The 115,343-nt window shown below is 48.2% G+C and carries 99 protein-coding genes; 76 read left to right on the top strand and 23 right to left on the bottom strand.

The genetic code is table 11. From position 1 onward, the window contains the following. A partial coding sequence (locus FYJ51_RS02720) for a transketolase family protein (protein WP_154502913.1) occupies nt 1–800 on the top strand: 800 nt, incomplete at its 5' end. 225 nt (nt 801–1,025) lie between these two features. On the opposite strand, the gene FYJ51_RS02725 is transcribed toward FYJ51_RS02720, so the two are convergent. Beyond that, nucleotides 1,026–3,854 carry a GGDEF domain-containing phosphodiesterase gene (locus tag FYJ51_RS02725; RefSeq protein ID WP_154502915.1) on the bottom strand — a complete coding sequence of 943 codons (2,829 nt, stop codon included), beginning with the start codon at nt 3,852–3,854 and terminating at the stop codon, nt 1,026–1,028. A gap of 557 nt (nt 3,855–4,411) precedes the next feature. Here FYJ51_RS02725 and FYJ51_RS02730 point away from each other — a divergent pair. Genes FYJ51_RS02730 through FYJ51_RS02740 form a run of 3 tightly spaced genes read left to right on the top strand, consistent with a single transcriptional unit; the run spans nt 4,412 to nt 8,642 of the window. Continuing rightward, nucleotides 4,412–6,328 carry a beta-glucoside-specific PTS transporter subunit IIABC gene (locus tag FYJ51_RS02730; protein ID WP_154502918.1) on the top strand — a complete coding sequence of 639 codons (1,917 nt, stop codon included), beginning with the start codon at nt 4,412–4,414 and terminating at the stop codon, nt 6,326–6,328. An 18-nt stretch (nt 6,329–6,346) separates the two neighbouring features. Further along, nucleotides 6,347–7,771 (top strand): glycoside hydrolase family 1 protein, encoded by a 1,425-nt coding sequence (locus FYJ51_RS02735; protein WP_154502921.1) that lies wholly within the window; start codon nt 6,347–6,349, stop codon nt 7,769–7,771. A gap of 4 nt (nt 7,772–7,775) precedes the next feature. Beyond that, complete coding sequence (locus tag FYJ51_RS02740; protein WP_154502924.1) at nt 7,776–8,642, top strand: PRD domain-containing protein; 867 nt, start codon at nt 7,776–7,778, stop codon at nt 8,640–8,642. Between the two features lie 254 nt (nt 8,643–8,896). Here the strand turns inward: FYJ51_RS02740 and FYJ51_RS02745 are convergent, their stop codons facing one another. From FYJ51_RS02745 to FYJ51_RS02755, 3 genes are all read right to left on the bottom strand, one after another. Further along, nucleotides 8,897–10,126 carry an ATP-binding protein gene (locus FYJ51_RS02745; protein ID WP_154502927.1) on the bottom strand — a complete coding sequence of 410 codons (1,230 nt, stop codon included), beginning with the start codon at nt 10,124–10,126 and terminating at the stop codon, nt 8,897–8,899. Nucleotides 10,127–10,992: 866 nt separating this feature from the next. Beyond that, nucleotides 10,993–11,349 (bottom strand): class Ib ribonucleoside-diphosphate reductase assembly flavoprotein NrdI, encoded by a 357-nt coding sequence (locus FYJ51_RS02750; RefSeq protein WP_154502930.1) that lies wholly within the window; start codon nt 11,347–11,349, stop codon nt 10,993–10,995. A 153-nt stretch (nt 11,350–11,502) separates the two neighbouring features. Next, nucleotides 11,503–12,096: a thymidine kinase gene (locus FYJ51_RS02755; RefSeq protein ID WP_154502933.1), complete on the bottom strand. Its 594-nt coding sequence runs from the start codon at nt 12,094–12,096 to the stop codon at nt 11,503–11,505. Nucleotides 12,097–12,605: 509 nt separating this feature from the next. Here FYJ51_RS02755 and FYJ51_RS02760 point away from each other — a divergent pair. Beyond that, nucleotides 12,606–13,952, top strand: a complete 1,347-nt coding sequence (locus FYJ51_RS02760) for an MATE family efflux transporter (protein WP_205946137.1) — start codon at nt 12,606–12,608, stop codon at nt 13,950–13,952. Nucleotides 13,953–14,142: 190 nt separating this feature from the next. Here FYJ51_RS02760 and dapA read toward each other — a convergent pair whose 3' ends face one another. The 3 genes from dapA to FYJ51_RS02775 form a co-directional block, all read right to left on the bottom strand. Beyond that, on the bottom strand, nt 14,143–15,042 hold the full coding sequence (gene dapA, locus FYJ51_RS02765) for a 4-hydroxy-tetrahydrodipicolinate synthase (RefSeq protein ID WP_456243030.1): 900 nt from the start codon (nt 15,040–15,042) through the stop codon (nt 14,143–14,145). A 1-nt stretch (nt 15,043) separates the two neighbouring features. Further along, nucleotides 15,044–15,673 (bottom strand): KpsF/GutQ family sugar-phosphate isomerase, encoded by a 630-nt coding sequence (locus tag FYJ51_RS02770; RefSeq protein ID WP_154502936.1) that lies wholly within the window; start codon nt 15,671–15,673, stop codon nt 15,044–15,046. A 114-nt stretch (nt 15,674–15,787) separates the two neighbouring features. Continuing rightward, nucleotides 15,788–16,429: a beta/alpha barrel domain-containing protein gene (locus tag FYJ51_RS02775; RefSeq protein ID WP_154502939.1), complete on the bottom strand. Its 642-nt coding sequence runs from the start codon at nt 16,427–16,429 to the stop codon at nt 15,788–15,790. A 365-nt stretch (nt 16,430–16,794) separates the two neighbouring features. Here FYJ51_RS02775 and FYJ51_RS02780 point away from each other — a divergent pair, with 365 nt between their 5' ends. The 9 genes from FYJ51_RS02780 to FYJ51_RS02820 all read left to right on the top strand — a co-directional run bounded on the left by FYJ51_RS02780 (nt 16,795) and on the right by FYJ51_RS02820 (nt 23,327). Then, nucleotides 16,795–17,214, top strand: a complete 420-nt coding sequence (locus tag FYJ51_RS02780) for a PTS sugar transporter subunit IIA (RefSeq protein WP_154502942.1) — start codon at nt 16,795–16,797, stop codon at nt 17,212–17,214. 106 nt (nt 17,215–17,320) lie between these two features. Beyond that, nucleotides 17,321–17,839 (top strand): hypothetical protein, encoded by a 519-nt coding sequence (locus tag FYJ51_RS02785; protein WP_154502945.1) that lies wholly within the window; start codon nt 17,321–17,323, stop codon nt 17,837–17,839. Between the two features lie 170 nt (nt 17,840–18,009). Continuing rightward, nucleotides 18,010–18,765 carry a PTS mannose/fructose/sorbose/N-acetylgalactosamine transporter subunit IIC gene (locus FYJ51_RS02790; RefSeq protein WP_154502948.1) on the top strand — a complete coding sequence of 252 codons (756 nt, stop codon included), beginning with the start codon at nt 18,010–18,012 and terminating at the stop codon, nt 18,763–18,765. Further along, the gene (locus FYJ51_RS02795; protein WP_154502951.1) at nt 18,765–19,616 is read left to right on the top strand and encodes a PTS system mannose/fructose/sorbose family transporter subunit IID; all 852 of its coding nucleotides are present in this window, start codon (nt 18,765–18,767) and stop codon (nt 19,614–19,616) included. Before FYJ51_RS02790 ends, FYJ51_RS02795 begins: the two co-directional genes overlap by 1 nt. Before the next feature lie 32 nt (nt 19,617–19,648). Then, nucleotides 19,649–20,134 carry a PTS sugar transporter subunit IIB gene (locus tag FYJ51_RS02800; RefSeq protein WP_154502954.1) on the top strand — a complete coding sequence of 162 codons (486 nt, stop codon included), beginning with the start codon at nt 19,649–19,651 and terminating at the stop codon, nt 20,132–20,134. A 10-nt stretch (nt 20,135–20,144) separates the two neighbouring features. Next, nucleotides 20,145–21,095, top strand: coding sequence for a phosphoglycerate dehydrogenase (locus tag FYJ51_RS02805; protein WP_154502957.1), 951 nt, complete (start codon nt 20,145–20,147; stop codon nt 21,093–21,095). Between the two features lie 66 nt (nt 21,096–21,161). Beyond that, a complete protein-coding gene (locus FYJ51_RS02810; RefSeq protein WP_154502960.1) occupies nt 21,162–22,229 on the top strand; it encodes a PucR family transcriptional regulator in 1,068 nt (355 codons plus the stop codon). Between the two features lie 2 nt (nt 22,230–22,231). Then, nucleotides 22,232–22,702: a PTS sugar transporter subunit IIB gene (locus tag FYJ51_RS02815; protein ID WP_154502963.1), complete on the top strand. Its 471-nt coding sequence runs from the start codon at nt 22,232–22,234 to the stop codon at nt 22,700–22,702. A gap of 40 nt (nt 22,703–22,742) precedes the next feature. Next, nucleotides 22,743–23,327 carry a hypothetical protein gene (locus FYJ51_RS02820; RefSeq protein WP_154502965.1) on the top strand — a complete coding sequence of 195 codons (585 nt, stop codon included), beginning with the start codon at nt 22,743–22,745 and terminating at the stop codon, nt 23,325–23,327. A 655-nt stretch (nt 23,328–23,982) separates the two neighbouring features. Here FYJ51_RS02820 and FYJ51_RS02825 read toward each other — a convergent pair. Together FYJ51_RS02825 and FYJ51_RS02830 are read right to left on the bottom strand one after the other, a co-directional pair. Then, nucleotides 23,983–24,831 carry a YjjW family glycine radical enzyme activase gene (locus FYJ51_RS02825; RefSeq protein WP_154502967.1) on the bottom strand — a complete coding sequence of 283 codons (849 nt, stop codon included), beginning with the start codon at nt 24,829–24,831 and terminating at the stop codon, nt 23,983–23,985. Then, entirely contained in the window at nt 24,809–26,338 is a 1,530-nt protein-coding gene (locus FYJ51_RS02830) for a YjjI family glycine radical enzyme (RefSeq protein ID WP_154502969.1), read from the bottom strand. The genes FYJ51_RS02825 and FYJ51_RS02830 overlap by 23 nt, the downstream gene beginning before the upstream one ends. A gap of 122 nt (nt 26,339–26,460) precedes the next feature. Here FYJ51_RS02830 and FYJ51_RS02835 point away from each other — a divergent pair, with 122 nt between their 5' ends. The 7 genes from FYJ51_RS02835 to FYJ51_RS02865 all read left to right on the top strand — a co-directional run bounded on the left by FYJ51_RS02835 (nt 26,461) and on the right by FYJ51_RS02865 (nt 35,167). Then, nucleotides 26,461–28,455 carry an ADP-ribosylglycohydrolase family protein gene (locus tag FYJ51_RS02835; protein ID WP_154502971.1) on the top strand — a complete coding sequence of 665 codons (1,995 nt, stop codon included), beginning with the start codon at nt 26,461–26,463 and terminating at the stop codon, nt 28,453–28,455. Then, entirely contained in the window at nt 28,436–29,356 is a 921-nt protein-coding gene (locus FYJ51_RS02840; RefSeq protein ID WP_205946138.1) for a nucleoside hydrolase, read from the top strand. The genes FYJ51_RS02835 and FYJ51_RS02840 overlap by 20 nt, the downstream gene beginning before the upstream one ends. Continuing rightward, nucleotides 29,323–30,213 carry an alpha/beta hydrolase gene (locus FYJ51_RS02845; RefSeq protein WP_154502975.1) on the top strand — a complete coding sequence of 297 codons (891 nt, stop codon included), beginning with the start codon at nt 29,323–29,325 and terminating at the stop codon, nt 30,211–30,213. Before FYJ51_RS02840 ends, FYJ51_RS02845 begins: the two co-directional genes overlap by 34 nt. Nucleotides 30,214–30,350: 137 nt before the next feature. Then, entirely contained in the window at nt 30,351–31,490 is a 1,140-nt protein-coding gene (locus FYJ51_RS02850) for a BMP family lipoprotein (protein ID WP_154502977.1), read from the top strand. A gap of 80 nt (nt 31,491–31,570) precedes the next feature. After that, entirely contained in the window at nt 31,571–33,136 is a 1,566-nt protein-coding gene (locus FYJ51_RS02855) for an ABC transporter ATP-binding protein (RefSeq protein WP_154502979.1), read from the top strand. Continuing rightward, nucleotides 33,133–34,239 carry an ABC transporter permease gene (locus FYJ51_RS02860; RefSeq protein ID WP_154502981.1) on the top strand — a complete coding sequence of 369 codons (1,107 nt, stop codon included), beginning with the start codon at nt 33,133–33,135 and terminating at the stop codon, nt 34,237–34,239. Before FYJ51_RS02855 ends, FYJ51_RS02860 begins: the two co-directional genes overlap by 4 nt. Further along, nucleotides 34,229–35,167, top strand: coding sequence for an ABC transporter permease (locus FYJ51_RS02865; RefSeq protein WP_105304659.1), 939 nt, complete (start codon nt 34,229–34,231; stop codon nt 35,165–35,167). The genes FYJ51_RS02860 and FYJ51_RS02865 overlap by 11 nt, the downstream gene beginning before the upstream one ends. A 217-nt stretch (nt 35,168–35,384) precedes the next feature. Here the strand turns inward: FYJ51_RS02865 and FYJ51_RS02870 are convergent, their stop codons facing one another. From FYJ51_RS02870 to FYJ51_RS02880, 3 genes are all read right to left on the bottom strand, one after another. Continuing rightward, a complete protein-coding gene (locus FYJ51_RS02870; RefSeq protein ID WP_154502983.1) occupies nt 35,385–36,092 on the bottom strand; it encodes a DUF434 domain-containing protein in 708 nt (235 codons plus the stop codon). A 175-nt stretch (nt 36,093–36,267) separates the two neighbouring features. After that, nucleotides 36,268–37,293 carry a M42 family metallopeptidase gene (locus tag FYJ51_RS02875; protein WP_154502985.1) on the bottom strand — a complete coding sequence of 342 codons (1,026 nt, stop codon included), beginning with the start codon at nt 37,291–37,293 and terminating at the stop codon, nt 36,268–36,270. Nucleotides 37,294–37,357: 64 nt separating this feature from the next. After that, nucleotides 37,358–39,871, bottom strand: coding sequence for a GH36-type glycosyl hydrolase domain-containing protein (locus tag FYJ51_RS02880; protein WP_154502988.1), 2,514 nt, complete (start codon nt 39,869–39,871; stop codon nt 37,358–37,360). A gap of 356 nt (nt 39,872–40,227) precedes the next feature. Here FYJ51_RS02880 and FYJ51_RS02885 point away from each other — a divergent pair, with 356 nt between their 5' ends. The 12 genes from FYJ51_RS02885 (at nt 40,228) to FYJ51_RS02940 (ending at nt 52,588) form a co-directional block, all read left to right on the top strand. Continuing rightward, nucleotides 40,228–41,646: a type 2 periplasmic-binding domain-containing protein gene (locus FYJ51_RS02885; protein ID WP_154502991.1), complete on the top strand. Its 1,419-nt coding sequence runs from the start codon at nt 40,228–40,230 to the stop codon at nt 41,644–41,646. A gap of 117 nt (nt 41,647–41,763) precedes the next feature. Further along, nucleotides 41,764–42,687, top strand: a complete 924-nt coding sequence (locus FYJ51_RS02890; RefSeq protein WP_154502994.1) for a carbohydrate ABC transporter permease — start codon at nt 41,764–41,766, stop codon at nt 42,685–42,687. 12 nt (nt 42,688–42,699) lie between these two features. After that, complete coding sequence (locus FYJ51_RS02895; protein WP_205946139.1) at nt 42,700–43,557, top strand: carbohydrate ABC transporter permease; 858 nt, start codon at nt 42,700–42,702, stop codon at nt 43,555–43,557. 317 nt (nt 43,558–43,874) lie between these two features. Next, nucleotides 43,875–45,974, top strand: a complete 2,100-nt coding sequence (lysS, locus tag FYJ51_RS02900; protein ID WP_268892633.1) for a lysine--tRNA ligase — start codon at nt 43,875–43,877, stop codon at nt 45,972–45,974. Nucleotides 45,975–46,306: 332 nt separating this feature from the next. Next, nucleotides 46,307–46,600: a DUF6462 family protein gene (locus tag FYJ51_RS02905; protein ID WP_154503000.1), complete on the top strand. Its 294-nt coding sequence runs from the start codon at nt 46,307–46,309 to the stop codon at nt 46,598–46,600. A 195-nt stretch (nt 46,601–46,795) separates the two neighbouring features. Continuing rightward, a complete protein-coding gene (locus FYJ51_RS02910; protein WP_205946140.1) occupies nt 46,796–48,151 on the top strand; it encodes an ATP-binding protein in 1,356 nt (451 codons plus the stop codon). Between the two features lie 330 nt (nt 48,152–48,481). Further along, complete coding sequence (locus FYJ51_RS02915; protein ID WP_154503003.1) at nt 48,482–49,777, top strand: ATP-binding protein; 1,296 nt, start codon at nt 48,482–48,484, stop codon at nt 49,775–49,777. A 165-nt stretch (nt 49,778–49,942) separates the two neighbouring features. Beyond that, nucleotides 49,943–50,113, top strand: coding sequence for a hypothetical protein (locus FYJ51_RS02920; RefSeq protein WP_154503006.1), 171 nt, complete (start codon nt 49,943–49,945; stop codon nt 50,111–50,113). A gap of 92 nt (nt 50,114–50,205) precedes the next feature. Further along, nucleotides 50,206–50,475, top strand: a complete 270-nt coding sequence (locus tag FYJ51_RS13855; protein WP_328597262.1) for a hypothetical protein — start codon at nt 50,206–50,208, stop codon at nt 50,473–50,475. 450 nt (nt 50,476–50,925) lie between these two features. Next, nucleotides 50,926–51,513, top strand: a complete 588-nt coding sequence (locus FYJ51_RS02930; RefSeq protein ID WP_154503009.1) for a TetR/AcrR family transcriptional regulator — start codon at nt 50,926–50,928, stop codon at nt 51,511–51,513. A 2-nt stretch (nt 51,514–51,515) separates the two neighbouring features. Beyond that, nucleotides 51,516–52,175 (top strand): hypothetical protein, encoded by a 660-nt coding sequence (locus FYJ51_RS02935; protein WP_154503012.1) that lies wholly within the window; start codon nt 51,516–51,518, stop codon nt 52,173–52,175. After that, the gene (locus tag FYJ51_RS02940; RefSeq protein WP_154503015.1) at nt 52,172–52,588 is read left to right on the top strand and encodes a DUF2871 domain-containing protein; all 417 of its coding nucleotides are present in this window, start codon (nt 52,172–52,174) and stop codon (nt 52,586–52,588) included. The genes FYJ51_RS02935 and FYJ51_RS02940 overlap by 4 nt, the downstream gene beginning before the upstream one ends. 41 nt (nt 52,589–52,629) lie before the next feature. On the opposite strand, the gene FYJ51_RS02945 is transcribed toward FYJ51_RS02940, so the two are convergent. The 3 genes from FYJ51_RS02945 to FYJ51_RS13470 form a co-directional block, all read right to left on the bottom strand. Then, nucleotides 52,630–53,142 carry a hypothetical protein gene (locus FYJ51_RS02945; RefSeq protein ID WP_154503018.1) on the bottom strand — a complete coding sequence of 171 codons (513 nt, stop codon included), beginning with the start codon at nt 53,140–53,142 and terminating at the stop codon, nt 52,630–52,632. Between the two features lie 85 nt (nt 53,143–53,227). Further along, nucleotides 53,228–53,578: a sigma-70 family RNA polymerase sigma factor gene (locus FYJ51_RS02950; protein ID WP_205946141.1), complete on the bottom strand. Its 351-nt coding sequence runs from the start codon at nt 53,576–53,578 to the stop codon at nt 53,228–53,230. Then, nucleotides 53,460–53,720, bottom strand: a complete 261-nt coding sequence (locus tag FYJ51_RS13470; RefSeq protein ID WP_205946142.1) for an RNA polymerase sigma factor — start codon at nt 53,718–53,720, stop codon at nt 53,460–53,462. The genes FYJ51_RS02950 and FYJ51_RS13470 overlap by 119 nt, the downstream gene beginning before the upstream one ends. 477 nt (nt 53,721–54,197) lie before the next feature. Here FYJ51_RS13470 and FYJ51_RS02955 point away from each other — a divergent pair, with 477 nt between their 5' ends. Next, nucleotides 54,198–55,997: a diguanylate cyclase domain-containing protein gene (locus FYJ51_RS02955; protein WP_154503021.1), complete on the top strand. Its 1,800-nt coding sequence runs from the start codon at nt 54,198–54,200 to the stop codon at nt 55,995–55,997. 7 nt (nt 55,998–56,004) lie between these two features. Here the strand turns inward: FYJ51_RS02955 and FYJ51_RS02960 are convergent, their stop codons facing one another. After that, the gene (locus tag FYJ51_RS02960; RefSeq protein ID WP_235897206.1) at nt 56,005–56,715 is read right to left on the bottom strand and encodes a YggS family pyridoxal phosphate-dependent enzyme; all 711 of its coding nucleotides are present in this window, start codon (nt 56,713–56,715) and stop codon (nt 56,005–56,007) included. A 118-nt stretch (nt 56,716–56,833) separates the two neighbouring features. Between FYJ51_RS02960 and FYJ51_RS02965 the strand changes: the two genes are divergently transcribed. From FYJ51_RS02965 to FYJ51_RS02975, 3 genes are all read left to right on the top strand, one after another. Then, entirely contained in the window at nt 56,834–57,616 is a 783-nt protein-coding gene (locus tag FYJ51_RS02965; RefSeq protein WP_154503023.1) for an HAD family hydrolase, read from the top strand. A gap of 119 nt (nt 57,617–57,735) precedes the next feature. After that, the gene (locus FYJ51_RS02970; RefSeq protein WP_154503025.1) at nt 57,736–58,677 is read left to right on the top strand and encodes an MATE family efflux transporter; all 942 of its coding nucleotides are present in this window, start codon (nt 57,736–57,738) and stop codon (nt 58,675–58,677) included. A gap of 211 nt (nt 58,678–58,888) precedes the next feature. Next, on the top strand, nt 58,889–59,725 hold the full coding sequence (locus FYJ51_RS02975) for an HAD family hydrolase (RefSeq protein WP_154503027.1): 837 nt from the start codon (nt 58,889–58,891) through the stop codon (nt 59,723–59,725). Here the strand turns inward: FYJ51_RS02975 and FYJ51_RS02980 are convergent. After that, nucleotides 59,713–61,074, bottom strand: a complete 1,362-nt coding sequence (locus FYJ51_RS02980; protein ID WP_154503029.1) for an MATE family efflux transporter — start codon at nt 61,072–61,074, stop codon at nt 59,713–59,715. The two genes, FYJ51_RS02975 and FYJ51_RS02980, sit on opposite strands and share 13 nt — an antisense overlap. Nucleotides 61,075–61,314: 240 nt before the next feature. Here FYJ51_RS02980 and FYJ51_RS02985 point away from each other — a divergent pair, with 240 nt between their 5' ends. From FYJ51_RS02985 to FYJ51_RS13860, 7 genes are all read left to right on the top strand, one after another. Then, on the top strand, nt 61,315–63,336 hold the full coding sequence (locus FYJ51_RS02985; RefSeq protein WP_205946143.1) for an alpha/beta hydrolase family protein: 2,022 nt from the start codon (nt 61,315–61,317) through the stop codon (nt 63,334–63,336). 459 nt (nt 63,337–63,795) lie between these two features. Then, nucleotides 63,796–64,410, top strand: a complete 615-nt coding sequence (locus FYJ51_RS02990) for a bifunctional 4-hydroxy-2-oxoglutarate aldolase/2-dehydro-3-deoxy-phosphogluconate aldolase (RefSeq protein WP_154503033.1) — start codon at nt 63,796–63,798, stop codon at nt 64,408–64,410. A 14-nt stretch (nt 64,411–64,424) separates the two neighbouring features. Further along, the gene (locus FYJ51_RS02995; RefSeq protein WP_154503035.1) at nt 64,425–66,350 is read left to right on the top strand and encodes a BglG family transcription antiterminator; all 1,926 of its coding nucleotides are present in this window, start codon (nt 64,425–64,427) and stop codon (nt 66,348–66,350) included. Further along, a complete protein-coding gene (locus FYJ51_RS03000) occupies nt 66,343–66,804 on the top strand; it encodes a PTS sugar transporter subunit IIA (RefSeq protein ID WP_167836596.1) in 462 nt (153 codons plus the stop codon). Before FYJ51_RS02995 ends, FYJ51_RS03000 begins: the two co-directional genes overlap by 8 nt. Next, a complete protein-coding gene (locus tag FYJ51_RS03005) occupies nt 66,804–67,118 on the top strand; it encodes a PTS fructose transporter subunit IIB (RefSeq protein ID WP_105304581.1) in 315 nt (104 codons plus the stop codon). Before FYJ51_RS03000 ends, FYJ51_RS03005 begins: the two co-directional genes overlap by 1 nt. 15 nt (nt 67,119–67,133) lie before the next feature. Next, nucleotides 67,134–68,201 carry a PTS fructose transporter subunit IIC gene (locus FYJ51_RS03010; RefSeq protein WP_105304580.1) on the top strand — a complete coding sequence of 356 codons (1,068 nt, stop codon included), beginning with the start codon at nt 67,134–67,136 and terminating at the stop codon, nt 68,199–68,201. Between the two features lie 141 nt (nt 68,202–68,342). Further along, a complete protein-coding gene (locus FYJ51_RS13860; RefSeq protein ID WP_328597263.1) occupies nt 68,343–68,816 on the top strand; it encodes a hypothetical protein in 474 nt (157 codons plus the stop codon). Nucleotides 68,817–68,891: 75 nt separating this feature from the next. Here FYJ51_RS13860 and FYJ51_RS03020 read toward each other — a convergent pair whose 3' ends face one another. After that, on the bottom strand, nt 68,892–71,744 hold the full coding sequence (locus tag FYJ51_RS03020) for an EAL domain-containing protein (protein WP_205946144.1): 2,853 nt from the start codon (nt 71,742–71,744) through the stop codon (nt 68,892–68,894). A gap of 386 nt (nt 71,745–72,130) precedes the next feature. On the opposite strand from FYJ51_RS03020, the gene FYJ51_RS03025 reads away from it, so the two are divergent. The 3 genes from FYJ51_RS03025 to FYJ51_RS03035 are packed head-to-tail and all read left to right on the top strand — an operon-like array spanning nt 72,131 to nt 74,342. Continuing rightward, complete coding sequence (locus tag FYJ51_RS03025; RefSeq protein WP_154503040.1) at nt 72,131–73,123, top strand: N-acetylglucosamine kinase; 993 nt, start codon at nt 72,131–72,133, stop codon at nt 73,121–73,123. A gap of 3 nt (nt 73,124–73,126) precedes the next feature. Beyond that, nucleotides 73,127–73,894, top strand: a complete 768-nt coding sequence (locus tag FYJ51_RS03030; RefSeq protein WP_154503043.1) for a threonine/serine exporter family protein — start codon at nt 73,127–73,129, stop codon at nt 73,892–73,894. 4 nt (nt 73,895–73,898) lie between these two features. Next, nucleotides 73,899–74,342 (top strand): threonine/serine exporter family protein, encoded by a 444-nt coding sequence (locus FYJ51_RS03035; RefSeq protein ID WP_154503045.1) that lies wholly within the window; start codon nt 73,899–73,901, stop codon nt 74,340–74,342. On the opposite strand, the gene FYJ51_RS03040 is transcribed toward FYJ51_RS03035, so the two are convergent. Together FYJ51_RS03040 and proB are read right to left on the bottom strand one after the other, a co-directional pair. Next, a complete protein-coding gene (locus tag FYJ51_RS03040) occupies nt 74,339–75,595 on the bottom strand; it encodes a glutamate-5-semialdehyde dehydrogenase (protein ID WP_154503048.1) in 1,257 nt (418 codons plus the stop codon). The genes FYJ51_RS03035 and FYJ51_RS03040 overlap by 4 nt on opposite strands. Beyond that, nucleotides 75,592–76,371, bottom strand: a complete 780-nt coding sequence (proB, locus tag FYJ51_RS03045; RefSeq protein ID WP_154503051.1) for a glutamate 5-kinase — start codon at nt 76,369–76,371, stop codon at nt 75,592–75,594. The genes FYJ51_RS03040 and proB overlap by 4 nt, the downstream gene beginning before the upstream one ends. A 207-nt stretch (nt 76,372–76,578) precedes the next feature. Between proB and FYJ51_RS03050 the strand changes: the two genes are divergently transcribed. Together FYJ51_RS03050 and FYJ51_RS03055 are read left to right on the top strand one after the other, a co-directional pair. Further along, nucleotides 76,579–78,009, top strand: a complete 1,431-nt coding sequence (locus FYJ51_RS03050) for an MATE family efflux transporter (protein WP_105304569.1) — start codon at nt 76,579–76,581, stop codon at nt 78,007–78,009. A 291-nt stretch (nt 78,010–78,300) separates the two neighbouring features. Further along, on the top strand, nt 78,301–79,281 hold the full coding sequence (locus tag FYJ51_RS03055; protein ID WP_154503054.1) for an aldo/keto reductase: 981 nt from the start codon (nt 78,301–78,303) through the stop codon (nt 79,279–79,281). Between the two features lie 91 nt (nt 79,282–79,372). Here the strand turns inward: FYJ51_RS03055 and FYJ51_RS03060 are convergent, their stop codons facing one another. Beyond that, nucleotides 79,373–80,062 carry a DNA-methyltransferase gene (locus FYJ51_RS03060; protein ID WP_154503057.1) on the bottom strand — a complete coding sequence of 230 codons (690 nt, stop codon included), beginning with the start codon at nt 80,060–80,062 and terminating at the stop codon, nt 79,373–79,375. Between the two features lie 278 nt (nt 80,063–80,340). Between FYJ51_RS03060 and FYJ51_RS03065 the strand changes: the two genes are divergently transcribed. Both FYJ51_RS03065 and FYJ51_RS03070 read left to right on the top strand, forming a co-directional pair. After that, nucleotides 80,341–80,607: a type II toxin-antitoxin system Phd/YefM family antitoxin gene (locus tag FYJ51_RS03065; RefSeq protein WP_105304564.1), complete on the top strand. Its 267-nt coding sequence runs from the start codon at nt 80,341–80,343 to the stop codon at nt 80,605–80,607. After that, nucleotides 80,594–80,908: a type II toxin-antitoxin system RelE/ParE family toxin gene (locus FYJ51_RS03070; protein ID WP_105304563.1), complete on the top strand. Its 315-nt coding sequence runs from the start codon at nt 80,594–80,596 to the stop codon at nt 80,906–80,908. The genes FYJ51_RS03065 and FYJ51_RS03070 overlap by 14 nt, the downstream gene beginning before the upstream one ends. 4 nt (nt 80,909–80,912) lie before the next feature. Here FYJ51_RS03070 and FYJ51_RS03075 read toward each other — a convergent pair whose 3' ends face one another. Beyond that, on the bottom strand, nt 80,913–81,272 hold the full coding sequence (locus FYJ51_RS03075) for an HNH endonuclease signature motif containing protein (RefSeq protein WP_105304562.1): 360 nt from the start codon (nt 81,270–81,272) through the stop codon (nt 80,913–80,915). A 131-nt stretch (nt 81,273–81,403) separates the two neighbouring features. Between FYJ51_RS03075 and FYJ51_RS03080 the strand changes: the two genes are divergently transcribed. The 6 genes from FYJ51_RS03080 (at nt 81,404) to FYJ51_RS03105 (ending at nt 87,729) form a co-directional block, all read left to right on the top strand. Further along, entirely contained in the window at nt 81,404–82,132 is a 729-nt protein-coding gene (locus FYJ51_RS03080) for a C39 family peptidase (RefSeq protein WP_154503060.1), read from the top strand. A gap of 56 nt (nt 82,133–82,188) precedes the next feature. Then, the gene (locus FYJ51_RS03085; protein WP_154503063.1) at nt 82,189–83,661 is read left to right on the top strand and encodes a GGDEF domain-containing protein; all 1,473 of its coding nucleotides are present in this window, start codon (nt 82,189–82,191) and stop codon (nt 83,659–83,661) included. Next, nucleotides 83,645–84,937, top strand: coding sequence for an ABC transporter substrate-binding protein (locus FYJ51_RS03090; RefSeq protein ID WP_205946145.1), 1,293 nt, complete (start codon nt 83,645–83,647; stop codon nt 84,935–84,937). The genes FYJ51_RS03085 and FYJ51_RS03090 overlap by 17 nt, the downstream gene beginning before the upstream one ends. A 301-nt stretch (nt 84,938–85,238) precedes the next feature. Beyond that, nucleotides 85,239–85,805 carry a chromate transporter gene (locus FYJ51_RS03095; RefSeq protein WP_154503069.1) on the top strand — a complete coding sequence of 189 codons (567 nt, stop codon included), beginning with the start codon at nt 85,239–85,241 and terminating at the stop codon, nt 85,803–85,805. Continuing rightward, on the top strand, nt 85,802–86,365 hold the full coding sequence (locus tag FYJ51_RS03100) for a chromate transporter (RefSeq protein ID WP_105304556.1): 564 nt from the start codon (nt 85,802–85,804) through the stop codon (nt 86,363–86,365). The genes FYJ51_RS03095 and FYJ51_RS03100 overlap by 4 nt, the downstream gene beginning before the upstream one ends. Further along, the gene (locus FYJ51_RS03105; protein ID WP_154503072.1) at nt 86,362–87,729 is read left to right on the top strand and encodes an MATE family efflux transporter; all 1,368 of its coding nucleotides are present in this window, start codon (nt 86,362–86,364) and stop codon (nt 87,727–87,729) included. Before FYJ51_RS03100 ends, FYJ51_RS03105 begins: the two co-directional genes overlap by 4 nt. Here the strand turns inward: FYJ51_RS03105 and FYJ51_RS03110 are convergent. Continuing rightward, the gene (locus FYJ51_RS03110; RefSeq protein WP_205946146.1) at nt 87,720–88,601 is read right to left on the bottom strand and encodes a DMT family transporter; all 882 of its coding nucleotides are present in this window, start codon (nt 88,599–88,601) and stop codon (nt 87,720–87,722) included. The genes FYJ51_RS03105 and FYJ51_RS03110 overlap by 10 nt on opposite strands. Before the next feature lie 429 nt (nt 88,602–89,030). Between FYJ51_RS03110 and FYJ51_RS03115 the strand changes: the two genes are divergently transcribed. The 19 genes from FYJ51_RS03115 to FYJ51_RS03205 all read left to right on the top strand — a co-directional run bounded on the left by FYJ51_RS03115 (nt 89,031) and on the right by FYJ51_RS03205 (nt 115,330). Then, nucleotides 89,031–89,342 carry a metal-sensing transcriptional repressor gene (locus FYJ51_RS03115; protein ID WP_105304553.1) on the top strand — a complete coding sequence of 104 codons (312 nt, stop codon included), beginning with the start codon at nt 89,031–89,033 and terminating at the stop codon, nt 89,340–89,342. A gap of 33 nt (nt 89,343–89,375) precedes the next feature. After that, nucleotides 89,376–92,165, top strand: a complete 2,790-nt coding sequence (locus FYJ51_RS13685; RefSeq protein WP_154503078.1) for a heavy metal translocating P-type ATPase — start codon at nt 89,376–89,378, stop codon at nt 92,163–92,165. A gap of 314 nt (nt 92,166–92,479) precedes the next feature. Then, on the top strand, nt 92,480–92,803 hold the full coding sequence (locus FYJ51_RS03125) for a type 2 periplasmic-binding domain-containing protein (RefSeq protein WP_105304551.1): 324 nt from the start codon (nt 92,480–92,482) through the stop codon (nt 92,801–92,803). Next, nucleotides 92,800–93,831, top strand: a complete 1,032-nt coding sequence (locus tag FYJ51_RS03130) for a V-type ATPase subunit (RefSeq protein ID WP_154503080.1) — start codon at nt 92,800–92,802, stop codon at nt 93,829–93,831. The genes FYJ51_RS03125 and FYJ51_RS03130 overlap by 4 nt, the downstream gene beginning before the upstream one ends. Nucleotides 93,832–94,667: 836 nt before the next feature. Beyond that, nucleotides 94,668–95,663: a V-type ATP synthase subunit I gene (locus FYJ51_RS13990; RefSeq protein ID WP_456243031.1), complete on the top strand. Its 996-nt coding sequence runs from the start codon at nt 94,668–94,670 to the stop codon at nt 95,661–95,663. A 51-nt stretch (nt 95,664–95,714) separates the two neighbouring features. Further along, nucleotides 95,715–96,143 (top strand): ATP synthase subunit C, encoded by a 429-nt coding sequence (locus tag FYJ51_RS03140; RefSeq protein WP_154503084.1) that lies wholly within the window; start codon nt 95,715–95,717, stop codon nt 96,141–96,143. Nucleotides 96,144–96,146: 3 nt separating this feature from the next. Next, nucleotides 96,147–96,455 (top strand): V-type ATP synthase subunit F, encoded by a 309-nt coding sequence (locus FYJ51_RS03145; protein ID WP_105304547.1) that lies wholly within the window; start codon nt 96,147–96,149, stop codon nt 96,453–96,455. Nucleotides 96,456–96,468: 13 nt separating this feature from the next. Beyond that, complete coding sequence (locus FYJ51_RS03150; protein WP_154503086.1) at nt 96,469–97,074, top strand: V-type ATP synthase subunit E family protein; 606 nt, start codon at nt 96,469–96,471, stop codon at nt 97,072–97,074. Further along, entirely contained in the window at nt 97,071–98,822 is a 1,752-nt protein-coding gene (locus FYJ51_RS03155; protein ID WP_105304545.1) for a V-type ATP synthase subunit A, read from the top strand. The genes FYJ51_RS03150 and FYJ51_RS03155 overlap by 4 nt, the downstream gene beginning before the upstream one ends. Nucleotides 98,823–98,838: 16 nt before the next feature. Beyond that, nucleotides 98,839–100,260, top strand: a complete 1,422-nt coding sequence (locus FYJ51_RS03160) for a V-type ATP synthase subunit B (protein WP_105304544.1) — start codon at nt 98,839–98,841, stop codon at nt 100,258–100,260. Further along, nucleotides 100,257–100,880 carry a V-type ATP synthase subunit D gene (locus FYJ51_RS03165; protein WP_154503088.1) on the top strand — a complete coding sequence of 208 codons (624 nt, stop codon included), beginning with the start codon at nt 100,257–100,259 and terminating at the stop codon, nt 100,878–100,880. The genes FYJ51_RS03160 and FYJ51_RS03165 overlap by 4 nt, the downstream gene beginning before the upstream one ends. Nucleotides 100,881–101,069: 189 nt before the next feature. Beyond that, nucleotides 101,070–101,753, top strand: a complete 684-nt coding sequence (gene hypB / locus FYJ51_RS03170; protein WP_154503090.1) for a hydrogenase nickel incorporation protein HypB — start codon at nt 101,070–101,072, stop codon at nt 101,751–101,753. Beyond that, nucleotides 101,740–102,414, top strand: coding sequence for a hydrogenase nickel incorporation protein HypB (hypB, locus tag FYJ51_RS03175; RefSeq protein ID WP_154503092.1), 675 nt, complete (start codon nt 101,740–101,742; stop codon nt 102,412–102,414). Before hypB (FYJ51_RS03170) ends, hypB (FYJ51_RS03175) begins: the two co-directional genes overlap by 14 nt. Continuing rightward, nucleotides 102,411–105,194: an FAD-dependent oxidoreductase gene (locus FYJ51_RS03180; RefSeq protein WP_154503094.1), complete on the top strand. Its 2,784-nt coding sequence runs from the start codon at nt 102,411–102,413 to the stop codon at nt 105,192–105,194. Before hypB (FYJ51_RS03175) ends, FYJ51_RS03180 begins: the two co-directional genes overlap by 4 nt. A gap of 1 nt (nt 105,195) precedes the next feature. Then, nucleotides 105,196–105,576: a hydrogenase maturation nickel metallochaperone HypA gene (locus FYJ51_RS03185; protein WP_235897207.1), complete on the top strand. Its 381-nt coding sequence runs from the start codon at nt 105,196–105,198 to the stop codon at nt 105,574–105,576. 43 nt (nt 105,577–105,619) lie between these two features. Then, entirely contained in the window at nt 105,620–108,211 is a 2,592-nt protein-coding gene (locus tag FYJ51_RS03190) for a DEAD/DEAH box helicase (RefSeq protein ID WP_205946147.1), read from the top strand. Between the two features lies 1 nt (nt 108,212). Then, nucleotides 108,213–108,935, top strand: a complete 723-nt coding sequence (locus FYJ51_RS03195; protein WP_154503101.1) for an SWIM zinc finger family protein — start codon at nt 108,213–108,215, stop codon at nt 108,933–108,935. 402 nt (nt 108,936–109,337) lie between these two features. Then, entirely contained in the window at nt 109,338–109,925 is a 588-nt protein-coding gene (lepB, locus tag FYJ51_RS03200; RefSeq protein ID WP_154503104.1) for a signal peptidase I, read from the top strand. Between the two features lie 38 nt (nt 109,926–109,963). Beyond that, entirely contained in the window at nt 109,964–115,330 is a 5,367-nt protein-coding gene (locus tag FYJ51_RS03205) for a SpaA isopeptide-forming pilin-related protein (protein ID WP_154503107.1), read from the top strand. The last annotated feature ends 13 nt before the right edge of the window (nt 115,331–115,343 follow it).

Here is a 115,343-nt window from a genome sequence, read left to right on the forward strand (position 1 = left end):
CATGCCCGGAGCGGTTCTTCGATATGGGCATTGCCGAAGCAGATATGATCGGACATGCGGCAGGACTGGCGGCGAGCGGATATATTCCGTTTGCGTCGACGTTTGCGATGTTCGCAGCAGGCAGAGCGTGGGAACAGATCCGCAACAGCGTTGCGTATCCGCATCTGAATGTCAAGGTGTGTGCAACGCATGCAGGGATCACGGTCGGAGAAGATGGCGTATCGCATCAGGCAACGGAAGACATTGCGTTGATGAGAGTGATTCCGGGCATGGAAGTATATGTGCCATGCGATGAAGCAGAGACGAAGGCAGTGATCGATCATGTTGCATCGACGAATAAGCCGTGCTATGTAAGACTTGGCAGAGCAGCAGTGGAGAATGTGTATCCGGCGGATCAGAAGTTTGATTTCAGCAAGGTGAATGTGGTCCGCAAGGGAGAGAAAGTCGCAGTCTTTGCATGCGGAGTGATGGTGCAGTCGGCATTAGGCGCAGCAGAGATGCTGAAAGCAGATGGAGTTGACCTCACTGTCGTAGATGTGTGTGCCATCAAGCCGGCAGATGAGGCAGGAATTGTGGAGATCCTGAAGAACCATGAAAAGATCTTCACGGCAGAGGAACATAACATCATCGGCGGACTTGGAGGAATGATTGCCGAGATTGCCGGAGAGAAGTGCCCGAAGCCGATCCATCGGATCGGAGTGAAAGACCGGTATGCCGAGAGCGGACCGGCAGCAGGACTGATGAAGAAGTACGGCCTGGATGCCGAGGGTGTATACAAGGAAATCAGGGAAAACCTGTAATCGGAAAAGATAACGGAGATTCTCTCAAAGCTTAGTGCTTAAGAGGAATCTCCGTTTTTCTGACTGAGATTGTTCTGTTAGGAATGCTTCAGCTGATTAGTTCTGCTGTTCGGGTATCTGTATGGGGCGAGACATGAGGAGGGCTTCAGAAAGCTCATCCGTTTTCCGTGAAGAGGGAGAATGAGCTGCACAGTCAGAGCGTTCCGGAGTGCTGAAAGAAAGAGATCAGTATACATGCAGGACTGCATTGGTCAGATTCAGAATGCAGGCCTTCCTGCCGCTTTCCGGATTCTCGGCAAGGAGTGCGAGCTGGCCATGCAGCGTGTCTGTTCCGAGCTTGACCTGGAAATCGCATTTTCTGTGGCTGACAGATATCTTCTTCGATGCTTCAGAGAGGGCGTCACTTAATTCGCAGTGCTGTTTCAGCATCCTGTCATTACCATCTGTTTCCACCAGATCATGCAGCAGTGCTTCCATGCGGTCATCTGCCCGGAAGACCCGGATTTCCGGACCGAGTTCCAGAACAGCCTGGGAGAAGATGACATTGCTTTCGCCAATCAGATCATCATCCGGCTTGTAAAGAGCTCCTAGAGGAACTTCTGCAGCTGCCTGATAATACCGGTCGGTGCATTCATCGGTCATGTTTCTGACAAATGGGCTGGCAAGCAGCTCACTGAGCGGCATGGGCTTGCTGAAGAAGAATCCCTGGATGAAGTTCAGGCCCCATTGTCTGGCACAGATCAGCTGATCCAAGGTTTCGATTCCTTCTGCAATCATCATGCATGATGTTTCATGACTCATGTCGATGATGCTGCGGATGATGATCTGAGTCCTTTGATTCCGGTAATCTGCAAAAAATGACTGATCCAGTTTTACGCCTTTTACCTGGTAGGTTCTGAAAGCAGAAAGAGAAGATTCCCCGACTCCGAAGTCATCCATCCAGATTCTGAATCCGAGATTCTGCAGCTTGCGGATCGCATTTCCGAGCAGCTTTGCTTCAGCAAATGCAGACTCTGTGATCTCCAGCTGAATCTGTGCTCTCGACACATGATATTCAGAAACAATGCGATCAATCTCTTCGGGGAGATTGGCATATTGGAAGTCTTTCTGAGACAGATTGATATTCACGAAGATTCCTTCCGGGAACTGTGCTTTATGATTCTGAAGATCTCTGCATACCTGCTCCAGAAGAAACAGATCCAGGCGATAAATCTCTCCTGAATTTTCCAGGTAAGGAATGAAATCGGCTGGAGGAATCATTCCTTTTTCGGGATTGATCCAACGGCTCAGCGCTTCGTATCCGCAGGTTGTTCCGCTCAGAGATCCGACGATCGGCTGATAGTACGGAACAATTGATGCATTGCTTAATGCTTCTGAAAAGGCATTATGAACGAAGATCTCCTTCGCTCTCTCCTGTTCCATTTTCTGATCATAGAAACAAAGATACGGGCTGCTTATGGCAGTTTCACAAGCGTATTTTGCCCGATACATCCCCGTTGCGAAATCCATTGGCGCATCCTTTGCTTCATGATGGAGGATACCCGCACGGATGATAATCATCTGCCGTTCCTCCAGGTTTGCGGCTTCTGCCTGGACAGCCTGGATTCCCTGAACGAATGCTTCTTCCTGCATTGACGAAAACAACACAAAATGGTCGACTTCGCGATTTACCAGGACAGCATCCGGAATGTGATGGAAGATCAGTGAACCGATCTTCTCGATCAGAATTCTTCCCTCCCGATAGCCGAATTCTTCATTGATTTCTGCAAATCTGCTGATATTCAGATATGCGAGACTCCATGGCTTATCTTCCATCAGTTCCTGATGGAACTGTTCTGCGGCGTCGTTGACCGTGTTCAGACGGCCGGAAACAGAAGTTCTCTTCTTCTGAAAATATTCCTTCAGATCTACCGGTGTGAGGTTTCCCTCCACTCTGCCTGTTCCGCTGTCCTTTGCCTGATACAGATAGGAATCTGCGATCTGAATCAGAGAGCGGATTCCGCGTTCCGCATCTGCTTTGCCGATGCAGTAGCCGATCCCGCAGGAGATTGCGGGTCCGTCTCCCTGTTTCCGGCTGGATTCATTGAACTGGATCAGCTTCTGATAGAATCTGCCGGCATCCTCCGAGTCAGAAATGATCAGAAATTCATCGCCGCCATAGCGATAGCAGCGATCCTCAGGATCATGGAAAACCTCACGCATCTTTCTGCCGATTGTCTGCAGGATCCGGTCTCCGTATGCGTGTCCATAGGTATCGTTCATTGTTTTGAAGGAATCCATATCAATCAGTGCAATGCCAAGAGTGTGCCCTGCATAGTCTGACAGGTCCTCCCGCAATGCGGTCCGATTCAGAATTCCGGTCAGCTCATCCGTCCTGCTGTCATGATACAATTCATCCTTTTCTTTCTCTGCGGCAAACTTACGCACTTCAGTTCCGAGAAAGCTCTGCCAGTGTAACCAGTTGACAAGATCGCAGATGATGAAAAGAATCACGAAATCCAGAATATCCTGCAAGGCAATCGGGCGCTGAACTGATATTAGAACTGCAGAAGCGGAAGCAGCATTGATGACTGCGTTCCGGATAAAAGCTGAATGTTTCAGATGGGGAAGAAGGCTGATTGTAATTGTGACGAGGATGTACTCAAAGAAGAAACCGCTATGTTCCTGGGCGGCAAAAAAGGTAATGCCGGCAAGGGCCATATTGATTCCCATGAACCAGCTGCTGATAATCTTTGTCCTTTTCTCAGCGGTTCCATGAAATCGTTTTAATTCCAGAAGCAGAAGAATCACTGAAACAGAATTGAAAACGAATATGAGCTGATATACAGCACGTGCGCTGATTTCAGGAAGCACTTCGCCATCTGGATAAGGTGATATGGTGCCAAGCAGACCGATGCCGGAAAGCACACATAGGAGAATTCCGGAACTGATGTGAAATGGCAGATTGCTGGAATAATAATCTGCGATCAGCCGCGGGTCATTCTCAGATATTTCTGCACCTTGTTCTGCAAAAGACTGTTTAAAATCCTGAAGCTGCTTTTTTAAGTCAACCATACTATCTATCTATATGTTCCATCGAACCATGCATCCATGATGTGCATATTTTTCCTGAATTCAGAGTGGCGCTTGTGATCAAGGGTTGCCGTAAATAAGATCTGCAGAGAGACCTTTCATTCTCTGCAGAATCAATCCTTTATCACAGGCATTATTCTATCCTCAGTAGAGACTGGATTCCAGCCGCTATTGAGCCCCGGGCGCTTGCATATATTCCGGAATTCAGAGCCGGAAGGGCTGAATATCCCAGGCAGTCGTGAAGCGTTCATCTGTGAAATGAAATACCCTGCCAGGCGAGCGAAAGAAAAAACCCTGTATCTATCGGAATCTTATGATCAGATGATTCAATAAATGATCATATAGACGTAAGCGCTTGCAATATATGCCCATAAATGCTAAAAAAGAGACATCAAAGCTGACGTCAGTTCCTGATCGACGTGTTACTGGTAATGCAGGCAAGATCGGATGGAAATGAAATTGCGCTGAGGCGTATTTCATTTGCGTTCGATCTTTTTCTGAGATTCAGGAACATCGGAGCGCAGCAGAAAGGGAAGGATATGGATTACAGAAAAGTTGCGGAAGACATTCTGAAGAATGTCGGAGGCGCAGAAAACGTCAAGGAAGTCACGCATTGCTTTACCAGGCTCCGGTTTGTGCTCAAGGATTCTTCTAAAGCTGATAAAGCGGTTGTAGAGCATCTGGAAGGAGTGATTTCCGTCGTTGAGTCTGGCGGTCAGTTCCAGGTTGTCTGCGGCGCGAAAGTCGAGAAGATCTATGACGCGCTGACAGAACTGATCGGAACCAGCATGAATGCAGGAAGTGCTGCAGAAGGTGAGAAGAAGCAGGGACTTGGTACCACGATTCTGCAGAAGATCACGCAGATCTTCACTCCGCTTGTTCCGGCCATCGCAGCCGCTGGTCTGATCAAAGGACTGCTTGCCGTATTCGCGAGAATGCCTGGATTCGACACGGCGAATTCCACATATATCATTCTCAATACCTGCAGCAACATCATCTTCTATTACATGCCGGTCTTCCTGGCTTATACCGGATCAAAGGCGCTGAAGACCAACCGGGTCATTTCCATGATCCTCGGCGGTTTCCTCTGCCATCCGACGATTGATGCGATGATGCAGGATGTCGCAACAAAGTCTACGATCTTCGGATTGCCGGTCATCAAGATGGCATTCACAATCGGTGAATCTTCCAAGATCTTTGCCTATACCGAATCCGTCATTCCGATTCTGCTTGCATTGGTGGTACTCCATTATCTGGAGAAATTCCTTAAGAAATATATTCCGGAAATCCTTCAGATGATTCTGGTTCCAGGCCTGTCTCTGATCATCATGGTGCCGGTGCTGCTCGTCGCAGTCGGCCCGGTCGGAATCTATGTCGGCTATCTGATTCAGTGGCTCTATACTGCCCTCTATAACTTCTCACCGGTTCTCGGCGGTATCATCATCGGCGGTCTCTGGGGAGTGTGCGTGATCTTCGGCGCTCACCGTGCTTTACTGCCGATCGGTCTCAATGATGTGGCAATGACCGGAACGAATACGCTGATGTGCTTTGCTGGTTCTGCAAACTTCGCTCAGGCTGGCGCAGCGCTTGGTGTCATGCTCAAGACCAAGGATCAGAATCTCAAGCAGGTCGCTGCTTCTGCTTCTCTCTCAGCATGGCTGGTCGGAATCACGGAGCCGGCAATCTACGGCTGCAATCTCCGTCTGAAGAAGCCGATGGTCTGCGCGATCATAGCCGGTGCTGCCGGAGGTGCGATCATGGGCATTGGCAGAGCGGTGAATACAGGGTTTGCTAATAATGGAATTCTGACGATCATGTCGTATTATGGAGAAGGAACTTCTCTGTCTCAGTTCATCGCCTATATTATCGGTATCTGTGTTGCGTTCTTCGGAGCTGCTGCTCTGACGTATTTTGTCGGATTCGATGAAGGTNCTTCTGCAAGTGCTGCATTTGCTGATGTTGACTTCGGAATGGGAGATGTTCCGCAGCAGAAGGCTGCTGCCGACATCGTGATCAATTCTCCGGTAGAAGGAAAGGCTTACCCGCTGTCCGATGTGCAGGATGAAGTATTCTCCTCCGGGGCAATGGGAAAGGGAATTGCAGTGCTGCCGAGCAAAGGAGAAGTCATTGCTCCGGAAGACTGCACGGTATCAGTATTGTTCCCGACAGGTCATGCTGTAGGCTTGCAGCTGGCAAGCGGCGTGGAGCTGCTGATTCATGTGGGCATGGATACGGTCAACCTCAATGGCAAGGGATTCACGAAGCATGTTGCTCAGGGGGACCATGTCAAAAAAGGAACGAAGCTGGTTTCCTTTGATATTGATACCATCAGGGAGGCTGGTCTTGATACGACGGTCTGTGTGGTAGTCGCAAACACGGACAAGTATCAGGAAGTCAATGGCGTGGTATCAGAACACGCAGATACGAATACCGCAGTACTTGATATCAAGGGCTGATGAGGAGGAAAGCACCCTATGTCAGAAACTATTTTTCCTGAAAACTTTCTCTGGGGCGCTTCTTCTTCTGCGTTTCAGATTGAGGGTGCCTGGGATGAAGATGGAAAGGGAATGAGCGTGGCAGATTTCAACTCATTCCAGCGTTCTTCTGTGCAGGCTGATTCCAGGATAGCCAGTGACTTCTATCATCACTGGCATGAAGATATTGCCCTGATGAAGAAACTTGGAATGAAGGCCTACCGTTTCTCGCTGTCCTGGTCCAGAATCATTCCCGATGGAGATGGAAATGTCAATCAGAAGGGGCTGGAGTTCTACGAGAAGGTCATCGATGAACTGATCGCCAATGGAATCGAGCCTCTGGTTACGCTGTATCATTTTGATCTTCCATTTGCATTGGCAGAGAAATACAATGGCTGGCTGAGCAGAAAATGTGTCTATGCATTCGAACGCTATGCCAGAATCTGCTTTGAGAGATTCCGCGGGAAGGTGAAGTGGTGGCAGGTCATCAATGAACAGAACCTGATGATCCGTGTGGATGAGCGCATGAATATCTATCATCCGGAAAGTGCACAGCAGGCAGATGAGATGCGTGCCCAGATGGATTACCATATGTTCCTCGCGCATGCACTTGCGGTGAAGCTGTGTCATGAAATCGATCCTGATGCTAAGATCGGACCTGCGGTTTCTTCTACCTGCACTTATCCGAAAACAAGCCGTCCGGAAGATGTATGGGCAGCAGTCCGGAATGACTGGTTCAAGACTGAATACTGCCTGGACATGCATGTATACGGCGAATATCCGGGTTACTTCAGAAATTACCTGAAAGAGCGGAATATCACGCTCAGTACAGAACCGGAAGACGAGAATATTCTGAAGTCTGCGAAGATCGATTATATTGCTCTGAATTATTATCGTACGCTGTGTGTCAGTGCACTTGCTGCGGATGCAGAACATCCCCTGGGAACGCGTGCTTTCCGGAATACGGAAGTGGATTTTGATCAGTATGGGTATTTCCGCAATGAACGGAATGAGAATCTTGAAGCAAGCGAATATGGCGCACAGATAGATCCGATGGGTCTCCGCATGATTCTGAATCGCTACTGGCAGAAGTATCGCCTGCCGATGATCATCACAGAGAATGGGCTCGGAATGCATGACGAGCTGACCTCTGATGGAAAGATTCATGACTCCTATCGGATTGATTATCTGCGTTCTCATATTCGGGCTATGGGAGATGCCATGAGAGATGGCGTGCAGATGCTGGGCTACTGTCCGTGGAGTTTCATGGACCTGCTGTCTTCTCATCAGGGGTTCCGCAAGCGTTACGGATTTGTCTATGTCAATCGGGATGATTTTGATCTGAAGGATCTGAGAAGAATTCCGAAAGACAGTTATTTCTGGTATCAGAAGGTGATCGCCTCCGGCGGCTCCGATCTGTCATGAGTTTATGAGAGCTGTCAAGGTGCTCAACAATTCTCTGGTTCTCGCAATTGATGACGATGGAACCGAGAAAATTCTGATGGGAAAAGGGATCGGCTACCATAAAGCGATCGGGTACGAATTCGGTGACGAAGAAATCGAGAAGGTATTCGTACTTGAGAATCAGGAGGTATCCCGCCGGATTCTGCAGCTGGCAGCTGAAACAAGTGCAGTGTATTTTGACCTTGCCAAAGAGATCATCGGTTATGCGAAGAGCCGCTATCATATGGAGCTGATGGATCATATCTATCTCTCCCTGACCGATCATCTTGCCTTTACTGCCAAACGAGCAAAGGAAGGCATCACTTTTCAGAATTTCTATACTCCGGAGATGAAGGAATTCAATCCGGAAGAATATTCGGTCGGAGAATATGCGGTTCAGCGCATGAGCAAAGAGCTCGGCATGGAGATTCCATCAGCTGAGGCAGGAAACATTGCCTGGCATTTCATCAATGCAGAAACCGGGAGTCATGACAGCATCAATCGTGTGGCAATTGCGGCAACTACCGAAGATATTCTGAATATTGTCAGGTATACGTTCGGGATCACGTACCGCAAAGACACCATAGCATGGTCCAGGTATCTGACGCATGTGCAGCTGTTTGCAGAAAGACTGGTAACCGGAACGCTTCTTCCGGAAGAACCGGATACCATGCTGTATGAACAACTGAAGCAGACCTGTCAGAAAGAGTTCATGTGCGTGGACCGGATCAGAGTCTATGTAGATGAGAAGTTTCATCAGAGGCTTTCAAGCCAAGAACAGATGTATCTGGCGATTCATCTGCATCGGATACTCAGCGATGTGACTGCTTCGGAAGAAGACAATCAGGAATAAACCAAAAACGGAGGAAGCCATTGAAGCTTTCTCCGTTTCTGGGAAGAAGGTTCCGGAAATCATGTCTGGAACCTCATAGAACTTTAAGCATTCAGCACATCGCGGATGACAGCATCCGTTCGTCGTCTCCGTCTTATTTCTCCAGCAGACTGTTCAGAATCAGAGGACGGATCTGGACACTGTCGGCTTAATGCTCACCAAAAATGGCGCATGGGGAATTTATTATGAATAATAAAACGCGCATGTGAAATGTCTCAGAAGTTTTTTCCGCTACGCATGAAGTCTACCAGGTTAATGTGTTCAATGCCATTGCGCTGCTGGAGAAGAGAGTCTGCTGTTACTACATATTTGGGATAATTATCCCTTATTGACTCCAGAGGTCTGTATTCGCGGTCTTCCGTATCCTTAGACAGAGCTATTGTATATGCTACTTGCACATAGGAATAATGCATATCGCTATCTCTTAATATGAAGTCGCATTCAAGCTTGCCTATACGACCTACACTCACAGAGTAGTCATGAGATCTTGCGTATACATAAATGATATTTTCAAGTACGGGACCATAATTGATCCGGTTATCAGTGTTCTGTGCAAAGTAAAAACTCGTATCGGCAAGGTAATACTTTTTTTCACCACTTAGAGATTTTTTTGATTTCATGTCAAAGCGGGGGCATTCATATAATATCTTGGCATCTAGCAGAGCATGAACATATCGTGCAATGGTTGCTTCGCTGATAGATGTCCCCGTATGCTCGATTGCTTTCTTTAAGCTCTTCAAGCTTGTTGTTGCACCAAAATTGTTGATGATATATTTCTGTACTGTTTCAAAGGTGCTCTTATTCCGTATTTTCAGCCTTCTTCTGATGTCTTTCTCAAAAATCTCATTGATTGTGCTCTCAACGTATCTGCGTTTGGCCGCCATGTTATCAAGTTGAATGGTTCTGGGAAAACCTCCCTCAAGTATATAATTCTGAAGCTCTTCCTGACGATCAGCCGCAATCTCTTTCCCATAGTATTTTTTAATGCCCTCATATTCTTCAAAGGAAAGAGGAAACATCTCGAACTCAATATATCTGCCTGTGAGCTTTGTCATAAGCTCTCCGCTGAGCAGATATGAATTGGAACCGGTGATGAAGATTGACCATTCGCCTGTTCCGCGGAATCCATTCAGTACTGTTTCAAAACCATCCACATTCTGGACTTCATCAATAAAGAGATATTTAGTTCCTGATGTATCGGGAATACTGTTTATAAGCTGCTCTAATTGTTCGGCTTTTTGGATCTTGTTGTATTCTTTGCTGTCGAGGTCAAAGAAATGAATGTTTTCTGCGGGAGTCCCGGATTCCCTTAGCTCCTGGGAAATAGTCTCCATGAGACAGGACTTGCCACATCTTCTGACTCCGGTGATTACCTTGATAATGTCTGTCGCGGAATAATAATCACGTATTCTTTTCAGATAGTTTTCTCTTGGATACCAATTCATACACCCATACCTCGGAAAAGCTATTATCAAACAGGAATATAACAAAATCACTGCCATCATTCAAGTTTAACGTTAGCGATATTGAAAAAATATCAAAAACGCTAACGTTAAAATGGATTAATTGGCTTTGCCATGCCAATAATATGTCTGCCCGCTGCTTTCTTCGTCCGTGATGATCAGGACAACCTGACTCTGATGTTGTCACGGAAGTCTGTATTTGATATATGAAATACAAGATCATCCTGACAAGTGAACCTCCCCGCCTAGGCTAAGCTATGCATGAGGCTTCCAAGTGCTTGTATGCCCTCGGACTTCCGTCTGCTAAACGATACGGTAACAGCACAGCTCACAAGCCGGAACTTATGCTCTCATCAGTATTAACGTTCTTCAGACTTACGCCAGGCTCGTCAGACTGCCATAGGAAGCAGCGGATACAAAACTCTGTTAATCTTCCTTAACAGCCCGTGGCTATAATAGCGGCTCTCCGATAAAAAGACGGGAACTTAGGAAACTTCTGATCGAAGGGGTCGGATGAAGAGCATCATCAGCAGAATGAACTATGCATTCAAGCATTCCCTGCAGCAACGGAATCGAACAATTATTGGCACAGAAAACAGAGCACGATTTCATCCTGACGAGAAAAGTAGTTTTCCTCGCATTGGAAAAGGATTAATGGAAAGAGCTCTTCTGGTCCGACAGCTGCTTCCTGAGAGCCATATCTGAAACATAGAAGAAGCTGGGAGAACGATAACCAGGAATATAGAAAGCGCGTTAACGAAGGCTTTTGCCGCCGCTAATTCAAAAGGATCTGAAACTTGCAGCGCATAAAAAAGGTTCTCCGGGATGATTGAGAACCTTTTTGAACTTTATGCATTCAGTGCATTGCGGATGACAGCATCCGTTTCTTCGTCTCCATCTTTATTGAAGATCGTGAGAACCGGAACCTGATAGGTATCCTTCAGAACATTTGCGGCAAATCCGAAGGTATTCGGATGACGCTCCTTGTTTCCAGAGACTGCAGCCGCTTTGACATACGGACGATTCTTTTCAACAAATGCTGCAACAATAGCAGGCAGCTGTCCGACCCCGTCGGTATAGGTGATCAGGAGAACCGGTTCGTCAACGGTTTCTTCTCCGGTTGTGATCTTCAGTACGTTATCGGCATTGAGTCTGTTAACAAGTTTTTCAACATTCCCGGTACGGGAAGCATATACTAATTTCATATGATATAATTCCTTCCTCTGCTTGCATGATATCAGAAATTATCACAATAAAATATAAATATTGATCTATTTATTTGCACAATATCACATGATCATATGATAACTTGGATCACATAGATAAAAGGCAGAGGCTTTCCCTCTGCCTGGCAGGCACTATGATTTCGCCGGGTGATCTCCTGGATCATCTGCGGAGAGCTTGCCTTCATTGAAATGCTTGCGGCAAAGAGCGATATATTCGTCATTGGCGCCAAGCATGACCTGGGCACCTTCTCTGACAATGCCATGCTTGTTGTAGCGGGCGTTGCAGATTGCTTTGCGGCCGCACCAGCACATGGTTTTTACTTCATGAATCTCGTCGCAGATCGTGAGCAGTCTTTCACTGCCCGGGAACAACTTGTTCTGGAAATCTGCGCGCAGACCATAGCACATGACCGGAACGTTCAGGTCGTCTACGATGTGAGCCAGGAAATCAATCTGTTCCGGGGTGGCGAACTGGGCTTCGTCTACAATCACGACATCATAGGTATGCAGCTCTTCCTCGGGCATTCTGCAGATATCTTCCAGGAGGACACAGGGGCGGCTGAGGCCCATTCTGGAACGGATGATGCGTTCACCATCTCTGGTATCTACTCCGCTTTTTGCGATCAGCACTTTCTGACCACGCTCTTCATAATTAAATGCGACCATCAGTGCGTTGGCGGTCTTGGAACTGCCCATTGCACCATAATAGAAGTACAGTTTTGCCATTGTCTCTGATATTTCTCCCGGAACTAGTTTACCTTACTTTAGGGATCTCGGCATAGAAATGTTCCAGAAGGAGAGACGTATCCGGTACCATCTGGTTTTTCATGTACAAAGGCACAGACTCATTGATTCTGAACATCAGACGAGGAATAGAGAGAAATTGTCTCTTTCTTGCAGGCCACAAATCTTCTATTTTGATGTTCTTCAGAAACCTGGAAAATTATTTCCTCGATCAGAAGTCCGGCATAGCCTTGCCTTGCCTTGCAGGAATGGTGCTGGGTCAGAAAAGCAGAGGCCAGCTTCTGAAGGCTTCAGGATCAGAATGTACTGCATATCTGATTTCTGGATCTTCCAGAAGAGCAATCCCTGGTTCAGCAAGGGTCATGATGCCATTTCCTTTCAGCATTGCCTGATCGCACTGCCTTCTGATGCAGTGAGTGTGCTAGAATACAAAGCAATATTAAAACTGTTTCATCAATGGATCTTCATCTGAGAAAGAGAGGCGGTATGGTATGAATTGCGACAGGAAGGCAATGCTTCAGGAGACGATCCGAATTGCCTGGCCGGCGGTTCTGGAGTCGTTTTTTGTGGCACTCGCCGGAATGATAGATACCATGATGGTTTCATCGCTTGGGACCTACGCAGTTGCGGCAGTAGGCCTGACCATTCAGCCGAAGTTCATCACCCTTGCTGTGTTCTATTCTACGAATGTTGCGGTAAGCGCATTAGTAGCTAGAAGAAGGGGACAGCAGGATCGCAAGAATGCCAATGAGGTACTGCTGACAGCCTTGGCATTCACGATTCTTGCGGCAATTGCACTGTCTGTGATTTCAGTGGCAGCAGCAGATCCCATCATCCGTCTATGCGGGTCTTCAGCAGATACTCATGAACCTGCAATTACTTATTTCCAGGTAATCCAGGGAGGAATGATCTTCAATGTGCTGACGATGGTGATCAATGCCGCCCAGAGAGGCGCAGGAAACACGAGGATTGCCATGACGACGAACGTCGTTTCTTCTCTGGTCAATATCTGTTTTAATTATCTGCTGATCGGAGGCAACTTCGGGTTCCCGGCATGGGGCTTGTTCGGAGCTGCAGTGGCTACGGTGCTTGGCACAGTCGCTTCCTTTTTTCTGGCTCTTCGTTCCTTATTCAGGAAGAACAGCTATGTATCAATTCCTTATCTTCTGAAAGAGAAACTGAAGCCATCAGGAGCATCCATGAAATCGATCTGGGCCTTGGCTTCCAATCTTCTGATTGAGAATTTTGCGATGAGAGTCGGGTTCATGGCAACTGCTGTCATTGCAGCAAGACTTGGCACAGATGCATTTGCAGTGCATCAGGTCGGCATGAATTATCTGAGTCTGGGGTTCTCATTCGGAGATGGCATGCAGGTTGCTGCTGTAGCTCTGATCGGAAGATCTCTGGGTGAGAAACAGCCGGAGAAAGCAAAGATCTTCGGAGGAATCTGTCAGAAAGTAGGGTTATGTATTTCCATTGTGCTGGCTGCGCTTCTGTTCTTCTTCGGAAAGGAACTGTTCCAGCTGTTCTTCCAGGGACCTGAGCTTCTGGATATGGGAGTGCTGATTGCGAGATTCACCATGGTGATAGTGATCTTCCAGATCTCCCAGGTGATCTATGGAGGGTGTCTGAGAGGAGCGGGAGATGTGAAGTACTGCCTGAGGGTTTCTCTGCTCAGTGTGACGATTATACGAACCGCTGTGACCTGGCTGCTGACGAGCATCATTCCGCTGGGCTTAGCAGGAATCTGGTTCGGTGTGCTTTCTGATCAGCTTTCCAGATATTTGCTGCTGATGAGCAGATTCAGAAAAGGGGATTGGACCAGAATCATGATCTGATCCAGGAAAATGCTGATGTTGCATGGATATGATAATGGAAACAGACACTAATATTATGCCATTCTGCTAAGAAGGAAAAGGACTATAGCAGCTTCAGTTCTGAAGCACTATAGTCCTTTTTCAATGTGAAATGATCAGTCTTTCCGACAGTTAATGATCTGAAGATTGAATGGATAAGACTAAATCAGTTCTATTTTTTAAGTCCATAAAAAGCAAGCATTTCCAAAATCTTAGCATCCTGGTCCGGAGTGGAGTCATGTACCGGTTTCCTTGCCGGTCCGACTTCTGCGATGCCTGCCAGTTCGACCGAACGCTTCATCATGGACGGAACCGTGCCGAGCTTCAGAATGCCGCGCAGTACATCAATGTCTTTCTGCAGCTGTTCTGCTTCTGCAGTATTGCCTGCTTTCAGATCCTTCCAGAGATTCACGATCGTATCGACGATGACATTGGAAGTGCCTGCAACGCATCCGGCTGCACCGAGGGCGTATGCTTTGGAAATCTTGGAATCAGAACCAACCAGGACTTTCATCTCGGTACCCTTTGCGGCATCGAGATAGCCCTGAAGATTCTCCATATCGCCAGACGAATCCTTGATGCCGAGAATGTTCGGGCATTCCTTTGCAAGGCGTGCAACGACGGAAGCTGGGATGTTGCAGCCGGTAGACTTCGGAATGTTGTACAGCATGACCGGAATCTTCACGGATTCAGCAACAGCCTTGTAGTGATCGAACAGTTCATCATCGGTCGGCTTGATGAAGTACGGCGTGATGACAGACAGCACGTCTGCACCGGCTGCTTCCATATCCTTTGCCAGGGAAATGGTTTCCCTGGTAGAGCATGCACCAGCCCCGGCATAGACAGGGACACGGTGATTCACGACCTTGACGACTGCCTTGACGAATTCGACTTTCTCTTCATGCTCGCATACATGGAATTCGCCATTGGAGCCAAGCGGGAAGATGCCATCGACGCCATGATCAATCAGATGATTGACGAGCTTTTCCATTGCTTCGTAATTGATGGACTGCTCTGCATCGCGATGGAACGGGGTGACGATCGGGGTTACTACGCCTTCAAACATTGCCATATTATTTACTCTCCTTAATTTGTTCTTCTTTGCGGATACTTGCGCCGAGTGCTCCTCCTGGATGCCATTTCACATACTGCTGCGGAGTAAGACCTTTTTCATTCTGAAGGAGAATTGAAAGACACTGCAGAATAATAAGTTCAGCCAGAATGGAAGCACGCGGGGGTTTATTCATTGCATCACCTTCCTGATCGACATGAGCAAGCAGACAAGCCTCTGCTTCTTTTGCTAACCAGGACTGTCTGTTCCCTGTGACAGCAATGATATGTGCTTTATTCTTTTTCAGGCAGGTAACGGTTGCTTTTAATTCAGCTGTTTCACCGCTGTTGGAAATAGCGATGACAACATCTCCCGGAACGACCTGGCCAGAGGATCCATGAACTGCTTCTGTGCCATGAAGCTCGTAGGCTGGTGTTCCAGTTGAGCTGAGAAGGGAAGCGGCATATCCTGAAACATGGCCAGGTTTGCCGATGCCGGTCACATGGACTCGGCCACCCTCTTTCTCAGCTTTCAGAATCAGCTCTTTTGCCTTAGTGAGGCTTTCATAGTCCAGAGTTTGTTCAAAAGCCTTCAGCTGGTCATTAATAATACTGAGAAATTCTTCTGTTTGCTGTCTATCTGAGTTTTTCATGAATTTGAATTTATTCCTTAACAAGGTAAACCAGGCGCTTTACTGATGCGAAAACGCCCGGCTTTTTTCTGCGAATGAATGTGCGCTTTAGCAGAGAAAAATTTTCCGGATCAATTACTTTCCAGCTCTGAAAGCTTCAATCTTTTCTCTGACCTTTGCAGCATTTGCTGCAATTTCATCGGAAGATCCCTTGGTCAGAAGGCTTCCCATGCCCATGAAATCAACTCCGTTCTCCAGCCACTCATTGATGTTGTCCAGGCTGATTCCGCCGGAAGCCATGATCGGCATGAACGGTGTAGGCGTCTTGAAGATCTTCACGAGCTTCGGTCCGTAGAAGTTCGAAATCGGGAATGCCTTGATGAAGGCAGCGCCCCAGGTCAGACCATTGATTGCTTCGGTTACGGTTGTGCAGCCAGGGCCGTAAGGAATCTGGTAGCGATTGCACATCCGTGCGACTTCTTCATCTGCATTGCAGGAGATGATGAAGTCTGCTCCGGCCAGGATGGCGATGCGGGCGGTTTCCGGATCGAGCACGGTGCCGGCACCGACAACCATCTGATCACCGTATTTTTCCTTGACTGCCTTGATGCAGTCAGCGGCGTCATTGTTGGTGAAGCTGATTTCCATGCAGGGAAGTCCGCCTTTTACCAGGCCGTCGGCAATTTCAAGGGTGCGCTTGACGTCCGCACGGACTACCGCAAATGCGCAGATATCGTACATCTTCTGAGTAATTCTAGCTTTCTTTAATGCTGCCATGTAATTATCCTCCTATGCTATTTATAGCATTTATCATGCTTCTGTTTTAAGTGATATCTGTCCAAGAATTGATAGATGGTTTTGAACGTTTGACCAAACTGGGGCGAGCAGCTGTCTTCTCCGCAATCAGCCCGTTACATGATTTCTTTGATCCATGCTGACACAGATAATAAGCTTCTCAGCAATTAAAAGAAGAATACTTTCTTGCGAGGCCCGAATTCAGAACTCATCTGAGCATTGCAAAATCTCCTGGTTGATCGTTTGGACAATTGTATGAGAAAGCGTTTCCGTTTCTGTTGCTTTGTCTATCGTTTTTGCCAGGCTGAACTTGCTAGAATTACGGCATAAGAAAGCAGGTATAGAAAATGATTGGATTTATTCTTGCCAGCCATGGCGAAATGGCAAATGGAATGCTTGATTCCCTGAAATTGTTCTTCGGAGATTTAGAGAAGGTGTCTGCTTTATGCTTCCATGGGGAAGATGATCCGGTTGAATTCGGTAAACAGATAGAGAATACAATTCATGAGCTGGATGATGGAAGCGGAGTAATGGTATTTGTTGATCTGCTTGGCGGAACTCCAGGTAATCAGTCAACTCTATGTTTGCGCGATGAAAATGTCCGTAAGAACACCAGAGTGATTACTGGAATGAATCTCGGAATGTCAATGGAATTTCTGGCGCAGCGTATGGCATGTGAAAAGATTGAAGATATTGATCTCGATCATCTGATGAATGCAGGACGCGATGGAATTAAATGCATCAATAAAGAAATGAATCTGCTTTAGTATGACAAAAACTCTATGGATCCTGATCGCTGTACTGGTGCTGTTCTTCGGCCTGGCTTATTCAAGAAAGGCATTGGGAAATTCGCGCTTATATAAGATGCTGGCGATGCTGAAGGAAGGCAGATACAGCGAAGTTGAGAAGCTAGCGACAGATACTTCATCGAGATTGCTGCTTAGCCCATTTTCCATTCAGCAGGTTCTTCTGCAGAAAGCAATTCTTAAAAAAGATACAGAAGATGTAAATAGAATTGTTGGCCAGATGGGAAAACTGAAGCTGAATGAACAGATGAAAAAAGAGTATTATCTTGAAGCGTTTAATTACTATGTTCCCGTCGGTGAAAACGAAAAGGCAAAAGAGTGCGCTGCCCAGATTCAGAAATTGAATGGATTTGACGATACAAAGAGAGTGGTTTCCCTGATAGAGGACGTAGTCATTGAGGGCAATACTGATCATCTTTCTGACTTGATTAAACAAGCAGAAAATGCAGATGGGATTGAAAAAGTAGGAATGGAGGGGCTGATTTCAAAGATTTATCATCAGCTCGGAGACTTCAAAAACGAAGAGAAGTATACAAAGAAAGCGCAAGATGATCTGAAACGGATTCAGAATTGGAAGGGAGCATGAGCTCTGTCCAAAAGTACGAAAATCAGCGCCAAGATTCATTCAGGTGAACGTATCGGGTGAAAGCGCTTAACAATAAAATGCGGATATGGAGATGAAAAGCAAGCGAATACAGCTGGTCGCCTGCTTGGCATCGAAATAACAGGATTTGAAATCAGAAAGGGAATAAACAAATGAATGTTATTAGAGCATTGCTGGTTGGTTTAATTTACTGGCTGGCCATGGGACGTGCTAATTATTTCTTCTCATTGATGGCTAGACAGCCATTGCTGCTTGGCGTTATCTATGGTGCATTATATGGGGATGTACAAGCAGGCTTGATGTATGGCGCAAATATCCAGCTGATGTACATCGGCGTAGTTGCTGCTGGAGGAAACATTCCTAATGACCCTGCTCTCGCTGCTTCGATTGCAATTCCTGCCGCTATTCTGGGCGGACTGGACAGTGGCGCAGCAATTGCAATTGCAGTTCCGTTTGGTGTCATGGGTGTAATGGTTAATAACCTGCGCAGAACGATTAATACGATGTTCCTGGCGACTAAGGTTGATAAGTGCATTGAAGATGGCGATTTCAAGAAGGCACATAAATATCAGTTCATTATTCCTTGGTTGATTAATGGTGTGCTGTATGCCGTTCCGGTTTTCCTGATCAATCTGGTTGGACCTTCTATTATTCAGGCTGTCATTGAAGCAATCCCGACATGGCTGCAGAATGGCATTGCTAATGCCGGAAATATGCTCCCTGCACTGGGATTCGCTCTGACTCTGGTTGTTATGGGCAAGCAGTATATGCCTTACTTCCTGCTTGGTTTCTTCATTTATGCAATTACTGGTTTCTCCATGCTGACTGGTGCAATTATTGCTCTTGCTCTTGGCATGATTGTTGAAAGCGTATCAAACAATGCTCAGAGTGAAGGAGGTATGAACTGATGTCTGAGGCAGCAGAAAAAGCAGTTGAAACATCGGAAAAGAGAATCATTACAAAATCCGATTTGAGAAAAGTCTGGTGGAGATGGATTCTTGCAGTTGAAGTGCCGGTATGCTTCGATCGTATGCAGGCGTTGTCCTTCGGCTATGCAATGGATCCGATTATCGATAAGCTCTATAAAGATAATCCTGAAGGAAAGAAAGAAGCTTATATCCGTCACAATTCCATGTTCAACACGAACTGTGACTGGGGCTCAATTATCCATGGTATTGTCATTTCAATGGAGGAGCAGAAAGCGCTCGGCAATGATGAGATTGATGATGAAGCTATCCGCTCAATCAAACTTGGATTGATGGGTCCTCTGGCTGGTATTGGTGATACCTTCGACCAGGGCATCATGGTTACACTGACCCTTGCTATCTTCACACCGCTTGCTCTGGAAGGAAATGTCTGGGCAGCATTCATGCCATTCATTATCTTTGAAGCGTATGCATTTACAGTATCCTGGACGCTGATCAATCGTGGCTATGAATTAGGACGTAAGTCTGTTTTCACGGTCCTCAAATCTGGGAAGTTGCAATCCATTATTCGCATTGCATCTATTGTTGGTACCTTCATGATCGGTGCTCTTGCTGCATCTTATGTAAAGGTATCGACTCCTCTGACGTTCAGCTCTGGATCAGAAGTCAAAAACGTACAGGATCTGCTTAATGGTATTCTTCCGAAGCTGCTGCCGTTCCTTGTTACAATGGGAATGTATCAGTACATTCAGAAAAATGGAGCAAAGTACATCCGCCTGATCATTATCACCTTCATTGTCTCCATTGTTCTCACGTTCTTCGGCATTCTCTAAGTTTAAGATTAGGAAAAGGATTGGTGTTCAATATGATTGATATGATTCGTGTAGATTCAAGAGGCGTCCATGGCCAGGTAATGACCCAGTGGGTACCGAAATTCAATACTAAGAATATTGTGTTTGTCGATAACAAGACATCTACTGATGACTTCATGTCGGAAGTGATCAAGATGGCTATTGCCCAGCGGAAAGTTTCCGGAGTTATCTGCAGTGTGGACGATGCTGTAAAGAATCAGGAAAAATACAGTGGTCTGAACAGCGCGATGGTAGTATTTCAGCATATTGATAACCTCTACGATGCCTATAAAAAAGGATTCAAAATGTCCTCGGTAAATATCGGAACGATTGGTGGCGGACCTGGCAGGAAAGTTGTAGCTCCTCAGGTTTCGCTTAACAGTGAAGAAGTCAGTCAGCTTAAAGAAATGAATGATAATGGGGTTGAGGTTTATTTCCAGACGACTCCGGATTATTCTAAGCTGAGTTTTGCGGATATTCTTGCTGCATTCAATAAGTGAGGGTAAATCTATGACAAAAGTTCTGATTACACCAAGAGGATTTGCTAAAAATGGCATGGAATATATCCGGAAGATGGAGGCTGCTGGTATTGAAGTTCATTACAACAATACGGGACTTCCTTACACGCCGGAGCAATTCCTCACTCTCGCTAAAGGATGTCAGGGCATTATCGTTGGTGTGGATAAGATGGATGCTCCTGTTCTTGAACAGCTTCCGGATCTGAAAGTAATCTGCAAGTTCGGCGTTGGAACAGATAATATCGATCTTGATTACTGCAAAGAGCACAACATTTATGTCGGTCGTACAGTTGGTTCCAATTCTCGGAGTGTTGCTGAACAGGTTGTAGCATTCATGTTTGCTGATGCAAAGAATCTTGCTTATGAATTCAGAAGCGTGAAGTCCGGAGTCTGGGATAAGAAACAGTCCATTGAGATCTATGAAAAGACATTAGGAATTGTCGGATTCGGAGCAATTGGAAAGATTATTGCTGATTACGCGAATGGATGCGGAATGCATGTGCTTGCCTATGACGCTTTCCCGATCGCTCCTGAGGCTGCTGAAGCGCATCATGTGACGGTAACAGATCTCGATACCATTATCAAGACGGCTGATTATATCACGATTCATGTTCCTCTTCTGGATTCCACGCGCAATATGTTCGGCACTGTGCAGTTCAAAGAAATGAAGAATTCCGCTTGCCTGATTAATTGTGCAAGAGGTGGTATCGTAAACGAAGATGAGCTTTATGACGCTCTCGTAAATAAAGATATTCGTTCAGCATATTTCGATGTCTTCACTGAAGAACCGCAGAGCAAGTCTTTCAATGCAGCGGACTTCAAACTGTTGACTCTTGACAACTTTGAATTAACACCGCATACTGCAGCTCGTACGAACGAAGCAGATATCAGAACCTGCAAGATGTCGTCTGAAATTGTTACAGAACATCTGCTGGCTTCCTGAAACAGAATGGTATAATTGCTATACATAAAAAATCCGCCCGTGTCAGCGGATTTTTTGGGAGATTGCATGGTTATTGAGGAAGTATTTAAGGAATTTGCACGAGTTGTCGGTGAAAATCGAAAATATGAAATCAGCTTACTGAATCCCGATGGCATTATTGTCCAGACAACGATGGAAAACGCTGCTGGGAAGCGAATCATAGATCATACGAACACACCAGACAAAGTTTTCTATCAGTTAAATGTGGATGGAACATTCTACGGGATTCTGATGATTCAGGGAGAGAATATGAGCGTAATTGCTCCGCTGATCCGCGATTCCCTGGTTACAAGAGTTCGATTTGAACTTCAGAAAATGCGGATAGACAATCAGCTAAGCAATGGCGAATTATTGGTCCAGATGCTGATCAATCCCTTTGAGTTTGATTCTGAAAAAGTAATCCGGCTCTGCGAAAAGATGAATGTTCGCACAGACTGCTTTCGTGTCTGTATCACAATGACTTCAAGCAAAGGGTTTGATAGTAAAGCTGCAGCAAATGTAAATCTTCTCCCTGATGATATTCCTATCTGTGCACTGATTGATCCGCGAGAATTGGTGATGTTCAAGTCGATCTCAGAGGAGAACATGGATAAGGAATTTCTGGAGAATACAGTTAAAACATATCTGGATTCTCTTCGCAGGATTGGTATTATTGCAGATCGCGTTTTTGTCAGCATGCCGATTCGCAAAATTCATGAGTACCATTTAAGCTTCGAAACCTGCAATTGGCTGAGCTCTCAGGCAAGTATAAAAGATAGTCTTGTCTTCATGTCAGAACATCTTTACGAATATTTTCTTTCCGGAGTAAAGCCGCAGTTTATTGCACAGACAATTGACAGCAGCATTCTCGAGAAGAAGAATGTCGACATTGATGAGTTTATTGACATTGCTAATCACATGGTCGAAGCCGATTTCTCTGTAAATAAGACCGCTCAGGAAATGTTCATCCATAAAAATACTCTGATCTATAAGCTGAAGAAATATGAAGATGCATTGGGTATTGATATTACCGGAAGCACAAAGGGAAGAGTTGTCTTTACATTAATTGCTAATGAACTGGCTGATGAAAGAAAGAGAAAACGTCTGGGGCTGTGAGTATGAAAGAGAAAATAAAAATCGCAAGAGTTGACAAGCGAACATTGCATGCAACCGTTGCTCTGAATTGGAACAGATTCATATCTGTAGATGAGTTTATTGTGGTTGATCGTCTGTATGTAAAAGATCCTTTTGTGGAACAGATCATGCAGCTGACAATTCCAGATCAGAAAGTCTCCATTATGGAGGTCGATTCCTTCATTCCTTACATTAACAGAGATCTGGAAGAGAAGGTCACAGCCTTTGTTATTTTCAAGGATATAGCTACTCTATGCGAAGCAATTGAAAAAGGTTTTTTTGTTCCAGAAGTTCAGCACCTTTATCCTTCTCGTTTCATGAGCAAAGCGAGTATCAAGAAATATTTCACTCCTGAAGATCAGGAAAGCTTAAAGTATATTGAATCTAAAGGAATTGCAAATTACTTTCAGACAGATCCTTACCAGGATAAGACTTACTTCTCAATAAATGAATGAGTTGACGGTTTCTGACTGAAACTATACAGGGATCAACAATATGGGAAAGAAAGACAAAGGGTTGAACAGTCTTTCCAGCCTGAAAAAGGAGTTGTATATGACAGATAAAAGATCAGAAACTTCATTTCTGTTCGCAGGTAATATTTATCGAGACCATTTGAACAGACTGATTCTTTACAGGAGAAAAACAAAGCAAGCCTATCTGATTCAGAAAAATGATGAAGCAAAGCTAAGTTTCTATCAGTACAGAATTCTGCTTGTGGCAGCGCTATTTGTTGTTCTTACAGTTTTCGGCATCAGTGTTCTTTATGCTGGTATATGTTCAATTGCAGTTCTCGTCCTCCTGCAGTTTATGTATATGAATTTTCTGAAGACACTGACGCCGGTAAAGAAATTTACTCCGAAAGATCAGGAAAGCATTCTCAACAGAATGGCGAAAGGTTTTACAAAAAAGAAACTGATGCTTAGAGGGCTCATTTTCTTCGCCGTTGGAATATTAGTTGTTTTGAATGGCATTTATAGCCATTTCAGTACTGATGTAATGATCGTTAACTATGTGATTCTTGCATGCTGTACTGTATTTGGAATACTGAATCTTACTGCTTCATCTCATGCAGATAGCTAATCTCTAGAAACTGCCAGATTTTTCCGTCTGATAAAACACTTGTTTCCAAGCTGTTCTTCAAGGGACCTGAGCTTCTGGATATGGGAGTGCTGATTGCGAGATTCACAATGGTGATTGTGATCTTCCAGATCTCCTAGGTGATCTATGGAGGGTGTCTGAGGGGGAGCTGGAGATATGAAGTACTGTCTGAGGGTTTCTCTGCTCAGTGTGACGATTATACGAACCGCTTTGACCTGGCTGCTGATGAGCAGATTCAGAAAAGGGGATTGGACGAGAATCATGATCTAAGTCCTCATGGTTCGGAAAAATCACTCCTTGCAGGAAAGGTGAATGCCCATCTGTTGACTGGAATGTGAAAAAACATACCGCAAAAACAGAAATGCACCGCATTCACTTGCGTTTCTGGGCGGTATGATTTCTCTGATCCCTGCAATGGTTTTCTGATCTTTCTAGGATGATGGAAGAGAAGCGGTTGCGGTCTCATTTGGTTTAAGTTATGCAGCAATCGTCCTGCTGTTCTGGAAGGGACCGGTATAAATGATTGAAGAAGAATAGTATTTCGGAATCCGGAATCAGACAGAAAAGCGATAAGAAAAGAGGGAATGCTGAAGAACCTATACTGTATAGGGTTTCCAGCATTCCCTCTGCTCTTTGTTTATACGACAATGATATTTCGGGCTCCGGCGTCTTCTGCAATCTTCTTCAGACGCTGGATTTCTTCCTCGCTGGTGATGGAATGGCCAAGGCGTTTCAGGCCTTCTTCACGGACTCCGAAGGGGCGGTACTTGATCAGCTTGTAGCGAATCGAGGGATCAAGGTGTTCTGCAACATTGCGGACCGTATCTTCGTTATGCTCCGGTTCTTCCGGGAGACATACGGTCCGGACTTCATAGAGCTTATGGTGTTCCTGAAGCCAGGCCAGGTTGGCAATGACGTTGTCATTGGGGTAGGAACATAGTTCCATATGCCATTCCGGATTCCATGCTTTGACATCAAGCATGACTGCATCCGTCTGTTCCATGAGCTCCGGCATCTCAGAATAGAGCCAGGCACCATTGGAATCCAGGAAACAGGTTTTATTCATGGCGTGAACCTTCTTGAAGAGTTCCGTCAGGAATTCAGGATAGGTAGTGCATTCTCCTCCGGATACCGTGATGCCTTCGATGAACGGGAGGGTCAGCTGAAGTCTTTCTGCAACATCATCCGGTGTCATCCAGGTGATCTTCGGAGAAGAGAGATGTCTGCAGGTATGGATGCAGGTGTCGCACATGACACAGGCATCCTGGTTCCATACGACTTTATGGTCCTGCATGGACAGTGCTTTCGGAGTCGGAGGGCAGGTGGTGACGCATTCTCCGCAGCTGATGCACATGGTGATGGTTTCCGGATTATGACAGTAAAGACAGCGGAACGGACAGCTCTGAACAAAAATGGAGGTCCGGTTTCCCGGGCCGTCCACATTGGAGAACTCGATGATCCGGTTAACGGGTGCAGTCCTCTTCATGTACGATCCTGCGATCCAGAGCGTCTGCAGTATTGCGTGCTCCCTGACCGAATACAGAGCAGTTGTTCATGGACTGTTCACCGCGGTCCAGCTTTGCAAGCTCGCTCTTCTTGACCAGATAGCCGGTGACTCTGACAACATCATTGTTCTCGAGGTAGCCGGAGAAATATCTCAGGCCGCCGCGGATACTGCCTTCCACGATTTCCACGAGGGCATCTGGAGTATTTGCCCAGGTTTCTTCGAACTTGAAGATATCGCCTGCACCAGTCGGGAAGTATTTCTGGAACTTCGTATTCTCGATGATCTGCTTCGGCATGACTGGTTCTGCGCCGATCGGAATACGAGCACCCGGAGAATCTTCGCGGCCATCAGAATCGATGCCGACCTGGGCATGGAGACGATACCGGTGCCCGAAGGCTGCTGCATACTTGGTTTCATGTCCATTCACGATTTCCGTGAGACGGTCCATGATTCGGATGCCGAGTTCATCGGCTTCCGGATTATTGCCGAAGCCTTTCTTCGGATCTGTGATGCCGAGCAGGTGATTGACTGCTTCAGCGAGACCGACGACACCGAACATGCCGGTGAAGTTGTCCAGGGAGACAAAGCCTTCCTTCACAAGGAAATTGGACTTGAAGAAGTTCGTCTGGTTTACCAGGAAGTCAATGCGGTCGTCCATGTTCTGCAGCATCAGTCCTGCATAGTACGGAAGTACGCGGTTCAGGAAGTCTTCGGTATTCTCTGCTTTCAGAGAGCACTCGTACATGCGCAGACGCGGTAATGTGAATCCTCCGCCGCCTACCTTCAGGCCGTTGTAGCAGGAAGCGATGGCATAGTTGTCACCCCATTCCTTGCGGAACATGCGATCATTGGCAAAAGAAGGCTTTGCAGTCTTCATCATGCACTCAACGGCAAGCTTTACGAATTCTTTCGGAGTGACATCCGGGTCGTATTTGATTGTGAGATTCGGAACGGCCAGCTGCATTTCCTGGGTGAGTTCCAGAACGATTCTTCCGGTCATGGAGTCCTGCGGTCCGAGGTCAGCGTGAACGAAAGAGTCATTCAGAGTACGGTCGATGTTCAGAAGGAACAGTTTCAGCTCTTTCTTTGCCTGTTCATAGCCAGCTGCCTGAACGAATGGTTCCAGCAGATCGTCCCAGTCGCCCAGGTATACCGGGAACGTGGTGACGGATGGAACGTAGTGATACATGATCAGCAGAGAGTTCAGTGCTTCTCCGAGGGTCTTCGGAGCATCCAGCTGCAGGAATTCAGATCCTTTGTTCATCAGGATCGAATAATCCGGGCAGATGTAGCGAGGACGGTATGGGGCTGCGCCTTCTCCGAGGTCGCAGAGAATCCGTTCTTCTTTTGCTTTGAGGTATTCCTTGCTTAAAGGAATGGTATGGTCTGTATTCTCGGCATATCTTGCCAGCGCAATAAGCTGCTGATTGTATGTCAGAGTAGGATCCGCAAGGATCTGAACAATCGGGCTTGCCTGTTCGGTCATGTCTATCTCCTCCATTTTTCCAGGGAAACTATATCATAGTATAACTCAGCGCCCCAGAAATCTGACTGCAGAAAAAAAGAAGAGATTGCACCAGGACAGTCAGCCTATGCTATAGTCACAGCATGAACAGAAATCATACAGTAACAGAGAAAATCTATGCCTCTCTCTTAGGCAAATGCATCGGGGTACGGCTTGGTGCTCCGATTGAAGGAATGAGCGGACCATTGGTCAGAAAGGGATATGCACCAGTCAGAAGCTACCTGCTCGATTATGGTCAGTTTGCGGCTGATGATGATATCAACGGCCCTCTCTTTTTTCCATGGGTTCTGAAGGATCACCCGATTGCAGAAGTGACAGCAGAAGAAATGGGTGACTGGATGCGGAATATCATCTCTGATGGGACAGGTTTCTTCTGGTGGGGAGGAGAAGACATTGCGACCGAGCATCGCGCTTATACCAATCTGAAGAAAGGAATCAAGGCACCTGCCTCCGGAAGTCGGGAAACCAATGGCAATGTCCTGGCTGAGCAGATCGGGGGCCAGATCTTCAGCGACTGCTGGGGGTGGATGAGTCTCGGAAATATTGAGGAAGCTGCGGAACTGGCCAGGAAGATGAGCAGTGTGACGCATGATGGCGATGGGATTCAGGGCGGAATCTTCGTGGCTTCTGCAGTGGCTGCTGCATGGAACAGCAGCTCGATCAGAGAAGTGATTGAAAAAGCTTATTCGATGCTGGATCCGGGCAGTGGCTATGCGGCAATGGTCCGGGAAGTTTCGGAGTTTCATCAGGCTCATCAGAATCCGGAAGACTGCCTGAAGTGGATTGAAGAGACGAAAGGATATGATCACTATCCCGGAAGCTGCCATATTCTGCCGAATACGGCAATTCTGCTGTATGGGCTGTTATACGGAGATGGAGACTTCAATGGGACGATGCGGCTGATTGCAGAAGCAGGCTGTGATACGGACTGCAATCTTGGCAATGCGGGATCGATTCTCGGAATGATGCTTGGGCTGGATGGCATGGATCCATGCTGGATCACGCCATTTGAGGATATGATTCTCTGCAGCAGTTCTCTGGGAAGTCATAATCTGAGCCATCTTTCTGTCGAAGCATCCAGGCTTGCCGATCTGGCATTATCTCTGCATGGGAAACAACCAGAACACGCAGAGAACTTCTCGCTTCCGTATGGAACACTCGGATATTCGTGTGAGAATCCTGCCGTGCTTTGCAGCACGGATCATGGAAGACTGCGCATCACGCTTACGGATCTTCCGGAGAATTCAACGGTCATGGTCCGCACGAAGACTTATATGAGACCTGAGGATGTGTATGACTGCCGCTATCAGCCGCAGTTTACTGCGATTCTGGAGCCAGGCGATCAGGTTCATTATGAGCTTGATCGCAATCAGCTGCCGGTTCAGATCGTTCCTTATATCAGAGACCAAAATGGCAGAATCTTCTCTTCTCTGCAGACTTCGTCAGCCTGTGCTCCGATTCTTGAAACCGGACTGATGGTCAGGGCATGCAAGCCTGTACGCGGAGCGTGTTTCTATGTCAACCGGATCAGCATTGCGAAACGTCCTTCTTATCTGCTTGACTTCACGCTGCTTCAGAATGAAGACCGAGGTCCGCAGTTTTCAGGCGGAAGATGGATCACGCTTGAGAACCTGGTGCTGACCAGAGGTACAGCCTTCTATGAAGATGGACTCTGCATGGAGGCAGGCAGTGAAGTGAACTTCAGCAATGATTCTTCCTCAGCGCATACGCTGACCCTGAAATGGGAAGCAGAGCATCCGGATTTCCGGTTCTCCTGGAACTGGAGGGGAATGCTGAGAAAAGAAGGCATCCATGTCACGGAGAAGGGAGTGTCGCGCTTTGTTCAGAAGGATGACTTCCTGGAAGAACAGGAACTGATGACAGCAGAGATTCATTCCGGGTATCTGAGAATTTCAGAAAATGACATCGCTCTGGTATCAGAAGGAACCGCCTTCCGGAGAAAATGGTCTTTTCAGGGAAAATATGGTCCGCTTGGAATCGAGAATATGTCCGGTTTTCTGAATGTGAAGTCATGCGGCATGAATGAGGAGGAAGCTTATGCGCAAAGTAATCATTGACTGTGATCCGGGCCATGATGATGTGATGGCAATCCTGGAAACTCTGGCTCACCCGGAAACATTTGAGCTGCTGGGCATCAGCACCGTCTGCGGAAACAATCTCTGTGAGCGCGTGACAGAGAATGCGCTGCACGTGCTGGAATGGATCGGGAGAACAGATATCCCAGTGGCAAGAGGATCCTTGAAGCCGCTGGTCTATGATCCAGAACCCCAGGCAGCACATGGATACAATGGACTGGAAGGATATGATTTTCCTGATCCGGTTACGGAACCCGTATCGCTGAATGCTCCGGAATGGATTCATGAGCAGTTGCAGAAATCTGCAGAACCGGTGACGATCCTGGCGCTTGCACCATTGACCAATCTTGCCCTGCTGCTGAGAAAATGGCCGGAAGATGCAGATAAGATCGAAGCGATCGTGATGATGGGCGGAGCGGTTTCCGGCGGCAATATTCTGAAGCATGCAGAGTTCAATGTGTATGCGGATCCGCATGCGCTGAAAGAAGTGGCAGAGAGCACGATCCCGCTCACCATTCTTCCCTTAGAAGCCTGCGCGGACTGCACGATCACGGAACAGGAGATCAGCGGCTGGAAGAAGGATTCCGGAAAGACAGCGCAGATGGCTGGCGCCCTGATGGACTTCTTTGCGGAGTATGGCCGCCATCACGGTATGCATGCATATACGGTATTCGATCTCGGTGTTCCTTATTATCTGCTGCATCCGGAGCGATTCAGCAGCTTCATGCATGCAATGGAAGTGGTGACTCAGGGAGAAGAGACGCGGGGACAGACGATCTTCCGGGAAGGAAACCGAGTGAAGGTGCTGGAACACACTGATCCGATTGCATTCCGCAAGGAAATCTGTTCATGCATACGGAAGCTGGACCAGGAGATGAGATGATGAAGCGCACGGATATTGTGATGACTCCGATGCTGAAAGATTTTCTGGATTATGATCTCGGGCATATGGAGGTTTCGAACTATCCGACCAGAAAACCGGATATTGAGTATACGGAAGGACTGAAGCTGGACTTATATTACCCGGAAGAAAAGAGAGAGAAGTATCCGCTGGTGATTTCGATTTTCGGAGGAGGCTGGGTTTCTGGATTCAAGGAAGACAAGTATGCAGAGCTGATGCTGGAGCCGCTGAAGTTTGGCTATGCAGTGGCAATTCCGGACTATACGCTGGCTCTTGATGATATCTGGCCAAGACAGGTGATCGACCTGAAGCGATGCATCCTGTTTCTGAAGAGACATGCTGAGGAATATCGGCTGGAACCGGATGATATTACTTTGTGGGGAGAATCTGCCGGAGGACATCTGGCATTATTGACCGGAATGGCAGAGAATGCGTATTTCGGAATCAATGGAGATACGACTGTGCATAAGGTGATTGCTTATTATCCGCTGACTGATCTTGATACAGTCGAGGCTCAATCGAGGCTTTTTGGCTTGAATAATCAGAGCTGTGCAGGAGAGAATTCTCTGATCTCGATCATGATGGGGCCTCATTATCATGACBAGAAAGAACGAAAAGCTGCTTCTCCGGTTTTCTGGATTTCCGAAAAGATGCCGCAGGTGGTTCTTGTGCATGGCCTTTCGGATTCGCTTCTTCCGTATCTGCAGTCAGTTCAGTTCTTTGAGCGGGCAGCAGAAACAGGAAATGCCGGAAAAGTATCGTTGCATCTGGAAGCTGGAAAGGAGCATGCAGATTCCTGGTTTTTCTCTTCTGAACAGGTGGCTGCGTTCTTTCGCTAAGTGACTGTATGATCAGTTTGTGTCGCAATTGATGAAAATCATCATGATTGCTGAAAAAAGACTTGAACGGAACAGCTTTTGTTTTACAATGTCTCTGTTTTAAAGAACGTCTTTCACATTTACAAAGGGAGGAAAATATGAAGAAGTTCGCTTTGTTCCTGAGTGCAGCAATGGCTATGTCACTGGCAGGCTGCGGAAACAGCAGCGCATCCGCAAGTACTGCTGCAGCATCCGCAGCTGCATCATCTGATTCTGCAGCTTCTGCGTCCGCAGAAGGCGCTGCATCTGGTGATGTCACACGTATTGCATTGGTTCTTCCGTATATTGGTGATCAGTCTTATTTCGATACTGCTTACAACGGACTTTCTCTTCTGACTGATAAGTACGGCAGTGCTGTCGAAACCAACCTGATCGAGATGGGCACGGATGCCGGCGGCTGGGATACTGCTTACCGTCAGGCTGCAGATTCCGACTATGACATCATCATCTCCGGCAACTTCGAGTATGAGCCGTATATGCTTGAAGTCGCAAAAGAATATCCGGATATCAAGTTCCTGAACTTCGACTACTCGGATGCAGCACTCAATTCTCTCGATAATGTCTATGCAATTACCTATGCAGCAAATGAAGCGGGTTATGCGGCAGGTGTCGTTGCAGCAACGGTTTCTGAGTCTGGCATCATCGGCTGCATCGGCGGCACGGAAGTGGATGGCATCAAGCAGTTCCTGGCAGGTTATATGCAGGGCGCATATGATGTGAATCCGGATATCAAGGTGATCAGCAGCTTTGTCGGCGATTTCTCCGATACTGCAAAGGCGAAGGAAATTGCGAGCAATATGCACAGCCAGGGCGCAGATGTCATCTATCATGCGGCTGGCGGTGCAGGAAATGGTCTGTTTGAGGCTGCGGCTGAAGAAGATTTCTGGGCAATCGGAGTTGACTCTGATCAGTACATGGCATTCAAAGACAACCAGCCTGAACTGGCTGCTCATATTCTGACTTCTTCCGAGAAGAAGTGCGATCAGGGTATTCTTTCTGCTGTCAGCGAGATGATCGATGGGACTGCCGCATATGGTACCCAGAAGACGCTCGGCATCAAGGATGGCGGCATCGGCCTTGCTGAGAATGAGAATTACGAGGCGAATACGACAGAGGAACAGCGGGCTGCGATCCAGGCTCAGATCGACAAGGTTGTAAGCGGCGAAGTCACGGTCAATGACCAGCTGAAAGATAATACTTCCTACGATACCTGGCTTGAAAAGACAGCTCTGAACTGATCGTTTTCCTTCAGGTTTCATGAAGATGCTCCGAAATACCTGTTCCGGAGCATCTTTTTCAATAAAGAAAGGGACAGGATATGAGTGAAAAAGAGATCCTGAGGCTTGAGAATATTTCCAAGATCTACCCGAACGGCACGGTTGCCAACCGGAATATCAATGTTTCTTTCCACAGGGGGGAAATTCATTCCATTGTCGGAGAGAATGGAGCGGGGAAGTCGACGCTCATGAAGATCATCTTCGCGATTGAGAAGCCGTCAGATGGCCGCATCTTTTACAAAGGAAAAGAAGTGCATTTTCAGTCTTCCATGGAAGCAATCGAAAATGGCATCGGCATGGTGCATCAGCACTTCATGCTGATTCCGAGCTTCACGGTTGCACAGAACATCGTTCTCGGGGCAGAACCGGAAAAGTCCAAGGGTTTCATCGACATGCAGAAGGCCAATGAAGAGACGGAGGCACTTGCGCATGAATATCATTTCGATGAGATCAAGGCGACTGATCTGGTTGCTGATCTGACGGTCAGTGCACGTCAGAAAGTCGAAATCCTGAAGACGCTGTACCGCAAAGCAGAGGTCATCATTCTTGATGAGCCGACGGCAGTGCTGACGCCGCAGGAAACGGTTCAGCTGTTTGATCAGCTGAGAAGCTTCCGCGAACATGGGCACACGATCATCTTCATTTCTCATAAGCTCAATGAGGTCAAGGATATCTCCGACCGCATCACGGTCATCCGCAATGGCGAGACCAAGGGAACTTTCGTCAATGATGACAGCATCACGATTGATAAGCTGACTCAGCTCATTATCGGCAGAAAGCTGGAAAGCTCCTATGATCATCTGCGCAAGGATGCCGGAACCCATGACCGCATCCTCGATGTGCAGCATGTCTCCTGCGTGGAGAATGGGGTAACCAAGGTCAATGACATCAGCTTCTGCGTGCATGCAGGCCAGATTCTCGGGGTTGCCGGAGTTGAAGGCAATGGACAGGAAGAGCTGATTGATGCGATCACCGGCATGGGCGTCAAGGAAGGCGGTACGATTGATCTCTGCGGAAAGCCGATTGATGATCTGAGCATTCATGATAAGCGCCTTGCTGGTCTCTCCTATATTCCGGAAGACCGCATGTCTGACGGGGTTGCGGCTAGTGCAAGCATCCAGGACAATCTGATCTCGACGTATTATGAGAAACCGGAGTATTCCGGGAAGGTGTTCCTGCATGAGAATGCAATCCGGGCAACTGCTCAGGAACTGATGAAGCAGTTCGCGATCAAGGCTAAGAATGAGAAGGAAAAGGTCAGCCAGATGTCCGGCGGCAATATTCAGAAAGTCGTCGTGGCAAGAGAATGGAAGACCGCTCCCCGGTGCATGATTGCGGAACAGCCGACCAGAGGAATCGATATCGGATCAGCAGATTATATTCATCATCAGCTGATCGAGATGCGCAATGAAGGCGCAGCAGTGCTGCTGGTCAGTGCAGACCTCAATGAAGTCATGTCGGTCAGCGATTCTCTGATTATCTTATTCGAAGGAGAAATCGTTGCCTATTTCCCTGATCTGCATGGCATCAGCGAGAATGAGCTCGGACTCTATATGCTCGGTACCAGAAAGCAGAGCGAAGAAGAAATACGGAGGGCAGCAGAATGACAGAGACAAAGAAGAAAAATTCCTGGCATCTGACGGATGAAAAGCCTTTTGAGGCACTGCGCATCCTGGCTTCCATTACCGTAGCACTGATCGTGACGTTTATCGTTCTCTGCTTCGTTTCCGATCAGCCGCTGCATGATTTCATTCAGCTATTGATTCTGCCGCTGACGAAGGCGAATTACTTCGGCTATGTGCTCGTCAAGGTGATTCCGCTGACATTTGCTGGACTTGCGACATTGCTGTATTTCCGCATGGGGCTCTTCAATCTCGGCACGGAAGGTGTCTTCTACTTCTCCGGGGTCGTGGCAACCTATTTTGCAACGAATGCGGCATTCACGACCGGGAATGGATTCATCGATTCGCTTGTTCCGATTGTGATGGCGGGCATTGCCGGCGGACTGCTGTCGCTGCTGCCCGGATATCTCAATGCGAAGTTCAAGACCGATGAGATGGTAATCTCACTCATGCTGAATAACATCCTGTATGGCGTGGGCTTCTGGATCGTCAAAACGTTCCTGGCAATCTCCGGAACGACTGGTACAAGTTCTGCTCCATTCACGTCTTCGGCAAGACTGGAAACCATCATTCCGAAGACCCAGGTCCACAGCGGTCTCATCATCGCCCTTGCCATGGTCGTGTTCGTCTGGGTGCTGCTATATAAAACGAAGCTTGGCTATTCGATCCGGATTTCGGGCATCAATCCGAAGTTTGCCATGTATTCCGGCATGGGTGCCTTCGGCACGTTCATGCTGGTGCATTTCATTGCCGGTGCTATCGGCGGGGTAGGCTCTGCGGTAGAACTGCTTGGCATGTACAAGGCATTCACGTGGAGCACGCTTCCTGGTCTTGGCTTCTCTGGTGCAATGATCACGATGCTTGGCAAGAATGATCCGATCGGAGTTCTGGTCGCATCCTTCGGCATCAGCTATCTCAGGGCAAGTGCTCAGCTGCTTGCCAACAGCACGCCTTATATCGATATCAAGATGATCTCGATTGTCGAAGTCATTCTGACGCTGCTCATCTCCAGCCAGTTCTTCCTGCAGAGATGGCGGTCTAGACAGCTTCTGAAACAGGAAAAGGAGGCAGAGAAACATGCAGACTAGCATCTGGTCTCAGTTATTCAGCGCAAGTTTCCTCTTCATCATCATCCGGGTCGGAACACCGCTGATGTATGCATCTCTATCTTCCTATATTGCTTCGCTTGCCGGTATCCCGAATATCGCGATTGAAGGAATCATGAACTTCGGTGCATTGTTCGGGGTCTACTTCTCAGCGATCACCGGCAGTGCATGGCTCGGTCTGCTCGGTGCAATTGCGATCGGGATCGGATGCGGACTATTGATGGGCTTCTTCACGATGAAGATGAAGGCAGATCCGATCATGATTGGTATTGCCTTGAACCTGTTCTCGGCTGACTTTGCGATCTTCCTGCTGCTGCTATGGACAGGGTCCAAGGGAACGACTGCATCATTGCCTTCAAAGACACTTCCGTCCGTGAATATCCCGTTCATCGAGAATATTCCGATTCTTGGAGAAATCATCAGCGGACATTACTTCCTGACGTATATCTGCATCGCCATGATGATTCTGCTCTATATTCTGGTATACAAGACGTCTTTCGGACTTCGCATGCAGGCATGTGGTCTGGATGCGAATGCAGCAGAATCTGTCGGCATCAAGGTTCCGAAGGTCCGTATGATCGCAGTGATCATTTCCGGAATTCTTGCGGCAATGGGAGGCGCTTATCTTTCCATGGGCTATCTCTCGATCTACTCCAGCAACATGACTGCTTCCAGAGGCTGGATCGGTGTTGCGGCTGCTGCAGTCGGAGGCAGAGATCTGCCGAAAGTCATGTGGGCGACGCTGCTGTTCTCGGTTGCCAGCGGTCTGGTCAATCTGCTCCTCCTGGAAAACCTGCCATCAGAACTGATCAATACGATTCCGTATCTGAGCGTTCTGATCGGATTAGTCATCATGAGCATTCGCTCCGCTGCGAAGCTGCGTGCTTCCAGAGAGAAGAAGGCTGCCTGATTTCATTCATATTCCATTGGTCCCTGCAGAAAGGACAGCATGATGAGGTGCTAGTCCTATTGCGGGGACTTTTTCTTCGGGTTTTCCGCAGAATCCCTGCAGGCCTTTGGAGCTGCCTGCATCAAAGATCCGAACGGGAATTATCAGAAACGTTCTCCTGCTGAGATGAGCCCTTCCATTATCCTAGGAGGTAAGAAGCCGCGGGCGAGCGGCAGAACTAGCGCGGGGACAATTCAGCGATCCATGGATCAGGCATGTCTGCGATGAGATCCTGGTACAGATTGTACCAGCTGATGCATTCTTCGATAACCTGGGAATCTCCAGAGATCACATGATCCAGTTTCTTCAGAGCATAATCTGCGTCATGGACCATCCGGAATTCAGCCGGAAAAGAGAGTGCTTCTGCACCTGCCGCAAGGTGCTCCCTGAGTCTGCCGCTGTTAGAAACGGGTTCATCAATCCAGAACACTGCAGAAGCGGCCTGCTCTTTCTTCAGCTTATTCAGGATCCGGGCAATTGCTTCATCTGTTGCAGAAATGATGGAATAGGTTCCGGAAAGGCCGGAAAGGTCGCGGATACATCCATCCATGCAGCGAAGGAGAATGCTGTGGGAAAGGGCAGTTTCCATGATCACGACTGCATTGAACGCATCGATGTTTACCGTGCAGCCAGGATCGAGATGGTCCATCTGCTTCTGCTGTCTGAGCTTCAGCCGACAGGGGCATGCGGTCATGCGGGCAAGCGCATTGCGCTGACGTTCTGCCAGCAGCCGATGATTGGAAGTATAAGTGACTGCCGATTTCAGCGGATAACCTCGCTCCAGAAGAAAAGCAGTCTCGTAAGCACAAAGAGAGATCTTTCTGAGTTCTTCTTCTGAAAACAGCTTCTCATCTTCCGGACTGAAGCCTCTGCGCACATTCTTCATACGTTCATTATGAACCAATTCTGAATTCCGGAAACAAGAAAGCAGTCTGCCTGAAAGATTATGAGCCAGCAGCTGAAGTGGCACATATGCCGCCTTGGAAATACGCCTGCAATCATTGCTATGAAAAAAAGGAAGTCCAGGCTGGACATCATCCAGCTAGACTCCCTTGATGAGATTATTCCTGAATGCCTAGATATGCATTCAGAAGACCGAACGTATTCTTTACTGCATCGATATGAGAACGCTCATAATTGTGCGACGCATATACGCCAGGACCGATCAGCGCATGACGGACATCATAGCCTGCCCTCAATGTTGCTTCGACATCTGACCCGTAATGAGGGTAGATATCCAGGGCATACTGCAGATGATGTTTCTTAGCAAGCAGAGCTAATTCGCTCGTCAGCTCATAGTTGTATGGACCGCCGCTGTCCTTCACACAGATTGATACCATCCTCTCTGTGCAGTTGAGGTCTGCGCCGACGCAGCCCATATCGACAGAAATCATGTCTTCCGTATCTTCCGGAACCACGCAGCCGCCATGTCCGACTTCTTCATAGACCGTAAACAGCAGCGTGACCTTCCGCTTCAGGATAATCTTCTTCTCCGCTATTTCTTCTGCAAGACCCAGCAGGATCGCGGAAGAAAGCTTGTCATCCAGAAACCTGCTCTTGATCAGACCGGAAGGCGTAATGACGGTCTTGGGATCCATGGCAATGATATCGCCAGTCTGGATGCCTAGTGCTTCTGCACCAGCCTTGTCATGGACATTTTCATCCAGAAGAATCTCCATGTTCTCTTCCTTGATCTCAACAGGCATATCTGCTACATGCGCAGATGGCTCGGTATTCAGAACCATGCCCGAATAGCTTCTGCCATCTCTCGTGAAGACGGTGCAGTTTTCTCCATCCGCGGTTCTCCACTGATGGCCGCCGAGGGTCGTCGGCCGCAGTCTGCCGTTCGTCTTGATGGACCGTACCATCGCGCCGAGCGTATCCACATGAGCTGCCAATACCAGGGGATTTCCGTCACCGCCAAGCGTGACGGAAACGTTCCCCTTGCGGGATCGCTCGGGCTGATACCCAAGCTCTGAAAGGTGTGAGAGAAGATAGTCAGTGACCTGATGCGTATAGCCGGTAGGACTGGCAATGGAAGTGAGGTGAATCAGCTGATCAGAAATGTATGAATAGATCTGTTCCATAGAATGCTCCTTGCAGGAATCAGCATACAGATGAAATCCGATTCTGTCTTCCTGCATGCATGGATTATCCCATGACCACTTCTACTTCAGCTTCTTTCGCTGTGCTGATCGGAAGCACATGGCCTTCGATCTCTTTTCCGTCCATGGTGATTGAGGCAATGCCTTTCTGGACATTGTCCGGATTTGCAACATGGATATGATAAGTGGTTCCGCGGTATTTTCTCGTTACAGTGAAGTCGCCGAATCCTTCCGGCACGCAAGGATTGATGGACAGACCGTACAAGGTCGGATAGACACCGAGAATATACTGGGAGATATCAGCAAAGGTCCATGCGGCGGTTCCTGTGAGCCAGGAGTTCTTTCCCTGGCCGAAGAACTTTGCGTCTTTCCCTGCTACCATCTGGCAGTAGACATATGGTTCTGCTGCGTGGATTTCAGAGATTTCCTCGGTATAGGCAGGACATGTTCTGCGGTAGATCTCGAAGGCCCGGTTGCCGTCTCCGATTGCGGTTTCTGCAATCGAAACCCATGGGTTGTTATGGCAGAAGATGCCGCCATTCTCTTTGTATCCAGGCGGGTAGGAGCTGATTTCGCCAAGTTCGAGGTGATAGATCGTATAGGCAGGCTGCAGGATCATGATGCCGTACTTGGTATCAAGCTTTTCCTGAACCGACTTCAGGGCTTTCGCGGCAAGGCCTTCTTTGATGCCGACGCCTGCCAGCACGCAGAATCCCTGCGGTTBAATGAAGATCTGTCCTTCTTCGCATTCATGAGAACCGACTTTATTGCCCTCAGCATCATAGGCTCTTAAGAACCATTCGCCATCCCAGCCATAATCCAGGATTGCCTGGTACATGATGGATACTTCTTTCTCAGCCCGCTGGGCTTCAGCAGAATCCCCTAAGAGACGTGCAAGGTCTGCATATTCTTTTCCGTATTTGACGAACATGCCGGCAATGAAGACAGATTCCGCTACCGGTCCTTCGGAAGGACCAAAGGTCTGGAAGGATTCACCCGGATGCTTGCTGAAGCAGTTGAGATTCAGACAGTCATTCCAGTCTGCGCGGCCGATCTGGGGCAGACCGTGCGGACCTTTGTGCGTTACGGTGAAATCAAAGGAGCGCTTCAGGTGTTCCATGAGCGGCTGCGCCTTCGAATCGTCATTATCGAATGGAACAAGTTCTTTCAGAATTGAAGTATCTCCGGTTTCCCTGACATAAGCGCTTGTTCCGGCAATGAGCCAGAGCGGATCATCATTGAATCCGCTGCCGATATCAGAGTTGCCCTTCTTGGTCAGGGGCTGATACTGATGATAGGCAGATCCGTTTTCGAACTGCGTGGAGGCGATATCGATGATCCGCTGTCTTGCCCGATCCGGAATCAGATGCACGAAGCCGAGCAGGTCCTGGTTGGAATCACGGAAGCCCATGCCTCTGCCGATGCCGGATTCATAGTAAGAAGCCGAGCGTGACATATTGAAGGTGACCATGCACTGGTACTGATTCCAGATATTGACCATGCGATTGACTTTGTCGTTGCTGGTTTCGGCATGGTAGACCGAAAGAAGATCCGTCCAGTAGTCTTTCAGTTCTGCGAAAGCTTTCTGAACCTGTTCATCGCTCTTGTAACGATCAATCATTGCCCAGGCGCGTGTCTTGTTGATGACTCCTTTGGATTCCCATTTTTCGTCTTCCGGATTCTCAATATAGCCGAGCACGAAGACGAAGGTTCTGGTTTCTCCCGGTTTCAGGTCCAGATTGATCTGATGGGCAGCAATCGGCGACCAGCCTGATGCGATGCTGTTATGGCACTTTCCTTCGAGGACTGCCTGAGGCTGATCGGCTCCGTTATAGAAGCCGAGGAACTGATCCCTGGCTGTGTCGAAGCCGTCGACGTTCGTGTTGACGGTATAGAAGGCAAAGTGATTGCGGCGTTCGCGGTATTCGGTTTTGTGGAAGATCGTCGAATCGACGACTTCGACTTCGCCTGTGCTGAGATTGCGCTGGAAGTTCCGTTCGTCATCATCTGCATTCCAGAGGCACCATTCCACATAGGAATACAGCTGCAGGTGCTTATCCTCGTTAGCTTCATTGGTGATGGTGACGTGCTGGATCTCGCAGGCATCGTTCATCGGAACGAAGCTGAGAACGGACGCCTTGACTTGATTCAGACTTCCGGTGAACCGGCTGTATCCGAGGCCATGCCGGCATTCATAGAAATCCAGATCGGTCCGCATCGGCTGCCATCCGGGATTCCAGATCGTGCTGCCATCGCGGATATACAGGTAATGACCGTTATTGTCATAGGGAACATTATTGTAGCGATAGCGAGTGATGCGAAGCAGTTTCGCATCTTTATAGAATGAGTAGCCGCCGCAGGTATTGGAGATCAGACTGAAGAAGTCCTTATTGCCAAGGTAATTGATCCAGGGCAGCGGGGTCTTCGGAGTCGTGATCACATACTCCCGGTTCTCATCATCAAAATAACCGTATTTGATATGCGTGTCCTCCGTTTTCCTGGCGTTTGTCGAAACATCAGGGAATTCCCTGCAGAACAGGACACAAAGCAGATAATACATCAATGATTGTAGAGAGAATAATTCAGAAAACAAGATGGCGAAATTTAACGTAATTTTTATGAAAACAATGAAAACGCGCGATATGATGCGAATTGAAACGTTTACGATAATCGAAAAAATATTTGATGTCAATAGAATTTTTTAAAAAAGTTGGAAAAAATCATTGCAAATCAGAATGATAGGGGTTACATTGACAGTGTCGAAACAAAAAGCGTTGAAAAATAAAGCAATTGGAAACTCGAAATGCTGAAATTTCAACACTATTGCAGAGCAAGGAGTGATTCGTGAGGGTTATCATGGCGGTACTGGCACCGCCTGATATAAACACAAGGCTATAAAGGGAGGAAGAACCAAGAATGAAAAAGGTAGTCAGTGTTTTACTCTCCGCAACGATGGCAGCAAGTCTCGCAGCTTGCGGCGGATCGTCTGACGGAGCAGCAGCTGCAGCAACATCCGCAGCTGCAGCAGCAACTTCTGCAGCAGCGGCTGAAACCGCAGCGGCAGCGTCCGATGAGGGCAAGGTTCTCAACATTCAGTGCTGGAATACAGAATTCGCTTCCAGACTCGCAGATCATTATCCTGGCTTCGTCGCAAATGACAAGGATGATGTGACCAAGGGCGGCAAGATCGGTGATGTGACCGTAAACTTCATCATCACTCCGTCTGATGACAATGCTTATCAGAATAATCTGGACTCGATCCTTCCTGGTAACGCAGATGCTTCCGCAGATGACAAGGTTGATATCTTCCTGATGGAAGCTGACTATGCGCTGAAGTATGTCAACAGCGATGTCACGATGCCGCTGAGCGATCTGGGAATCAGTGATTCCGATCTCTCTGATCAGTTCCAGTACACCAAGGATATCGTCACGGATTCCACGGGTGCTCTGAAGGGTGCTTCCTGGCAGGCTTGCTCTGCTGGTCTGATTTATAACCGTGAAGCAGCTAAGGAAATCCTCGGAACAGATGATCCGGAAGAAGTCCAGAAAGCTGTCAGCAGCTGGGATGCATACAAGGAAACTGCTGCCAAGGCTAAGGACGCTGGCTATGTAATGTGCTCCGTTAACGATACGTACCGTGTATATTCCAACAATGTATCCGAGAAGTGGGTCAGCGATGATAATCAGGTTCAGGTCGATGACAACATCAAGGCCTGGGTTGATGATTCCAAGGAACTGGCTGATGCGGGAGAAGAGAATACCTACGAGCTCTGGGGCGATGACTGGGCAAAAGGCAAGTATGCTTCCGGCAAGATCTTCTGCTACTTCGGACCGGCATGGTTCTTCAACTTCAGCCTGGCTCAGGATGATGCAGAGTCCATCGCTGCCAAGGGCGGCTGGGGCTATGTCGTTGGTCCGCAGTCCTTCTACTGGGGCGGCACATGGATCGCAGCAGCAGCTGGAACCGATAACCCGACGCTCGTCAAGGATATCATTCTGACGATGACCACCGACAAGGATGTTCTGAAGGAAATCGCTAAGAAGGATTCTGACTGTGTCAACTCCAAGTCTGTTCTGACGGAACTTGCTGGTTCGGATGAAGGCAACCTCGCACTGCTCGGCGGACAGAATCCGTATCAGATGCTTGAAGAAGGCGCTGAAAAGGTCGATATGAGCAACATCTCCGATTATGATCAGGGCTGCAACGAAGAGTTCCAGACGGCTATGAAGGGCTACTTCGATGGCAACTATAAGACCTATGAAGATGCACTTGCAGCATTCGCTACTGCAATCAGCGAGAAGTATCCGGATCTCAAGACGGACAATCTGAAGTAATTGACGAATCATGAATCAGAGCCTGCCCTGGCGGACGGGCTCTGATTTCTTAAAGCCAGACTGAATCTCTGATTCGATCTGACTTTAAGAAGCATTCGAAGTGAGGGGAATAAGACTATGGAAAAGACCATTGCGAAAAAGAAGAAGGATGTCAATCGCTGGGGATACATCTTCCTGATTCCGTTTGCGGCGACTTATGTGGTATTTCAGCTGATTCCGTTAGTCACTACCATCTATAACAGTTTCTTTGAGAACTATCGGTCTGGTCTGAAGCAGATCGGTCCGAATTTCATCGGATTTGCTAACTATCAGACTCTGTTTGCCAATCAGGATCTGCTGAAGTATTCGGGCAATACGATGATCATGTGGATCGGCGGCTTCATTCCGCAGATCTTCTTCTCGCTGTTATTAGCAGCGTGGTTCACGGATCCGTCTTTGAAGCTCAAGGCACAGAGATTCTTCAAGACGGTTATCTACCTGCCGAATCTGATCATGGCATCCGCATTCTCCATGCTGTTCTTCACGCTGTTTGCAGATACCGGACCGATCAACAGTCTTCTGGTCCAGGCTGGAATTCTGAGCGAGCCCTTCTCGTTTATGAACAGTGTTGGTGCAGTCCGAACGCTGGTTGCCTTCATGAACTTCGTCATGTGGTTCGGCAATACGACGATTCTGCTGATGGCGGGCATGATGGGCATTGATCAGTCGCTGTTTGAGGCGGCTGAGATCGATGGTGCAACGGCCAATCAGATCTTCTGGAAGATCACGCTTCCGATTCTGAGACCGATTCTGGTCTATGTGCTGATCACTTCATTGATCGGCGGCCTGCAGATGTTCGATGTGCCGCAGATCCTGACCAATGGCAGCGGCGATCCGGCAAGAACATCGATGACGCTGATCATGTATCTGAACAAGCATCTTTACAGCAAGAACTATGGCATGGCTGGCGCGCTGTCGGTGATCCTGTTCATCATTACCGGTATTCTGAGTCTCATTGTCTATAAGATTTCGTATGCAGACAATGTGAAGAAGGCCAGATAAGGAGGCATGAATATGACTGACAATAGCAAGCCTGAAAAGAATTCCGTTCATGGCAGAAGAACCGTTGCATATATCGTGCTGATCCTGCTGTCGTTTCTCTGCCTGGTCTGGTTCTATATCCTGTTCATCAACGCAACCCGCAGCAACTCTGAATTAAGCCGCGGCTTCTCGGCAGTGCCGAGTTCCCATCTGTTCGAGAACTGGTACAACCTGATGCACAGCACTCAGCCGGTATGGTCCGGTATGCGCAATTCCGTGATCATCGCAGGATGCAGTGCATTGCTGTGTACTTATTTCTCGACGATGACTGCGTATGCGATTCATGCCTATAACTTCAAAGGCAAGAAAGCGATCTTCACGTTCATCCTCGCGATCATGACGATTCCGACACAGGTCACGGCATTGGGATTCATCAATCTTGTCAATAAGATGGGCCTGATGGATAACTTCGTTCCGCTGATCATTCCGAGCATTGCGGCTCCGGCTGTCTTCTTCTACCTGAAGCAGTACATGGATTCGAACCTGTCGATTTCTCTGATTGAGGCGGCGAGAATTGACGGGGCAAGTGAGTTTATGACGTTCAACCAGATTGTGCTTCCGCTGATGAAGCCGGCAATTGCAGTCCAGGCAATCTTCACGTTTGTTTCTTCCTGGAACAACTACTTCACGCCGGCACTGATCCTGCATAAGGATACGATGAAGACCCTGCCGATTCTGATTGCTCAGCTGCGCTCTGCAGACTTCCTGAAGTTCGATATGGGCCAGGTGTACATGATGATCTCGTTCTCGATCTTCCCGGTTATCCTTGTTTATCTGTTTCTGTCCAAGAACATTGTCGGCGGCGTGGCTGCCGGCGGTGTCAAGGAATAGCATTATTTCCTCCTATTGAAAGAAGACTGTGCACTGTCGCAGTCTTTTTTCTTTCCGTTGAAATGGAAGGAAACCATGTTAGAATGAATCCGGCGCAATGAAGGAGAAGGCCTGATTTCAATTGGTTCTGAAGCAGAGAGCTTCCGTCTGGTGAAAGGAAGACAGGACAGAGATCAGGGAAAGAACTCCGGAGCATACCGCAGACCGGCGTTATGGCACAATGAGGCATCATGATCCGCATGATGCGAAGCAGGGTGGTACCACGAATGACTCTCGTCCCTGACGATGAGAGTCTTTTATACATGGAGGGATTGGATATGTCTGAAGAAATGACAAAAGAAGAAAAGGCCAGACTCAAGGAAGAGCGCCGCAAGGCATTTGAAGCTGCCCATCCGGAACTTGCTGCAAAACGCAAGGAGGCAGAAGAAAAGAAGAATAAAGTCAAAGATAAGATTGCAAAGCTGGCGGAGAATGCTGAAGAGCTTTCGCTGACCGACCAGGAGGCTTCCAGAAGAGAGAAGATGGAAGAACTGCGGAAGATGGGCATTGATCCTTTCGGACATGCTTACAAGCGTACGCATGAGTCTTCTGAAATCTTTGCTCAGTATGGCGGCATGACTGCCGAAGAGCTGAATGAGAAGAATGCCGAAGTATCCATTGCCGGGCGCATCATGTCCAAGCGCCGCATGGGCAAGCTCGGATTCATGCATCTGCTGGACCGCGATGGCAGGATTCAGGCAGTCGTGAATGAACGCATTGTCGGAGAAGATATCTACAATCTGTTCAAGATGGCTGATCTCGGCGATATCATCGGCGTCAAGGGCAGAGTCATCAAAACGCAGACCGGCGAGCTTTCCATCGAGGTGCATGAGTATACCCATCTCAGCAAGGCATTGCGCCCGCTGCCGGAGAAGTATCATGGACTGACTGACAAGGAAGAGCGCTATCGCAGAAGATATCTGGATCTGATCATGAATGATGACAGCCGCAGGATCGCGATTCTGCGCCCGCGGATCATTTCGGCGATCCGTCACTATATGGACAGCCAGGGATATATTGAGGTTGAAACCCCGATTCTGCAGCCGATTCTCGGGGGAGCAAATGCAAAGCCGTTCATCACGCATCATAATGCGCTGGACAAGGATTTCTATCTGCGCATTGCCACGGAGCTCCCATTGAAGCGTCTGATTGTCGGCGATCTCGAGAAGGTCTATGAAATCGGCCGGGTATTCCGGAATGAGGGCATGGATCTGAAGCATAATCCGGAATTCACGACGATGGAAGCGTATTGTGCTTATTCTGATCTTTCCGGAATGATGGAACTCAATGAGAATCTCTATGAATCTGTCGCCATGGAAGTGTTCGGAAAGACAGACTTTGAATTCATGGGTCAGCAGATTTCTCTGAAGGCTCCGTTCAAGAGATGGAACATGGTAGATGCTGTCAAGGAAGTGACCGGTGTCGACTTCTGGCAGCCGATGAGTGTGGAAGATGCACTGAAGCTGGCGAAAGAGCATAACGTTGAAGTCGAGCCTCATCAGCGCACGGTCGGCAATATCATCAGTCTGTTCTTTGATCAGTTCTGCGAAGACAAGATCGTTCAGCCGACCTTCATCTGGGGGCATCCGATTGAGATTTCTCCGCTGGCCAAGAAGAATCCGGATGATCCTCGCTTTACCCAGCGCTTTGAACTGGAGATTTGCGGCATTGAAATGGATAATGCCTTCACAGAGCTCAATGATCCGATTGACCAGAAGAAGCGGTTCGAAGCACAGCTCGAAGCGAAGAAGCTTGGAGATGAAGAAGCTTCTGAGATGGATGAAGACTATGTCGAAGCACTGGAATATGGTCTGCCTCCGACTGGCGGCATCGGCTTCGGCATTGATCGATTCGTGATGCTGCTGACCGGGTGCGATTCGATCAGAGACGTTCTCCTGTTCCCGACGATGAAGCCAAGAGAAGGAGACAGCAGAACAGCGGAAGAAAAGACTGAGCCGGAGAAATCCGAAGATCAGGGTTTCTTTGCTCCGAATGATAAGATTGATTTTACCGGCGTGAAGATTGAACCGCTGTTTGCAGATCAGGTTGATTTTGATACGTTCAGCAAGTCTGATTTCCGGGCAGTGAAAGTCAAGGAATGCTCTGCGGTTCCGAAATCCAAGAAGCTCTTAAAGTTCGTCCTGGATGACGGGACGGGCACGGACCGCATCATTCTCTCTGGCATTCATGCATACTATGAGCCGGAAGAGCTGGTTGGCAAGACCCTGATCGCAATTGTGAACCTGCCGCCGAGGTCCATGATGGGCATCGATTCCTGCGGCATGCTGCTAAGTGCAGTAAATGACAGGAATGGAGAAGAAGAACTTCATCTCCTGATCGTGGACAACCACATTCCTGCCGGTGCAAAACTGTATTAATCCGGAGAAAATCACAGGCGGAAACCTGCAGATTCTGACAGCAAATCCAAGCTGATTTGCTGCAGTGACACCGGATTTACAGCATTTGTGCAGCTGAAAGTCAAATAACGGTACATCNTAACAGTTGACCGTATTAAGTCTGACACATAATCCCAGTTCCAAAAAACTTCAAGGCACTCCTTTTCAGAATCAATCTGCGAAGGGGTGCCTTTTTGCGTGCAGACAGCAGGAAAAGAGGTCAGGATGCCTTACATCTCTGTTTGAATAGCAGCCCGATGACGCAGATGTTTATCATCCGGGCATCTGCCCGCAAATCCACAAGGAGGAAACGTATGGAACAGGAGTATCAGGACATCACAAGACCAAGAGAAGTCCAGGAGGAGATGAAGAAGCTCTGGAAAAAGTTTCTCCGCTACCAGGAAGCGGAGGTCGTGTACAGCATTTCACACCGCAAGCTCATCGAGCTTGCCGATCGGGAAGGAGCGCTGTACCGGATGGAAGGAACGGTTCTGATCAACCGCGATATCTTCGATGCCTATCTGGATAATTTTCATGAGAAGACCAAGGGAATCGGAAAACGCGGGTTGAGCAAGGCGGAGCGAAAGCGGAAGGAGGAAAAGAATTGAGCGGGAAAATCTGGATGTTCTCGGATCGGCTGGACGATGAGGATCTGGAATTTGCCAGGCACAGTTTCTAGTGCAGATTGTGCTTCCATTTTTTTGCTGGAACCTGGAGACGCTGCTAGGAGAAATGCCACTTCAGCACAAGAATGACTGAAAGGTTCTTTCCCGTCCGCAAAATTAATGAAGAAAAACATCTAAATGGACAAAAAACTTCATCAGATGCTGGTGGAAATGATGCAGGAGCGATATACTGCTATTGAAGAAAAATGCAGCAAATGTCAAAAATCTTCATTTAAAGGTGGAAATATGAAAGAAATCAAGCGCGACATCTATCTGAACAGATTGATCAGACGCCGTGAAAACGGGCTTATCAAAGTGATTACCGGAATCCGGAGAAGCGGTAAATCTTACCTTCTGGATCCGATCTTTCGAAATTACCTGTTGTCGGAAGGAATCCGGGAAGATCATATTATAAAGATCGAACTGGACAGAGAATCAAATCGCAGGTATTATCACGATCCCCATGCGTTTGATCAATATATTCGTTCCTTTGTCAAAGATGAACAGATGTACTACATCATTCTGGATGAAATACAGCTGGTTGATGATTTTGAATATATCTTAAACGGCTTGCTTTATGAAAAAAACCTTGACGTTTACGTAACAGGTAGCAATTCCAGATTTTTGTCATCCGACATCATTACAGAATTCCGCGGGAGGGGAGATCAGATCCGGGTGCAGCCGCTCTCTTTTTCCGAGTATCTCCCCGCATGTGGTATAGAAGACAAGTATGATGCCTGGAATGAGTATATGACATATGGCGGGATGCCTTTTGTTATCTCTATACAGGAGGAACAAGACAAGGCTGCATATCTGAAAAATCTGTTTGAACAGGTATATTTTAGAGATATACTCGAGCGATATGATATAAGAAGAAAGGACATATTGGACTCCCTGGTAAATGTTCTCGCTTCTTCGGTCGGTTCCCTGACAAATCCGCAGAAAATATATGACACATTTAGAAGTAATGGCGAGAAAGCACTCTCATTGAATACGATAAGCTCTTATCTTTCTTATTTGGAAGACGCATTTATTGTGAGCAGGGCGGAACGCTATGATATCAAAGGACGAAAATATATCAGTACCCCTCAGAAGTATTACTTTACGGATCTGGGCTTAAGAAATGCCAGATTGAATTTCAGGCAGCAGGAAGAAACCCATTTAATGGAAAATGCACTGTATAATGAACTGTTGTTCCGCGGATATCATGTCGACGTGGGAGTTGTCGAAATCCGCGAACAAGGCAGGCGAAAAAGCACAGAAGTGGACTTCGTATGCAATGAAGGCAGTAATCGGTATTATATACAGTCTGCGCTTCATCTGGATACGCAGGAGAAGACGCTGCAGGAGAGCAAATCTCTGAATCACATTAGGGATAATTTCAAAAAAATCATTGTGGTAAAGGATCATATCAAACCTTGGCGGACAGAAGATGGGATATTTGTAATCGGCATTATGGATTTTATGCTTGATCCGGAAAGCCTGATTCATTGATAAAAAGAATGGCATTCCGGAGAAAAACGAATGACAGAAATTCTGACACGAAAGTATTCGGCATTTCCCGACCGGCGAGAAGCTGTATTAATCTCAAATTTCTAAAACCTCAAGGCACTTTTTTTCAGAATCAATCTGAAAGGGAGTGCCTTTTTCGCGTACAGACATTTTCAGAGGAAGGGCTTGCTCGGATCTTCTTGAGAGACATATTAATAAAATGCGGATATCCGCAAAAATATCATGAATGATATTGATGCGCGATAGGATAAGCGATATAATATACGTGAAAAAAATGCGGATATCCGCAAAAATATAATGAGGTAACAGCGCATGTATCAGAGAGAGCAGTATCTGAACGAGATCATATCGAAAAAGGACAATGGGCGGATAAAGATCATAACAGGGATTCGCCGAAGCGGCAAATCTGTCCTGCTTTTTCAGCTATACCGTGACTGGCTTATAAGAGAAGGAATTCATGCGGATCATATCATAGCTTTGGCATTGGATGTGTTGGAAAATGCAAAGTATCGTAATCCAATCGAACTTGATAAATATGTAAGGGATCGGATGATTGCAGATGGGGAAAAATATTATATTTTTATCGATGAGATTCAGTTTGTTGCTGAAATACAAAACCCTTATGTTGATAACCCCGATGCCAGGATATCCTTTATCGATGTTGTCCTCGGTTTTATGCAAATGAAAAATGCAGATGTGTACGTGACCGGAAGCAATTCAAGAATGCTGTCTTCCGATATCCTGACGCAGTTTAGAGACAGGGGCGATGAGATACGGGTGTATCCTCTTTCTTTTGCAGAATTTTATCGTGAGTACAAAGGCGATAAACGCGGTGCCTGGCAGGATTACTATACTTATGGCGGTATGCCTTTTGTTACATCGCTTGAAACACATGAAGAAAAGAGCCGGTATTTGAAAGACCTGTTCGACAGGACTTATATTAAAGATGTCTTGGAACGCCACGAGATAAAGAATGATGCCGCCGTGTTGTCGATTCTTCTGGACATTCTGGCGTCTGGAATTGGCTCGCTTACCAATCCGACCAAGCTTTCCAACACTTTTAAGAGTGAGAGACAGATTGCTATTGGGTCTGAAACGATTGAAAAATATATCGGTTATTTTGAGGAAGCATTCCTGATTGAAAAGGCTGTTCGTTATGATATTAAAGGCAGAAAATATATCGGAACACCGGCAAAGTATTATTATACGGATCTGGGACTTAGAAATGCCAGATTAGGATTCAGACAATTAGAGGAAACACATATTATGGAAAATGTGCTGTACAATGATCTGATCCGAAGGGGCATGGATGTTGATATCGGGGTGGTAGAATACAACACGAAAGATTCTGCTGGAAAGAAAATCCGTAAACAGCTTGAAGTGGATTTTGTTGTTAATAAGGGCGAAAAACGATTCTATATACAGTCGGCCTTATCGATTGCTGACCCGGAGAAGAAGGAGCAGGAAATCGCATCTTTGAAGCGTATACCTGATTCTTTCAGTAAAATTGTGGTTGTGAGGGATTATCTTAAACCATGGCAGGATGAAAATGGGATCGTCTATCTTGGAATAGAACAGTTCCTTTTGAATGAAGATATATTAAAATAAAATTACGTTTCCGTAGAAATAACCTGAAGCATCGATGATCTATGAAAAACTGAATGTCAGGAATTCTGACACGAAAGTATTCGGCATTTTCCGTCCGGCCTCTTATAATCAGAAATGAAGGAGAGCAAGTCGTCACAAGGCACAATATGGAATAGGAATGTGTCTTTGGCAGAACGCCGCGCCTGGACGATTCCGCCAGATGATTTGCCTGCAGATGTGGTGATTGATTCTGGCATGAGGCAGAACTGGGAAGTACAACACTCTGTAACAATGGATTCGATGTACAACAAATTGACAACGGGCGCATGGCAGGAGATCAACAATAAACCATGGTGACAGGCAGTCGATTTCAGGCAGCACCGGGACGAAAACCATGATAACAGGCGGGAACAGATCATCAAAACAATATCGGAAATGGATTCCCGACGATGAAGCCAAGAGAAGGAGACAGCAGACCATCTGAAGAAAAGACTGAGACAGAGAAGCCTCAGGATCATGGCTTCTTTGCCCCGAATGACAAGATTGATTTTTCCGGGGTGAAGATTGAACCGCTGTTTGCAGATCAGGTGGATTTCGATACATTCAGCAAGTCTGATTTCCGGGCAGTGAAGGTAAAAGAATGCTCAGCAGTTCCTAAGTCCAAGAAGCTCTTAAAGTTCGTTCTGGATGACGGTACGGGCACGGATCGCGTGATTTAAAGCGGTATTCACGCGTATTATGATCCGGAAGAGCTGGTCGGCAAGACTCTGATCGCAATGGAGAAGAAGAATTGCATCTTCTGATGGTCGATAACCACATCCCGGCGGGTGCGAAGCAGTATTGATTCTTCGGCATCACTGAAGACAGTCTCAATGCACTTCCTTTTCGGAACCAATCTGAAAGGAAGTGCATTTTGTGTTCTTGCCTGGTTTCTCCTGTTCTGCTTTAAACAGAATGAGGCATCAGCGGACGATCAGGACCCGCTATGACAGAGGGATGGCGATCGGCAGGGCTTCAGCTGCAAGATTCTTTTGCGGAAACCGGGGCAGATCATCTTGCTCCTATCAGGGTCCTTTCGGGAAGAACTAGGGTTCTGAACTGGCATCTTTCTTGACAATGAAACTGCGGGTGCTAAACTCTTTTCGAACAATGTTCGAAAAGGAGGAGAAATGCCTGTACATTTTGCGTCCAGAGAAGAAATCCTGAAGCATTGCCGCGAAATTGTTCAGCATAAAGGGCTGTCTGCGCTGAATATGCGGACGGTTGCTGAAGCGTGCGGAATGGGACTAGGTTCACTTTACTATTATTTTCCGTCGAAGAACGCATTGGTCATTGCGACGATTGAGAGCGTATGGTCAGATCTGTTCCGTCTGGAGGATTCTCAGCTTGAGGAATCTTCATTCCCTGAATATGTGCACAGATGCTTTAGACGTCTGCATCAGGGGATTCAGACATATCCGAATTTCTTCACGATTCATTCGGTGAGTGTTTCGGAAGATGGGCGCAGCGAAGCGAGAGAGACGATGATGCGCTATCTGGATCGGATTCTGTCTTCCTTCCGGACTGTTCTGATTCATGATCCGCTGGTTCGTCCAGATGCGTTTGATGAGTCATTTACGAAAGATGGTTTTCTGAATTATGTTCTGGAAAGCATGATTGAGCTTCTTTTACGGGGACATGATGACTGCGATGTGCTGATAGAGATGATCAGCAGGACGCTGTATGAGCCTGAAAAGAAGATGGAAAGAGGGAAATAGAGATGAGAGCGGTATTTGAATCTGCATTTGATGTGGTTTATCTGGTTCTGGTTGCGACGCTGGGGATTCTGATGCTGAGAAAGGCGGATGGAAGAAAGCAGTATACCTTGTTCGGAATCATGGCGGTGGTGCTTGGCGCAGGGGATGCGTTTCATCTGATTCCGCGCATGATTGCTCTCTGCACGGATGGGTTTGAGGCACATGCAGTGGCACTTGGAATCGGAAAACAGATAACTTCGATCACGATGACGGTATTCTATGTGCTGCTGTATTATGTCTGGCGTGAGCGGTATCAGATCCAGGGAAGAAGGGGGCTGAGTGTGACCATATGGCTGCTGGCGGCAGTCCGGACAGTCCTGTGTCTTCTGAAGCAGAATGCGTGGACCAGCGTGAATCCGCCGCTTGCCTGGGGCATTTTCCGCAATATTCCGTTTGCGCTGCTGGGATTGGTGATCATTGTTCTGTTCTATCAGCGGTCGCATGAGGATGCTCCATTTCGCTGGATGTGGCTGACGATCGTGCTGAGTTTCGGCTTCTATATTCCGGTGGTGCTGTTTGCACAGCAGTATCCGGCAGTGGGAATGCTGATGATTCCGAAAACATGTGCTTATATCTGGACCGTATGGATTGGCTATCAGGCTATGAAGGGAGAAATGAAATGAAGAAGTATCTGAACCTTGCAATGGGGTATGCGATTGCGGCAATGGCTGGAGGAGTGTTCTATCGGGAGTTTACGAAGCTGAATCATTTCTCCGGGATCACGATGCTGTCAAAGGTTCATGCACATCTGTTTATGCTTGGCATGATGGTGTTCCTGCTGGTTGCATTGTTTTCCAGGCAGATGGATCTGGAGAAGGAAAAGAGCTTCCGCAGGTTCTTCCTGATTTATAATATCGGACTGCCGCTGACGGTCCTGATGATGCTGGTACGCGGCATCATTCAGGTGAAGGAAACTGCACTTTCTGCAGGTGCAGATGCGGCAATTTCGGGAATTGCCGGAATCGGACATATTCTGCTGAGCATCGGATTGCTTCTGCTGTTAGTGACTCTGAAACGGGCTGCAGAAAAGAATTAGAGAGAGAAGAATAAAGCATGGCCCTGATGGGCCATGCTTTGTCATCTGGTGCTGAAGTCTTTTCCGGGGATCATATAGCGATCCGGGCTGGTGGAATAGGAACCGTCCTGATTGATGGTGACATAGAGGGTTTCAGATCCATCCACAAGAGTCAGATACGCATAGTGGTCTTCTCCGAAGTCATCGGTGATGTCGATCTTCTTGTTATGCCAGCATAGATAATAGTGTCCGTCACTTTCATCCAGCGTGATCTGATCTGCAATTTCTTTCGCCATTTCTTCAGCGGTTAAAGGGCGTTCCTGATTCAGCAGTCCGTCATATGCAACGCCTCCGCCGCCTCCGACTTCATTTCCTTTCCCATCATAGATGGTATAGCTGCCTTCCTCATTGAGGTCTACGGTTGCCGTAGTCAGCTCTCCGTCTACCCAGATCTGCATCTTTCTCTGGATTCCGCCGATATTCTGCGCATAGACAGTTGCTCCGCCTAATGCAATAGCTGCAGCGGTGCATGCCGCAGCGAGTCCTTTGTTCCATCTGATGTGTTCTGCTTTCATGGGATTCTCCTCCAGGTTGATTCTGAAATCTTTGTCTGCATGGATTGATGAGAATGCGCGCTGATATCTTTCTCTGAATTCGTCTTCATTCATGGATCAATTCCTCCGTGTTTTCTTTTTCAAGTTCTGTTTTCAGGGCTGCTCTGCCTTTCTGAAGGCGGTGCTTGACGGCGCTTTCTGAGACAGACAGAATACTGGCAATTTGTTTCACGGAATAGTCTTCGTAGTAATACAGGTGGATGACGCTGCTGTATTTCCATGGAAGATTGAGGACTGCTTCGGCAAGTGATCTGTCTTCCGGGGTTTCGAATTCAAGGTCATTCATCCAGTCTTCCAGGGAAGTGCGATTCCTGTGCCAGAAGGTTCTGAGGGTGTCTTTTGCCTGATTGGATACAGTTCGAAAGAGCCATGCCCGAATGTGTTCTTTCGCTTTCAAACTCTGTATTGGTTTTCAGGTATTTCAGATAGGTATTCTGGACTGCATCTTCCGCATCCTGCACGTTGTGCGTGATGGACAGGGCTGCCCGGAACAGGTTCTGCTGATAGGTTTCTGCTAGATATTCTGCTGTGCATCTCATCTTCTGGTTCTGCTTTCTCTGAAGGATCCTTCACCTATAATACGTTTCAGAGGGAAGATCGGTTCACTGCAGAACGAATAAAAATAAAGAATTCCTGTTTCGAGCGGGAGAAAGTGAATTAGATAGAAATCGTGTTTCTGCATGAATCAGAGCATAACAGATCTTTCTGCAGCAGCGCCTGAAGTTTTCATCGTCCTTGGCAAAGGATGCATGAAGAAAGAATATCTGCTGTGCCATCTTTCTCTCGTTAAGAGAAAAGGCTGAGATATTTCTTTTCCAGGACTTCAGTTCCTGGTCCTGAGTTATGGAATACCGGGGCAGCTTCTGCCGGTTTTGCTGGTGGAATGCTTGCTTGTGAAGGGCATGCTGGAATATACTTTTGCTATGCTGTGACAGGCAAAGAAGAAAGATCTTGATTGCCTGGAATTGBCGGGAGAATCTAGTCAGTTTCGTTCTGACTTTGAAGGAGAGTCTGTCATGAAAAATGACGGGAATAAGAATTTATCATCCGAGAACACATACAGATCTTTCCGCAGATTCCTGAATAAGGTCGGCTTCGGTCAGAAGGAAAAAGTTCGGGGATTACTGTTTCTGCTGGTGATTCTCCTGGAGCTGAACGGAATCATGCTGGCAGGTTCGATGGTCCTGATCAGGAAGAATTCAGAGCTTGTCTTCAATAGTATTCTTGAAAATGAAGAAGATGATCTGAAGTCTTCGGTAGATAATGCAATCAAGGACCTGGATCGGCGCCGGGAAGTTCTGAAGGCAGCGGGGATGACGGAAGAAGAAGTCCATGCACAAGTTCAGAAAGAATTCCATGAGAAGATCTATTCTGATCGTTTCAGTGCCGGCCAGTATATGTGGGTGAATCAGATCCTGAATTATGATGGCGGTGACAGGTATGCGATTCGGCTGATCCATCCTGGCTTTCCGGAAACTGAGGGAGAGTATCTTTCTACGGAAACCAAGGATGCCAGGGGGAATACTCCTTATAAAGAAGAACTCGAGATTGCAAAGACTTACGGGAGCGGGTTTCAGAGATATTTCTTTCCAGACAATTCCACCGGAAAGAGCATTGAAAAAATCACTTACCTGAGGCTGTACCCGGATTATGACTGGGTAATCTGCAAGGGGGAGGAGCTGGATACGATCACCTCCTATGAGAATCAGCAGCGGTCAGAGCTGGTCCCGGTGCTGTTTCGGATTGTTCTGATCGGCTCCATTATCATGGCGGGGACTACGATCCTGACCATGGCACATTATTTTTCTCAATACCGGGAGGAATTGACGAATAAGAACCGGGAACTTGAGCAGATTGCTTATCAGGATTCCCTTACAGGAATCGCAAATCGGGGCGGACTGATTCTTCATCTGGATCAGTGGATTGCGGATCCAGAGACAAAGCAAATGACTGGAGTATTCCTGGATCTGGATGATTTCAAGCTGATCAATGATCTATATGGACATCTTGCAGGCGATGCTGCACTTTGCCGCATTGCGGCGTATCTGCGTGTTTCGTTTCCGAATGCTTTGATCGGAAGAACGGGCGGAGATGAGTTCTGCGTGATTCTGAGAAATCAGAGTCCGGGTCTTTCTGCGAAGCAGATTATGAGTGCACTGAAGCAGAAAATTGAGTTTACTTCGGATGGAGAAATTCATACGTTTACGGTATCTGCGGGCTATGCCCATTATCCTTCCCAGGCGAGCAACCGGGAAGATCTGATGCGGGTCATGGATAATGCGCTCTATGAGGCAAAGCTTCATGGGAAGAATACGACGATCGGCTATCATCCTGAGATTTCGACTGCCCGCAGAGACCGGCTTGGATTCAATGTCGAGAAGATGGCTTCCGGCATGCCGGGTGCGTTCCTGATTTATCAGGCAGATGAAACCGAGAAGATTCTGTTCGGAAACAATCATCTGATCCGACTGTATGAATGCAGCAGCTATGAAGATTTTCTGCAGTATACCGGCGGCAGTTTCCGCAGAATGATTCATCCGGACGATGTCGAGCGTGTTGAAAAAGACATTCTGGATCAGATCCGGAATGACCGGAAACGGAATCCGCAGAAAGATACGGGATTCGAGGATTATATTTCTTATCGGATCATCACGAAAACCGGGAAGATCAAGCATGTTCTGGATATGGGCAGACTGGTGCCGGATGAGCATTTCGGCGAGATTTACTATGTTGTTCTTCAGGATATGGAGGATCTTGGCTGTCTGATCGAAAAGAACTGCCAGGAAGCAGAACAATTACATTCTGCAGAGAAATAGCTCTGGATCATCGTGAATAGGTTCTTTCACCGAAGAGCCCGGTTCCGATCCGGACCATGGTTGATCCTTCTTCGATGGCAATTTCAAAGTCCTGGGTCATTCCCATGGAAAGAATGCCCATGGATACTCCGGGAATCTTCTGCCTGGCAATCTGATCTGCCAGGCTTTTCATATTCCGGAAATAAATTCGGTTTGTTTCAGGACAATCTGTTTTCGGCGCAGAGGTCATGAGCCCTTTCAGTCTGAGGTGAGGAAACGCAGCAATCTGTTCTGCAACTGCTTCTGCTTCTTCTTTCCGGAAGCCCCATTTGGTTTCTTCTTCGGCAATATTGATTTCCATCAGGATGTTCATCATCCTGTTTTTCTTTGCGGCTTCTTTCTCGATCTGTTCGGCAAGCACAATGGAGTCAACAGAATGAATCAATGCGACAGTGCCGATGAGGTACCTGACTTTGTTACGCTGAAGATGGCCGATCATATGCCACTCTGTTTTTCTGCTGAGCTCTGCCTGCTTGGCATGCAGTTCCTGGACGTAGTTCTCTCCGAAGGAGAGCTGTCCTGCTTCTTCCAGCACTTCAATATCATGAACCGGTTTGGTCTTGGAGACTGCAATCAGCTTTACTTCAGAAGGGTCTCTGCCTGCTCTCAGGCAGGCATCAGAGATTCGATGCTGAACTGATTTCAAGTTTGATCTCAATTGTTCATCTGTGATTTCCAAAGCAGATCCCTCCTGTTCCTTTATTCATCTTAGTACAATCTGAGAGTCGCAGAGATGGTGTTCTGCAGATCGCTGTTTCATCGATATAATGGATCCGGGAGACAAACTTGCTAACGCCATGAGAGAGATTCAGATTGCTTTCTTTGATATTGATGGAACTCTGGTCGATATGGACTGGAAGAAGATGACTGAGACTATGCGGCAGACGTTAATTACTTTGCACGAGAAGGGAATTCTTCTGGTGATTGCGACGGGAAGGCCGCCGTTCCGGGTGCCGGTGTTTGAAGGAGTGTCATTTGATGCATATATGACCTTCAACGGGTCTTATTGCTATGACAGCAGAGGGATTCTGATTCATTCGCATGCGATTCCTTCTGCGGATGCAGAGAAGATTGTTAGGAATGCTGCAAGGATTCATCATCCTTGTGTGGCAGCAGGAAGAGATCGTCTGGTGTGCAACGGGGCAGATCAGAATCTGATTGATTATTTTGCAATTTCAAAACAGACTCTGAAGAAGAGCGATGACTTTGATTCATTCCTGGAAAAAGAAGAAGTTTATCAGATCATGTGCGGCTGCGTCAGAGAGGAATATGATTCAGTGCTCAAGGGTGTGAAGGGTGCTGAGATTACTGCCTGGTGGCCCAGAGCAGTGGATATCATTCCGAAGGGATCAGGAAAGAATATCGGAGTGGAGAAGATTCTGTCTTTCTTCCATCTGAGCAGAGATCAGGCAATTGCCTTCGGCGATGGGGGAAATGATATTCCGATGCTGAAGAGCGTCGGAATGGGAGTGGCGATGGGAAACAGCACGGACGAGGTCAGGAATGCTGCGTCATATGTGTGTCCTTCGGTGAAGGAAGAAGGGATCACTCAATTCTTCAGAGAATTGAATATTCTCTGAGATCCTGAATACGGGAGATAGCTGAGAGGCTATCTTTTTTGACTCAGTGATTCCGGATGTTAAATGCGAATTAAAATAGAAACCATATTTTTCAGAAGAATCGGAAAGGGGAGACAGGAATGGCAGAGAAAACTACAGCTTGCAAGATGACAGAAGGGCCGATTTCCAGGCAGATTCTGCTGTTTGCAGTTCCGCTGATGATCGGCAATCTGTTTCAGATGCTCTATAACAGCGTTGACAGTATTGTAGTAGGAAATTTCGTGAGCACGGAAGCACTGGCGGCGATCGGTGCTACGACGATGATTGTCAATATTGCTGTCTTCTTCTTCAACGGGTTTTCTACGGGTGCTGGTGTCGTGATTGCCAGGAATTACGGGGCAGGGAAGATGGAAGAACGTTCCCTGTCAATCCGGGAGAGAATCAGAAATGAGATTGTCAGAGTGAAAGAAGAAGTTGGTCATGTCCCGACCAGAATGGATTTGTTCACCTGCATGCAGGATGATCTGTATGAGTACTGCTATGGACATGCAAAAGAAAATCCGTTTTGCAATTACCTGGCTTATCTGCATGAGAATCACTGTCTGACACCGGAAGAAGAGAAGATTTATCAGAATGAAACCGCAGAAGGATTTCTAAATCTTCTGGAAACTACTTCCATGTCCAAGGTCTATAAGATGCCGGTGCTGATGACTTTCTGGAATCATGGAAAGCCATTGATGGAGATTACGGATGAACAGGTTCTGAAGACGTGGAAGGAATTCTTCACAACCGGAACGAACTGGAAAGACCTGAATCCCGGTTCCGGAAGAGAAGCATTTCTTGCGATGACAGATCATCAGAATCTTACGAGAATCCATCAGATGCCGATTAAATTTCTGCTGAAGTCCGGTAACGGATACTTCACTGAGAAAGAAGGATATGCGCTGGCTCTGAATGACTCTCTGAGACCGTTTATTGATGATCCTGTGTTTATTGCTCAGTTTCACGATATCATTGAGTACCGGGCAATGAGCTATTACAGATCAAGGTATCTGAAGAAGCAGCATGAGTATATCTCCTGACCTGCCATTTCGGATCTTCAGGTGCCGAATCTCTGATGATGACAACAGTGTTGATTCGGGTTACGTTTGATACGGTTTTGATCATCTTTGCTTTCTGATCATGGCTTGTCTGCATGATCTCGGATGGTCTGCACTGATCAGCTGAACGAAAAGGTGATGGTTTTTAGAGAACCATGATATGCTTTCCGGGTATGTCAGATAGGAGCAGACCATGAAGAAACTGATATTTCTTGATATTGACGGAACTTTGTTTTCTCATAAGACTTTCTCAGTGCCTGCTTCGGCAATAGAAGCGTGCCGCGAAGCAAAAGAAAATGGGCATCTGCTGTTTCTGAGCTCTGGCCGTTCACCGGTTCTCACGAAAGTATTCCGGGAGATGGATTTTATCAGCGGTCAGATATGCCAGGATGGTGCTTATGCAGAAGCAGAAGGAAAAATCATCTTTGAACATCCGATGGAAGAGGGCGATGCCGTCTACCTCATGGATCTTGCTGAGAGAACAAGGGCATGCGTGACGATCCGGGGCGTATCGGAATACTTCTCGGATGAAGCAGGCATTGCAGATTACCACGTGCGCTTTAATGAAAATATGAAGCGCGGCAGAGATCCGAAGACATTTCCGGCAGAGCCTTTGCTGTTCCGGGAATATTATCATGGGCAGGCAATCTATAAAGCAGATGCATTCTTCCGTGAAGACACCGATCGGGAACAGTTCATCAATGGCGTCAAAGACCGGTTCAACTGGATGGGCATGCTGTCAGAGTCCGACAATTCCGGCATGGGCGGAGAGATTGCCAGTGCCGGTATCAGCAAAGCTACGAGCATCCGCATGATTTCAGAATATTATCATGTACCGATGGCAGATACGATTGCCTTCGGAGATTCTGCAAATGATAAAGAGATGCTTAAAGCTGCAGGAATCAGTGTTGCCATGGGCAACGGTGCTGTGATTGCCAAAGAAGCAGCCAATTTTGTGACTGATGATATCGATGAAGATGGAATTGCAAATGCATTCCGCAAGCTAGGACTGATTGATCAGTGTTTCTGAATTGCCAGTTCCTGTTTCATTTCCATCTCTGCATGATGCAGTGCATTCTTCCAGATGAAGAACAGGTAGATAGATGCAGAGATCCAGGCAGACTGATCGGTGAAGCAGATTGCTGTATAACCGTACAGCGGAACAAAGATTGAAGAAACTGCACAGCGTGCAATCATCTCTATGATTCCGCCGATCATGGCCTGTCTGCTCCAGCCTAGGCCCTGAACACTCATGCGCTTCGTGATCAGGAAACCAAGCACCCAGTAGAACTTTCCGAGCGAACTCAGATATCTGCCTCCGGCATCAAGGACTTCCGCATTCTCTGCAGATACAAACAGCATGCATAGATCTCTGCCGAAGAAGATCAGAATCAGACCGGCAAGGATTCCATAAGTGACCCCGATTGTGATTGCGGCATGTTCACCCTGCCGGATGCGGTCTGGCTTGCAGGCTCCGCGATTCTGCGAGATGAAGGTGGAGATGGCAGCGCCAAGCGCATCAAACGGGCAGAGCGTGAACTGCTTGATTTTGACGCCGGCAGCGAAGCCGGAAACATAAATGGTTCCAAGACCGTTGTTCGCCGTCTGCATCACCATGGATCCGATGGCAGTAATCGAAAACTGCAAGCCCATAGGCAGTCCCTGATTCAGCAGTCCTCTGGTCATCGCTTGATCAAATGCTTTTTCTTCTTTCGAAGGAACCAGGATTCTGAACTTCTTTCTGATCAGAAGAAGGCAGAGGATTCCGCTGACTCCCTGGGAGAAAATTGTGGCGATCGCTGCTCCGGCGACACCCCAGTGCAAGCTGAGAATGCAGTAGAAGTCGAGCCCGATATTCAGAATCGAAGAAAATGCCAGGAAATAGAATGGGGTACGGCTGTCGCCGATCGCTCTCAGGATTGCAGAAAGATAGTTGTAGAGAAGTGTGCAGGGAATTCCGAGGAAGATGATGAAGAGATAGGTTTCTGCATCTTCAGCAATCTCTGCAGGTGTCTGCAGCAGATGAACAATCTCCGTATTCAGAAGACAGGTAGTCAGAGTCAGAATCAGAGCAATGACAGCAGTCAGAATTGCGCCAAGAAATACATACTGGCGCATTTTCTTTTCATTGCCAGCTCCGAAGGACGATGCGACCGGTATCGCAAAGCCGGCAGCACAACCCTGGCAGAAGCCGAGAACCATGAACTGAACCGAAGAGGAAGACCCTACTGCTGCCAAAGCATTGGCCCCTAATGTCTGACCGACAATAGCTGAATCTGCCAGGTTGTAAGTCTGCTGGAATAGGTTTCCTAATAACAGCGGAAGCGTGAATGCCAACAGCTGTTTCCAGATGTTTCCTTCTGTCATTGCCTTCTTCATGAGATTCCCCTTTCAGACGATAACGTCTATTCTATTCATTTCCTGGTTTCTTGTTAAATATCGATTTCATCATGCGATGATACCTTCCGGCCTGATGATTTCTGAGGGTCTCTTAAAAGAGAGAATGTTGTGAAGAAAAAAACTAGTCCATTTCCTGTTCCATGTATACAAGATTAGACTATAATGAGGTCAGAGATTCATGCTTGCAGGTTTCTAATAATTGCTAGAAGGGGAAAATTCATGAAAATCAAACAGCACCTGAAGAAGCTTTTCTGCATCGGAATTGTTTTAACGCTGGCCGGAAGTATTTTTGCAAGTCTGTTCAACTCCGGAATGGGCTCCGTAAAGGTGAGCCGGATCCGCTTTGATGGCGGACATGGAGAACTGAGCGGACTTCTGTACATGCCGAAGGATGTATCTGAAGACAATCCGGCACCTACGATCATTGTAACGCATGGCTATCTGAATTCCTGTGAAATGCAGGATGCCAATGCAATTGAACTTTCCAGAAGAGGCTTTGTTGTCCTGGCGCTGGACCAGTATGATCATGGTCATTCAAATCTGTCAGAAGAGAATTACAGCGATGCCTCGTTCTTCGGAGTATGGCTGCCTTTCTGGCTGAATTCCATGAATGACGCAGTGCAGTATATGTATGAGCAGCCGTATGTGCTGAAAGATTCCGATGGAAATGGAATCATCGGAATTGAAGGTCATTCCATGGGCGGTTTCTCTACGACGATGGCGCTTGCAATGGATGAAAGTCAGTATGCAGAGACAGGAGTTCGAAAAGTTTTTGCAGGCCTTACAGAAGGCTCTGACTTCAGCTACAGTTCGATTCTGAATATTGATGCGGCGACTGCAGACGCACTGGGCGGCGGCAGATATATGGGAAAGGTTGCTGCGCAGTATGATGAGTTCTTCTTCAATGCAGGGGAAGAGGAAGGAACGGTCAGAAAGAAAGACTTCGTTTCAACTTCTGATGGTGAGACATTCCTGGAGCTTACAGAGCCTGGAACTCCGGGAACCTGGTATGAAACGGCAGATGGCGGGAATCGGATAGTTTATGAACCTGCACAGACGCATCCATGGAACCACTTTTCCAAGACAACAACAGCAGATGCGATCAGCTTCTTBATGACTGCATTTGCAGACTACAGCAGCCAGCTGAAGGATGTTTCAGCTGACAGTCAGATCTGGCAGTGGAAAGAAGCATGTGAGTGCATCGCACTGATCGGGTTTGTGATTCTGCTGATCGCTTTCGGAGAACTGTTTACGGAGGTTCCGGTATTCTCAGCAGCTTCTACTGGCGAACTTGCAGTGTCCCCTGCTGAGAAAGGGAGTTCCAGAGCGGCGTCAGTCATCGTTCTGATCATTGCATCACTGCTTCCGTCCATCTTCTTCTATGGCCTTGTGAACGGGCAGCCTGGTACTGGAAGTGTGCTGGTGCTCTTCTGGCTGGCCATTGCGTCGGCTGCTGCTGGAGTGATTGCATTATTCCGGAATAAGGAAAAGAATACCAGAATCGGGGCAGGATGCGCAGTTCTATTCAGCTGCCTGCTTGCAGTCGTATGCAGAACTACGATGTACAGCAATAATCAGTTCTGGACAGCGGTCGGTCTGAATTCCATTGTCTACTGGACTGTGGCAAGCGGACTGATCTGTGCAGTGGTTCTGAGCCTGGTATATACGTTCATGCTGGCAAAGCAGGGTTATACATGGAAAGACTATGGTATCGTATGGAAACCGAAGACCATTCTTGCTGGATTGTGTGCTGGATTGCTGGCGGTGGCTGCAGGCTATGCAGTACTGTTCCTGGTAGATGCAGTCTTCAAGACCGACTTCCGAATCTGGACATTTGCGTTCAAGACATTTGATGCATCGTATCTGCCGGCAATGATCCGGTATATTCCAACCTTCCTGCTGTACTATCTGATGTCTACCATCAGCATTACCGTGAATACGAATAAAGAGAATCTTCAAGGATGGAAAGGCTATGTGACCGCTGTGCTGATGAATGCTGGCGGACCTGCATTATGGGTGGCTATTCAGTATGGGACGCTATTTGCGACCGGAACTGCTTTCTATCCGGATGCTGCATTATCCGGAATCATGATTATCGCTATGGTTCCTACACTGGCAGTTGCTGCTGTGATCTCAAGAGCACTCTATAAGAAGACAGGCAATGTCTGGACTGCGGCATTCCTGAACGGAATTCTGATTACAGTGATGTCGGTAGCTAATACATTTGTGGTATTCCGCTGAGAAAACAGAATCAGTGCTTCCGTATAGCAATTCATGCAGAACTGATTCATTGAGACAATTATCGTCGGGCTGGCAATCTGCCAGCCCTTTTGTCTGCATGCATTTCTGCTGATAGCTTTGAGAGACTGAATCGATGGAAATGAACTCACTGATCACGCATCTGCATGCATGATAGATTGAAATCATGCATTCTGGGAGATCTCTGCTGCTATTTCTGAAATTTCCTGATATAGGAATCATCAATGACTGACCGGACTTAAAGAATCTGAAATTGTGACTAAAATACATGGACTTGATCCTCATAGACATCTTGTTTTATTCACCGGTTCAGAACTGCACGAATGATATCCAGGTCATATTTTTTGAATTCCTGCAATTGTTGCAACGGGTATTGTTGCAATTTTTTAGGATGGTTTCCTTTCTTGCTGCAAAGTAGATTGTACATGGGAGGTAAACCAGATGGTGGAATTAAGCAAAGTAACAATGATTCTCCGCGGATATACTTATGAGCAGGTCAGAGGAGTTGCAGAAGTTCTTCTGAATGCGAAGTATGTACGCAACATGGAAATTACCATGAATACAGAAGGAGCAGTGGAAACCATCCGTAAGATTGCTGCAGAGTATGGCGATCGCCTGAATGTAGGAGCTGGAACGGTGCAGTATCTGGATGAACTGAAGCAGGTTCAGGCTGCAGGTGCTGTGTTTGCATTATCTCCGAGGATGATGAGCAAAGAAATGCTCGATTTCTGCAAAGAGCATAACATGGTGTCTGTACCGGCAGGGTTCACCCCTTCAGAAGTTGGCGAATTGTTTGACAATGGCGCTGATATCGTGAAGATCTTCCCTGCAAATGAGCTGAGCTTAAGCTATGCTAAGAAACTGTGTGAGCCGATGGGAAACCTGAAGCTGATGGCAGTCGGCGGTATCAATAAGAACAACGTAAGAGAAGCATTTGAGTCCGGATATCAGTATGTAGGAAGCGCTGGCGGAATTTTCCGGAAGGAAGACATCAAAGCCGGAAATCTGGACAGCATGAGAAAGTCCTTGAAAGAATTCGAAGAGCAGCTTGATTAGAAATCTGGTCATTTATGAAGGTTGATGAACGGCGGAAACAAATCAGAAAGATTCTTGAGAATGCAGATGGATATCTGACCGTGAGCGAGATTGCAGCAAAGGTCAATTACTCTGTGAGAACCGTTCATAATGACCTGGATGAACTGGAGAAGAATGGTCTGATTCTCAGCAAGAAGTCTGGTGTCGGAGTAAAACTGGTCAGAGATGATTTTTCGGAAAATGATTCTGAAGAAGAACAGATTACTGCTGAAAGACGAAGACTGGATCTGATCAGGATTCTGCTGATCGACGAAAAGAAGATAACCTATCAGGAAATTGCAGATCGGTATTATGTCTCTGTTTCGTCGGTGGTCAATGATGTGAAAGTGATCCGGGAGATGTTCCGAGGGCCGGACATGATCGCCATTGAAAGCAGTGATGTCGGGACGAGATTTGCCGGGACGAATGAACAGTGGTTCAAATCTCTGTCAGAGTTTAACAGGTATCTGATCGGAAGAGAGAACATCGGATTTGAAGCGCTTGCGGAATCGAAATTTCTGGCTGACTTCTATGATGAGAAGACTTTGCTGGTATGCAGGAACCTGATCGATTCGTTTCATAAATACCGGCTGGCAGAGGAGGCTTACTATTACAAAGAAAACCTGTTTGCTTCAATCCTGGCGCTGACATGGAGAATTGAGAAAGGTCATCATGTGCTGCTCGGGCAGAAGGAATTCAATGCATCAAAGGTCATGGAAATGACGAATTACTTCGTGGCGAGCGATCTTCTGCGCATGGAAAGAGACCGTTTCGGGAAAACGTTCCAGTACAGCACAGATGATGTGATTACTCTTTCAATTATTCTGAGCGCAAATAAGGTCAGATTCTCCAAGTCTACAACCGTTGTGAATAAGGATGTCTTTGAAATTGCAGATCAGCTGATTCAGAGCATGGAGAAAATTCTCTCGATCAGCTTATCGGATGACGAGGAGCTGAGAGAAAGCCTGCTGAATCATATCGGACCGCTGCTGTTCAGGCTGGAACATGGAATCCGGATTGTGAATCCCATGATGGAGGATATCAAGAGCGAGTTCAGAAATATGTTTAATCTGACCTGGCTTGCGGTTGAGAACATTGCGGATGCCAGATTCCGGAAGATCAGTGATGATGAAGTCGGTTTCCTGATGCTGTATTTCCAGAATGCAGTCGAGGAAAAGCGGATCAGCAGAAGAATTCTGATTGTCTGCCCGAATGGGGTGGTTGCTTCGAACATTATTGCCAACCGGATAGAAGGAGTGCTTCCGAAGCTTGATATTATTGAGGTTTCCTCCATTGACAAGGCAAAACAGTATGATCTGTCGGAATTCTCATTTGTAGTCACAACGGTTGATATCCCGCAGCTGAGCATTCCGGTAGTCAAAGTCTCGATGCTGGTTTCAGAAGAGGATCTCAGGAAAATTCAGCGGATTTATGAGAGTGTGAAGAATACGGAGGGAGAGTCAGAGAAGAACGGGAATCTGTTCAGAGAATTTCTCCCGGTGGATAACATCTATTTCAGCAGAGAAGAGTGCACCAGGGAAGAGGTGATTGACCGGGTGTGCACGGACCTTGAATCACGTGGCTATACAGAGAAGGAGTTTCGTTCTGCCTTGCTTGCGCGCGAAGCAAATGGCGGTACGGATACGCCTTATGGCGGTGCGATTCCGCATGGTGCAGTCAAGTATGTGAACCAGACGGCGCTTGCGGTATGGGTCAGCAGGAAAGCAATCAGATGGACGAATTACAGAGTCAATGTGGTTGTGTTCCTTGCGCTCTCCGAGAAAGATATCAAACGTTCCAGGCAGATTATCAATGCAGTCTCTGAGCTTGTCATGAACAAGAGCAATGTTCAGAAGCTTGCTGCGGCTGATTCTCTGGACGAAGTGGTTCGGGAAATATATAAGGGAAGCTTACATGATTAGAAAAGACTTGATATTTACAGACTGCGATCTGAAATCGAAGGACGAAGTTCTGAACCTGTGCTTTGATCAGCTGGAAAAACTGAATCTGATCAATGACAGAGAGGCATTTGCCGAAGAGATCAGAAAACGGGAAGAGACGATGCCTACTGCAGTCGGGTTCGGTGTTGCAATTCCTCATGGAAGATGTGCGGCAGTCAGCGAAGCGTTCATCGTATTTGTGAGATTGAAGCATGGAATCGTCTGGGATGAGCGGCAGAAAGATCTGCCGGACATGATCTTCATGATCGGGGTTCCGGAATCGAAAGAAGCAGGCAATCTGCACCTGAGAATTCTGTCTCAGATCAGCCGGAATCTGATTCATGACGATTTCCGGGAAGCATTGAGAAAAGCAGATCAGGAGCAGGCATTCGAACTCCTGAATGAAATTGATCAGTCGATCGAAGGAGAAGAATAATGAAGATTATCGGTGTTACGGCATGCCCGACCGGGATTGCGCATACCTATATGGCGCAGGAATGCCTGGAAAAGGAATGCAAGAAGAGAGGGATTGATTACAAGATCGAGACTCAGGGCGGGCTCGGAATTGAGAATGAGCTGACGGAGGAAGATGTTGAAAGCGCTGATGTGGTCATTCTGGCAGTCAGCATCACCATTGAAGGCGAAGATCGCTTTGAAGGAAAGAAAGTTATCAATACCGATGTGAATGAAGCAATTTCCAATACAGCAGGACTGATCGACAGAGCAGTCAGCCTGGCAGAAGGAAAGTAGCAGTAAGGGGGAGCTATGAAAAAGTTTTTTAAAGATATTCAGAAGTATCTGTTAAGCGGCGTTTCGTACATGATGCCTGTCGTGGTTGCAGGCGGCGTGATTCTGGCAGTATCTCTGCTTGGTGCAGAGCAGACTGAAAAAGGACTTGTCCCGGCAAATGCATTCATGCAGTTCCTGAATGTATTAGGCAAAGATGGTCTTGCTATGATGATTCCAGTCTTTGCGGCATATATCTGCTATTCCATGGCAGGCAAGCCGGGTCTGACACCTGGATTCGTTCTGGGCTATCTGGCAAATAATACCATCAGCATCAATGGGGTCGATGTGAAGTCCGGATTCCTCGGGGCTCTGGTGCTTGCACTGATTGCTGGCTATATCGTGAAATGGATGAAAGGCTGGAATGTTCCGAAGGCAATCAAGGCAGTCATGCCGATCATCATCATTCCGGTTCTCACCGTTCTTGCAGTCGGCACACTGTATTACTTCGTACTTGGCTATCCGATTTCTGCTCTGGTTAATGCGCTGCTCAGCTATATGAACAACCTGAGCACCACGAGTGCAATCGGTCTGGCAATGTTCATGGGTGTCTTTGCAGAAATTGACTTCGGCGGTCCTGTTACCAAGGCAGTGTCCATGTTCACCCTGGCATTGATCAATGATGGTGTCTACTGGCCGAATGGCATCTTCCGTGTGCTTGTTTCGATTCCTCCTATCGGCGTATTCCTGGGAACTGTATTTGCAAAGCATAAGTTCTCTCAGGAAGAGAAAGATAACGCAAAAGCAGCTGGAATCATGGGTGTCATGGGTATCACCGAAGGAACGATTCCGTTTGCCATTGCTCATCCGAAGGCGGTCTATCCTGCTTCGATCTGCGGCAGCATCGTCGGTGCATTGATCGCATTAGCTGGCAAAGTCGAGTGCCCGGTTCCTCATGGCGGATTCATTGTTCTTCCAGTCGTGACTGGAAAGGGGATGTATTCTCTGGCAATTATCGCCGGGGCTCTTGTCACGGGTGTGATTCTGTCACTGCTGATGAAGAAGCCGGCGGAGAAACCGGAAACGGATTCTGCTTCGCAGAACTGAATTCTCTTCAGGATCTGTGCGTAAAAGCACAGGTCTTTTTCTGTATCATGCATGCATATATCTTCTGAGGCATGAGTCCTCCCGGCATAGAAATCAGCAGTCAGGCAAGGTATAATAGTCGCGTAATCAGTGAGGAAAGACATGAGAACAAACGCCTGGAGAAAGAATTACCGTACCGAAGTAAGGAACGTCAGACATAGAGAGCTGCTTGAAGAAGAGGCAGTAGTTGAAACTGAAGAAGCAGCAGAAGAGCTTGCCGAAGAAGAACTGAAGGAAGCTGAACCCGTGGTTTCTGAAGTGGCAGTCGCAGAAGAAGAACCGGAGCCTAAGAAGCCTGTTTATAAGAGGGAAGAAGAGTATCTGGGTCTGATTAATGGAAAGAAATGGGAAGCAAACGGAAAAGGCTGGCTGTACATTGAGATCAATGCAGGGGATCTTCTGAATGAAGCAGAACCTTGTGCGGATAATATCCAGACTGCTGTCAATGCAGTGCGTGATGCCATGCTGGAGGGAGATCAGTATCTGAATGATTCGGATTCTGCAGATCTGACAGTACGGTATTACTGCGATAATCTTTCTCCGGAACGCAGAAAGTATTCCGAAGTTAATCAGTAAGATTGAATCATCATATAGAAGATCCCGGGTGCTGGATGGCATCCGGGATCTTTTCGGATATCAGTGATTCATGAATCAGGCTGGCTGTTTCTCGGGTTCGTAGTTTTCCTGAAGAACCAGGCCGCCGGCAGTAGGGTCAATGCTTTTGATGCAGGAGAGAACTTTCTCATCTTCAGAACCGGGGATCAGCAGGAGATCAAACTCTTTCCACATGTATTTGTTCTGTCCGTGATTGTCCGGAAGCAGAACCCGGAAGAAATCGCGAAGAATTCCTCCTTCTGCCTGCTGAATCCGTTTCACCATTGTATCCGGATCAGCAAATGCCTCGTAGCGTTTCTGATCTTCCGGGTGGACCAGGTTCTTTCCGAAGAAATTCAAGCCCTGCCTGAGGTCATCATGATTGTTGTAGCCGCGGCCGATATTCATATTGTTGATCAGATAATCTGCGGTATTCCTCGCTGGATTGAGCACGTGGACATCATCGAACAGAAGCGAAAAATCAGAAAGAGACTTATTCAGCACTTCGCCAGTATTGTTCAGACGGTCTCTTGTGACATTCACCATGGAGAGCAGAATAATGCAGCGATCCCCTTTTCTGGCAACGATTCTGCCATTCAGGCGTAAGAAGCAGGAGTTGTCAGAGACATAGGAGGTGACTTGTTCGCTTGTTTCGATTGCCTGGCGGTAAAATTCCATCATTTTTGCATGCATCGGTGTGTTTCTGTTATTCAGGACGAATTCTGATTCACTGATCTGGGAACGGCCGAGGGTCTGGAGTTCTTCTTTTTGTTTCTGATTGATGAACAGGTAATGAATATGGTCGTCAGGAATGTCATATTCCATGACTGCACGGGGAGTGTCGCTGTTGATCACGCAGGTATCTGCTTCATCGTAGAACTGCTTCCATTCAATTGATTCAAAGGGCCTGCCGCTATGTTCCAGGTAGTTCTGAAGCTGCTGGGTAGGAAGCGGCTTGGCATAATAGTACCCCTGGATCAGATCACACCCGATTTCTTTCAGAAAGGAAACCTGTTCTTCTGTTTCTGCACCTTCTGCCAGCGTGCGGATGCCGAGATTTTTTGCCATGTTGACCGTGCTGCGCATGATTTCCCGGGAAGTACGAGAAAATGATCTGAGAAATCCCATATCGAACTTGATCAGATCCAGCTGATAGTCATTCAGAAATATCAGGGAAGAATAGCCGCTGCCGAAGTCATCCATCCAGATCTGAAAGCCATCGTCATGCAGCTCTTTCACGATCGAAGTCATTTTCTCTTTGCTCTGAACCAGGAGGCTTTCGGTCAGCTCCAGAGCAATCAGGTCTTTCGAAATGCGATATCTGCTGGTCTGCTCTCTGAGGAAGGAAATCATATCCTGTTTTTCAAAGTCCTGGCGGGAAAGGTTGATGGAGACTGTTGAAACCGGCAGCCCGGCATCGAGGCGCATTCTCTGAGCTTTCAGTACTGATTCGATCATGCTGCAGTCAATCTTATAGATCATGCCGGCTTTTTCGAGAATCGGGACAAAGATTCCCGGCATGATATTCCCGTATACCGGATCGATCCAGCGGGCAAGTGCTTCTGCCCCGGAATAATGCTCAGTGATGGTGCGCACAAGCGGCTGGAAATAGGGAATGATCCAGTTCTTTTCAAGCGCTTCGTCGAGATGGGAAAGAATATATTGTTCCAGATCCTCACTGCTGATCACAGCGCTTGGTTCTGGAATCGGAGGAACAGGAATGCTCTTAGCGGAGACGGTATTCTGCAGAGGATCAGAACCATGGTAGATTCTGCTCTTCTGCAGATAAAGCGCTCTGTCTGCTTCTGCAATCAGTTCCCGCTCTGTGGCATCAGTCTGATCCGCCCTGGTATAGCCGACACTCATGCTGAATCTAAACGGTAGGCAAGAATGATCAAGTGCCTGCGACAGCAAGGAAGAGAACTTCTGAATCAGAACATGAGGCTGGGCTTCTTCGCACATGACACCGAAAAGAAATTCATCACCGCCGAATCTGGAAAGAAAAAGAGAAGGATATGATTCAGACAGCTTTTTCAGTGTCTCGGCAGTGAGAATGATTGCTTCATCGCCCTGAATGTGCCCATAGCTGTCATTGATTTTCTTGAATCCGTCAATATCCGCCATGAACAGATAGAATGGTTTCTGATCTGCATCAGGGATATGATCGTGAATCCATGCAAAGCCTCTCGTATGATTGTTCAGCTTTGTCAGCGCATCGGTATCGATCTGCCTGCTCTGTAGACTCGAGAAGATCATGAACATGCCGAAGGTGAAGAACAGCAAGGTAAATGGAACATATCCGGCCAGGATCTGGAGAATTCCTCCGGCAACAAGCAGAAGGGAGAACTGCAGATAGAGACGCCATTCCTGACGGTTGATCGTGCTGTATTTCATACCTTCTGAAAGCAGCTTTACTACCAGGGCAAAATAGAAAAAGCAGAGAAATGCATGTACAGGATACCATTCCCCGCGCACATAAGCTCCGCTTTCTGTCACGTAGAAGACCTGGTGAGTAATCAGCGAAGAACAATCGACGACACTCAGAACCAGAATCGGCAGCACGCGCCCGAAAGACATCCATCTGGATCTCTTCAGAAGATGATCTCGCGGAGTGATCTTGTAATCCAGAAACAGGTACCATGAACTGACGATATATCCGGTAGACAGAAGATCTCCCAGGCACGAGGCAGATAGAAGAGCATGAGACATGCCGGGAATCAGAGATTTTGACAGCATCCAGAATGATTCAGATGCGGCTTCCAGCACCGAGCACAGGGAAAGACGGCGGAATAGCTGCACTTCGCCTGCTGATCCGATATCGGTATTCATCTTGCCTGCCATCACCAGCACAAAAGTCAGGCAGAGTGCTTCACAGGCAAGATACAGGACTACATAATACGGACTATTCATAAGCTGCCCCCTCAGTTCCAGCTTTGTTTCTGTGTTCATCAGGAAAATCAGCAGTTTCTGCGAGTATTCTGCTGCCCGGAACATGCTTTACTTTATACTACTGCAAAAGCTTCCCCTGGATTAAAGGAAAAAGGGTAAGAAATGGGTATTTTATCCAGATTTATTGAAATAATGAATCATGCATGAATTTTCCCTGCATGCATAAGAACGACGCCTGCATATCTGGTGGCGTATCGCAGCTAGGTATCATCTTCGGTTTCTCAGGGCAGTTCGGGCTGCGATATCAGGTTGCTGAACGGATGAAGATTTTTTCTCCGGAATGATTGGCAGCCTTCACAAGCTTGCGGAAGCGAATCTGCTTCTGCAGGGTATAATGCTAAGAGAATATGGAAAAGAAATATTACCTTGGCATTGACTGCGGCGGGACAAAGACTTCATTCCTGCTGACAGATGAAGCAGGAAAAATGGTTTCGGTTCATAAAGGCCCGCCTGCGAACTACCTGGTTAATGGCTTGTCTGAAACGGCGGAGATGCTGAAGCAGATGGTTGCGGGGATCAGAAAAGAAGAGATGCATGGAGAAGGAAGGTGCATCTGCTTTCTGGCACTTGCCGGGTATGGAGATATTCCGGAAGAAGAATCACAGGTAGATCAGGTGATGAAAGCAATGATTCCGGCAGATACGCTGATGGTCGGCAATGACACTGAGAATGCGATTGCAGGTTCATTGATCGGGCAGTCCGGAATTCACCTGATTGCCGGTACCGGTTCCATCGGAATCGGGATTGATCTGGATGGGAACCAGTATCGGGCAGGCGGATGGCATCATCTCTTCGGCGGGGATGAGGGCAGCGGCTACTGGATTGCCTGCCGATTGCTGGAACATTTCACCAAGCAGGCAGATGGCAGAGAAGAAAAGACGCGGCTGTATGATCTCGTCATGCAGAGGCTGAGCCTGAAGAAACCCGAAGAAATGCTGAGCAGAGTGATCGAAGAGTGGAATGGCAGCAGGGATCGGATTGCTTCGCTTTCCAGAATAGTTCTGGAGGGAGCTGAGGCTGAAGATCCGGTCTGCCGGTCTATTTACAGGGAAGCTGCCGGTGAGCTGGCTGAAATTGCTGAAGCGGTGGCAGGAAAGGGAAATTTCGGAAGTTCGATTCCGGTTTCCTGGTCTGGAGGAGTATTTCATAGCGGAGGGTATCTGCTGGATCCTCTGAAGGAATCGCTTCCGGAGAGATTTAGGCTGATGGCTCCCTTCATGGGCCCTGCAGGAGGGGGTGTCCTTCTGGCTATGAAGGCAGATGGGCATGAACTGGGCGGAGACCTTCTTGAGATGCTTAGAGAAACGGATCGCAGAGCAGAGGAATCGCTTGCGGGGTAGAACATGAAAGAGAATGAAGCAGAGCGGAAGGAACTGCTGCATGCAGTTCTGGATCTTGGCGAGATGATGCTGACGAGCGGGGCCGAAGTCAAGCGAGTGGAAGATACGATTACCCGCATGGGAATAGCTTCGGGAGCAGTGAAAATGAATGTGTTTGTCATCACGAGCAGTATCGTCGTGACGATGGAAGACCCGGAAGAAAAAGAATACACCGAGACCAGAAGAGTTCTGGTCAGCGGGACGAATGATTTCCAGAGACTGGAAGAGATGAATCAGCTGAGCAGGGATTTCTGCAGAAAACCTTGTTCCAGCAGAGAACTGCAGAATAAGATCATGAAAATCGTATCGGAACCGAAAAAGCACAGCTGGAGCTATGCCGGAAGTTTCCTGGGGGCGGGTGGATTTGCGGTTTTCTTCGGGGGCAGTATGCTGGATGGCTTGACTGCTGGAGTCATGGGTCTCTTTGTTCAGAGTCTTTCAGACCATCTGGAACCGCATTGTCCCAATGCGGTCACATTCAATCTTCTGGCAAGCTTCCTGACCGGATTATGCGTCAGCATTCTGTCGAGGATCAATCCGGTACTGAATGCCGATCTGATTATGATCGGGGACATCATGCTGCTGATTCCGGGAATTCCGATGACCAATTCGATCCGCGATGTGCTGGTCGGAGATACGATCAGCGGCACCCTGAGACTGACGGAGAGCCTTGTCCGGGCTGCTGCGATTGCAGCGGGCTTCATGCTGGCAATCATGGCGGCAGGGAGGTGAGCAGATGAATCTGATTGTTATTCAGCTGACTGTGGCCTTCTTCGGGTCGCTTGGCTTTGCGGGAATGTTTCATCTGAGAAAGGAACTGCTTTTTGAAGCAGCCCTCGGCGGTCTTATGACCTGGGCGATTTATCTTCTGCTCAAAAGGAACGGAATCTTCATGCCATGTCTTGCTGCTTCAGCATTTGCAGCTGCCTATGCAGAAATTCTTGCCCGGATCCGGCATGTGCCGGCAACCCTGTTTGTGATTCCGGCGGCAGTTCCGCTGGTTCCGGGTTCTTATCTGTACTATGGGATGCTTGCGGCAGTGCAGGGGGATTCAGCCCTTGCTTTGCAGCAGTTCTATTTCATGGCAGAGTTTGCCGTGGCGATTGCGCTTGGCATGAGTATTATCTGGACCGTGATCTTCATGATGAAAGAAGCGGAGAAAAAGAGACAGAATCCTTAATCACGGATCTGTCCCTTTCCGATCAGTTCATATTTCCAGGTACATAATTCTTTCAAACCCATCGGACCTCTTGCATGCAGTTTCTGCGTTGAGATTCCGATTTCGCATCCGAGTCCGAAGATGCCTCCGTCAGTGAATCGGGTGCTTGCGTTAGCATAGACGCAGGCACTGTCAACCTGATCCAGGAACTTCTGAATGTGTTCCTGATTTTCTGTCAGAATCGATTCACTATGGTGGGTTGAATGTCTGCAGATATGGGCAATTGCTTCTTCGATATTTTTCACAACATGGACCGCAAGAATATAATCCAGGAATTCTGTATCAAAATCATCCGGGCCGGCAGGGGTTCCAGGAATGATTCCTGCTGCTGTTTCATCCAGCCGGAGTTCTACCGGGACTTCATTGCGTGCCATGCGCTGATCGACCAGACGTTCTTTCAGCTTCGGCAGAAATTCTGATGCAATTGATTCGTGAACCAGCAGGACTTCCTCTGCATTGCAGACAGAAGGCCTGCTGCATTTTGCATTCTCGATGATGTTCAGTGCCTGCTCTTGATCGGCATCTTCGTCAACGAAGATATGGCAGATTCCGGTTCCTGTTTCAATAACCGGTACTGTGGACTCTCTGATACAGGTCTGAATCAGATTCTTTCCGCCTCTTGGTATCAAGAGATCGATCTTCCCCTCTGCCTTCATCAGCTCTCTTGCGCTTTCATGCGTGCAGTCCTGAATCAGCTGGATCCGGTTTTCAGGAATGCCTGTTTCCTTCAGCGCCTTCTGCATGGAATGGATGATGATATCAGAGGTATGCCAGGATTCCTTCCCGGAACGAAGCACTGCCACATTTCCGCTCTTCAGCAGCAGCCCGGCAGAATCACTTGTCACATTCGGGCGGGATTCATAGATGACTGCGACAACTCCTATCGGGACGCGCACTTTCTTCAGATGAAGGCCATTTTCCAGGGTTCTTTCTTCCAGGATTTCGCCGAACGGGCATGGGAGCCCGGCAACATGACGCAGTCCCTCTGCCATATCGGAAATCCGTTCCGGGTTCAGCCTCAGACGATCGGTCTTTATTGGACCTAGCCTTTCTCCATAAGCAGCGATGTCTTCTTCATTTGCCTTCAGAATCTCTCTCTGGTCTTCAATCAGGCAATCTGCCATCCGCAGAAGTGCCTGGTCCAGCTGGTTTTCAGAGGGGACTGGTTTCTGCTTTTCGATCAGGGCATTCTGAAGGATTTGTTCCGTTGTCATAGGTCCTTCCTTCCTGGAAATCTAGTGCCTGTAGTTCTGTGTTCAATGGCATCATACAGAAGATCAGGGAATGCCCCGTTCAGGATGACCATATCAATGCCATGATCCATGCACAGTTCGGCAGCATGGAGTTTTGTCAGCATGCCTCCGGTTCCGTTGGGAGTACCGGCTCCGCCGGCGATGCTGCGGATTTCATCCGTGATCTCCAAAACGACTGGGATCAGCTTCGCATCCGGGTTGACCCGGGGATTGCTGTCATAAAGACCGTCAATATCAGACATCAGAATCAGGAGATCTGCATGAATGGCAATGGATACAAGTGCAGCCAGCGAATCATTGTCGCCGATGCTGGAAATCTCATCGGTTGCCATCGTGTCATTTTCATTCAGAATCGGCATAGCCGACATCTGCAAAAGGCGGTTCATCGTATTCTCGAAGTTCTTCCGTCTGGATGCTTCATTGAGATCTTCGCCAGTCAGAAGGACCTGGGCTACGATATGATTGTATGCTTCAAACAGGCGATCATAGGTATACATGAGTTCACACTGCCCGACAGCGGCAGCAGCCTGCTTGCTAGCCATGTCTTTCGGACGCTGAGCAAGTCCGAGTTTGCCGATTCCCATGGCGATGGCACCAGAGCTTACCAGAACGATTTCATTTCTGGCATTCTTCAGATCGCTCAGCACTTTGACGAGTTTCTCGATATGCCTGATATTCAGACTGCCATTGGCATAGGTCAGGGTGCTGGTTCCGACTTTGACGACAATACGAGACATATGAACCTCTTTTCTGATTGATCCTATTATATAGGATGAAGCTGAACTGACTTGAAAAAATATGCATGAATCTGGCTGTTTCAGCACAGCAAGTTTACAGAATTTCTGCTTGAAATTTTTCGATCTGCAGTGCGATAATACGTCATGCGCTGAACCGGGCGCTTTGGCAGAACACTCCTTTGGCAGAACACTCCAGGAGTTTTTTTTATGGAAAACGAGAATATTTATCTGGAAACGCAGCCGCTTGGAAAACTGATGAAAAAATATGCAGTCCCCTGCGTGATTTCCCTTCTGGTTGGTGCGCTTTACAATATTGTAGACCAGATCTTCATCGCAAATGCACCTGAGCTTGGCTCTTATGGAAATGCAGCAAATACGGTTGTCTTCCCGCTGACAGTCATTGCGCTGGCTCTGGCAGTCATGGTCGGAGATGGCTGCTGCACGATGGTATCCATGGCGCTCGGCCGCAAGGAAGGAAAAGAAGCAGGACAGAATGTCGGCAATGCCGTGATTCTCTCCATTATTATCGGTATCGTTCTGATGGTGGTTTATTTCCGGTTTGATGATGCGCTGATCACGATGTTCGGGGGAAGGGTGAATGACCAGACATTTGCATTTGCAGAAGAGTATTTCTTCTGGATTTCTGCTGGAATTCCGTTCTATGTTTTCGGACAGGCAATGAACCCTGTCATCCGGGCAGATGGAAATCCGCGGTTTGCAATGTTTGCAACCCTGCTTGGCTGCATTGCAAATATTATTCTGGATCCGCTGCTGATCTATGGATTCCACATGGGAATGACGGGAGCGGCGGTTGCAACGGTTGCCGGTCAGGTTCTCACCGTAATTGCATCTGTATGGTATCTGCGGAATATGAATGCAATGAAGATCACGAAAGAATGCTTTGTTCTGAATCGCAAGATGGATAATCGGATGCTTGCACTCGGTATTACCAGTTTCCTGTCGCAGATTGCCTTAGTTGCAGCAATGGCAGCAGTGAATTCCACGATTCAGAAATACAGTCTGCTTGATCCGGTCTTCGGACAGCCTGGCTATACGCAGATTCCGATGGCAGTCATCGGCATTGTCATGAAGTATTTCCAAGTGGTGATTTCCGTGGCAGTCGGAACAGCAGCGGGCTGTGCACCGATTGCGGCGTATAATACCGGAGCCGGAAAGAATGAACGGGTCAGAAAACTGTTCAGTCTTATGCTGAAGACGGAACTAATTGCGGGTCTGATCTTCCTTGCGATTGCTGAGCTATTTCCGGGACAGATCATGAATCTGTTCGGAGCTGCAAATGAATCAGAATACTACCGTGAGTTTGCATTGAAAGCGTTCCGGATTTATCTGTGTCTGCTGCCGCTGGCAACGCTGAATAAGGGAACATTCATCTATCTTCAGGCACTTGGCAAAGCATTCCTGTCTTCTTCTCTGTCTCTGGTAAGAGAAGTAGTGCTTGGAGTTACGCTGCCGATTCTATTGCCGAAGTGGTTCGGCCTGGAAGGAATTCTGTTTTCGATGCCTGCAGCAGATATTGTCACCTTTGCGATTGCTGTCTGGATGATCCGGACGATTTATCGTCAGCTTGATGAAAATACCTTATCTCAGGAGACCCGGGAAACCAGAACTGCAGAATGAGGAACGAAACTATTCCGCCTGAATCGGAATAGTTTTTTATTGCATGGTCAGAACTACGTCCTGATGAATAGGAGTGCTTCTGGGGGCAGTCAAGCAAGGAGAGAGCCGATGCACAGACAGAAATCCGATACTGCATGGCTGCACCTGGCGCATGTTGAAGGGCACGTACGGTGGTGAATCAGACTCTGATGAATTGCTAGCTTTTCTAAGCTGCGTTCCCATGATAGGGAAGCTTTCCTGAAGAAGAAAATCATACTATGATAACTGCATAGCAACGAGGAGTGAACCATCATGAAATATACGAAGCTTGGGAAAACGGATATCCAGATCTCCAGGATCTGTGTCGGCTGCATGTCTTATGGAAAGCCTTCCGAAGACTTTCATCTCTGGACCCTGGAACAGCCGGAAGCAGAAAAGATGATCGGATATGCATATGATCTCGGAGTCAATTTCTTCGATACGGCAAATCAGTATGCCCATGGAACCAGCGAAGAATATCTGGGCAAATCGCTCAGAAATCTCGGAATTTCAAGAGATAAAGTTGTGCTTGCTTCAAAGGTCTACTTCAATCCGGGGCATCTGTCTGCAGAAGCGATCAATCGGGAGATTGAAGGAACTTTATCGAGACTTGGAACGGATTACCTGGATCTCTATATCATTCATCGTTTTGATTACACAACCCCGATGGAAGAAACCCTGCAGGCATTAGATGGCCTTGTTAAAGCTGGCAAAGTCCGGGCTCTTGGCGCGTCGGCAATGTATGGATATCAGTTTCATAATCTCCAGAACCTTGCACAGCAGAATGGCTGGACGATGTTCTCTTCGATGCAGAATCATTACAATCTGCTTTATCGGGAAGACGAGCGTGAACTGATCCCGGTTGCCAGGCAGTACGGTGTTTCTCTCACGCCGTATTCTCCTCTTGCGGGCGGACATCTGTCGCATCTGGGGTGGGAATCGGGTTCGAAACGGAGCCAGACTGATCAGGTGCTGCATCACAAGTATGACCAGGCAAAGGAGAATGATCTGCAGATTATTCAGCGGGTTCATGATCTTTCCGAGAAATACGGAGTATCGATGTCGGAGATCTCGCTTGCTTGGCTGTATGCAAAAGAAGCGGCTTCTCCGATTGTCGGGGCAACGAACCCGAAGCATTTCGCAGAGGCAGTGAAGGCAATTGATCTTGAACTGACAAAGGAGGATATCAAGTATCTCGAAGAGCTGTATCAGCCTCATGAAATAGTCGGCGCAATTAAGGATCCGCAAGAGTAATCCTGAATAGATTTCTGCATAAATCTTAACAAAAATCAGGTCTCAGAATTGAAGAAAACAGACGAATCCAGCAGGCAATCTTTGGTCTTCATCAGGATTCGCCCTGTCCGGCATCCACAGCAGCCTCTTCAAATGTGAGCTTCTGACCATCACGCACCACATACACATCTTGCGTTTTTTCATCTTCGCGTTCGATATATCTTTTCACGAGGACGTCAACATACTTCGGGTCCAGCTCAATGTCTCGACAGATCCGGTCGGTCTGCTCACAGGCAATCATGGTAGAGCCGGATCCGAGGAAGGGATCCAGAACGATTCCATTTGCCATTGAAGAGTTCAGGATTGGATACGTCATCAGCTGCACCGGCTTCATCGTTGGATGATCCTTGGATGCTTTTGGACGATCGTACTCCCAGATGGTGGTCTGCTTCCGGTCCGAGTACCACTCATGCCTTCCATCCTTCTTCCAGCCAAACAGGCACGGTTCATGCTGCCACTGGTAGGGAGAGCGTCCCAGAACCAGAGCGTTCCTTTTCCAGATGCAGCAGCCGGAAAGGTAGAAGCCTGCATCCGAGAATGCCCAGCGGCAGCGGTTACTGCAGAAACACCCTGGGCTGCCTCGCCGATTCCCTTTGAGCGGCACTTCCCACACTCCGGACAGAACCGCTTCGCACAGGATTCGGGGAGCAAGGAAAGATCCTGCTTTCTTTCGATGTCTTCCATACTGTTCTCCTGTCCGCAGAAATTCCCGAGGCCTTAGAAACAAAGGACTTCCGGGCATGAAAAAAGCAGTGGCGGCTCTTGCTCCAGCACTGCCTGTAAAAGCTATCAGTTTTTCAAATAAATCCGTATTCTACGAGGCTTTTTCACACGATATGTACGTTTCCGGGGATGCCGCCCAAAGGCCTCCGACCCCGGGGTATCAATTTCGTGGAAATCAACGCAAGAGGGAGCGCCGGTCTTCTGCAGAAACGTCTTTCAGTATTTTGACCTCCCCTCTTGCTTTTCGTGAACATGATATAATTATGATAATAATATGATAGTAAAGGAGGAACCACTATGATCAACATTCGCCCTGTCTCCGACCTCAGAAACAAGTTCCCGGAGCTTGAAAAAACTGTCATTGAATCAAATGAACCTGTCTTTCTCACAAAGAACGGCTATGGCACCATGGTTCTTTTAAGTATCGAACAGTACTCCGCACTCACTGACGACACAGAACGCAAGCTCGATGAAGCCGATGCAGCAGCAGCGAAATCGGACGAACGATACTCCGCAGATGAAGTCTTCACCAGAGTAAGGAGCCGCATCCGTGAAAAAGTATAAGCTGTCATTTCTTCTCCTTTTTGAAGAGGATCTGAATGAGATCGTGGACTACATCTCAACTGATCTTCAGAACCCCAGCGCCGCAGATCATCTGGTTGACGATATCGAATCTGCAATATACAAGCGCCTGGAAGCGCCGTTGTCGTTTGCTCCGTATCCTTCGTCAAAAAAACGACCACACCCCTATTACAGAATCAGGGTCAGAAACTTTTCTGTATTCTATGTTGTCATCGATGACACCATGGAGGTACGCCGCGTTCTGTATTCCAAGAGAGATCTGGATAAACTGCTCAGCGATTGATCGCTTAATAATGGTATACCGGATGGGAGTCATCCCGTCTGGTCTTCTTATCGTGGCATCTCTTATACAGTGCCTGCCAGTTCGAACGATCCCAGAAGAGCTTCGGGTCTCCTTGGTGTGGAACGATATGGTCCACAACCGTCGCCGGTGTTGCTTTTCCTTCCTTCAGGCACTCCTCGCAGAGTGGATGAAGTGCCAGGAACTTCTTACTCTCCAGTCTCCATCTCGCACCGTATCCTTTCGTCGCAGCCGAACGGCTCTCTTCCGGATGCAAAGCTTTGTGTTCCTCACAGTACTTCTGTCCGGCGGGCACGAGGTTCGGACAGCAGGGATGCCTGCACGGAACCTTCGGTTTGTATGGCATGTCCGTCACCTCCGTTCCTGATTTCTCCCACGTAAAAATCCTGGAAATCCGGTCAGATATCTGGTTCCCTTGGAAGCGCATACGAGGTATGATATTCGGGAAAGTTGTTGGAAGCTTTCGCGGGGGTAGAGATGAAGAGATATCATGGCTGGTTATTGCGCGTTTTCCTGGTGGCAGCGATGGCGGTCCTGGCAGACTGGCTGTTCATGGGCAGAATTTCCGGAGTGATCACCGTAAAAGCAGAGGGTGATGACTGCGGATGGGTTGTGGACTGGAATCATCCGGATGGGGGTTATTGCAGCTATTATGTCAATGGCTCTCCGGCTGATACGTATCCTTCTGCGGAAGATAGCTATTCTTATGTGACAGAGCCTCGCAGCATGACCTGGTATGGGCAGTACAGCAATCCGGATGTGCAGATCGGGGTCGGAACGATGAAGGGCAATGGCTGCGTGCCTACGGCTGGGTCCATTCTGCTTTCCGGTTACGGGATTTATATCTCTCCGACAGATCTTGGCTGGTATCTGTATGGAACCGGAAACTTCAATAATTACTATGGTCATGGCGGAACTGATCTTTGCTGGTATGATATCGCTGCTTATGCGGGCCTCGGGGCATGGGGGATCTATGACTATGATTCCTTCGTGTCGGCTCTTCAGGGAGGTGCGAGTGTTGCCTGCCATATCTATTACGGAAGCAGCACGCATGCGGTGGTTGCGACTGGCTACAATAATGGCAGAACCACAGTTTATGATCCGATCAGCGGCTGTTACAGCAAGGATGTCAGTTCGCTCTGGAATGGGCGTTCCTTTGAGTCGGTTGACTGCATGAGCGGAACGTCAATCACGGCGATTCAGTAAGGATCATTTCAGATGAAGTCTCAGGAAACCATCTGATTCAGGGGTAACAGGAAATCATGGAGGAGAAATTCCGGAAAATACAGGTTAGGACTTTGCTGCTGTCGACAGTATTTTTTCTGTTTCTCTCCTTTTTTCTTACGGTGATTCTGAACTGGCAGTCTGATGTTCTCGTGAAGAAGACAGCTTCTCAGCTGATTGCGGCACATAATCAGCAGATGGAGATGAATCTGAATTCCTATCTGAGCAAGGTTGAGAAGGCTGCTTCGCTGCTTTATTCGGAAGAGGGGTATTACACATTCGATCCTGGTGATGAGAACATGGATCCGTATGAGAAGCAGGAAATCACCTCGGATATGACGGACCGGATCAATGATCTCGGCATCCTGGATAATTATACGGACTTCAGCGTCGTCTATCGCAACGATGACCGGATCGGCTGGCTTTCCAAGGTAACGAGGGCAATGTATTCCGACAAGCAGATGTATGCAGACTTCGATTCGATTCTGAATGCCGGAAATGGGGATTATGCCTGGGTGTTCGGCCTGAATGGAAATACAGATCATCTGTATTATCTGAAGCGATACAACGAACAGGCGATCATCATGATTTCATTCTTTTCGCTGGAACTGAAGCAGTATTTTGTGATTCCGGAAGAGCTGAATGGAATGAATGTCACGCTCGTGGATGAAGAGAACCATATTCTCTATGCCAATGACGAGAGCAGGATCGGGGAACAGCTGCCGGAAGAAATCATCAAGACTCTCGGAGAGGTCTCAAATGGCTCGGCTTCCACAAAAGATATGCTGGTGACCAGCAATATGTGCGCAAATGGATGGCGGATTGTGTGCACCATGTCGTATGACTTCATCAATCGCGAAAATGAAGCGGCAAGCCGGGATTCTCTTGTCTATGTGCTGGCAATGATTGGATTGCTGCTGTGGCTGGAGCTGCGGCAGGCAAGGGCGATGAACCTTTCGGCTGCCGGAATTGTGGAAACGCTTCAGGAGAGAGCAGAACACGATCTCATGACAGGTCTTTACAACAAGACGGAATTCGAACAGGATGCTGGCGGGAAACTGGCGCATCAGAAGAAAGGATCTGTGTATTCTTATACGATTATCGATCTGGACCGGTTCAAAGAGATCAATGATACCTATGGGCACAGTGCTGGTGATGAGGTGCTGATTGCATTTGCAGGAATCATCCGGAAGTACTTTCCAGAGGGACAGTATATTGCCGGGAGGCTCGGAGGCGATGAGTTCGGTATTTTTGCAGAGACGAATTCAGGCAGAGAAGAAGTCCGCAGGATTATCACAGAGAAGCTTCAGGCAATGCATGAGGAGCTGTCAGAAACGAAGTTCCGGTCCGGAGATATGAAAGTATCATTTTCGAGCGGTACTGTGATTGCGGAAGAGCAGGATACTTCTTTTCAGAAGCTGAACAGAAGGGCGGATGCGCTGCTTTACCATGGCAAGCGGAACGGCCGGGGCAGAGATGAATCGGAGGCGGCAGATGAAGAAGCAGAATAAATGGGTCGATATTCTGATTGTTTCAGTGATTGCCGCAATGACAATTCTGCAGGTTTATGATTCGGACCTGAGTCAGTCTTCCAGAAAGATTGTCAGCCAGTATGATGACAGCACGAAGATCTCTCTTGGCTGGTGGGGCAATGATGAGCGTCATGTGTATACGCTGCAGGGAGTCGATCTGTTTGAGCAGAAGCATCCTGATATTTCTGTTTCCAGTCAGTACAGTGTGTGGTCTGGCTATGAAAGACGGTATCGGATCTATATGATGTCGGGGACCGAGCCGGATGTGATGCTGGTGAATTACAACTGGCTGCAGGAGTATTCTCCGGATGGAACGGGATATTATGATCTCAATGATCTCAGCAGCTGGATTGATCTTTCTGCCTTCACGGAAGAAGAGAAGAAGAGCGGCATGGTGAATGGGCATCTGAATGCCTTGCCGACTGCGTACAATGCGGTGGTTTTCTATTATAACCAGGATATTCTGGATCATTACGGGCTTGAGGTGCCGAAGACCTGGGAGGATCTGGAGAAGGCTGCTGAAGTGATGTATCCGGATGGAATCTATCCTCTGTATATCAACGAGAAGCATCTCTTTCTGACGATCAATGCATATTACGAGCAGAAAAATAGAGCACATGCATTTGCGGAGGACGGAACCTATATCGGAGGGACGAATTGCGCAGAGGCCTTTCTTTCCTTTTATGAAGAACTGGTTGATCGGCATGTGATCAAACCGATGGAAGAGAATGATTCCGATGACTTCCAGAATGGAAAGACTGCTGGTGCGGCATTCTGGGCAAGCGATGCAGATCGCTATTGCGGCGGGCTGGAGAAGAATGGCTATCGCGTAACGATGGGCAGTCCGCTCAGATTGGATGATGCAGATCATTCCGGCTGGTATGTGAAGCCTGCGACGATGTTTGCAATCAAGGCAGATACGGCTCATCCCGAAGAGGCAGCAGAACTGCTCGATTTTCTGCTGAATGATCCGGATATGGCCCGGCTGACGGGCATGGAAAGAGGGGTTCCGGTTTCTGCGGATGCCCGGGCTGCACTTTCTGAGTCCGAGCTTCACGATGGCTATTCTGCTCAGGCAGGCAATGAGATCATTGAGAATCTGAACAGCCTTCAGTTCATGAATCCTGTGCTGGAGAATGAAGCTGTCATCAAGTCTTTCCGGGATATATGTGCAAAATACCGGTATGGGAAGGAAGACCTGAACGCTGCTGCAGAGGAACTGGCAGAGAGGTGGTCTCAGGCATCCCAATCCTGATCAATGCTGATGAATCGGCATTTCTTCATCATTGAAGGTGCAGGAAAAGAGGGCAGCTTCAGACTTCATGAACTCATCCGCGATGAAGGATCTGAAATGCCTTATGGTTCAGGAGATCGGCAAGCAGAATGCTGAGCATTGAACTTCGATCTGCAGAGAGATTCTATGCAAGTCTTTTTTTACCTCTGGAGCTTTGGTGCAGATTCTTGTACTTTCACAGAAGGAATTGCAGATCAGACGAAGACCAGAGGAATGGAATCATCCGTTTTGTCTGGCAGACCGGGTGATACAATGGTCGGGTATGCAGAAACGGGAAAATAGAGATCAGACACTGGAGCTATTCAGAACCTTCTTCAAGATCGGTGCGTTCACGTTCGGGGGCGGTTATGCCATGATCGAACTGATCAAGCAGGAGACCGTCTTCGAGCATCATTGGATCAGCGAGGAAGATATTCTGGATGTTGTGGCGATTGCAGAATCTACACCAGGACCGATTGCGATTAACAGTGCGACGTTTATCGGATATAAGGTTGCGGGAATCAGAGGAAGTCTGGCGGCTACGGCCGGGGTGGTGCTTCCTTCTTTTGTCATTATCTATGTGATTTCATTTGTGCTGAAGCAGTTTGAGCAGCTTCTGGCAGTCAGGTATGCGTTCTTCGGAATCCGTGCGGCAGTGCTTGCGCTGATTCTTCAGGCGCTTCTTTCGATGTATCGTGCGTGTCCGAAAGGAAAGATGGAATACCTCGTGATGGCGGCTGCGTTTCTGGCGGTTGCGGTATTTGACGGGAATGTGCTGATTGTGATTGTATGTGCTGCATGTATCGGGCTTGCTTATACGCATCTTGTCCGGAGAAAGGAGCAGGCATGAATCTTTATCTGGATCTGTTTCTGACGTTTTTCCGGATCGGTGCATTCACCTTCGGAGGCGGCTATGCAATGCTGCCGATGGTGGAGCAGGAGGTCATGGCACATCAGTGGATGAGCTTGGATGAACTGGTCAATTTCATCGCGGTCAGTGAATCGACGCCTGGTTCTTTTGCAGTCAATGTCTCCACGTATATCGGAACGGTGACGGGTGGTATTGCCGGTGCTGTCTGTGCGACGCTTGGGGTGGTCACGCCTTCGTTTCTGATTATTCTGATCGTTGCGAAGTCCTATGAAGCATTCCGGAAAAGCACTGCAGTGCAGGGCGTGATGGCAGGGCTGAGGCCGGCGGTGGTCGGGCTGATCGGAGCTGCGCTGATCTCAGTCGGAAAGACGGTGTTCTTTCCGGATTCTTCGCTGAAGCTGGATTCGTTTCTGCTGTCTGCGGGGATCTTCGGATTAAGCGTTTATCTGATCCGGAAGAAGAAAGTGAGTCCGATTCCGGTGATTCTGATCGGTGCTGTGATCGGAATCATCGCCGGATATGGAGGACTTGTTTCATGAGCAGGCAGGAGCGGTATGAAGAATTCGGATCCGAGAAGATGGCCAGGCTGCTGTTTAGGATGGCAATGCCGATGGTGGCAGCACAGCTCGTGAATCTGCTGTACAGCATTGTGGATCGGATCTATATCGGCCATCTGCCTGAGGTCGGCACGGCAGCCCTTGCCGGAGTCGGTCTCTGCAATACGATCATCATTCTGATTTCTTCGTTTGCCAATATTCCTGGCGGAGGAGGTGCTCCACTCTGCTCGATTGCCCTCGGAAAAGGCAGGAAAGAGGAAGCGGAAGCGATTCTGAATCATGGCATGTTTCTATTGATTGTGTTTTCGGCGGTGCTGATGGTTCTGTTCTACGGGACCATGGACCCGTTTCTGAAAGCCTGCGGGGCAAGCGAAGGAACGCTTCCTTATGCGCACCAGTACCTCAGCATCTATCTGCTTGGCACGTTCTTTGTGATGGTTTCTGTCGGTCTGAATCCGTTCATCAGCAGCCAGGGATATCCGCGGGTTGCGATGCTTTCTGTCATTATCGGGGCAGTGATCAATATCGTGCTGGATCCGATTCTGATGTTTTCTCTTGAAATGGGAATCGCTGGAGCGGCAGCTGCAACGGTTGCGTCGCAGGCAGTCAGTGCATGGATCGTGCTGAAGTTTCTGACGAAGAAAGAGGCCGCCATCCGGCTGAGCCTGAAGCATTTTCGGCTGGATACGGGAGTCATCAGGAAAATGACTGCCCTTGGAATTTCTCCATTTGTCATGGGCAGCACGGAGGCGCTCATCGGGTTTGTGCTGAATGGACAACTTTCCCGCTATGGCGGAGATATCTTTGTCAGTGCGCTGACGATCATGCAGTCGGGCATGCAGTTCATCAGCATTCCTCTGCAGGGATTCGGCCAGGGGTGCATTCCGGTATTGAGCTACAACTACGGAAATGGAAAGACAGATCGTGTGAAAGAAGGGTTCCGGATTCTTCTTGCAGTTTCCTTCCTGTTCAATCTGGCAATGGTGCTGTGGATGGTGTTCTTCCCCGAGATGGAAGCAGGCATGTTCACGAATGATCCGGCCCTGATCGCTGCGGTGAAGAAGGCAATGCCGTTATTCATGAGCGGCTTCTGCATCTTCGGCCTGCAGAGAGCCTGCCAGAATCTGCTGGTGGCGCTGAATCAGCCGAAGACTTCGCTGTTTATTGCGTTTCTGAGAAAGGTATTCCTGCTGGTTCCGCTGGCATATATCCTCCCTCACTTCATCACGCCTGCTTATAATGGCGTGTATCTAGCCGAGTCATTTGCGGATGCGAGTGCTGCAATTGTCTGCACGTGCATCTGCATGCGCCTGTTTCCGAAAATTCTGAATCAGATTCAGGCCTGAGCTTCTTTCTTCCTGCTCAGCAGCATATTCAGGATCATGCCGGCTGCAATCAGCAGACCGCCGTATACGGAACGTATGTTGGCTGCAGTTCCGAAGGCAAGATCAATCAGAATGGAAGTTGCCATCTGGCCTAGGAAAGAAAGCAATGTGAAGTGAAAGGCGCTGATCTTCGGAACGACGACATTATTGCAGGCAATGGCGACAACACCGATGGCACCGCCGAAGTAAGTCCACACCGGAGCGGAAAACAGAAGACTTGCCTGCTGCAGGTTCAGCCCGTCAAGCAGAAAAGCAAGTACGATCGTGATCGGCAGACCTGCCAGATGATTGATGAAAGATCCCTGCAGCGCACCGATTGAATTGCTCAGGACGGCATTGATCGTTCTGGAAACGACAATGACGACTCCGGCGGTCAGGGACAGGATTACCGGAATGACTGAGGATTTCTCATTGAAATCCATCATGACCAGAATGCCTGCGATGGAAAAGGCAAAGCCGATCAGTGTGGAACGGTTGAAGGGCCTTTTCTCCATGCCCATGAGACCGAAACTATCCAGAAACAGAGAAGCCAGAGTTCCGCCGAGCAGGGTAAGGGAAGAGATGCTGATCATCGAAATCCTTCCGAAGGCCAGAGCCTGGAAGATTACCGTCAGAACGCCGATGCATCCGCCAAGATAAGCCCAGAAGGGAAGCGAACGGTCCAGCACCAGCTTCTTATGAGACGCTTTCAGGAAAAGCCATGCGAAGAACACTCCTACCGCATGGACGATCATTGCCTCATTATAGACGCCGATTGCATTTCCGAGACTTCCGTTGAACAGAACCTGAAAGGCAACCAGTGCTCCGATTCCGAATGCATAAAGCAGATACATATGCGCTTTCCCTCCGACTTGCTCAAGCATTATATACGCGCAATCAGAAAAGAAAAAGAATCGCAGACGGGAAGAACTGCGATTCTTTTCATACACTCCAGGCATTGTGCGAGATGCCTGTCATCAGAGAATCCAGACAAATGGAAGGGGTGAGATCTCAGTACAGGAGAACAATCAGGTGAAGGAGTGAATACTGAGATCTGGTTGTCTGTTTCTGAAGGTTAGATTTAACTAACTGGTGATATCATACCATGTATTTTTTGCTTTGCAATAAGAAAATGCGAAAAACATGCGGAATTTTTGGTTAGAGTTATCTAATCTATTTCCCTGGCGATGTCGAGAAAAAAAGAGCTGCAGAAGGGTTGACAGATACCCTGCCCCGGTATATAACAAAAGTGCAATACCCCAATGGGGTATGCGGAGGAAACAATGGAAGAAGAAAAGGAAACATGTCCTGCCTGTGCAAGGCATACGATGAGATCTGAAGAAACGAAGAAGGATCTGATGGTACGGCTGAAGCGGGCAGAAGGACAGATCCGCGGCATTGAGAAGATGGTCGAGGATGATCTCTACTGTCCGGATATCCTGATTCAGGTATCAGCGGTGACGAGTGCTCTGAACAGTTTCAACAAGGTGCTCATGGCAGAGCACATCAGGGGCTGCGTGGCGGAAGACCTGAAGGAAGGCAAGACGGAGTCCATTGATGAATTCGTGAAAGTAGTGCAGAAGCTGATGAAGTGATCAGCAATTGGAAAAGAGGCAAGGTTCAGCAATATGGAACAGTTTGTTGTGACAGGCATGAGCTGTGCAGCGTGCCAGGCTCGGGTAGAGAAAGCAGTCTCAAAGGTGCCGGGGGTGACTTCATGCTCGGTATCCCTTCTGACCAATTCGATGGGAGTAGAAGGAACTGCAGATGAAAAAGCGATTATCCAGGCAGTTGAGCATGCCGGATACGGTGCTGCTCTGAAAGGAGAAGAAGCTGCTGCGAAGAAGAGTGCAAGCAGCCGGCTTGCGGCAGAAGAAGATGCGCTGAAAGACCGGGAGACGCCGAAGCTGAAGAAGCGGCTGAAGTATTCCGTGATCTTCCTGGTGCTGCTGATGTATATCACGATGGGGCATAACATGTGGAACTGGCCGCTGCCTTCGTTCCTCGTGCATAACCATCTCGGACTGGCGCTTACGCAGATGCTGCTGGCGTTAGTGGTGATGATGATCAACCGGAAGTTCTTCACGAGCGGGTTCCGTTCGCTGATTGAGGGTGCACCGAATATGGACACGCTGGTGGCGCTTGGTTCTTCCGTGAGCTTCGGCTGGTCTCTGGTGGTGCTCTATCAGATGACGGCGGCGGTGACGAATGGAGTTTCGAACATGGATCTGATGTCCATGTATCACAATGAGCTCTATTTCGAGAGTGCTGCGATGATTCCAGCACTGATCACGGTCGGCAAGATGCTTGAGGCAATGTCCAAGGGCAGAACGACGGATGCACTGAAGAGCCTGATGAAGCTGGCTCCGAAGACCGCGAATGTGATCCGGAATGGCAGAGAAGAAACCGTCGGAATTGATGAGGTGCGGACAGGGGATATCTTCGTGGTCCGTCCTGGCGAAAGCATTCCGGTAGATGGCGTGATTGAAGAGGGAACCAGTGCAGTGAATGAATCTGCTCTGACGGGCGAAAGCATTCCCGTAGATAAATCAGAAGGAGATGCGGTCTCTGCTGCTACGATCAATCAGAGCGGCTTCATCCGCTGCCGGGCGACCAGAGTCGGCGAGGATACGACGCTTTCTCAGATCATCCGGATGGTGAGCGATGCGGCAGCCACCAAGGCGCCGATTGCGAAGATTGCCGATCGGGTATCCGGAGTGTTTGTTCCGGCCGTCATCGTCATTGCGGCTATCACGACGGTCGGATGGCTGATTGCAGGTCAGTCGCTTGCGTTTGCCTTGGCAAGAGGAATTTCCGTGCTTGTGATTTCCTGCCCTTGTGCATTAGGACTTGCAACCCCGGTTGCGATCATGGTAGGCAATGGCTTAGGAGCGAAGAACGGGGTTCTGTTCAAGACCTCCGAGTCGCTTGAAGAGGCTGGCAAGGTGCAGATTGCTGCCCTGGATAAGACGGGCACGATCACGAGCGGTCAGCCGGTTGTCACGGATCTATTGCCATATGGAAGAAGTGAGGAAGAGCTGCTGAAGCTGGCAGATTCTCTGGAACAGAAGTCTGAGCATCCGCTTGCGAAAGCAATTGTTGAAGAAGCTGAGAAGCGTTCCATGAAGGCAGAAGAGGTCACAGACTTCAAGGCTCTGCCTGGCAATGGGCTCAGTGCGGTATGGAATGGCAAGGTCATTCATGGCGGCAGCAGGAAGTTCATCAGTTCTCTGGTGGAGGTTCCTGAAGAGCTGCTTCAGAAGTCTGATGAACTGGCGAATGAAGGAAAAACGCCGCTCTTCTTTGAAGAGGATGGCAGGCTGGCTGGCATCATTGCGGTTGCAGATACCATCAAGGAAGACTCCGCAGACGCGGTAAGGCAATTGCAGAATATGGGCATTGAGGTCGTCATGCTAACGGGCGATAATGCCCGCACTGCCCAGGCAATCGGAAAACAGGCCGGGGTGGATCGGGTCATTGCCGGAGTATTGCCGGATGGCAAGGAGGCGGTGATCCGCAAGCTTCAGAAGCGCGGCAAGGTAGCGATGGTCGGCGATGGCATCAATGACGCGCCTGCTCTCACCGCTGCTGATACCGGAATCGCCATCGGAGCAGGAACGGATGTCGCCATCGATTCGGCAGATATCGTGCTGATGAACAGCCGGCTGAGCGATGTGGCTGCGGCGGTCCGCCTGAGCCGGGCAACCTTGCGCAATATTCATGAGAATCTGTTCTGGGCATTCTTTTATAACGCGATCTGCATTCCGCTGGCGGCTGGATTATTCAGCTGGAAGATGAATCCGATGATCGGAGCAGCAGCAATGTCCTTATCGAGCTTCACCGTATGCATGAACGCGCTGAGACTGAATCTGTTCCGTATGCATGATGCTTCAAAGGATCGGCCTCTGAAACATCGTGCCCTTGCGGAAACGGAAGAAGCTTCACCTGAAGCAGCAGAACCTGCAGCAGTCAGTACTGAGACTGCAGTGATCAGCGGCATGATGTGCGAGCATTGCGAGAACCGGATTCAGAAGGCGCTCGGAAGCCTTCCCGGGGTCATTTCCGTCAAGGCTGACCATGTGAAGGGAACGGCAGTGATGCAGGTTTCAGAACCGGTTTCGGAAGCAGAAGTAAAGAAAGCAGTAGAAGAACAGGACTATCAATTCATTCGTCTGGAAGAAAACAAGGAGGAGAATAGAACGATGAAGAAGATTCTGAATGTAGAAGGCATGATGTGTCAGCATTGCGAGGCAACGGTTCAGAAGGCACTGGAAAGCGTTGATGGAGTGGTTTCTGCCAAGGCAGATCATAATGCGAAGACAGCAGTGGTAGAACTGAGCAAGGATGTAGATGACGCGGTTCTGAAGAAGGCAGTCGAAGACAAGGATTACAAGGTCACTGGCGTGACTGCTGCCTGAACAGGAAGAACAGATGATCAGGGCTGCTGCGGACGAGGGGAAGTGATAGAACTGCCCCTTGCCGCTGCAGCTTTTTCTTTTGCAGAAGAATGCTGATCGGAAGCAGGCTGAGATCTAGGATGGCATTCGGGCATCGATATCGATTCCGCTATGGAGGCTGAAAAAGCAGTACTCAGTTCTTCTGGAAACGCTTCCTTCAGAAGAAATCATGAAAATTCATGGATTGTGCAGGGATATCACGCATCCGAAGAATTGAGTTTGGCAGAAAAAGGAATATAATTTGAACGCTTAAGAAAAGAAGCAGGGAAGAACTTATGGAAATTGAAGCGATTCAGGATCTGATCAGCGATGATGAAGAGACAAGGAAACGCATTGCTGACCTTCACGAAAAGCGGTTCCGCATGAAGCAGGAAATCGAGGCTGAGAAGAAACGGCTGACCGAGGAATCCAGGGCGGCAGTCAATGCCCAGGTAGAGGCGACCAGGAAGGAACTGGATGAGAAGATCCGGAAGGATGAAGAAGCCAGCAAGGCTTACTTCGACCGGGAATCGGAAAAGCTCCGTTCGTCCTTTGCCGGGAATAAAGAACGATGGAGAAAAGAACTGGTAGAACGGATCCTGTCCGGGGAGGGTGAATGAGCTCTGATATGGCAATGGCCGCAAAGGCCAGGGCAATGTTCGGGGAGCGCATGAAGGAACCGGATTATCTCGCGCTGATGCAGAAGAAGAGCGTGGCAGAGATTGCCGGGGCGCTGAAGCGGGGATCGGTATTTTCGGAAGCACTTGCAGGGGTCAATGAGAAAGCAGTCCATGCCGGACAGCTGGAAACATTGGTGCGGATGGATGTGTACCGGAGACTGCAGAAGCTTCTGAGATACAGCGAAGGTGATTACGGCAGATTCATCTATGCCGCCGTGGAGACGGAAGAGATCGATCTGATTCTCAGCAGTATCCGCTGGTTCACGCAGAAGGACAGCGAAGCCCGCAGCTCGATGATTGCGGACATGCCGATCTATATCGGCCATTACCTCTCCTTCGATGTGAAGAAGCTTCCTGAAGTCACGAACTTCAGCGATCTGATCAAGGTTCTGAAAGGAACCAGATATGAGCGGATCGTGCGGAAGTACGAGACGAAAGACATGGCCCAGATCAATTACATCGGTCTTGAGCATGAGCTGAGGCTGAACTACTACGAGACTGTCATGGAGGTTGTTTCCGGCTACGGGCGGGCTGGAAATGACATGATGGAGATTGTGAAGGCGCGGATCGAACTGGATAATATCGCGCTGATCTACCGTCTGAAGAAATATTTCCATGCCCCGCCTGATCAGATCCGGCCGCTAGTCACGCATACGACGAATCTGTTCAATGACCGGGAGATGGAAGATCTGATCAGTTCGAGCACGGCTGAGCAGGTCATTGAGAAACTGCAGAAGAAGTATCACCGGTATGTGAAGAATGTGAAGTTCACGAGCATTGAGCATTATACCGGGATGATTCGCTATCACATGAATTATCACTTCATGGAGCTGAGCACGGAGCCTAAGCTGGTTCTTCTGAGCTATCTGCTGCTGTCGCGCATCGAGATCCAGAATGTGGTGAATATCATCGAAGGCGTATCATATGGCATCGGCATTGATCACATGAAACCGATGCTGGTGTATTAGGAAAGGAGTTCGGCACAATGGCAATTGTACCAATGAAATTCGTCAGTGCCTGCACGGATCGGGAACATCTCGATGAGATGCTGATGAAGACAAGAACCTGCGGTCTTCTGCATCCGGTCAGTGCATCAGAGATCGTGACGGAAGACAACGGCGGCCAGCTGCTCAATGAGGACAATCCTTATTCCGGCTACCGGCAGACGATCCGCAATCTTGCCCACAGCATCGGCTGCGAGATCAAGGAGAATGCCGCCCCGTCCAAGGCATATACAAAAGAAGAGATTGAGGCGTTCATCGCAGAGATCACAGACAAGTTCGGAATCAATTCAGATTCGAGCGAGGTGCTGCTGACTCCGGATGATGAAGCGGCGCTGAAGGAACTGAGCAAGTGCGGGTTCGAGCGGATTCATGCATGCAGATATCTGAACTTCGGATTCGGAAGACTGCCGGCTGACAGCTTCCCGAAGCTGTCCATGTACGGGCAGGAGAACTTCGTGCATCATCGCTGCCATGCCACGGATCAGTACATCTGGATGGTATACGTGACTTCTGATTCCTATGCGCAGAAAGTCAGGAAGATCTTCCAGGATCTGTACTTCGAGCCGATTGANATTCCAGCCGTTGATGTCCATCGGCTGATGGAGGAATACCGCGAGCGGATCAATGATGTGTATGCATACTGCGAACAGGAAGATGGAGTCTGCTCGATGTATCCGGATGTCGCGGTGCTCGATTCCAAGATGATTGTCTCCGGCTTCATCCAGGCGGATCAGCAGCAGAAATTCCAGAATGTGTTTACCGGAATGCCGGTGGACTTCCGGTTCAAGGAGCCTTCGGAAATGCCGCAGTGCAAATGCCCTACGGTACTCAGGAATAACTGGTTTGCAAGACCATTCGAACTGTTCGTTGAGATGTATTCCCTGCCGCAGTACGGAGACTTCGATCCGACCTTCTTCATGGCGCTGACATACTGTCTTCTGTTCGGCATCATGTTCGGAGATATGGGTCAGGGCCTGGCGCTGATGGTGATCGGCTTTGCGTTCGAGAAGAAGGGCAAGCTGTTCGGAGTCATCGGCAGAGTGGGCATCACTTCAACGATCTTCGGATTCCTGTTCGGTTCGCTGTTCGGATATGAAGATGCGCTGAATCCGATTCATCAGAAGCTGTTCCATGTTCGGGAGAAGCTGTTTGATGTCATGGCGAACTCGAATACGATGTTCCTGCTGATCTCGGCGATTGCGATCGGTGCGGTGCTGATCATGATCACGCAGATGATCAATATTGCAAATAATGCCAAGAAGAAGAAATACGGCGAAGTGCTGTTCTCGCAGAATGGCGTAGCGGGTCTTGTGTTCTATGGCTCGATCATGTTTGCGATTGTATACAGCCAGCTCAATGGCGTGAATATTGCGAAGAATCCGCTGTATATCATCATCTGCTTCGTGCTTCCGGTCATCTGCTTCGTCATGAAGGAACCGTTCACGAATGCGGTGGAACATAAAGCGATGAAGCCGAAAGAGGGCTGGGGCGGCTATGTGACGCAGTCGATCTTCGAGATGATCGAGATTCTCTTGTCCTTTGTCACGAACTCGATGTCTTATCTGCGTGTCGGCGGTTTCGTGCTGTCGCATGCCGGCATGATGCTGGTTGTCATGACCCTGGTGAAGATGACAGGAAATGCAGGTCCGGTGGTGCTGATCATCGGCAACGCGTTTGTCATGATTCTTGAGGGCCTGATCGTCGGCATTCAGACACTGCGTCTGGAATATTATGAGATGTTCAGCCGGTACTATACCGGCGGCGGTGTCCGCTTCAAGGCTCTTCAGGCTGACTGAACAATTAAGAAAGATAGACCGGAATATCCGGAAAAATAAAGGAGAAAACTTATGCTTACACTGAAAGAAATGATTCTGCCTCTCATTGCCGTTGTACTGATTGTCGGACCGATTGCGCTGATCTTCAGCGGAAAGATTTCCGCGAAGAATGCCAAGACGAAGATGCTTGCTCAGATCTCGATCTTTGCTGGGGTATTCGCTGTCATGATGATTTTCCAGATGCATCAGTTCACGGTTCTCGCTGAAGATGGTGCTGCTGTGGATCCGTCGAAGTCAATGGGCTTCCTGTCTGCTGCATTAGCTGTCGCTGCTTCTTCGCTTGGTGCTGCATGGGCAGTTGCGAAGGCTGCTCCGGCTGCTCTCGGTGCTATTTCCGAGAATCCTGATAACTTCGGTAAAGCAATCATCTTCGTTGCGCTTGGTGAAGGTATTGCAATTTACGGACTGCTGATTTCCATTCTGATCCTGAACAATCTCTGAGCTATGAAGGCTTACGTCATCAGTGACAGTACGGATACCGTGACCGGCATGCGGCTTGCCGGTTTTGAGGGAGAAGTCATTTCCAGCCGCGATGCAGTGCTGAAACGGCTGAAAGAGCTGATTCAGGAACCAGACATCGCGATGATTCTGATGACGACTGGAGTGATCTCCTTATGCAGCGATGTGGTATCGGATTACAAGATGAATCTCGCAAAGCCGCTGATTGTCGAGATTCCGGACCGCGATGGCAGCGGTGAGATCGGCGAGTCGATCAACCGCAGCATCAGCGAGGCCATTGGCATCAAGTTGTAAGAAGAGGTAGTTCATGGAAGAAGAAGAGAAGAAAATCCTGGAGGCCATCAAGGCAGACGTGTCGGCCAATGCAGATCTGGTCGAAGAGCGTGTCAATGCGGAGACGAAGGCGATGCAGGAAGATCAGATCGAGTTCTTCCGGAAGGGTCTTGAAAAAGAGAACGAGACGTATCTGGAAGGGGAGCTGCAGGATCTGAGGCAGTATGCGGCTACCAAGAGCTCGACCGACAGAATGAATACCAGAAAACAGCTTCTTGAGCTGCGTCAGCAGCTGGTTTCGGAGCTGTTTGATGAAGTGCGCAGCGATCTGAAAGCATTCACGAAGACGCCTGCTTACGAAGAATATCTCCGGAAGAATGTGAAACAGCTGAAGACGACGCCGTCCGGATATTTCGTGGTCCGCGTGCAGGATGAAGCGCTGATGAAGAAGATTCTGGAAGAAGAAGGCCTTGCCAATCCGCTGAAGGCTGTCTATATGCCGATCGGCGGCTTCCAGTATGTGGATGCGGATGCACGCATGGAATACACCTGCATGCTGAAGGACAGACTTCAGGATGCCGAGCAGTGGTTCCGTGAACATTCCGGATTCAATCTGGATGAAAGCGAGGAACAGGCATGAGCGATGTCATCTATTCCATCAACGGACCAGTTGTCACGGTCCGCAATACCAATTCCTTCTCCATGCGGGAAATGGTCTACGTCGGAACAAAGCAGCTGCTTGGCGAAGTCATCCGGATCAATGACGAGGTGACGACGATCCAGGTTTATGAATCCACGACCGGCCTGATGCCGGGCGAGGAAGTCAAGGGTACCGGTTCGCTGCTGAATGCACTGCTCGGCCCTGGCATGCTGAGAAATATCTATGATGGCATCGAACGGCCGCTCGAGAAGATTCATGAGCAGCAGGGTGCATTCATTTCCGAAGGAAAGAGTGTTCCATCTCTTGATGAAGAGAAGAAATGGGACGTTCATATGGTCCTGAAGCAGGGCGATACGGTCAATGGCGGCGAGATCTTTGCGACCTGCCAGGAAACGCCTGTCATTGAGCATCGCTCGATGATTCCGGTTCATGTGAGCGGAACGATCACTGAAGCAGTACCAGATGGTTCATATACGGTGAATGATGTTCTGCTGAAAGTGAAGAACGAAGAGACTGGCGAAGAGATTCCGGTCACCCTGGCTCAGAAGTGGCCGGTGCGTGTGCCGCGTCCGATCAAGGCCAGAGAACCGCTCACGATTCCGCTGATCACAGGTCAGCGAGTACTCGATACGATGTTCCCGATTGCCAAGGGCGGATCGGCTGCGATTCCGGGCGGATTCGGTGCTGGCAAGACGATGCTGCAGCACTCGATCGCGAAGTTCTGCGATGCCGATATCATCATCTACGTCGGCTGCGGAGAGCGCGGTAACGAGATGACCCAGGTCCTCGAGGAATTCAGCGAACTGAAAGATCCGAAGACCGGCAATTCCCTGCTGGATCGTACGGTACTCATTGCAAATACGTCGAACATGCCGGTGGCTGCTCGTGAGGCGTCCATCTATACCGGTGTCACGATTGCCGAATACTATCGTGATATGGGATACCATGTGGCACTGATGGCAGACTCCACGTCCCGCTGGGCAGAAGCGCTGAGAGAGATCTCAGGACGTCTGGAAGAGATGCCTGCAGAAGAAGGATTTCCGGCTTATCTGCCTTCGAGAATCGCGCAGTTCTATGAGCGGGCTGGTTATGCGGATACGCTGTCCGGAGCGAAAGGAAGCGTCACTCTGATCGGTGCCGTATCGCCGCAGGGCGGTGATTTCTCGGAGCCGGTCACGCAGAATACAAGACGGTTCGTGAGATGCTTCTGGGCACTCGATAAGTCATTGGCCTATGCGCGCCATTATCCGGCTGTGAACTGGAATGAGAGTTCTTCGGATTATGCAGATGATCTGGCCCATTACTATGGTCAGAATGTGGCTCGTGACTTCATGAGCTTAAGAGCAGAGATGCGGGAAATCCTGCATCAGGAAGATACGCTGATGGAAGTCGTCAAGCTGATCGGCTCGGATGTGCTCCCGGAAGATCAGAAACTGACGCTCGAAATTGCCAGAGTCGTGCGAGTCGGCTATCTGCAGCAGAATGCGTTCCACCCGGATGATGCGTCGGTCCCGCTTGCCAAGCAGTACAAGATGCTGAAAGTGATTTCGTATCTCAGAAGAGCCTGCCAGGATAAGGTTGCGAAGAAGATCCCGGTCTCTCTGATTGCGAAGACCGGCATCTTCGAAACCGTCATCAAGATGAAATATGATGTACCCAACAGCAACATTGCGCTTCTCGATTCCTATGATGCGAAGATCGATGAGGCACTGAATTCGATTCTGTAGAAAGGGAGGACCTGAAATGAGCTTGAAATATCTCGGACTCGATCGGATCGAGGGCTCACTGGTTGCCCTGGATCATGTGAGCGGGGTTTCCAATGAAGAGATGGTGGAACTGACCCTGGAAGATGGATCTGTCAGAACCGGAAGAGTCACGATGATTGAAGGAGAGAGAGCCGTGATCCAGGTGTTCCAGGGCACGGATGGCCTCTCGCTGACGAATACCAAGACCAGACTGCTCGGACATCCGATGGAACTCGGGCTGTCGAAAGAAATCCTCGGCCGTACATTCAATGGCATCGGCGAGCCGATTGACGGCATGGGACCGGTGTATGCAAGCAAGTTTGCAGATGTCAACGGCAGACCGCTGAATCCGGTTTCCAGAGAATATCCGCGCAACTATATCCAGACTGGCATTTCTGCTATCGATGGTCTGAATACGCTGATCCGCGGCCAGAAGCTTCCGATCTTCTCGGGCTCTGGTCTGCCGCATGATCAGCTGGCTGTGCAGATCGTTCGTCAGGCAAAGCTGACGGGCGAAGATGCCGGCAACTTCTGCATCGTGTTCGGCACGATGGGTGTCAAGAATGATGTTGCGGACATGTTCCGCCGTTCGTTTGAAGAGACGGGTGTCATGGAGAAGGTTGCGATGTATGTCAACCTTTCGGATGACCCGATCATCGAGCGTATTCTGACCCCGCGCTGTGCATTGACGGCTGCTGAATATCTGGCCTATGAATGCGGCATGAATGTGCTTGTCATTCTGACCGATATGACGGCGTACTGCGAGGCGGTGCGTGAATTTTCTTCTTCCAACGGAGAGATTCCTTCCAGAAAAGGATATCCTGGCTATCTGTATTCGGATCTTGCTTCTCTGTATGAAAGAGCCGGAATCGTCAAGGGCGGCAAGGGTTCCGTGACCCAGCTGCCGATTCTGACGATGCCGAATGATGACATTACCCATCCGGTACCTGACTTAACCGGCTATATCACCGAAGGTCAGATTGTTCTGGACCGTGATCTGTTCATGAACGGCATCATGCCGCCGATCGGCGTGCTGTCTTCTCTGTCCCGTCTGATGAAAGACGGCATCGGCGAAGGCTATACGAGAAAAGATCACCAGGATGTTGCTAACCAGCTGTTTGCATGCTATGCAAAGGTGCAGGATGCGCGTTCGCTGGCTTCCGTCATCGGCGAAGATGAACTGTCCGAGATGGACCAGCAGTATATGAAGTTCGGCCGCAGATTTGAGCAGATCTTCATCGGCCAGGGTTTCCATACGAATCGCTCGATGCAGGAGACCCTGAATCTGGGCTGGGCTCTTCTTTCCACGCTTCCGGAGGCTGCTCTGGATCGTCTGGATCCGCAGTTGATCAAGGAGAACTATCATCCGGAACATGCAGAGGAGACGATTAAGCTTGTCTTGCAGGGAGAGCAGAAATGAGCACGCAGATTGCGGCTACCAAAGGAAACCTGATCCGCCTGAAGAGAGCGCTGAAGCTGTCGCAGAGCGGCTATGAGCTGATGGACCGCAAACGGAATATTCTGATCAGCGAGATGATGAAGCAGGCCGATCAGGTCAGACTCGTCCGCGATCAGATCTCAGAGGCTTACAAGCTTGCCTATTACCTGCTGGAGCAGGCAAACCTGTATACCGGCCAGCTGGGCAGCGTGCTGGATGAGATTCCGGTAGAAGACAGCATTCAGATGACGTATCGCTCGGTCATGGGTGTTGAAGTGCCGCATGTCATCTGGCAGAAGCCGGAAGAAGTGAAGATTCCGTATGGACTGGAATCCACGAACTCCCGGATTGATGAAGCCTATCTTCAGTTTCAGAAGGTCAAGGAGCTGACGATGGTGCTGGCAGAAGTAGACAGCAGCGTCTACCGTCTGGCCGATGCCATCTCGAAGACGCAGAAACGGGCAAATGCGCTGAAGAATATCGTCATTCCGAGATATGAATCGCAGATCCGCGAGATCTCGGATCAGCTCGAAGAGAAAGAGCGGGAAGAATTCTCCCGTATGAAAGTCATCAAGGCTTCGAAGAACGAAGCACAGGCATGAGGACGTCTGCTGGATAGGCAGACGTTTTTCTCTGCCTTCTTTTCAGAAAATCAGTCATTATTTTCATGTGGTTTAACCAGAAAACGGAAGATTGTTCGGAAACTATTAAAAAATGTGTGGTTTCCACAGTGGTTTCTCGTGTATGATAATCCTGTCTTGTGAATTTGCTGCACAATCGGAGGGGGGTATATGACAGAGCGGGCTTTTGAGGTCTTTGAGACAAAAGAACGGGTTCAGGCAGATAACGCGAAGGAAGCAGCGAAAGTACGGGAGTCGCTGAAGCAGCATCATGTATTCCTGGTGAATCTGATGTCTTCGCCGGGAGCTGGAAAAACGACCACCCTGGTACGGACGATCCGGGAACTGAAGAACGATTATAAGATCGGTGTCATGGAAGCGGATGTGGACTCGGATGTGGATGCGAGAACGATCGCTGCAGAAGGCGTGAAGGTGATTCAGCTTCATACCGGCGGCAGCTGCCATATGGATGCGGATATGACAGAACGGGGATTAGAGGAGATGGGTCTGGACGGACTTGATCTCGTTTTCCTGGAGAATGTCGGGAATCTGGTATGTCCGGCGGAGTTTGATGTCGGTGCGGATGTGAGAGTGATGATCCTGTCGGTACCGGAGGGAGATGACAAGCCGCTGAAGTATCCGCTGATGTTCACGGTCAGCGATTGTCTCTTAGTGAATAAGATCGATGCCATGGAAGTATTCGACTTCGACATGGAAGCGCTGGAAGAGCGCGCGAAGAAGCTGAATCCGGACATTGCGATTCTGCCGGTTTCTTCGCTGACCGGAACAGGCTTCGGGGCATGGATCGAATGGCTGAGAAGCAGAATTGAGGAGGCTGGACATGAAGATCATTGAGTTAAAGGAAAGCGTCACGGCTTCCAATGACAGAGATGCGGATGCGCTCCGGGAAGAACTGAATGGAAAAGGAGTGCTGCTGATCAATCTGATGTCTTCGCCGGGTTCGGGAAAGACGACGCTGTTAAAGAGAACGGTGGCGGATATGAAGGATCAGAGAATCGCAGTGCTGGAAGCAGATATTGATTCTGCAGTCGATGCGGAACGGATGGAAGCGGCTGGTGCGAAGTCGATTCAGGTTCATACCGACGGCATGTGCCATATGGATGCCGGCATGACGAAGAGAGGCCTGGATGAGATGGGCCTGGAAGATGTGGATCTGGCATTCCTGGAGAATGTCGGCAATCTGATCTGCCCGGCTGAGTTTGATACCGGAGCGCAGAAGAATGTCATGATTCTGTCAGTTCCGGAAGGAGACGACAAGCCGCTGAAGTATCCTCTGATGTTTCAGAAGAGCGATGTGCTTGTGGTGACGAAGATCGATACGATGGGATTCTTCACCTTCTCGCTGGAGAAGTGTGCCGAGAGGGTGAAGCATCTGAATCCGGAGATTCAGATCTTCCCGGTCAGTGCGAAGACCGGAGAAGGCATGAAGGACTGGGAGAACTGGCTGCGGGAAGCAGAGAAAGAAATCAGGCAGGAGAAGGAGAACGGGAAATGAAGGAACAGAAGAATCGTCTGACGAATGAACGGGACTACAAGCAGGATCCGAACTATGTAGCGCCGGACAAGGAGAAAGAAAAGGTTATCAAGAGACTCGGCGAGATGATTACGGATCGCTATGCGGTGAAGCTGACGCATACGATGAGCACCGACGATCCGGAATACTGGGCTCTGGATGAAGTGCTGACCAAGGAAGAAGCGAAGTTCCTGCTGAGTTTCAAGAAGACCAGGGTGAACTACGATGTCGAACAGCTTGCCCAGATGAATCATATGTCTGTGGAAGAGACTCAGAAGATGATCGATCATCTGATCTGGATCGGCGTGCTCGAGCAGAACCGTGAGAATGCGGATAAGCATCTGCAGTATGATGTGCCGGTATTCGTTCCGGGATCTGCAGAGTTCATGATGATGCAGGATCCGCTGACCGAACAGCATCCGAATCTGGCGACGTTCTTCAACCTGATGACCCAGATGCCGCTGGAAGGCGTCACGCCGATGGTACCGATGGGCGGCGCCGGCATCGGCATGCATGTGCTGCCGGTAGAGAAGGCGATTGAATCCTGCAGCGAGAGTGTCTCGGTAGAACATCTGAGCCACTGGCTGAATAAGTATGACAAGTATTCCGTCGGTCAGTGCACATGCCGCAAACAGCAGGCGATGCGCGGTGAAGGTTCCGGTGAGATCAACGGCGAGTTCTGCGTCGGCGTCGGCGATCTGGCAGAATACTGCGTGGACCGCGGCACCGGACGCTACATCACTTACGACGAAGCGATGGAGATCTTCAAGCGTTCTGAACGGCATGGCTTCGTGCATCAGATTACGAATATCGACGGCGAAGATAAGATCGTCGGCATCTGCAACTGCGCTCCTGGCGTCTGCAACGCCATCCGTACGTCGCAGCTGTACAACACGCCGAATATGAGCCGTTCCGCTTATCGTGCCCATGTTCAGAAAGATAAGTGCGTAGCCTGCGGCAAGTGCGTCGAGGTATGCCCGGTCGGGGCTGCCAAGCTTGGCCAGAAGCTCTGCACGAAGCACGGAGAGATGACGTATCCGACAACCAAGCTTCCGGATGAGACAAAGTGGACGGCAGATAACTGGAATCCGCATTACCGCGAAGATGCGAAGATCAATTGCTACGAGACCGGTACTGCACCGTGCAAGACGGCATGTCCTGCACACCTTGCGGTCCAGGGCTACGTGCATATGGCAGGCGAGGGAAGATATCTGGATGCCCTGAAGCTCATCAAGCAGGACAATCCGTTCCCGGCAGTATGCGGTGCGATCTGCAACCGCCGCTGCGAAGACGAATGCACCCGCGGAACGATCGATCAGCCCATCGCAATCGATGAGATCAAGAAGTTCATCGCTGCTCAGGAACTCAAGGAAGAGAATCGCTACATCCCGATCTGCGAGAAGGATGATGGCGGCATGTGGGGTCCTGACTACAAGATGGCGGTCATCGGTGCTGGTCCTGCAGGTCTGTCCTGTGCATATTATCTGCGCACGAGAGGCTATGACGTGACCGTCTTCGAGAAGGAGCAGAATCTCGGAGGAATGCTGATGAACGGCATTCCGAGCTTCCGTCTGGAGAAGGACGTCATCGCTGCGGAAATCGACGTGCTGAAGAAGATGGGCGTTGAATTCCGTACGGGCGTCGAAGTCGGAAAAGATACGACGATTCCGGAATTGAAGGCAGAAGGCTACAAGGCATTCTATCTTGCCATCGGCTGCCAGGGCGGCAGAAAGGCCGGTGTTCCGGGTGAAGACGCAGAAGGCGTTCAGACCGGTGTCGAATTCCTCAGAAAAGAGAATCAGGGTCAGGGCAGCCGCCTTAGCGGTGACGTCGTGGTCGTAGGCGGAGGCAACGTCGCCGTCGACGTCGCCCGTACTGCAGTACGTGTCACGGATGGCAAAGTAACGATGGTATGCCTGGAAGGTGCGCTGGAGATGCCGGCTGCACCGGATGAGGTTGCGGAAGCCAAGGGCGAAGGCATTGAGATCCGCAATGGCTGGGGACCTAAGGAAGTTCTCACTGAGAACGGCAAGGTGACCGGCATCGTGTTCAAGAAGTGCACGCGCGTCAAGGATGAGACCGGCAGGTTCAATCCGCAGTACGACGAGAACGAGACGATCACGATTTCCTGCAGCAATGTCTTAATGAGCATCGGCCAGTCGGTGGTGCTCGGAGATCTGCTGAAGGGAACGAAGGTAGAGACGAGAAGAAACGGCGGCATCATCGCGGATCCGGTTACGTATCAGACCGCAGATCCGGATATCTTTACCGGCGGCGACGTATACAGCGGTCCGAAGTTCGCAATTGATGCGATTGCGGCTGGAAAGATGGCATGCGAGTCCATGCACCGTCATGTCCATCCGGGTCAGTCTCAGACGATCGCAAGAGATCTGAGAAAGTTCATCGAACTGAACAAGGAAGACATCGTCATCGAATCCTACGACAATGCGAAGCGTCAGGTTCCGGGCAAGGTGAAGGAACTGGAAGGAACGTTCCATGACGAGCGTCTGCCGTTCACGGAAGAGCAGGTGCAGGCAGAGGCGAAGAGATGCCTTGGCTGCGGCGCTACGACCGTGGATCTGAATCGCTGCATCGGATGCGGTCTCTGCACGACGAGATGTGAGTTCGATGCGATTCATCTGAGCAGAGATCTGCCGGATGCGTCGAAGATGTACAAAGCAGAAGACAAGTTCAAGGCGATTGCGCCGTATGCGGCAAAGCGCGAGATGAAGATTCTGTTCGGCAAGAAGAAAGATGCATGAAATGGGCATTGTCACTCATCTGGCGAAGACGCTGGATGAACTGGCAGAAGAAAAGCACATCATCAGGATCGGTTCGGTGACGCTGCAGGTCGGAGAGGTGTCCGGCATCATGACGGATTATTTCGTGGACTGCTGGAATTACTTCAAGGTGAGACATCCGGTACTGAAGGATTCCGAGCTGAAGCTGGAGACATTGCCGGCGGTGACGATCTGCGAGCATTGCGGAAAGACGTACGAAACCGTGAAGTACGGCAGGACATGTCCGTACTGCCAGAGCGAGGAAACCTATCTTCTGACTGGCAATGAGTGCATCATCAAGGAAATAGAAGCCGAGACCGAAGATGATCGGCAGGGAGAGGAGTCAGTTCCGGCAAGGGACTGATTCTTTTCTTTGAGATGATATACTTGCTGTAAAGGTGATGAAAATGGAAGAGACAGAATCATTGCGATTTGTGTTTACCCCGGAGGGATTTCATCCGGATGCCTCAGGGTACAGTGAAGTAAACAGGAAATGGTTTGAAGAAGGCGGGATTCCTGCATTGTATGCATTCGGAGCAGGCAGAAAGCCGGAGAATCTTTCGGCTTCGGCTGCGTTTCTGTATCAGGTTTCTTCGTCGTTTTTCCAATGTCTGACAGATTCGCCGCAGCTGGAGCTGGAACGGGAAAAGGCCAAGGTGAAGATCAGCGAGACCAGGATGGATGCACTGCTGAATTCAGTGCCGTTCACGATCGGGGCTGAGAATGTGACTGCTGCCTGGATCAGAGAAATTTTCAAGCAACTGCTGAAGATCTATCGGAAAGAGATCAGGTCTTATGATGGCACGGTACAGATGTACCTTGCGGAGAAGAATCAGAATCTGCATGTGCCGGAGCGGATCTTCTTTCATCTGGTGGAAAATAAGGATGAGGAAGGGACGTATCCGTTTGCGTTTATGGCAACCTATGCGTCAGCAGGAGAGGATGGAAAGGTTCATCACTATCCCCTGAAGTATGCGTTGACGCAATATGGGAATGATCGGAAGAAACTGATTGCATTACTGTCTTGTCTGAATCGGGCTTCTGAGGTTTCGCCGGCGGTGAAGTCGATGATGGAGAGCGGGGAACTGTTTCATCCGCTGCGGTTTACAGCAGAAGAGGCGTTTGCGTTTCTACAGCAGGTGGAGGAGATTGAGAAGTGCGGGATTCTGTGCCGGATTCCGGACTGGTGGCGCAAGAAGCTGATGAATGTGTCGCTGCAGATGGTGGTCGGAGAGAAGCAGCCTTCTCTGCTTGGGTTTGATTCGATCATGGAGACGACGCCGGAATTGACGGTTGATGGAATGAAGCTGACCAAGGCAGATATCAGGAAACTGCTGGAGCAGTCAGATGGACTTGCGATGATCAAGGGAAGATGGGTTCATGTGGATCATGCCAGGCTGAAGGAACTTCTGAAGAAGATGGATCAAGCCGGAGATACGGTGACGCTGATGCAGGCCCTGCGGATGCAGATGGAGCAGGATGACCGGGATCCGGATAATGGTGAGATCATCACGAATGGAAAGTGGCTGAGCGGGTTATTGAATCAGATGCGGCATCCGGAGAAGATCAAGAATATTCCGGTTCCGAAGAGTGTGCATGCAGTACTGAGGCCTTATCAGAAGACGGGCTATGAGTGGCTGAACTATATGGGTTCGCTCGGGTTCGGGGCGTGTCTTGCGGATGATATGGGTCTTGGCAAGACGCTGCAGGTGCTGACGTATCTGGAGCGAATGAGAATGACAAATCCGGATGCGAAGGTGCTTCTGGTTGTGCCGGCGTCTCTGATCGGCAACTGGGTCAGAGAGGCTGGAAAGTTCACTCCGGATATGGAGGTGAATGTACTGCATGGAAAACCGAAGAAGCAGATGGAACAGGAGATCAGGGAACCTCATTTCCTGAATCTAACGACGTATGCCATGGTCAATCGTCTGGATGGTCTGGAAGGGCGTACGTGGGACTGCCTGATTCTGGATGAAGCACAGGCCATCAAGAATCCGCTGACGCGTCAGACCAAGGCAGTCAAGAAGATTCCTTCCAGGATGAGACTGGCATTGACTGGTACGCCGATTGAGAATGATCTCGGGAATCTCTGGAGTCTGTTTGATTTCCTGGACAAGGGACTGCTTGGCAGTGCCGATAGTTTTAAAAAGTTCTGCAGCCGGATGGATGCGGAGGATGGACTGGAGTATGCAAAGCTGAAGGGAATGATCAGCCCGTTCTTATTGCGGAGAATGAAGACAGATAAGACGATAATCCATGATCTGCCGGATAAGATTGAGATGGTGGATTATGCGTCTCTCTCTGCAAAACAGACGGTACTGTACCGGCAGATCACGGATCATCTTGCCGAAAGCATGAAGGGTCTTTCCGGAATGGAGCGAAGAGGACTGGTGCTTGCTTCATTGACGAAGCTGAAGCAGGTATGCAATCACCCGGATGAATATCTGGGAGACAGCGGATACAGCCCGGAAGAGAGCGGCAAGTTCCTGATGCTGAGGGATCTCTGCGAGACGATCCGGGATAAACGGGAACGGGTACTGGTATTCACGCAGTTCCGCGAGATCACGGATCCGTTAGCAGAGTATCTGTCTGAGATTTTCGGGGCACAAGGCTATGTGATTCATGGCGGTGTTCCTGCGAAGAAGCGTACGGAGATCGTGAATGCATTCCAGTCGGATCTCTATGTTCCGTTCATTGTGTGCTCTCTGAAGGCGGCTGGAACCGGATTGAATCTGACCAAAGCGAATCATGTGATTCACTTTGACCGGTGGTGGAATCCGGCTGTCGAGAATCAGGCAACCGACCGGGCATTCAGGATCGGGCAGAATAAGAATGTCATGGTGCATAAGCTGGTATGCAGAGGAACAATTGAAGAGAAGATCGATACGCTGATCAATTCGAAGAAAGAGCTGGCAGAGAATGTGATCGGTGCTTCTGAAGCAAGCTGGATCACTGAGATGAGCAATGAAGATCTGATGAATCTTCTGAGGCTTGAGTAGCATGGCCAGATACTATGAGACGAAATACTACAGTCAGCCGACTGCAGAAGAACTGAAGAAACGGGCAGAAGAGAGTTCAAGGAAAGCAAAGCGCAAAGGCGTGGTCTATCATCCGGTGGTTGTAACCGGAAGAAAGATCTGCACGTCCTGGTGGGGAACAGCCTGGTGTGAGAATCTGGAGCGGTATGCGGATTTTGAGAATCGGATTGAACGGGGCAAGCGCTATGTGCGCAATGGTTCCGTGATTGATCTGCAGATTGAAAAAGGAAAAGTTCATGCCAGGGTGCAGGGCAGCCGCAAGGCTCCTTACAAGGTTGAGATCCGGATCAGTCCGTTATCAGAAGAGAAGTGCCAGGCCATCCTGAATCGATGCGGGAAGCTGGATGACCTGGAGACCTTGCTGAGCGGGAAGTTCCCGGATGATATGAAAGAGCTGTTCTTCGAGAAAGATGGTCTCTTTCCGAATCCTGCGGAAATCAGTCTTTCGTGCAGCTGTCCGGACTATGCTATCATGTGCAAACATGTGGCTGCGGTGCTGTATGGCGTAGGGACGAGGTTTGATGAAGATCCGATGCTGTTCTTTGAGCTAAGAGGAGTGGAGGTCAGCAGATTCATTGATGTTTCCTTGAAGGATCATGTGGACACGCTGCTGGAACATGCGGATAATCATACTTCCCGCATGATGGATGATGCGGATATCGAAAAGGTATTCGGTTCTATCTGAGCTGCAGAAGTATTTGCCCTCTCGAGGAAGAGGGCTTTTTCATGTGCATTCAGACTCTCTTCCGAATACAGAAGGGATAGGAAGAATGATACCTTATTCTGAAATAGATGGGATGAATCTATAATGAAAATGTAAATTTCATTACCGAAAAAGATAAGAAAAACGCATAAAAATGCTACTGTAAACGTTTACGGCAAGATAGGAACGTTTCAGAAGCTGAATGAAATTTTTTCAGAATTGCGAATTCCGGAAATATAAATTGTGAGAAAAGCCGCATATCATCGACCTTTTTCATGACATTGTGCTAAAATGGCGAAGAAAGATGACTGAAAGTCTACAAATTAACAAAATTAAAGAAGTGATAGGATAACTTTCAGAACGATTCGATCTTTCAGGAACAGCATGGCACAGGACGGAACAGAGAAGCAGACAGAACAGCAGAAGCACGTTTCTTCTGAGGAACGGCACCGCAGAAGAAAGAAGCGCTATGCAAAGGAATTCAGGAATACGATCCTGGTTCTTCTGATTGCTGGCGCAGTGATTGTTCTCTCGGCGGTATTTCTGATTCCGGTGTACCGGATTACCGGGAATACGATGACTCCGACTCTGGAAGAGGGAAACATCGCATTATCGGTGAAGACCGGGAAGCTGAAGGAAGGCGATTTAGCAGCAGTCAGGTACCATGACAAGATCCTCATCAGACGGGTGATCGGCCTGCCTGGCGACGAGATTGAGATCGACGATTCCGGGACGGTAAAGGTCAATGGCGAGGTGCTCGCAGAACCATATGTGAGCGAACCGGCATTGGGCCAGACGGATGTCACATTTCCGTATGAAGTGCCGGAAGGAGAGTACTTCGTGATGGGAGACAATCGAAGCGTCTCCATCGATTCACGCAATACTGCGATCGGCAGTATTCCGGAAGATATGATTGCAGGGAAGCTTGTGTTGCGCATCTTCCCGCTGAATGAGATTGAAACATTGAGCTGACGCAGCGGCGACGTGTTTCGGAAGTAGTGAGGGGTAGCATGAAAAACAGAAATTTTGAACGTGGCGGAAGCCGGAAAAACGGAAAACGCAGAGTCAGAAAATTCTGGATTGTCTGTGCCTGGGTACTGAGCATTTCGATGATCATCGGTACAGACAGCAATATAGGCAGCTATAATGTCGACGCTGACGACGGAGAGAACGTAGAGATTACCGAGGTTCCTTCTGAAACAGCAGAGACTGAAACACAGGAATCGGCAGCACCGGTTCTTTCAGCGGCTCCGGAACCTGCGAATACAGAGACTTATGTTCCGGAAGTTTCAGCGACTCCTGCAGCAGAATTGATTCCTTCTGCTGCACCTGTGACGGAAGAAACAGCTGAACCAGTCGCCAGTGCATCTCCGGAAGCAGTTCCTTCTGCCACTCCGTATGCAAGCATGGAACCGAGTGCTTCTCCTGAAGCATCTGCTTCTGCAGAACCTGAAGCAGCCGAAGCTCCTGCAAGCATGCTGGAAGTGTCCTTTGAAGATACTGAAGAAACAACCGGAATCAAGGTGTCTGTGAAAGCAGAGGAAGGCACGTTCCCGGAAGGAACGACCATGGAGCTTTCTCCGGTAACGGATGAGAATGTACTGAATGATGCCATGGAAGCATCTTCTCTGGAACATGCCGAAGCGAAAGCAGTAGACATCACGTTTAAAGATGCAGCAGGAAATGTGATTGAACCGGAGAAGCAGATCCGTGTGACGATGACTGCGGATGTCATCAAGGATGCTGAGACAGTCGATGTCGTTCACGTTCCTGATGAGAAAGAAAAAGAAGAAGATCAGTCTGTCGAAACAGAAGTAGTCGATCAGACTGCTGATGCAGATCTTGAAGAAAATGAGAAGCCTGCAGAAGATCAGGTAGTCTTTGATGCGGATCAGTTCTCCGTGTATGCGATTGTCTATACAGTGAACTTTGATTATGGCGAACATTCCATAACTATTAATGGGGGTGAATCCGTTAATCTTTCTGATGTTTTGAATAATCTGCAGATCGTTAAGGATTCGGAAGGCAATATTCTTACCATCAGTGATGTGTCTGATGTATCTTTCTCCACTCCTGATCTTGTGGATGTTACTGCGCAGGACAATGATTGGGTTCTAACTTCTACAGCTCCTTTTGATACCAAAGAGACTTTAACTTTAACATTGACCAATGGGGATACGCTCAGCATTGAAGTGACAGACGATAGTGACGTTGATCTCAGTAATAATTGTATAACAAGCATATCATTTAGAAAAAATGTTAACGGGTATTGGGTGGAAACAAATGACTTTACAGTAGGTGATTCTATTCAGATCAGTCTGGCATATCAAATTCCAAAGGGAGGAATTAACAACAACAATAAAACTGCTGTATATCAGATTCCTAATGGAATCGTGCCCTTAGAGAACCAGAGCGGCAATATTAAAAAGAATGGAAATACTATTGGTACGTATAACATAGGAACTGATGGAAAAATCACTCTTGTTTTCAGTGATGAATTTGCAGGAGAAGATCTTGGAGTAGATGGCTCTGTAAGCTTCGAAGGAACGATTTCAGAAAATGCTGGCGGTGACTCTGGTTCAATTACATTCCCAGGTACAAACAATACAATTAAAATCATTAAACCTGTTGAGGATAATTATGATATTCATACAAATAAGACAGGCGCTGTAATATCGGATAAAAAAGTAACCTATACAGTTACCGCTACTACGAATAATGGTACAGGTGACCGCCGGGTAAATATCACAGATCAATATGGCAGCAACGAGAGTAAGAATGTTGACTCATTCAGTTACGTTCAGAATTCTGTGAAAATCTTCAAAATTGATGCGCAGGGAAAGAAAGATATTATCAACTCAAATACAGCGGAAATATCTTTTACAACGGTGAGCGGACAGTCAGATGGAGATCCGAAGTTTGAGATTACTGGACTTCCAGCTTTGAATGCTGGCGAAAGATATGAAGTCACTTATGATGTGAATATTACTCCAAAGGATGCGACAAAGAGAGTTCATATTTGCAATTTAGCATATTCAAAAAGCGGAAATCATGATGAATGGCACTGGGATAGCGAAGATATAGAAACAGAGATTGAAAAAGAAGGTGGCTATGATGCCGATAGCAACACATTCTGGTGGCGGATTAAGCTGAACAATGGCCTTCAGCAGGATGTTAGTGGCTGGAAGGTGCATGATAGCGGGACGGGAACGAAAATTGTCGGAGACGTATCTGTTTATCGGGTAGAAAATAATAATCCGGTATTTGTTTCTTCTCGTTCAGATTTTGATGGAGCTCAAACATTTGAATTTGAAATGGGTAACCTCGATGTTACGGATCCAAATGATTCTAGCAAGACAGTAAAGTTCAGTGCGATCTCTGATGATCAGAAAAAAGCTGATTATTATATTGAATACAGAACCGAAGCACCTGCTGGTCAAGCTGGCGGGCAGGTTTCTGAGACGAATAGTGCTGGCTATACAGATAAAGACAATCATGGAAAGGATACTTCCAGTACAGCTACAGGCAATCTTAGAGATTCATCTGTAAATAAGAAATGGAAGGACAATTCAGATCAGTTGTCTGAAGACAAGAGCATTCTGCAGACGCAGTGGAATTCTGATGTAATACTGCCTGCCGGTAAGCTGAATACATTTGTTTATCAGGATGAAATTGAAGATGCTGTTGATGAGCAAGGAAATACTTATGCGCATTATGCTATTGCTTCTGAATTAGAGAATGCATTTAAGAAGATTATTTCCAGGAATTCTGATAACGGTGGAAATTGTAAAAAGGGTCTATACCTGGCTCTTAATGAATATGACAGGTATAACTATAATGGCAGCGGTAATTATGCCACAAAGAGCAATTATTATGGTGCAGATGCTGCACAGAGTGATGTAAAAATTGAAGTTAAATATTTTGACAAAGATGGCAATGAGGTTTTCTCAGATAATAGCAGCACTCCTGTGAAAAGTTTTACTGTAACAATCTTATCCGAAAATGGTATTGAAGCTCATGATCTTGCTGTCAATGGCTATCCTACACACGTTAATGTGTCTCAACTGCCTGGAGGACAGGGGATATCTATCAAGAATAAAGGCCTTTCTGGCGGAAAAGAGTCTGAAGCTTCACATAAGTATGTGAAACCAATGGATTCCGGAGAGATCGATAAGCGGGTCCATACTTCTACAGTTAATGGCGGAAGAATATTCAAGAATGGCAGTCAGACAGTAGATTACAGCTTAGACGATGGCAAGCTGATATATAAACTGATGCTGCGCACTGGTCCTAAAAACAATGGTACTCTGACAATCTATGATACATTGCCTGACGGCGTTACGTATGATGATAATTCCATAAAAGCATTCTATTATCCGGATGCGACGGGGGATGAGAATAACAGAACTAAAGAAATTACTTGGTCAGAGAATGAGCAAATAAACGTTAATTTTGAAGATAATTCAAAACCAGGAGTAAACATTTCACCAGATAGCAACGGTAAAGCAGTTCTTACAATCACAATTCCAAATTTTAAATACGCTAAGGCATATCCATATGTTGGTATTGAATATTCTGTGAGTTTTGCAGGTGACAATAATTGGAAAAATCCGGCAACTACATCCCAGACATATACGAATACGGCAAAATGGAATGGAAACACTTCTAGTGATGAAGTGACTGTGACTAGAGATAAGGTTATCCTTAATAAATCGAGTGTGCAACTTGATGAGGATGGAAACCCTATTGTTATAGGCAGTGACGGAAAACCTACTAATACCCCAGCAGGAGGAATTCGTTACTCCATAGTTATCAATGCGGCTGCAGATGATCTCGTGAAAAACTCAGAAACATTGACACTTGTTGATACAGTGCAAAAAGGTAATCCAGACCTGCATCCGTATCTCGATCTGAGCAGCGTTCATCTCTATAACTATAGTTCAAGCGTAGAGAATCACATCGGAACAGAGATTCTCCAGACTTCATATGAACTACAGTATGATGAAACAAATAACAAGATGACTTTAGTTATTCCTGACAGTAAAGCTTTGGTCCTTGTTTATGATTATCGGATTGATGAAAATGCAGCAGGAACGCCAACGATTTCAAATTCGGCAGAACTGAATGGCAAGTGGTCCACCAGTGAGAATACTAAAGTTGAAACAAGCACTTCTTCAGCGACTGCAGATCATAAAAAGATTACTGTTTATAAGGTCGACAGCAGCAACTATAAAGAATTACTTTCTGGTGCTGCATTCAATCTAGAGAGATACGATTACAACAAGGATCAGAATAGTGGCTCATGGGTGTCTATTAAGCAAGTAACGACTGGAGAGAATGGAACCATAATTTTCAATCTTTCTGGTTCTAATCCAGAGCTTGCGACTGATAAGCTTTACAGACTTACTGAAACAATTGCCCCAGATGGATATAAACTCGACACCACTCCGCACTATTTTATCTGGAAGGATGAAAGTGATTCAGATAATAATAGTGCATATGCCAATGCCAATGTCTCATCTGCTCAAATTAATAATGCCCCGATAAAATACATTGAAAATGGCGGAGGAGATCTGTATATATCTAATGATTATACACGGCTATCTGTTATTAAATCCTGGGCTAAGAATGACGGCAGTGCAGCAAGAATGCCTGAAGGAGTTGAAGTAAAGGTTCAGCTATTTAGGGAAGAACATATTCTGGATGGTAAGACTGTAACCATAAAAATGCTGAACACTTCAAGCAATAATTATCAGTATTATTCGGCCTCATATGTGGTTGAGAATAATTCATCGCTGACTGTGTCTGTAAATGCTTGGAAAAATGATAATTGGAAAGGGCCACTTTACTTAACATATGGTGGTCAATCACATGAAATGTCATACGGCAGTAGTAATGGTAATTGGACTGGGAAGATAGATTCTGTTACAGATGACATGGAGATTGATATTAGTGCTCCGTGGCAAACCAATGCACCTACGGTTGATTACACATTAGCTCCTACAGGGGTAATAAATAAAAAACCAGTTGGTAATCCTTTAACGTTAACTGATACAAATGGCACCTTATCATATCATTGGGATAAACTTTCGACATCAGATAATAATAAGCAGTTATATTATTCTGTTGAAGAAGTTAGCGTAAAAAAGAATAATGTAGACATTTCTGGAAATTACCAAGTTTCTTACAGAAATAATGATGGTATTCAGTCAGGACAGATCATAATAACCAATACCAATAATAAGGAAGTTTATGAACTTCCTGAAACAGGGGGAAGTGGGACAAAGAAATTCATATTATCTGGCTTTGGGTTAGTGCTGATTGGAATTTCTAGCATTCTCATGAAAAAGAAAAATAAGGATGGCATAAGCAAATGAGTTGCTCTGATAA

This window comes from Stecheria intestinalis, from assembly GCF_009696165.1.
Classification (GTDB): domain Bacteria; phylum Bacillota_I; class Bacilli_A; order Erysipelotrichales; family Erysipelotrichaceae; genus Bulleidia; species Bulleidia intestinalis.

Bases quoted from the DNA above. Each gene is read 5' to 3' on its own strand.
- FYJ51_RS13685 (WP_154503078.1), top strand. From the start codon at position 89,376: ATGGAACAGTTTGTTGTGACAGGCATGAGCTGTGCAGCGTGCCAGGCT.
- FYJ51_RS02870 (WP_154502983.1), bottom strand. From the start codon at position 36,092: ATGAAGAATGTGCGCAGAGGCTTCAGTCCGGAAGATGAGAAGCTGTTT.
- FYJ51_RS02780 (WP_154502942.1), top strand. From the start codon at position 16,795: ATGATTGGATTTATTCTTGCCAGCCATGGCGAAATGGCAAATGGAATG.
- FYJ51_RS02975 (WP_154503027.1), top strand. From the start codon at position 58,889: ATGAAGAAACTGATATTTCTTGATATTGACGGAACTTTGTTTTCTCAT.
- FYJ51_RS03110 (WP_205946146.1), bottom strand. From the start codon at position 88,601: ATGTATCTGCTTTATGCATTCGGAATCGGAGCACTGGTTGCCTTTCAG.
- FYJ51_RS02965 (WP_154503023.1), top strand. From the start codon at position 56,834: ATGAGAGAGATTCAGATTGCTTTCTTTGATATTGATGGAACTCTGGTC.
- FYJ51_RS03140 (WP_154503084.1), top strand. From the start codon at position 95,715: ATGCTTACACTGAAAGAAATGATTCTGCCTCTCATTGCCGTTGTACTG.
- FYJ51_RS03205 (WP_154503107.1), top strand. From the start codon at position 109,964: ATGAAAAACAGAAATTTTGAACGTGGCGGAAGCCGGAAAAACGGAAAA.
- FYJ51_RS02790 (WP_154502948.1), top strand. From the start codon at position 18,010: ATGAATGTTATTAGAGCATTGCTGGTTGGTTTAATTTACTGGCTGGCC.
- hypB (WP_154503090.1), top strand. From the start codon at position 101,070: ATGACAGAGCGGGCTTTTGAGGTCTTTGAGACAAAAGAACGGGTTCAG.
- FYJ51_RS02915 (WP_154503003.1), top strand. From the start codon at position 48,482: ATGTATCAGAGAGAGCAGTATCTGAACGAGATCATATCGAAAAAGGAC.
- FYJ51_RS02980 (WP_154503029.1), bottom strand. From the start codon at position 61,074: ATGAAGAAGGCAATGACAGAAGGAAACATCTGGAAACAGCTGTTGGCA.
- FYJ51_RS03025 (WP_154503040.1), top strand. From the start codon at position 72,131: ATGGAAAAGAAATATTACCTTGGCATTGACTGCGGCGGGACAAAGACT.
- FYJ51_RS02785 (WP_154502945.1), top strand. From the start codon at position 17,321: ATGCTGAAGGAAGGCAGATACAGCGAAGTTGAGAAGCTAGCGACAGAT.
- FYJ51_RS13470 (WP_205946142.1), bottom strand. From the start codon at position 53,720: ATGAGATGCACAGCAGAATATCTAGCAGAAACCTATCAGCAGAACCTG.
- FYJ51_RS03010 (WP_105304580.1), top strand. From the start codon at position 67,134: ATGAAAAAGTTTTTTAAAGATATTCAGAAGTATCTGTTAAGCGGCGTT.
- FYJ51_RS03005 (WP_105304581.1), top strand. From the start codon at position 66,804: ATGAAGATTATCGGTGTTACGGCATGCCCGACCGGGATTGCGCATACC.
- FYJ51_RS03150 (WP_154503086.1), top strand. From the start codon at position 96,469: ATGGAAGAAGAAGAGAAGAAAATCCTGGAGGCCATCAAGGCAGACGTG.
- FYJ51_RS03055 (WP_154503054.1), top strand. From the start codon at position 78,301: ATGAAATATACGAAGCTTGGGAAAACGGATATCCAGATCTCCAGGATC.
- FYJ51_RS03160 (WP_105304544.1), top strand. From the start codon at position 98,839: ATGAGCTTGAAATATCTCGGACTCGATCGGATCGAGGGCTCACTGGTT.
- FYJ51_RS02775 (WP_154502939.1), bottom strand. From the start codon at position 16,429: ATGGCAGCATTAAAGAAAGCTAGAATTACTCAGAAGATGTACGATATC.
- FYJ51_RS02725 (WP_154502915.1), bottom strand. From the start codon at position 3,854: ATGGTTGACTTAAAAAAGCAGCTTCAGGATTTTAAACAGTCTTTTGCA.
- FYJ51_RS03185 (WP_235897207.1), top strand. From the start codon at position 105,196: ATGGGCATTGTCACTCATCTGGCGAAGACGCTGGATGAACTGGCAGAA.
- FYJ51_RS02805 (WP_154502957.1), top strand. From the start codon at position 20,145: ATGACAAAAGTTCTGATTACACCAAGAGGATTTGCTAAAAATGGCATG.
- proB (WP_154503051.1), bottom strand. From the start codon at position 76,371: ATGTCTCGTATTGTCGTCAAAGTCGGAACCAGCACCCTGACCTATGCC.
- dapA (WP_456243030.1), bottom strand. From the start codon at position 15,042: ATGGCAATGTTTGAAGGCGTAGTAACCCCGATCGTCACCCCGTTCCAT.
- FYJ51_RS03095 (WP_154503069.1), top strand. From the start codon at position 85,239: ATGCAGAAACGGGAAAATAGAGATCAGACACTGGAGCTATTCAGAACC.
- FYJ51_RS02930 (WP_154503009.1), top strand. From the start codon at position 50,926: ATGCCTGTACATTTTGCGTCCAGAGAAGAAATCCTGAAGCATTGCCGC.
- FYJ51_RS03115 (WP_105304553.1), top strand. From the start codon at position 89,031: ATGGAAGAAGAAAAGGAAACATGTCCTGCCTGTGCAAGGCATACGATG.
- FYJ51_RS13990 (WP_456243031.1), top strand. From the start codon at position 94,668: ATGCCGCAGTGCAAATGCCCTACGGTACTCAGGAATAACTGGTTTGCA.
- FYJ51_RS02860 (WP_154502981.1), top strand. From the start codon at position 33,133: ATGACAGAGACAAAGAAGAAAAATTCCTGGCATCTGACGGATGAAAAG.
- lysS (WP_268892633.1), top strand. From the start codon at position 43,875: ATGTCTGAAGAAATGACAAAAGAAGAAAAGGCCAGACTCAAGGAAGAG.
- hypB (WP_154503092.1), top strand. From the start codon at position 101,740: ATGAAGATCATTGAGTTAAAGGAAAGCGTCACGGCTTCCAATGACAGA.
- FYJ51_RS02885 (WP_154502991.1), top strand. From the start codon at position 40,228: ATGAAAAAGGTAGTCAGTGTTTTACTCTCCGCAACGATGGCAGCAAGT.
- FYJ51_RS03080 (WP_154503060.1), top strand. From the start codon at position 81,404: ATGAAGAGATATCATGGCTGGTTATTGCGCGTTTTCCTGGTGGCAGCG.
- FYJ51_RS03190 (WP_205946147.1), top strand. From the start codon at position 105,620: ATGGAAGAGACAGAATCATTGCGATTTGTGTTTACCCCGGAGGGATTT.
- FYJ51_RS03100 (WP_105304556.1), top strand. From the start codon at position 85,802: ATGAATCTTTATCTGGATCTGTTTCTGACGTTTTTCCGGATCGGTGCA.
- FYJ51_RS13860 (WP_328597263.1), top strand. From the start codon at position 68,343: ATGAGAACAAACGCCTGGAGAAAGAATTACCGTACCGAAGTAAGGAAC.
- FYJ51_RS03035 (WP_154503045.1), top strand. From the start codon at position 73,899: ATGAATCTGATTGTTATTCAGCTGACTGTGGCCTTCTTCGGGTCGCTT.
- FYJ51_RS02990 (WP_154503033.1), top strand. From the start codon at position 63,796: ATGGTGGAATTAAGCAAAGTAACAATGATTCTCCGCGGATATACTTAT.
- FYJ51_RS03145 (WP_105304547.1), top strand. From the start codon at position 96,147: ATGAAGGCTTACGTCATCAGTGACAGTACGGATACCGTGACCGGCATG.
- FYJ51_RS02740 (WP_154502924.1), top strand. From the start codon at position 7,776: ATGAGAGCTGTCAAGGTGCTCAACAATTCTCTGGTTCTCGCAATTGAT.
- FYJ51_RS02955 (WP_154503021.1), top strand. From the start codon at position 54,198: ATGAAAAATGACGGGAATAAGAATTTATCATCCGAGAACACATACAGA.
- FYJ51_RS02735 (WP_154502921.1), top strand. From the start codon at position 6,347: ATGTCAGAAACTATTTTTCCTGAAAACTTTCTCTGGGGCGCTTCTTCT.
- FYJ51_RS02840 (WP_205946138.1), top strand. From the start codon at position 28,436: ATGCGCAAAGTAATCATTGACTGTGATCCGGGCCATGATGATGTGATG.
- FYJ51_RS03125 (WP_105304551.1), top strand. From the start codon at position 92,480: ATGGAAATTGAAGCGATTCAGGATCTGATCAGCGATGATGAAGAGACA.
- FYJ51_RS02940 (WP_154503015.1), top strand. From the start codon at position 52,172: ATGAAGAAGTATCTGAACCTTGCAATGGGGTATGCGATTGCGGCAATG.
- FYJ51_RS02890 (WP_154502994.1), top strand. From the start codon at position 41,764: ATGGAAAAGACCATTGCGAAAAAGAAGAAGGATGTCAATCGCTGGGGA.
- FYJ51_RS02865 (WP_105304659.1), top strand. From the start codon at position 34,229: ATGCAGACTAGCATCTGGTCTCAGTTATTCAGCGCAAGTTTCCTCTTC.
- FYJ51_RS02895 (WP_205946139.1), top strand. From the start codon at position 42,700: ATGACTGACAATAGCAAGCCTGAAAAGAATTCCGTTCATGGCAGAAGA.
- lepB (WP_154503104.1), top strand. From the start codon at position 109,338: ATGGCACAGGACGGAACAGAGAAGCAGACAGAACAGCAGAAGCACGTT.
- FYJ51_RS03165 (WP_154503088.1), top strand. From the start codon at position 100,257: ATGAGCACGCAGATTGCGGCTACCAAAGGAAACCTGATCCGCCTGAAG.
- FYJ51_RS02935 (WP_154503012.1), top strand. From the start codon at position 51,516: ATGAGAGCGGTATTTGAATCTGCATTTGATGTGGTTTATCTGGTTCTG.
- FYJ51_RS03180 (WP_154503094.1), top strand. From the start codon at position 102,411: ATGAAGGAACAGAAGAATCGTCTGACGAATGAACGGGACTACAAGCAG.
- FYJ51_RS02810 (WP_154502960.1), top strand. From the start codon at position 21,162: ATGGTTATTGAGGAAGTATTTAAGGAATTTGCACGAGTTGTCGGTGAA.
- FYJ51_RS02825 (WP_154502967.1), bottom strand. From the start codon at position 24,831: ATGAAGAGGACTGCACCCGTTAACCGGATCATCGAGTTCTCCAATGTG.
- FYJ51_RS02745 (WP_154502927.1), bottom strand. From the start codon at position 10,126: ATGAATTGGTATCCAAGAGAAAACTATCTGAAAAGAATACGTGATTAT.
- FYJ51_RS02970 (WP_154503025.1), top strand. From the start codon at position 57,736: ATGGCAGAGAAAACTACAGCTTGCAAGATGACAGAAGGGCCGATTTCC.
- FYJ51_RS02945 (WP_154503018.1), bottom strand. From the start codon at position 53,142: ATGAAAGCAGAACACATCAGATGGAACAAAGGACTCGCTGCGGCATGC.
- FYJ51_RS03040 (WP_154503048.1), bottom strand. From the start codon at position 75,595: ATGACAACGGAACAAATCCTTCAGAATGCCCTGATCGAAAAGCAGAAA.
- FYJ51_RS02815 (WP_154502963.1), top strand. From the start codon at position 22,232: ATGAAAGAGAAAATAAAAATCGCAAGAGTTGACAAGCGAACATTGCAT.
- FYJ51_RS03195 (WP_154503101.1), top strand. From the start codon at position 108,213: ATGGCCAGATACTATGAGACGAAATACTACAGTCAGCCGACTGCAGAA.
- FYJ51_RS02995 (WP_154503035.1), top strand. From the start codon at position 64,425: ATGAAGGTTGATGAACGGCGGAAACAAATCAGAAAGATTCTTGAGAAT.
- FYJ51_RS03085 (WP_154503063.1), top strand. From the start codon at position 82,189: ATGGAGGAGAAATTCCGGAAAATACAGGTTAGGACTTTGCTGCTGTCG.
- FYJ51_RS03075 (WP_105304562.1), bottom strand. From the start codon at position 81,272: ATGCCATACAAACCGAAGGTTCCGTGCAGGCATCCCTGCTGTCCGAAC.
- FYJ51_RS03065 (WP_105304564.1), top strand. From the start codon at position 80,341: ATGATCAACATTCGCCCTGTCTCCGACCTCAGAAACAAGTTCCCGGAG.
- FYJ51_RS03000 (WP_167836596.1), top strand. From the start codon at position 66,343: ATGATTAGAAAAGACTTGATATTTACAGACTGCGATCTGAAATCGAAG.
- FYJ51_RS02750 (WP_154502930.1), bottom strand. From the start codon at position 11,349: ATGAAATTAGTATATGCTTCCCGTACCGGGAATGTTGAAAAACTTGTT.
- FYJ51_RS03130 (WP_154503080.1), top strand. From the start codon at position 92,800: ATGAGCTCTGATATGGCAATGGCCGCAAAGGCCAGGGCAATGTTCGGG.
- FYJ51_RS02760 (WP_205946137.1), top strand. From the start codon at position 12,606: ATGAATTGCGACAGGAAGGCAATGCTTCAGGAGACGATCCGAATTGCC.
- FYJ51_RS02770 (WP_154502936.1), bottom strand. From the start codon at position 15,673: ATGAAAAACTCAGATAGACAGCAAACAGAAGAATTTCTCAGTATTATT.
- FYJ51_RS02800 (WP_154502954.1), top strand. From the start codon at position 19,649: ATGATTGATATGATTCGTGTAGATTCAAGAGGCGTCCATGGCCAGGTA.
- FYJ51_RS02835 (WP_154502971.1), top strand. From the start codon at position 26,461: ATGAACAGAAATCATACAGTAACAGAGAAAATCTATGCCTCTCTCTTA.
- FYJ51_RS03155 (WP_105304545.1), top strand. From the start codon at position 97,071: ATGAGCGATGTCATCTATTCCATCAACGGACCAGTTGTCACGGTCCGC.
- FYJ51_RS13855 (WP_328597262.1), top strand. From the start codon at position 50,206: ATGAAGCCAAGAGAAGGAGACAGCAGACCATCTGAAGAAAAGACTGAG.
- FYJ51_RS02855 (WP_154502979.1), top strand. From the start codon at position 31,571: ATGAGTGAAAAAGAGATCCTGAGGCTTGAGAATATTTCCAAGATCTAC.
- FYJ51_RS03020 (WP_205946144.1), bottom strand. From the start codon at position 71,744: ATGAATAGTCCGTATTATGTAGTCCTGTATCTTGCCTGTGAAGCACTC.
- FYJ51_RS02830 (WP_154502969.1), bottom strand. From the start codon at position 26,338: ATGACCGAACAGGCAAGCCCGATTGTTCAGATCCTTGCGGATCCTACT.
- FYJ51_RS02820 (WP_154502965.1), top strand. From the start codon at position 22,743: ATGGGAAAGAAAGACAAAGGGTTGAACAGTCTTTCCAGCCTGAAAAAG.
- FYJ51_RS03060 (WP_154503057.1), bottom strand. From the start codon at position 80,062: ATGCCCGGAAGTCCTTTGTTTCTAAGGCCTCGGGAATTTCTGCGGACA.
- FYJ51_RS03050 (WP_105304569.1), top strand. From the start codon at position 76,579: ATGGAAAACGAGAATATTTATCTGGAAACGCAGCCGCTTGGAAAACTG.
- FYJ51_RS02755 (WP_154502933.1), bottom strand. From the start codon at position 12,096: ATGGCAAAACTGTACTTCTATTATGGTGCAATGGGCAGTTCCAAGACC.
- FYJ51_RS02875 (WP_154502985.1), bottom strand. From the start codon at position 37,293: ATGGAACAGATCTATTCATACATTTCTGATCAGCTGATTCACCTCACT.
- FYJ51_RS02850 (WP_154502977.1), top strand. From the start codon at position 30,351: ATGAAGAAGTTCGCTTTGTTCCTGAGTGCAGCAATGGCTATGTCACTG.
- FYJ51_RS03030 (WP_154503043.1), top strand. From the start codon at position 73,127: ATGAAAGAGAATGAAGCAGAGCGGAAGGAACTGCTGCATGCAGTTCTG.
- FYJ51_RS03090 (WP_205946145.1), top strand. From the start codon at position 83,645: ATGAAGAAGCAGAATAAATGGGTCGATATTCTGATTGTTTCAGTGATT.
- FYJ51_RS03105 (WP_154503072.1), top strand. From the start codon at position 86,362: ATGAGCAGGCAGGAGCGGTATGAAGAATTCGGATCCGAGAAGATGGCC.
- FYJ51_RS02795 (WP_154502951.1), top strand. From the start codon at position 18,765: ATGTCTGAGGCAGCAGAAAAAGCAGTTGAAACATCGGAAAAGAGAATC.
- FYJ51_RS02905 (WP_154503000.1), top strand. From the start codon at position 46,307: ATGGAACAGGAGTATCAGGACATCACAAGACCAAGAGAAGTCCAGGAG.
- FYJ51_RS02910 (WP_205946140.1), top strand. From the start codon at position 46,796: ATGGACAAAAAACTTCATCAGATGCTGGTGGAAATGATGCAGGAGCGA.